The sequence below is a fragment of the Pseudomonas fluorescens genome (genome assembly GCF_902497785.1).
Taxonomy (GTDB): domain Bacteria; phylum Pseudomonadota; class Gammaproteobacteria; order Pseudomonadales; family Pseudomonadaceae; genus Aquipseudomonas; species Aquipseudomonas fluorescens_BO.
In genome coordinates this window covers 1-112,288 of sequence record NZ_CABVHK010000017.1, presented here as the reverse complement: position 1 = coordinate 112,288, position 112,288 = coordinate 1, and the positions used below count along the sequence as shown (strand labels likewise).

109 protein-coding genes, 1 other RNA gene and 3 pseudogenes are annotated in these 112,288 nt (G+C 60.0%); 52 read left to right on the top strand and 61 right to left on the bottom strand.

Going from position 1 to position 112,288, the window contains the following annotated elements:
* Window positions 1-93 precede the first annotated feature (93 nt).
* The 6 genes from F8N62_RS23985 to F8N62_RS23960 form a co-directional block, all read right to left on the bottom strand.
* Window positions 94-1,098: an extracellular solute-binding protein gene (locus F8N62_RS23985; protein WP_150712992.1), complete on the bottom strand. Its 1,005-nt coding sequence runs from the start codon at window positions 1,096-1,098 to the stop codon at window positions 94-96.
* Window positions 1,099-1,358: 260 nt separating this feature from the next.
* Entirely contained in the window at window positions 1,359-2,576 is a 1,218-nt protein-coding gene (locus F8N62_RS23980; RefSeq protein ID WP_191632431.1) for a 2-octaprenyl-3-methyl-6-methoxy-1,4-benzoquinol hydroxylase, read from the bottom strand.
* 9 nt (window positions 2,577-2,585) lie between these two features.
* Window positions 2,586-3,071, bottom strand: coding sequence for a DUF4442 domain-containing protein (locus F8N62_RS23975; protein WP_150712990.1), 486 nt, complete (start codon window positions 3,069-3,071; stop codon window positions 2,586-2,588).
* The gene (ubiH, locus tag F8N62_RS23970) at window positions 3,064-4,251 is read right to left on the bottom strand and encodes a 2-octaprenyl-6-methoxyphenyl hydroxylase (protein ID WP_150712989.1); all 1,188 of its coding nucleotides are present in this window, start codon (window positions 4,249-4,251) and stop codon (window positions 3,064-3,066) included. Before ubiH ends, F8N62_RS23975 begins: the two co-directional genes overlap by 8 nt.
* On the bottom strand, window positions 4,248-5,582 hold the full coding sequence (gene pepP / locus F8N62_RS23965) for a Xaa-Pro aminopeptidase (RefSeq protein WP_150712988.1): 1,335 nt from the start codon (window positions 5,580-5,582) through the stop codon (window positions 4,248-4,250). Before pepP ends, ubiH begins: the two co-directional genes overlap by 4 nt.
* A gap of 27 nt (window positions 5,583-5,609) precedes the next feature.
* The gene (locus tag F8N62_RS23960) at window positions 5,610-6,170 is read right to left on the bottom strand and encodes a YecA family protein (protein WP_150712987.1); all 561 of its coding nucleotides are present in this window, start codon (window positions 6,168-6,170) and stop codon (window positions 5,610-5,612) included.
* Window positions 6,171-6,365: 195 nt separating this feature from the next.
* Here F8N62_RS23960 and F8N62_RS23955 point away from each other — a divergent pair, with 195 nt between their 5' ends.
* The 4 genes from F8N62_RS23955 to F8N62_RS23940 all read left to right on the top strand — a co-directional run bounded on the left by F8N62_RS23955 (window position 6,366) and on the right by F8N62_RS23940 (window position 7,790).
* Entirely contained in the window at window positions 6,366-6,575 is a 210-nt protein-coding gene (locus F8N62_RS23955) for a TIGR02449 family protein (RefSeq protein WP_003213954.1), read from the top strand.
* On the top strand, window positions 6,572-6,889 hold the full coding sequence (locus tag F8N62_RS23950; RefSeq protein ID WP_007942435.1) for a cell division protein ZapA: 318 nt from the start codon (window positions 6,572-6,574) through the stop codon (window positions 6,887-6,889). Before F8N62_RS23955 ends, F8N62_RS23950 begins: the two co-directional genes overlap by 4 nt.
* 30 nt (window positions 6,890-6,919) lie before the next feature.
* Window positions 6,920-7,098: non-coding RNA, 6S RNA (gene ssrS / locus F8N62_RS23945), on the top strand.
* An 86-nt stretch (window positions 7,099-7,184) separates the two neighbouring features.
* Window positions 7,185-7,790, top strand: a complete 606-nt coding sequence (locus F8N62_RS23940; protein WP_150712986.1) for a 5-formyltetrahydrofolate cyclo-ligase — start codon at window positions 7,185-7,187, stop codon at window positions 7,788-7,790.
* Window positions 7,791-7,825: 35 nt separating this feature from the next.
* Here F8N62_RS23940 and F8N62_RS31570 read toward each other — a convergent pair whose 3' ends face one another.
* Window positions 7,826-7,975: a hypothetical protein gene (locus F8N62_RS31570; RefSeq protein ID WP_166655959.1), complete on the bottom strand. Its 150-nt coding sequence runs from the start codon at window positions 7,973-7,975 to the stop codon at window positions 7,826-7,828.
* A 201-nt stretch (window positions 7,976-8,176) separates the two neighbouring features.
* On the opposite strand from F8N62_RS31570, the gene F8N62_RS23935 reads away from it, so the two are divergent.
* Window positions 8,177-8,629, top strand: a complete 453-nt coding sequence (locus F8N62_RS23935) for an EVE domain-containing protein (protein WP_150712985.1) — start codon at window positions 8,177-8,179, stop codon at window positions 8,627-8,629.
* A 140-nt stretch (window positions 8,630-8,769) separates the two neighbouring features.
* Here F8N62_RS23935 and F8N62_RS23930 read toward each other — a convergent pair whose 3' ends face one another.
* Window positions 8,770-9,177, bottom strand: a complete 408-nt coding sequence (locus F8N62_RS23930; RefSeq protein WP_150712984.1) for a flagellar basal body-associated protein FliL — start codon at window positions 9,175-9,177, stop codon at window positions 8,770-8,772.
* Window positions 9,178-9,327: 150 nt separating this feature from the next.
* On the opposite strand from F8N62_RS23930, the gene F8N62_RS23925 reads away from it, so the two are divergent.
* Complete coding sequence (locus tag F8N62_RS23925; protein ID WP_150712983.1) at window positions 9,328-10,305, top strand: NADPH:quinone oxidoreductase family protein; 978 nt, start codon at window positions 9,328-9,330, stop codon at window positions 10,303-10,305.
* Between the two features lie 97 nt (window positions 10,306-10,402).
* On the opposite strand, the gene F8N62_RS23920 is transcribed toward F8N62_RS23925, so the two are convergent.
* The 7 genes and pseudogenes from F8N62_RS23920 to trxA all read right to left on the bottom strand — a co-directional run bounded on the left by F8N62_RS23920 (window position 10,403) and on the right by trxA (window position 18,496).
* A complete protein-coding gene (locus F8N62_RS23920) occupies window positions 10,403-11,017 on the bottom strand; it encodes an energy transducer TonB (protein ID WP_150712982.1) in 615 nt (204 codons plus the stop codon).
* A 192-nt stretch (window positions 11,018-11,209) separates the two neighbouring features.
* Window positions 11,210-11,759: pseudogene (locus tag F8N62_RS23915) on the bottom strand (gamma-glutamylcyclotransferase).
* Between the two features lie 289 nt (window positions 11,760-12,048).
* The gene (locus F8N62_RS23910) at window positions 12,049-13,017 is read right to left on the bottom strand and encodes a CDP-6-deoxy-delta-3,4-glucoseen reductase (protein ID WP_150712981.1); all 969 of its coding nucleotides are present in this window, start codon (window positions 13,015-13,017) and stop codon (window positions 12,049-12,051) included.
* Window positions 13,017-14,483, bottom strand: coding sequence for a 4-hydroxy-3-polyprenylbenzoate decarboxylase (gene ubiD / locus F8N62_RS23905; protein WP_150712980.1), 1,467 nt, complete (start codon window positions 14,481-14,483; stop codon window positions 13,017-13,019). Before ubiD ends, F8N62_RS23910 begins: the two co-directional genes overlap by 1 nt.
* A gap of 79 nt (window positions 14,484-14,562) precedes the next feature.
* Window positions 14,563-16,518 (bottom strand): acyltransferase family protein, encoded by a 1,956-nt coding sequence (locus tag F8N62_RS23900; RefSeq protein WP_150712979.1) that lies wholly within the window; start codon window positions 16,516-16,518, stop codon window positions 14,563-14,565.
* A 139-nt stretch (window positions 16,519-16,657) separates the two neighbouring features.
* Window positions 16,658-17,917 (bottom strand): transcription termination factor Rho, encoded by a 1,260-nt coding sequence (gene rho / locus F8N62_RS23895; RefSeq protein ID WP_007942421.1) that lies wholly within the window; start codon window positions 17,915-17,917, stop codon window positions 16,658-16,660.
* Window positions 17,918-18,166: 249 nt separating this feature from the next.
* The gene (trxA, locus tag F8N62_RS23890; RefSeq protein WP_003206727.1) at window positions 18,167-18,496 is read right to left on the bottom strand and encodes a thioredoxin TrxA; all 330 of its coding nucleotides are present in this window, start codon (window positions 18,494-18,496) and stop codon (window positions 18,167-18,169) included.
* A gap of 305 nt (window positions 18,497-18,801) precedes the next feature.
* On the opposite strand from trxA, the gene F8N62_RS23885 reads away from it, so the two are divergent.
* The 5 genes from F8N62_RS23885 (at window position 18,802) to ppx (ending at window position 23,386) form a co-directional block, all read left to right on the top strand.
* Complete coding sequence (locus F8N62_RS23885) at window positions 18,802-19,587, top strand: transporter substrate-binding domain-containing protein (protein WP_150712978.1); 786 nt, start codon at window positions 18,802-18,804, stop codon at window positions 19,585-19,587.
* Window positions 19,588-19,608: 21 nt separating this feature from the next.
* The gene (locus tag F8N62_RS23880; RefSeq protein ID WP_150712977.1) at window positions 19,609-20,277 is read left to right on the top strand and encodes an amino acid ABC transporter permease; all 669 of its coding nucleotides are present in this window, start codon (window positions 19,609-19,611) and stop codon (window positions 20,275-20,277) included.
* Entirely contained in the window at window positions 20,274-20,924 is a 651-nt protein-coding gene (locus tag F8N62_RS23875) for an amino acid ABC transporter permease (RefSeq protein WP_150712976.1), read from the top strand. The genes F8N62_RS23880 and F8N62_RS23875 overlap by 4 nt, the downstream gene beginning before the upstream one ends.
* Window positions 20,911-21,648: an amino acid ABC transporter ATP-binding protein gene (locus tag F8N62_RS23870; protein ID WP_150712975.1), complete on the top strand. Its 738-nt coding sequence runs from the start codon at window positions 20,911-20,913 to the stop codon at window positions 21,646-21,648. Before F8N62_RS23875 ends, F8N62_RS23870 begins: the two co-directional genes overlap by 14 nt.
* A gap of 235 nt (window positions 21,649-21,883) precedes the next feature.
* Window positions 21,884-23,386: an exopolyphosphatase gene (gene ppx, locus F8N62_RS23865; protein WP_150712974.1), complete on the top strand. Its 1,503-nt coding sequence runs from the start codon at window positions 21,884-21,886 to the stop codon at window positions 23,384-23,386.
* Between the two features lie 184 nt (window positions 23,387-23,570).
* On the opposite strand, the gene ppk1 is transcribed toward ppx, so the two are convergent.
* Window positions 23,571-25,796 (bottom strand): polyphosphate kinase 1, encoded by a 2,226-nt coding sequence (ppk1, locus tag F8N62_RS23860; protein ID WP_150712973.1) that lies wholly within the window; start codon window positions 25,794-25,796, stop codon window positions 23,571-23,573.
* 18 nt (window positions 25,797-25,814) lie between these two features.
* A complete protein-coding gene (gene hemB / locus F8N62_RS23855) occupies window positions 25,815-26,828 on the bottom strand; it encodes a porphobilinogen synthase (RefSeq protein ID WP_150712972.1) in 1,014 nt (337 codons plus the stop codon).
* 208 nt (window positions 26,829-27,036) lie between these two features.
* Here hemB and F8N62_RS23850 point away from each other — a divergent pair, with 208 nt between their 5' ends.
* Window positions 27,037-27,669 (top strand): DedA family protein, encoded by a 633-nt coding sequence (locus F8N62_RS23850; protein ID WP_150712971.1) that lies wholly within the window; start codon window positions 27,037-27,039, stop codon window positions 27,667-27,669.
* Here F8N62_RS23850 and F8N62_RS23845 read toward each other — a convergent pair.
* A complete protein-coding gene (locus F8N62_RS23845) occupies window positions 27,650-28,885 on the bottom strand; it encodes a sterol desaturase family protein (RefSeq protein WP_150712970.1) in 1,236 nt (411 codons plus the stop codon). The two genes, F8N62_RS23850 and F8N62_RS23845, sit on opposite strands and share 20 nt — an antisense overlap.
* Before the next feature lie 115 nt (window positions 28,886-29,000).
* Between F8N62_RS23845 and elbB the strand changes: the two genes are divergently transcribed.
* Window positions 29,001-29,669, top strand: coding sequence for an isoprenoid biosynthesis glyoxalase ElbB (elbB, locus tag F8N62_RS23840; RefSeq protein WP_150712969.1), 669 nt, complete (start codon window positions 29,001-29,003; stop codon window positions 29,667-29,669).
* Between the two features lie 117 nt (window positions 29,670-29,786).
* Here the strand turns inward: elbB and F8N62_RS23835 are convergent, their stop codons facing one another.
* Together F8N62_RS23835 and F8N62_RS23830 are read right to left on the bottom strand one after the other, a co-directional pair.
* A complete protein-coding gene (locus F8N62_RS23835) occupies window positions 29,787-30,242 on the bottom strand; it encodes a YaiI/YqxD family protein (protein ID WP_028623832.1) in 456 nt (151 codons plus the stop codon).
* A gap of 115 nt (window positions 30,243-30,357) precedes the next feature.
* Window positions 30,358-32,256: a cytochrome c/FTR1 family iron permease gene (locus F8N62_RS23830; protein ID WP_150712968.1), complete on the bottom strand. Its 1,899-nt coding sequence runs from the start codon at window positions 32,254-32,256 to the stop codon at window positions 30,358-30,360.
* A gap of 323 nt (window positions 32,257-32,579) precedes the next feature.
* On the opposite strand from F8N62_RS23830, the gene F8N62_RS23825 reads away from it, so the two are divergent.
* The 4 genes from F8N62_RS23825 to F8N62_RS23810 are packed head-to-tail and all read left to right on the top strand — an operon-like array spanning window position 32,580 to window position 35,732.
* On the top strand, window positions 32,580-33,977 hold the full coding sequence (locus tag F8N62_RS23825; protein ID WP_150712967.1) for a COG3014 family protein: 1,398 nt from the start codon (window positions 32,580-32,582) through the stop codon (window positions 33,975-33,977).
* Between the two features lie 15 nt (window positions 33,978-33,992).
* Complete coding sequence (locus F8N62_RS23820) at window positions 33,993-34,364, top strand: YcfL family protein (protein WP_150712966.1); 372 nt, start codon at window positions 33,993-33,995, stop codon at window positions 34,362-34,364.
* A gap of 33 nt (window positions 34,365-34,397) precedes the next feature.
* A complete protein-coding gene (gene lpoB / locus F8N62_RS23815; RefSeq protein ID WP_150712965.1) occupies window positions 34,398-34,985 on the top strand; it encodes a penicillin-binding protein activator LpoB in 588 nt (195 codons plus the stop codon).
* 3 nt (window positions 34,986-34,988) lie between these two features.
* Window positions 34,989-35,732, top strand: coding sequence for a penicillin-binding protein activator LpoB (locus F8N62_RS23810; RefSeq protein ID WP_150712964.1), 744 nt, complete (start codon window positions 34,989-34,991; stop codon window positions 35,730-35,732).
* A gap of 222 nt (window positions 35,733-35,954) precedes the next feature.
* Here F8N62_RS23810 and rhtB read toward each other — a convergent pair whose 3' ends face one another.
* The 3 genes from rhtB to F8N62_RS23795 form a co-directional block, all read right to left on the bottom strand.
* Window positions 35,955-36,587, bottom strand: coding sequence for a homoserine/homoserine lactone efflux protein (gene rhtB, locus F8N62_RS23805; protein WP_150712963.1), 633 nt, complete (start codon window positions 36,585-36,587; stop codon window positions 35,955-35,957).
* Between the two features lie 253 nt (window positions 36,588-36,840).
* On the bottom strand, window positions 36,841-37,422 hold the full coding sequence (locus tag F8N62_RS23800) for a mechanosensitive ion channel family protein (RefSeq protein WP_150712962.1): 582 nt from the start codon (window positions 37,420-37,422) through the stop codon (window positions 36,841-36,843).
* Window positions 37,422-39,332, bottom strand: a complete 1,911-nt coding sequence (locus F8N62_RS23795) for an ATP-binding cassette domain-containing protein (RefSeq protein WP_150712961.1) — start codon at window positions 39,330-39,332, stop codon at window positions 37,422-37,424. Before F8N62_RS23795 ends, F8N62_RS23800 begins: the two co-directional genes overlap by 1 nt.
* A gap of 50 nt (window positions 39,333-39,382) precedes the next feature.
* On the opposite strand from F8N62_RS23795, the gene F8N62_RS23790 reads away from it, so the two are divergent.
* Window positions 39,383-39,847, top strand: a complete 465-nt coding sequence (locus F8N62_RS23790) for a TIGR02444 family protein (protein WP_150712960.1) — start codon at window positions 39,383-39,385, stop codon at window positions 39,845-39,847.
* Here the strand turns inward: F8N62_RS23790 and F8N62_RS31565 are convergent.
* The gene (locus F8N62_RS31565; protein ID WP_191632430.1) at window positions 39,844-40,995 is read right to left on the bottom strand and encodes an AlgP family protein; all 1,152 of its coding nucleotides are present in this window, start codon (window positions 40,993-40,995) and stop codon (window positions 39,844-39,846) included. The genes F8N62_RS23790 and F8N62_RS31565 overlap by 4 nt on opposite strands.
* Window positions 40,996-41,187: 192 nt before the next feature.
* Here F8N62_RS31565 and F8N62_RS23775 point away from each other — a divergent pair, with 192 nt between their 5' ends.
* Window positions 41,188-41,853 (top strand): FKBP-type peptidyl-prolyl cis-trans isomerase, encoded by a 666-nt coding sequence (locus F8N62_RS23775; protein ID WP_150712958.1) that lies wholly within the window; start codon window positions 41,188-41,190, stop codon window positions 41,851-41,853.
* Between the two features lie 60 nt (window positions 41,854-41,913).
* On the opposite strand, the gene F8N62_RS23770 is transcribed toward F8N62_RS23775, so the two are convergent.
* The 8 genes and pseudogenes from F8N62_RS23770 to F8N62_RS32335 all read right to left on the bottom strand — a co-directional run.
* Window positions 41,914-42,372: an Rsd/AlgQ family anti-sigma factor gene (locus F8N62_RS23770; protein WP_007899333.1), complete on the bottom strand. Its 459-nt coding sequence runs from the start codon at window positions 42,370-42,372 to the stop codon at window positions 41,914-41,916.
* Window positions 42,373-42,550: 178 nt separating this feature from the next.
* Window positions 42,551-43,102 carry a disulfide bond formation protein B gene (locus F8N62_RS23765; RefSeq protein WP_150712957.1) on the bottom strand — a complete coding sequence of 184 codons (552 nt, stop codon included), beginning with the start codon at window positions 43,100-43,102 and terminating at the stop codon, window positions 42,551-42,553.
* A gap of 244 nt (window positions 43,103-43,346) precedes the next feature.
* Entirely contained in the window at window positions 43,347-44,585 is a 1,239-nt protein-coding gene (locus F8N62_RS23760; protein WP_150712956.1) for a heme biosynthesis protein HemY, read from the bottom strand.
* Window positions 44,582-45,736, bottom strand: a complete 1,155-nt coding sequence (locus F8N62_RS23755; RefSeq protein ID WP_150712955.1) for a uroporphyrinogen-III C-methyltransferase — start codon at window positions 45,734-45,736, stop codon at window positions 44,582-44,584. The genes F8N62_RS23760 and F8N62_RS23755 overlap by 4 nt, the downstream gene beginning before the upstream one ends.
* A gap of 16 nt (window positions 45,737-45,752) precedes the next feature.
* Complete coding sequence (locus F8N62_RS23750) at window positions 45,753-46,520, bottom strand: uroporphyrinogen-III synthase (protein ID WP_150712954.1); 768 nt, start codon at window positions 46,518-46,520, stop codon at window positions 45,753-45,755.
* Window positions 46,517-47,458 (bottom strand): hydroxymethylbilane synthase, encoded by a 942-nt coding sequence (gene hemC / locus F8N62_RS23745; RefSeq protein ID WP_150712953.1) that lies wholly within the window; start codon window positions 47,456-47,458, stop codon window positions 46,517-46,519. The genes F8N62_RS23750 and hemC overlap by 4 nt, the downstream gene beginning before the upstream one ends.
* Before the next feature lie 137 nt (window positions 47,459-47,595).
* Window positions 47,596-48,342 carry a LytR/AlgR family response regulator transcription factor gene (locus F8N62_RS23740; protein WP_150712952.1) on the bottom strand — a complete coding sequence of 249 codons (747 nt, stop codon included), beginning with the start codon at window positions 48,340-48,342 and terminating at the stop codon, window positions 47,596-47,598.
* A pseudogene (locus F8N62_RS32335) lies at window positions 48,339-48,548 on the bottom strand (sensor histidine kinase); the annotation flags it as partial. The pseudogene F8N62_RS32335 and the gene F8N62_RS23740, both read right to left, overlap by 4 nt.
* Window positions 48,549-48,789: 241 nt before the next feature.
* Here F8N62_RS32335 and argH point away from each other — a divergent pair.
* A complete protein-coding gene (gene argH, locus F8N62_RS23735) occupies window positions 48,790-50,184 on the top strand; it encodes an argininosuccinate lyase (protein WP_150712951.1) in 1,395 nt (464 codons plus the stop codon).
* Between the two features lie 128 nt (window positions 50,185-50,312).
* On the opposite strand, the gene F8N62_RS23730 is transcribed toward argH, so the two are convergent.
* Entirely contained in the window at window positions 50,313-50,972 is a 660-nt protein-coding gene (locus tag F8N62_RS23730; protein ID WP_150712950.1) for a glutathione S-transferase family protein, read from the bottom strand.
* A gap of 124 nt (window positions 50,973-51,096) precedes the next feature.
* Between F8N62_RS23730 and F8N62_RS23725 the strand changes: the two genes are divergently transcribed.
* From F8N62_RS23725 to F8N62_RS23715, 3 genes are all read left to right on the top strand, one after another.
* Window positions 51,097-51,381 (top strand): hypothetical protein, encoded by a 285-nt coding sequence (locus F8N62_RS23725; protein WP_150712949.1) that lies wholly within the window; start codon window positions 51,097-51,099, stop codon window positions 51,379-51,381.
* Between the two features lie 356 nt (window positions 51,382-51,737).
* Complete coding sequence (locus tag F8N62_RS23720) at window positions 51,738-51,983, top strand: TIGR02647 family protein (protein WP_084320242.1); 246 nt, start codon at window positions 51,738-51,740, stop codon at window positions 51,981-51,983.
* A 188-nt stretch (window positions 51,984-52,171) separates the two neighbouring features.
* The gene (locus tag F8N62_RS23715) at window positions 52,172-55,018 is read left to right on the top strand and encodes a class I adenylate cyclase (RefSeq protein WP_150712948.1); all 2,847 of its coding nucleotides are present in this window, start codon (window positions 52,172-52,174) and stop codon (window positions 55,016-55,018) included.
* A gap of 6 nt (window positions 55,019-55,024) precedes the next feature.
* On the opposite strand, the gene rnk is transcribed toward F8N62_RS23715, so the two are convergent.
* From rnk to cyaY, 3 genes are all read right to left on the bottom strand, one after another.
* Window positions 55,025-55,435: a nucleoside diphosphate kinase regulator gene (gene rnk / locus F8N62_RS23710; protein WP_150712947.1), complete on the bottom strand. Its 411-nt coding sequence runs from the start codon at window positions 55,433-55,435 to the stop codon at window positions 55,025-55,027.
* 161 nt (window positions 55,436-55,596) lie between these two features.
* The gene (locus F8N62_RS23705) at window positions 55,597-55,824 is read right to left on the bottom strand and encodes a DUF1289 domain-containing protein (RefSeq protein ID WP_150712946.1); all 228 of its coding nucleotides are present in this window, start codon (window positions 55,822-55,824) and stop codon (window positions 55,597-55,599) included.
* A 4-nt stretch (window positions 55,825-55,828) separates the two neighbouring features.
* Window positions 55,829-56,161 carry an iron donor protein CyaY gene (cyaY, locus tag F8N62_RS23700; protein ID WP_150712945.1) on the bottom strand — a complete coding sequence of 111 codons (333 nt, stop codon included), beginning with the start codon at window positions 56,159-56,161 and terminating at the stop codon, window positions 55,829-55,831.
* A gap of 305 nt (window positions 56,162-56,466) precedes the next feature.
* Between cyaY and lptM the strand changes: the two genes are divergently transcribed.
* The 6 genes from lptM to F8N62_RS23670 are packed head-to-tail and all read left to right on the top strand — an operon-like array spanning window position 56,467 to window position 61,086.
* Window positions 56,467-56,649, top strand: a complete 183-nt coding sequence (lptM, locus tag F8N62_RS23695) for an LPS translocon maturation chaperone LptM (RefSeq protein ID WP_150712944.1) — start codon at window positions 56,467-56,469, stop codon at window positions 56,647-56,649.
* Between the two features lie 9 nt (window positions 56,650-56,658).
* Window positions 56,659-57,906, top strand: a complete 1,248-nt coding sequence (lysA, locus tag F8N62_RS23690) for a diaminopimelate decarboxylase (protein WP_150712943.1) — start codon at window positions 56,659-56,661, stop codon at window positions 57,904-57,906.
* Between the two features lie 4 nt (window positions 57,907-57,910).
* On the top strand, window positions 57,911-58,741 hold the full coding sequence (dapF, locus tag F8N62_RS23685) for a diaminopimelate epimerase (protein ID WP_150712942.1): 831 nt from the start codon (window positions 57,911-57,913) through the stop codon (window positions 58,739-58,741).
* Between the two features lie 13 nt (window positions 58,742-58,754).
* Complete coding sequence (locus F8N62_RS23680; RefSeq protein ID WP_150712941.1) at window positions 58,755-59,480, top strand: DUF484 family protein; 726 nt, start codon at window positions 58,755-58,757, stop codon at window positions 59,478-59,480.
* Between the two features lie 2 nt (window positions 59,481-59,482).
* Entirely contained in the window at window positions 59,483-60,382 is a 900-nt protein-coding gene (xerC, locus tag F8N62_RS23675) for a tyrosine recombinase XerC (protein ID WP_150712940.1), read from the top strand.
* Window positions 60,379-61,086 carry an HAD family hydrolase gene (locus tag F8N62_RS23670; protein WP_150712939.1) on the top strand — a complete coding sequence of 236 codons (708 nt, stop codon included), beginning with the start codon at window positions 60,379-60,381 and terminating at the stop codon, window positions 61,084-61,086. The genes xerC and F8N62_RS23670 overlap by 4 nt, the downstream gene beginning before the upstream one ends.
* Before the next feature lie 149 nt (window positions 61,087-61,235).
* On the opposite strand, the gene sutA is transcribed toward F8N62_RS23670, so the two are convergent.
* From sutA to glnK, 4 genes are all read right to left on the bottom strand, one after another.
* Window positions 61,236-61,559 carry a transcriptional regulator SutA gene (sutA, locus tag F8N62_RS23665; RefSeq protein ID WP_150712938.1) on the bottom strand — a complete coding sequence of 108 codons (324 nt, stop codon included), beginning with the start codon at window positions 61,557-61,559 and terminating at the stop codon, window positions 61,236-61,238.
* A gap of 101 nt (window positions 61,560-61,660) precedes the next feature.
* Window positions 61,661-62,086, bottom strand: coding sequence for a secondary thiamine-phosphate synthase enzyme YjbQ (locus F8N62_RS23660; protein ID WP_150712937.1), 426 nt, complete (start codon window positions 62,084-62,086; stop codon window positions 61,661-61,663).
* 213 nt (window positions 62,087-62,299) lie between these two features.
* The gene (locus F8N62_RS23655) at window positions 62,300-63,637 is read right to left on the bottom strand and encodes an ammonium transporter (protein ID WP_150712936.1); all 1,338 of its coding nucleotides are present in this window, start codon (window positions 63,635-63,637) and stop codon (window positions 62,300-62,302) included.
* A 36-nt stretch (window positions 63,638-63,673) separates the two neighbouring features.
* Window positions 63,674-64,012 carry a P-II family nitrogen regulator gene (gene glnK / locus F8N62_RS23650; RefSeq protein WP_002555808.1) on the bottom strand — a complete coding sequence of 113 codons (339 nt, stop codon included), beginning with the start codon at window positions 64,010-64,012 and terminating at the stop codon, window positions 63,674-63,676.
* A gap of 416 nt (window positions 64,013-64,428) precedes the next feature.
* On the opposite strand from glnK, the gene F8N62_RS23645 reads away from it, so the two are divergent.
* From F8N62_RS23645 to F8N62_RS23630, 3 genes are all read left to right on the top strand, one after another.
* The gene (locus tag F8N62_RS23645) at window positions 64,429-64,689 is read left to right on the top strand and encodes an accessory factor UbiK family protein (RefSeq protein ID WP_150712935.1); all 261 of its coding nucleotides are present in this window, start codon (window positions 64,429-64,431) and stop codon (window positions 64,687-64,689) included.
* Window positions 64,690-65,086: 397 nt separating this feature from the next.
* Window positions 65,087-65,614 carry a Bro-N domain-containing protein gene (locus F8N62_RS23640; RefSeq protein ID WP_150712934.1) on the top strand — a complete coding sequence of 176 codons (528 nt, stop codon included), beginning with the start codon at window positions 65,087-65,089 and terminating at the stop codon, window positions 65,612-65,614.
* 312 nt (window positions 65,615-65,926) lie between these two features.
* Complete coding sequence (locus F8N62_RS23630; RefSeq protein ID WP_150712932.1) at window positions 65,927-67,420, top strand: YifB family Mg chelatase-like AAA ATPase; 1,494 nt, start codon at window positions 65,927-65,929, stop codon at window positions 67,418-67,420.
* Here the strand turns inward: F8N62_RS23630 and F8N62_RS23625 are convergent.
* The 3 genes from F8N62_RS23625 to F8N62_RS23610 form a co-directional block, all read right to left on the bottom strand.
* A complete protein-coding gene (locus F8N62_RS23625) occupies window positions 67,417-68,631 on the bottom strand; it encodes an aldose 1-epimerase family protein (protein WP_150712931.1) in 1,215 nt (404 codons plus the stop codon). The two genes, F8N62_RS23630 and F8N62_RS23625, sit on opposite strands and share 4 nt — an antisense overlap.
* A 213-nt stretch (window positions 68,632-68,844) precedes the next feature.
* Window positions 68,845-70,821 carry a methyl-accepting chemotaxis protein gene (locus tag F8N62_RS23620; protein WP_150712930.1) on the bottom strand — a complete coding sequence of 659 codons (1,977 nt, stop codon included), beginning with the start codon at window positions 70,819-70,821 and terminating at the stop codon, window positions 68,845-68,847.
* 181 nt (window positions 70,822-71,002) lie between these two features.
* Window positions 71,003-71,923, bottom strand: a complete 921-nt coding sequence (locus F8N62_RS23610; protein ID WP_150712929.1) for a LysR substrate-binding domain-containing protein — start codon at window positions 71,921-71,923, stop codon at window positions 71,003-71,005.
* Between the two features lie 157 nt (window positions 71,924-72,080).
* Here F8N62_RS23610 and F8N62_RS23605 point away from each other — a divergent pair, with 157 nt between their 5' ends.
* Window positions 72,081-73,478: a NorM family multidrug efflux MATE transporter gene (locus F8N62_RS23605; RefSeq protein ID WP_150712928.1), complete on the top strand. Its 1,398-nt coding sequence runs from the start codon at window positions 72,081-72,083 to the stop codon at window positions 73,476-73,478.
* 100 nt (window positions 73,479-73,578) lie between these two features.
* Here F8N62_RS23605 and F8N62_RS23600 read toward each other — a convergent pair whose 3' ends face one another.
* Window positions 73,579-75,252, bottom strand: a complete 1,674-nt coding sequence (locus F8N62_RS23600) for a putative bifunctional diguanylate cyclase/phosphodiesterase (RefSeq protein WP_150712927.1) — start codon at window positions 75,250-75,252, stop codon at window positions 73,579-73,581.
* A 264-nt stretch (window positions 75,253-75,516) separates the two neighbouring features.
* Between F8N62_RS23600 and rep the strand changes: the two genes are divergently transcribed.
* Window positions 75,517-77,526, top strand: coding sequence for a DNA helicase Rep (gene rep / locus F8N62_RS23595; RefSeq protein WP_150712926.1), 2,010 nt, complete (start codon window positions 75,517-75,519; stop codon window positions 77,524-77,526).
* Between the two features lie 85 nt (window positions 77,527-77,611).
* Entirely contained in the window at window positions 77,612-78,184 is a 573-nt protein-coding gene (locus tag F8N62_RS23590; protein ID WP_150712925.1) for a xanthine phosphoribosyltransferase, read from the top strand.
* A 127-nt stretch (window positions 78,185-78,311) separates the two neighbouring features.
* On the opposite strand, the gene F8N62_RS23585 is transcribed toward F8N62_RS23590, so the two are convergent.
* The 6 genes from F8N62_RS23585 to dadA form a co-directional block, all read right to left on the bottom strand.
* Window positions 78,312-80,234: an acetyl-CoA hydrolase/transferase C-terminal domain-containing protein gene (locus tag F8N62_RS23585; RefSeq protein WP_150712924.1), complete on the bottom strand. Its 1,923-nt coding sequence runs from the start codon at window positions 80,232-80,234 to the stop codon at window positions 78,312-78,314.
* 236 nt (window positions 80,235-80,470) lie between these two features.
* Window positions 80,471-80,896 carry a c-type cytochrome gene (locus tag F8N62_RS23580; RefSeq protein ID WP_191632429.1) on the bottom strand — a complete coding sequence of 142 codons (426 nt, stop codon included), beginning with the start codon at window positions 80,894-80,896 and terminating at the stop codon, window positions 80,471-80,473.
* Window positions 80,897-81,066: 170 nt separating this feature from the next.
* Complete coding sequence (locus tag F8N62_RS23575) at window positions 81,067-81,615, bottom strand: cupin domain-containing protein (RefSeq protein ID WP_007947433.1); 549 nt, start codon at window positions 81,613-81,615, stop codon at window positions 81,067-81,069.
* Between the two features lie 128 nt (window positions 81,616-81,743).
* Window positions 81,744-82,817, bottom strand: coding sequence for an alanine racemase (gene alr / locus F8N62_RS23570; RefSeq protein ID WP_150712923.1), 1,074 nt, complete (start codon window positions 82,815-82,817; stop codon window positions 81,744-81,746).
* A 96-nt stretch (window positions 82,818-82,913) separates the two neighbouring features.
* Window positions 82,914-83,267: a RidA family protein gene (locus tag F8N62_RS23565; RefSeq protein ID WP_150712922.1), complete on the bottom strand. Its 354-nt coding sequence runs from the start codon at window positions 83,265-83,267 to the stop codon at window positions 82,914-82,916.
* The gene (dadA, locus tag F8N62_RS23560) at window positions 83,239-84,543 is read right to left on the bottom strand and encodes a D-amino acid dehydrogenase (RefSeq protein ID WP_150712921.1); all 1,305 of its coding nucleotides are present in this window, start codon (window positions 84,541-84,543) and stop codon (window positions 83,239-83,241) included. The genes F8N62_RS23565 and dadA overlap by 29 nt, the downstream gene beginning before the upstream one ends.
* A gap of 156 nt (window positions 84,544-84,699) precedes the next feature.
* Here dadA and F8N62_RS23555 point away from each other — a divergent pair, with 156 nt between their 5' ends.
* Entirely contained in the window at window positions 84,700-85,188 is a 489-nt protein-coding gene (locus F8N62_RS23555; RefSeq protein ID WP_003177284.1) for an Lrp/AsnC ligand binding domain-containing protein, read from the top strand.
* A 92-nt stretch (window positions 85,189-85,280) separates the two neighbouring features.
* On the opposite strand, the gene F8N62_RS23550 is transcribed toward F8N62_RS23555, so the two are convergent.
* Window positions 85,281-85,634 carry a YkgJ family cysteine cluster protein gene (locus tag F8N62_RS23550; RefSeq protein ID WP_150712920.1) on the bottom strand — a complete coding sequence of 118 codons (354 nt, stop codon included), beginning with the start codon at window positions 85,632-85,634 and terminating at the stop codon, window positions 85,281-85,283.
* Window positions 85,635-85,781: 147 nt separating this feature from the next.
* Here F8N62_RS23550 and F8N62_RS23545 point away from each other — a divergent pair, with 147 nt between their 5' ends.
* Window positions 85,782-87,074, top strand: coding sequence for an NAD(P)/FAD-dependent oxidoreductase (locus F8N62_RS23545; protein ID WP_150712919.1), 1,293 nt, complete (start codon window positions 85,782-85,784; stop codon window positions 87,072-87,074).
* A gap of 105 nt (window positions 87,075-87,179) precedes the next feature.
* On the opposite strand, the gene F8N62_RS23535 is transcribed toward F8N62_RS23545, so the two are convergent.
* On the bottom strand, window positions 87,180-87,425 hold the full coding sequence (locus F8N62_RS23535; RefSeq protein ID WP_150712918.1) for a DUF1127 domain-containing protein: 246 nt from the start codon (window positions 87,423-87,425) through the stop codon (window positions 87,180-87,182).
* 178 nt (window positions 87,426-87,603) lie between these two features.
* Here F8N62_RS23535 and F8N62_RS23530 point away from each other — a divergent pair, with 178 nt between their 5' ends.
* Together F8N62_RS23530 and F8N62_RS23525 are read left to right on the top strand one after the other, a co-directional pair.
* Complete coding sequence (locus F8N62_RS23530; RefSeq protein ID WP_150712917.1) at window positions 87,604-89,031, top strand: PLP-dependent aminotransferase family protein; 1,428 nt, start codon at window positions 87,604-87,606, stop codon at window positions 89,029-89,031.
* A gap of 57 nt (window positions 89,032-89,088) precedes the next feature.
* A complete protein-coding gene (locus F8N62_RS23525) occupies window positions 89,089-90,654 on the top strand; it encodes a phospholipase D family protein (RefSeq protein ID WP_150712916.1) in 1,566 nt (521 codons plus the stop codon).
* An 85-nt stretch (window positions 90,655-90,739) separates the two neighbouring features.
* On the opposite strand, the gene F8N62_RS23520 is transcribed toward F8N62_RS23525, so the two are convergent.
* Together F8N62_RS23520 and F8N62_RS23515 are read right to left on the bottom strand one after the other, a co-directional pair.
* Window positions 90,740-91,882, bottom strand: coding sequence for an MFS transporter (locus F8N62_RS23520; protein ID WP_150712915.1), 1,143 nt, complete (start codon window positions 91,880-91,882; stop codon window positions 90,740-90,742).
* A 165-nt stretch (window positions 91,883-92,047) separates the two neighbouring features.
* Window positions 92,048-93,541, bottom strand: a complete 1,494-nt coding sequence (locus tag F8N62_RS23515; RefSeq protein WP_150712914.1) for an aldehyde dehydrogenase — start codon at window positions 93,539-93,541, stop codon at window positions 92,048-92,050.
* Between the two features lie 250 nt (window positions 93,542-93,791).
* On the opposite strand from F8N62_RS23515, the gene F8N62_RS23510 reads away from it, so the two are divergent.
* Window positions 93,792-94,154, top strand: a complete 363-nt coding sequence (locus F8N62_RS23510) for a cupin domain-containing protein (protein ID WP_084317775.1) — start codon at window positions 93,792-93,794, stop codon at window positions 94,152-94,154.
* 190 nt (window positions 94,155-94,344) lie between these two features.
* Here the strand turns inward: F8N62_RS23510 and rpmG are convergent, their stop codons facing one another.
* Both rpmG and rpmB read right to left on the bottom strand, forming a co-directional pair.
* Entirely contained in the window at window positions 94,345-94,500 is a 156-nt protein-coding gene (gene rpmG / locus F8N62_RS23505; RefSeq protein ID WP_007894709.1) for a 50S ribosomal protein L33, read from the bottom strand.
* Between the two features lie 11 nt (window positions 94,501-94,511).
* Window positions 94,512-94,745, bottom strand: coding sequence for a 50S ribosomal protein L28 (gene rpmB, locus F8N62_RS23500; RefSeq protein WP_007894701.1), 234 nt, complete (start codon window positions 94,743-94,745; stop codon window positions 94,512-94,514).
* A 447-nt stretch (window positions 94,746-95,192) separates the two neighbouring features.
* Between rpmB and F8N62_RS23495 the strand changes: the two genes are divergently transcribed.
* The gene (locus F8N62_RS23495) at window positions 95,193-96,779 is read left to right on the top strand and encodes an ABC transporter substrate-binding protein (protein ID WP_150712913.1); all 1,587 of its coding nucleotides are present in this window, start codon (window positions 95,193-95,195) and stop codon (window positions 96,777-96,779) included.
* A 132-nt stretch (window positions 96,780-96,911) separates the two neighbouring features.
* Here F8N62_RS23495 and radC read toward each other — a convergent pair whose 3' ends face one another.
* Window positions 96,912-97,586, bottom strand: coding sequence for a RadC family protein (gene radC / locus F8N62_RS23490; RefSeq protein WP_150712912.1), 675 nt, complete (start codon window positions 97,584-97,586; stop codon window positions 96,912-96,914).
* Between the two features lie 136 nt (window positions 97,587-97,722).
* Here radC and coaBC point away from each other — a divergent pair, with 136 nt between their 5' ends.
* The 4 genes and pseudogenes from coaBC (at window position 97,723) to argB (ending at window position 102,046) form a co-directional block, all read left to right on the top strand.
* On the top strand, window positions 97,723-98,931 hold the full coding sequence (gene coaBC / locus F8N62_RS23485; protein ID WP_150712911.1) for a bifunctional phosphopantothenoylcysteine decarboxylase/phosphopantothenate--cysteine ligase CoaBC: 1,209 nt from the start codon (window positions 97,723-97,725) through the stop codon (window positions 98,929-98,931).
* A 5-nt stretch (window positions 98,932-98,936) separates the two neighbouring features.
* On the top strand, window positions 98,937-99,392 hold the full coding sequence (gene dut / locus F8N62_RS23480; RefSeq protein ID WP_150712910.1) for a dUTP diphosphatase: 456 nt from the start codon (window positions 98,937-98,939) through the stop codon (window positions 99,390-99,392).
* Between the two features lie 332 nt (window positions 99,393-99,724).
* Window positions 99,725-101,101, top strand: a pseudogene (locus F8N62_RS23475) (phosphomannomutase/phosphoglucomutase); the annotation flags it as partial.
* Between the two features lie 39 nt (window positions 101,102-101,140).
* Window positions 101,141-102,046 (top strand): acetylglutamate kinase, encoded by a 906-nt coding sequence (gene argB, locus F8N62_RS23470; RefSeq protein ID WP_045059191.1) that lies wholly within the window; start codon window positions 101,141-101,143, stop codon window positions 102,044-102,046.
* Window positions 102,047-102,228: 182 nt separating this feature from the next.
* Here argB and pyrE read toward each other — a convergent pair whose 3' ends face one another.
* Window positions 102,229-102,873, bottom strand: a complete 645-nt coding sequence (gene pyrE, locus F8N62_RS23465; RefSeq protein ID WP_008030591.1) for an orotate phosphoribosyltransferase — start codon at window positions 102,871-102,873, stop codon at window positions 102,229-102,231.
* An 82-nt stretch (window positions 102,874-102,955) separates the two neighbouring features.
* Here pyrE and F8N62_RS23460 point away from each other — a divergent pair, with 82 nt between their 5' ends.
* Entirely contained in the window at window positions 102,956-103,735 is a 780-nt protein-coding gene (locus tag F8N62_RS23460; RefSeq protein WP_008030595.1) for an exodeoxyribonuclease III, read from the top strand.
* Between the two features lie 59 nt (window positions 103,736-103,794).
* Here the strand turns inward: F8N62_RS23460 and gltS are convergent, their stop codons facing one another.
* The 3 genes from gltS to rph form a co-directional block, all read right to left on the bottom strand.
* Window positions 103,795-105,000, bottom strand: coding sequence for a sodium/glutamate symporter (gene gltS, locus F8N62_RS23455; protein ID WP_150712908.1), 1,206 nt, complete (start codon window positions 104,998-105,000; stop codon window positions 103,795-103,797).
* Between the two features lie 532 nt (window positions 105,001-105,532).
* Window positions 105,533-105,901 carry a DUF4870 domain-containing protein gene (locus F8N62_RS23450; protein ID WP_150712907.1) on the bottom strand — a complete coding sequence of 123 codons (369 nt, stop codon included), beginning with the start codon at window positions 105,899-105,901 and terminating at the stop codon, window positions 105,533-105,535.
* Window positions 105,902-105,930: 29 nt separating this feature from the next.
* A complete protein-coding gene (gene rph / locus F8N62_RS23445) occupies window positions 105,931-106,653 on the bottom strand; it encodes a ribonuclease PH (RefSeq protein WP_150712906.1) in 723 nt (240 codons plus the stop codon).
* A gap of 280 nt (window positions 106,654-106,933) precedes the next feature.
* Between rph and F8N62_RS23440 the strand changes: the two genes are divergently transcribed.
* The 6 genes from F8N62_RS23440 (at window position 106,934) to F8N62_RS23415 (ending at window position 112,240) form a co-directional block, all read left to right on the top strand.
* A complete protein-coding gene (locus tag F8N62_RS23440; RefSeq protein ID WP_150713037.1) occupies window positions 106,934-107,797 on the top strand; it encodes a YicC/YloC family endoribonuclease in 864 nt (287 codons plus the stop codon).
* A gap of 12 nt (window positions 107,798-107,809) precedes the next feature.
* Window positions 107,810-108,430 carry a guanylate kinase gene (gene gmk, locus F8N62_RS23435; protein WP_150712905.1) on the top strand — a complete coding sequence of 207 codons (621 nt, stop codon included), beginning with the start codon at window positions 107,810-107,812 and terminating at the stop codon, window positions 108,428-108,430.
* 167 nt (window positions 108,431-108,597) lie between these two features.
* Window positions 108,598-108,861 (top strand): DNA-directed RNA polymerase subunit omega, encoded by a 264-nt coding sequence (gene rpoZ, locus F8N62_RS23430; protein ID WP_007894670.1) that lies wholly within the window; start codon window positions 108,598-108,600, stop codon window positions 108,859-108,861.
* A 57-nt stretch (window positions 108,862-108,918) separates the two neighbouring features.
* Entirely contained in the window at window positions 108,919-111,024 is a 2,106-nt protein-coding gene (gene spoT, locus F8N62_RS23425) for a bifunctional GTP diphosphokinase/guanosine-3',5'-bis pyrophosphate 3'-pyrophosphohydrolase (protein WP_150712904.1), read from the top strand.
* A 23-nt stretch (window positions 111,025-111,047) separates the two neighbouring features.
* Window positions 111,048-111,428, top strand: coding sequence for a RidA family protein (locus F8N62_RS23420; protein WP_003229509.1), 381 nt, complete (start codon window positions 111,048-111,050; stop codon window positions 111,426-111,428).
* 71 nt (window positions 111,429-111,499) lie between these two features.
* On the top strand, window positions 111,500-112,240 hold the full coding sequence (locus F8N62_RS23415; RefSeq protein ID WP_150711354.1) for a hypothetical protein: 741 nt from the start codon (window positions 111,500-111,502) through the stop codon (window positions 112,238-112,240).
* The last annotated feature ends 48 nt before the right edge of the window (window positions 112,241-112,288 follow it).

The following is a 112,288-nucleotide window of genomic DNA, read 5'->3' as shown; positions in this document are numbered from 1 at the left end:
GATCGCAGCCTGCGGCAGCTCCTACGTTGGGATGATGGACACCCTGTAGGAGCTGCCGAAGGCTGCGATCTTTTGCTCTTTAAAACAGCAGACTCAGTTCCAGCCAGCACGATCCATCATGCGAATCGCTTCAGCCTGGCGCTTGCCGGCGACTTCCACCGGCAAGGTATCGGCGACGAACTTGCCCCAGGCGGCAACTTCCGCAGATGGCGCGACTGCCGGGTTGGCCGGGAATTCCTGGTTCACGTCGGCAAAGATTTTCTGCGCCTCAGGCGTGGTCATCCACTCCACCAACGCCTTCGCCGCTTCCGGGTGCGGTGCGTGTTTGGTCAGGCCGATGCCCGACAGATTGACGTGCACGCCACGGTCAGCCTGGTTTGGCCAGAACAACTTCACCGCCAGGTCCGGCTTCTGCTTGTGCAGACGGCCATAGTAGTAAGTATTGACGATGCCGACGTCGCACTGACCGGCGTTGATCGCTTCCAGTACCGCAACGTCATCGGAGAATACGTCGGTGGACAGGTTATTGACCCAGCCCTTGAGGATTTTCTCGGTTTTGTCGGCGCCGTGGACTTCGATCATGGTGGCGGTCAAGGACTGGTTGTAAACCTTCTTGGCCGTGCGCAGGCACAGGCGGCCTTCCCAGTTCTTGTCGGCCAGCCCTTCATAAGTGGTCAACTCGCCCGGCTTCACCCGGGTGGTGGAGTAAGCGATGGTCCGCGCCCGCAGGCTCAGGCCGGTCCAGGCGTGGGAAGCCGCGCGGTATTGCAGCGGGATGTTGGCGTCGATGGTTTTCGAAGTGAAGGGTTGCAGGATGCCCATTTGCTCGGCCTGCCAGAGGTTGCCGGCATCGACGGTCAGCAGCAGGTCGGCGGTGGCGTTCTCGCCTTCGGCCTTGATGCGCTGCATCAGGGGCGCTTCCTTGTCGGTGATGAACTTCACCTGCACGCCGGTTTTCGCGGTGTAGGCATCGAAGACCGGTTTGATCAGCTCGTCGATACGCGAGGAGTAAACCACCACCTCGTCAGCGGCCTGGGCGACAGTGCTGCCGATCAGGGTCAGGGCGAGTGCAGTCAGTAGACGCTTCGGTGCCAACATGGGAGCGATCTCGATTTGAAAAGTGAGGCCAAATGATAAGGACTCACATTTAGCTTCTCAATCGATCAGTTCGCGGAGGAGTTACCAGATGTTGCACAGCCAGAGAAGCCGACCCTGTGGCGAGGGGATTTATCCCCGTTGGGTTGCGAAGCGACCCTATAACCGCAGTCGAGGAAACTCAGGCACACCTGTGGGGAGATAAGCGACTGCTGCGCAGCCGAACGGGGATAAATCCCCTCACCACAGGGCCCGCGCCCAATTCAGGCCTTGGCCAGCGCCGGCAAATCCCCGATCAACCCCAACGCCTCACGCACAAACAGCGCCTTGGCTTCCGGCATCTGGTCAACCATCTTCAACCCGGCATTGCGCAACCAGCGCATCGGCAACGGGTCTGCCTGGAACAGCCGTTCAAACCCTTCCATCGCCGCCATCAACGCCAGGTTGTGCGGCATGCGCCGCCGCTCGTACCGGCTCAGCACTTTCACATCCGCCAGCCGCTCGCCGCGTTCAACCGCTTGCAGCAGCACTTCCGCCAGCACGGCAGCATCAAGGAAACCAAGGTTCACGCCCTGCCCGGCCAACGGGTGAATGGTGTGGGCCGCGTCGCCGATCAGCGCCAGGCCTTCGGCCACATAACGCTTGGCATGGCGCTGGCGCAGCGGCACGCACAAACGCGGATCGGCGCTGAGCACGCTGCCGAGCCGGCCTTCAAAGGCCCGCTCCAGTTCGCGACAGAAACCCTCGTCATCCAGCGCCATCAAGCGTTCGGCTTCGCTCGGCGTGGTGGACCAGACAATCGAGCACCAATCCTGCTGACCGTCGCGCTCCAGCGGCAGGAAGGCCAGCGGACCGTTATCGGTAAAGCGCTGCCACGCCGTCAGTTGGTGCGATTGAGTGCTGCGCACACTGGTGACGATTGCGTGGTGCATGTAATCCCACTCGCGCGTGGCCACCCCGGTCAGGCGTCGCACCGCCGAGTTGGCGCCATCCGCTGCAATCACCAAGGGCGAACGCAACGTGCGGCCATCGGCAAGGGTCAGCAGCCAGTCATCACCGGAGCGACGCATCTGCTCCAAGCGCGCATTGGCCAGCATTCCCAGATCGCAGTCGTGCAAACGGTCGAGCAAGGCATCCTGAACCACACGGTTCTCGACGATATGCCCGAGCACTTCAGCGTGCACGCTGGTGGCCGAAAAGTGGATTTGCCCGGTGCCGCTGCCGTCCCAGACGTGCATGTCGGTGTAGGGGCTGCAGCGCCGGCTGGCGATGCCGTCCCAGACACCCAGGCGCTCGAGAATTCGCTGACTGGCGGCCGATAACGCGCTCACTCGCGGTTCGAACGGTGCTTGCCCGTCGAAGGGTTTGACGCTCATGGGGCTGCCGTCCAGCAACAGCACTTGCAACCCGCTGGCCTGTAACGCCAGCGCCAGGGCGCTGCCGACCATTCCGGCCCCGACAATCAGCAGATCTGCGCGCATGTCCATGCTTTAAGCCTGTCTCGCTTGCGGCTTGAGCCGCACGTAAAGGGTTTTCTGCACCCGCGCCACCAGGGTGCCGGCGCCGTCGTGGATATCGACCTGCAATTGCGGCAGGTATTTTTCGCCGTTCGCGGTTTGCTGGCGGATCTCGTCGAGCAAGGTCTCGTCGATCCTGAAACTGGCAAACACCGGACCTTTGCCCGGCGAGATGAAATCGATGTCCGCCGCTTTGTCCCAGACAATGTAATGGCGTCCGAGGTTTTCCATCAGCATCAGCATGTAGAACGGGTCAACCATCGAATACAGGCTGCCACCGAATTGCGTGCCAACGTAATTGCGGTTGTACCAGCCCAATCCCATGGACACCTTGACGTCCCGGAAATCATCGCTGATGTGCTGCACGCGAACCCCGGCGCCGAGGTACGGCGGGTAGAAGGTCATGAACCAACGCATCAACCGAGCTTTGCCGAAGGTGTCCGTCAGCCACTTAAGCATCGGGACGCGTACCCAGGCCCATGGCCTGCCGGGCGAACCAGCGCTTGGCCGGCGGCAGCAGATCGAGTCCGAGCAGGCCAATGTTGCGCCCCAGCGAGACCAGCGGTTGAGTGCTGCCGAACAATCGCGTGACCTGATCGGAGAACCCCACGGTCAGGGTCTGATCCAGCCGCTGACGCTCGCGATAAGCCTGCAACGTCGTAAAATCGCCCGGTGATGTTTCGCTCGCCAACAGCGCATCGGCCAACGCCTGTGCATCGCGCAGCGACAGGTTGAAGCCCTGGCCCGCAATCGGGTGCAGGCTGTGCGCGGCGTTGCCGAGGATCGCCAGATACGGACGGACCTGCTCTTCGGCCTCGATCAGCGTCAGGGGATAAAGATGCCGTGCGCCGACCTGTTTCAAAGTGCCGAGACGGTAACCGAACACGCCCTGCAACTCGCTGAGAAAACTGCGTTCATCGAGGGCCGCAAGCCGTTGCGCGTCCATGCCCAGGCGCGTCCAGACCAGCGCGCAACGGTTGTCTGGCAACGGCAGCAACGCCATCGGACCGTCGTCGGTGAAGCGCTCGAACGCCACACCGTTGTGCGCTTCGCTCGGGGTGATGTTGGCAATCAGCGCGCTCTGGTTGTACGGACGTTTTTTGATGCCGATCCCCAGTTGCTCGCGCAGCCCGGAACGGCCGCCATCCGCCAGCACCGCGAGGTCGCATTCCAGGGTGGTTTCGTCATTGAGCGTCAGCCGATAGCCATCGGTCAGCGGCTCCATGCGCGTGACTTCAGCGGGGCAACGCCAAGTGACCACGTCCTTGTCCAGACCTTGCCAGAGGCTTTGGCCGAGCCAGGCGTTTTCCACCACGTAACCCAGCGCCGGCACGCCCTCTTCCATCGCCGACAGGCGCGCGGTAGAAAAGCGGCCACGGTCGGAGACATGAATCTGCTTGATCGGCTCGGCACGGCGGGAGATTTCCTGCCACACGCCCAACCGTTGGTAAATCTGTTTGGCACCGTAGGACAGCGCCGAAGAACGGGCGTCGTAGCTCGGTTGATAAGTATGCCCAGGCGCAAAGGGTTCGATCAGCACGATCTTCCAGCCGCGGGCCTTGGCCCCGGCCTGCAACGCCAACGCCAGGCTGGCGCCGACCAGCCCCCCACCGATGATTGCCAGATTGACCCGACTCATGCCGCGCAGGTCCGGGCAGCAGCCATCAGGGCCTCGATCTCGGCGACCGTTTTCGGCACGCCACTGGTCAGGATTTCACAGCCGGTTTTGGTCACCACTACGTCGTCCTCGATGCGCACGCCAATGCCGCGCCATTTTTTCGCTACGTTCTGGTTGTCTGCAGCAATGTAAATGCCCGGTTCCACGGTCAGCGCCATGCCCACTTCCAGCACACGCCATTCGCCGCCGACCTTGTACTCGCCGACGTCATGCACATCCATGCCCAGCCAGTGCCCGGCGCGGTGCATGTAAAACGCTTTATAGGCTTCGCTGGCGATCAGCTCGTCGACGTCGCCCTGCAACAAGCCCAACTTCACCAGACCGGCAGTGATCACCCGGACCGTAGCTTCGTGCGCCTGATTCCAGTGCTTGTTCGGGGCGATTTCGGCAAAGGCGGCTTCCTGGGAAGCCAGCACCAACTCGTAGATCGCCTTCTGTTCCGCTGAATACTTGCCGCTGACCGGCCAGGTGCGGGTGATGTCGCTGGCGTAGCAGTCGATCTCGCAACCGGCGTCGATCAGCACCAGATCGCCGTCCTTGAGTACAGCGTCATTCTGCTGGTAATGCAGGATGCAGCTGTTGCGTCCGGCGGCGACGATCGAACCGTACGCCGGCATCTTCGCCCCGCCCTTGCGAAACTCGTAGTCGAGCTCGGCTTCGAGGCTGAACTCGTGCAGCCCGGCCCGGCTGGCCTGCATCGCCCGAATGTGCGCCCGAGCGGAAATCCGCGCAGCTTCACGCATCACCTTCACTTCTGCGGTCGATTTATACAGACGCATGTCGTGCAGCAGATGATCCAGCGCAACGTATTCGTTCGGCGGCTGGGCCCCGCGGTGCGTATTGGCGCGGATGATGTTGATCCAGTCCATCAGGTGCCGGTCGAATTCCGGATTGCTGCCCATCGCCGAATACACCCGGTCGCGCCCTTCGATCAGGCCCGGCAGGATGTCGTCGATGTCGGTGATGGGGAACGCGTCGTCGGCACCGAAGTCGCGAATCGCGCCTTCCTGGCCTGCGCGCAGGCCGTCCCACAGTTCTCGCTCGACGTTGCGCTCACGGCAAAACAGTACGTATTCGCCGTGCTCGCGGCCGGGCATCAAGACGATGACGGCTTGAGGCTCGGGAAAACCGCTGAGGTACTGGAAGTCGCTGTCCTGACGATAAACGTGCTCGACATCGCGGTTGCGGATGGCCACTGCGGCGGCGGGCAGGATGGCGATGCTGTTGGGTTCCATCTGCGCCATCAGGGCCTTGCGGCGACGGCTGTATTCCGATTTCGGGATATGAATCATGGGCAGATGGCTTTCCCTGTCACGCGATTAATGCAACGACGGCTTGGCGGCAGCGGGTGCGTCCGGCTTGCGGGTTTCGGAAAACAGCAGCAGCGGCGCGACGCGCAGGTATTCCATGACTTCCATGTAATCGCTTTCGCCGTCGTCGGACTCTTCGAGCGCGTCTTGCACTTGGGAAATGGCGGCCAGATCCTGCAGCACTTCGGTGGCTTCAGTGCTCAGCATGCTGCTGTCACGGCAGTTCAGGCCGAAACCGCTGAGGAAACCCTGGCACCACTGGCCCAGTGCAACGGCACGATCAGCCAGCGGTTCGTCGTCGCTCGGCAGCAGCAGAACGACAGTCACGTCGTCGCCGGTGAGCTCGCCCTTGACCATCGCTTGCAAGCCGATCAGGGCATTGCGAACGTTGTCCTGCGGCTCGCTTTCGAGCAGCTCGGCGGCGTCAACCAGCCAGCCTTCGGCATCGAAACCGGCACCGGCGCAACTGCGGCCGAGCAGCAGGCCGTGCAGTTCGGCAGGCGAGACGTTATGACCGCTGGAAGTCAGCAGAGTGGCGAAGGCTTGGTACGGAGAATTCTGAATGGGCATGGGCAGCTAGGCGCCAGACGGCGCTATGTCTAGAATGAAGGCCTTGTATCCTACATCGACTACCCCTGTAGGAGCGAGCTTGCTCGCGATGGTCGACGAACATGACGCTGGGTACCTGACACCCGCGGCGTTCTCGGGCTCATCGCGAGCAAGCTCGCTCCTACAAAGTCCGACACCCATCAGACAGTGAAGACAATGGAAGACACCGACCTGCAAGCGCTGATGGCGAGACTCGAATTGCTAATTAATCGGGTCGAGCAACTTAAGAGCCAAAACGGACTCCTATTAGCTCAGGAAAAGACCTGGCGCGAGGAACGCGCTCACCTCATTGAAAAAAACGAAATCGCCCGGCGTAAGGTCGAATCGATGATTTCGCGCCTCAAGGCCCTGGAGCAAGACTCATGAGTTCAAGCAATAGCGTAACCGTGCAGATCCTCGACAAAGAATATTCGATCATCTGCCCCCAGGAAGAGCGCAGCAACCTGGTGAGCGCTGCCCGTTACCTGGACGGCAAGATGCGCGAAATCCGCAGCAGCGGCAAAGTCATCGGCGCCGATCGCATCGCTGTCATGGCCGCGCTGAACATTACCCACGATCTTCTGCACAAGGAAGAACGCCCGGACGTGCAGGCCAGCGGCTCGACCCGCGAGCAGGTTCGCGACCTGCTCGATCGCGTCGATCTGGTGCTCGCCACTGATCCGGACGTCACCAAGGGCTGATTCGTCCGACCGCTTGGGTTATACTCGCAGCACTCCCTGGGGTGCTTGCCAGTTGACCACGTCCCTGAGCCGATTCGCACTACCCTGGAGGCTGCACGTTGGGCTGGTGTGCATGTCCGCTAGACGGAAAGCCTTAAAGCCTACTGCATCTTCCACCTTGAACTTTCGGGTTCAAGGGCTAAGTCAGCAGCGGTTCATCCGGGGAGCCTGATTCCAGTCCGATGCCGGTTTAAATACCGGCATCGGCTTTTTTACGGGTACGCTTTATGTATCCGCCCTGCCGAAGCCCTTATCCATGACCGAACCTGCGCTGCTGCCCCGCCCGCAACTTCGACGCATGCTGCGCAAGGCCCGCCGCGCACTGACCCCCAGTCAACAGCGCCAGGCCGCCCGCGGGCTGTACAAGCAACTGGCCCAGCAGCCGTTGTTCCGGCGCGCAAAACACATTTCGCTGTATCTACCCACCGACGGTGAAATCGACCCGCGCCTGCTCATGCGCGCGGCGCAACGCCGGGGCAAGGCGACCTACCTGCCGGTGCTCAGCGCCTGGCCGCGCACCAAGATGGTGTTCCAGCGCATTCGCCCCGGCGAAAAACTCAAACCCAATCGTTTTCGCATTCTCGAACCCAGGCACAACCTTGCCCGACAACGCAAAGTCTGGGCACTGGATCTGGTGTTGTTGCCATTGGTCGGGTTTGACGATGTAGGCGGACGCCTGGGTATGGGCGGCGGTTTTTACGATCGAAGCCTGGCGTACCTGGCGCGACGCAAAACCTGGCGCAAGCCGACGTTACTGGGGCTGGCCCATGAATGCCAGAAGGTCGAACGACTGGCTCAAGCGAGCTGGGATGTACCGTTGCAGGGAACGGTTACAGACAAGGCGGGGTATTTCGCAGGCTAGACGCCACTGCAATCAGCGGCGTCGAAAAGGCAGGTTCAGCGCTTGAAGGCCGACGGCTGTTGCTGCGCGATTTCAATCGGCGCATCGGTCTTGTTGCTCCACAAGCTTTGGGCATAGCCAGTGGTCACGACGCCCAGGCCGAACAAAATAACCAAAATCCATAGTAAATCCGGTTTGCGTTTCATCGATTGCCCCCCAAAGGCACATCAACACGATGACAGCAGCGGTTTCCGTTGTAGGTGTAGGCCGTGCAGCAGCGTCAAGCTTAGAAGGCCGGCATTTTGCGTCAACGTGAACCGACACGCAAACGCTGGCGTCAACCGACTGTCGGTTTGTCATAAAATTGCCCGACAACTTGCCCACCCGATCCGCAAGGAGCAAAAACCATGGCCTACTGGCTGATGAAATCCGAGCCCGACGAGCTCTCGATCACCGATCTGGAGAAGCTTGGCAAAGCGCGCTGGGATGGGGTTCGCAACTATCAGGCGCGTAATTTTCTGAGGGCCATGGCGGTCGGCGACGCGTTCTTTTTCTATCACTCCAGCTGCCCTGAGCCGGGGATTGCCGGCATTGGCAAAATTGTCGAAGCGGCGTATCCGGACCCGACGGCGCTTGAGCCGGAGAGTCATTATTACGATCCGAAAGCCACCGCCGAGAAAAACGCCTGGAGCGCGATAGATGTCGCGCATGCCGAGACGTTTTCCAGGGTGTTGAAGCTGGATTATTTGAAACAGCAGACGGCACTGGCGGAGATGCCGCTGGTGCAGAAGGGTTCGCGATTGTCGGTAATGCCGGTGACGGCCGAGCAATGGGCGGCGGTTATCGCACTCAAGCCGTAAATACCCAGCACTATTCAGAATGTCATCGCGGGCAAGCCCGCTCCCACAATGATCTCCAGTGAATGCAATTTTTGCATCCAGCTCAAATCCCTGTGGGAGCGAGCCTGCTCGCGAAGGGGCCCGCCCGGCCAGCGAATGACTTATTGAATGATGAGGTTGTTGAATAACAAATCTTCAACCACCGGCTTCCCCGTTTCGTCATTCATGATCTGCTGAGTCTGCTTCAACGCTTCCTGACGCAGCTTTTCCTTGGCCTCGACGTTGTTCATCGCCTCGGTGGTCTGCTGGGCAAACAACGCCACCAGTTGATTGCGGATCAGCGGCTCGTTGGCCTTCACCAGTTTGGTCGCCTCGTCACCGGTCACCCGCAACGCCACGTCCGCCTTGTACACTTTGAGTTTCGATGTGCCATCCAACCCATAGTTGCCCACGAATGGCGGGCTCAGGGTGATGTAATTGACCTTCGGCGCCTCGCCTTCTTTGGCTTCTTCAGCCACTGCTGCCACAGGCAGAGACAGGGCCAGCAACAACATGATCCACGCTTTCACAATTCGCTCCTTATCCGGTTTGCGGCCTAGCATAACGACCCGCCGCGCAAGCACAAGCTTATGGCTGGCTATCAGGGCGGGGCATGCTCGTTGACCCGTCGACTCACACACCTACACTTATCGGCCATCACTCCCAAAGGAATAGCCCTGATGAAAGCCGTGCTGTGCAAAGCCTTCGGCCCTGCCGAATCGCTGGTGCTGGAAGACGTCGCCAGCCCTGTCGCGAAGAAGAACGAAATCCTGCTGGAGGTGCACGCCGCCGGGGTGAATTTCCCGGACACGCTGATCATCGAGGGCAAATACCAGTTCAAGCCGCCCTTCCCTTTTTCGCCGGGTGGCGAAGCGGCCGGCGTGGTCAGCGCAGTCGGCGAGAAAGTCAGCCACTTGAAAGTCGGTGACCGGGTCATGGCCCTCACCGGTTGGGGCAGCTTCGCAGAACAGGTCGCCGTTCCAGGCTACAACGTGCTGCCAATTCCGCCGTCCATGGACTTCAACACGGCCGCAGCTTTCAGCATGACCTACGGCACTTCGATGCACGCGCTCAAGCAACGGGGCAACCTGCAACCTGGTGAAACCCTGCTGGTTCTCGGCGCCTCCGGCGGTGTCGGCCTGGCTGCCGTGGAAATCGGCAAAGCCATGGGCGCCCGCGTGATCGCCGCCGCCAGCAGCGCCGAAAAACTCGCGGTGGCCAAGGCTGCCGGCGCCGATGAACTGATCAACTACAGCGAAACCAGTCTCAAGGACGAAATCAAACGCCTGACCGACGGCCAGGGTGCAGACGTGATCTACGACCCGGTCGGCGGTGACCTGTTTGACCAGGCCATCCGCGCCATCGCCTGGAACGGCCGCCTTCTGGTCGTCGGTTTCGCCAGCGGCCGCATTCCGGAACTGCCGGTCAACCTCGCCCTGCTTAAAGGTGCAGCGGTGGTCGGCGTGTTCTGGGGCTCGTTTGCCCAACGCCAGCCGCAGGACAACGCGGCGAACTTCCAGCAATTGTTTGGCTGGTTCGCCGAGGGCAAGCTGAAGCCGCTGGTGTCGCAGGTGTATCCGTTGAGCAATGCGGCGCAGGCGATCAACGATCTTGGCCAGCGCAAGGCGGTCGGGAAAGTGGTGGTGCAGGTTCGCTGATTTACTGCGGGACAATAAAAGGCCAGAACAACTGATAAAGTTGTTCTGGCCTTCTGTTTACGCGATTTTAAAACCGGATCGCGCTCCACGCTTGCGTTCACAGCAACTCACGGATTTCCTCCGGAAGAAAACGCACAAACCGCGTCGCCTGATGCGTGTTACACCGGCGAACAATCGAAGGCACGCTTTTGTTGAGTTTGGCGATGAGCGCCAGACGTCTCGCGTCCGGCAATTGTGTGGGCGAGAGGGAGTGGGTCAAGTAACTGCGGGTCCACATGAACACCGGCATGTCCACCCAGGAAAAATCAGCCCGCTGCAGCGCTGCCTTGGCGACGTCGCCACAACTTAACTTTTTCAGTTCTTCGTTGGCGTGAATCGGCAGTTTTTCGTCCAGCCTGAAAACCATGGGCGCGACCACCTGGACTTGCGCAGGTCGTTCAGGGGAAATGGCCCAGGGTTTGTATCGCCACTGGCTGACCGCCGTTCGAGCGGCTTCGACCAGCTCAGGATGAGCGTCCTTCGAAGCCTCGACCGTGTTCACCGATCCATCGGCGTGGACGGTAAAACTGACACGCAGCATGCCGGTGATTCCGGTCCGGTAAAGCGCCACGGGGTAAACCGGCTTGGGATTGTTCTGCGGAATCAGGAACACCTCGGCAGCCCTGACATCGATCGACAACACCAGCAAAAGCACGCACACAACGCACCGCATAACCCTCTCCTTCGCGACTGAAAGCCAGATCTGGCAACCGCACACAGGTTAAGGCTCGACGGTTTTTTACATAACGTGACGGCTTCCCATTCAAGCGCAGGACGTTTCCCAAAGCTTTGCGCTAATCAGGCCAGAACCACGTCATAAAGGATCCCGAGGTAACAATTCCCACAACCACAAACAGGTCGCCAGTCAGACCCGCGAAGCAATCGCCTGATCGACCTTTGATTTGCAGCGCTTGAGCCGCGCCTCCAGATTCCGGTCTGGCATGGCGTGGCTACGCAGGGCGTTGGCGGTCTGCTCGACATAATCGCGAGTGGTGCCGTAACGCCCGCAAGCGCCAGTGTGGGCGATAGGACGGGAATGGCATTTCGCGCTGCCACAATGCGTACAGCGACGCGTCGAGTTGTTCTTCGGGCAAGCGATATGCGAAACCGCTGCAAGAGCCGCCGCGATCCAGACCAAACACCAGGCCCGGCACTTCCGGCGTGCCGCGATGTTCGTGGGACCACAGGTACAAGCCGCGATGATAGCCATGCACCCGACCGCGGACACGTTCAACCGCCGCGCATTCAGGACGCCAGATCAACGAGCCATACGCAAACAGCCAGACCGGCCCACCCTTGTGGCGCGCCATGGTCGACTGCATCGAGCCGAGCAATTGTTCGTGCGTAAGCTGCGGCCCCAGATCGAGCCGCGGAGGGTAAGCCAGATTCAAAAAAGCAGATTCAATGGCGCTCATGGCGAATAGCGTTCAGCTCCCCGCGGGTAATGAATTACTTAATAGAACGCACCGCTGTAACAATAAGGCACATATGTTTTCAAGTAATTGAAGCGCCTTGGCGCAACTCTTAATTAATTACTTGAATGAGATATAACCTACCGAAATTTATATGATTTTATAAATACCGATAGGTTATATAGAGAGTTATAAGGATACAAACCGTAGGAGCTGCCGCAGGCTGCGATCTTTTAATTTTCAAGACAAAGTCAAAAGATCGCAGCCTGCGGCAGCTCCTACAAGGGCTGGCTCAAGACCGTGGCGCATAGGCGAACACGTCGGCACGCATCTGGTGCGCATCCATCCCGGCTTCCACCAACGCATCCAGCGTGCCGTAGACCATCGCCGGGGAACCGCTGGCGTAGACGTGCAAGGTTTTCAGATCGGGAAAGTCCTCACACACGGCCTCGTGCAGCATCCCGCAGCGCCCCTGCCAGCCACATTGATCGCTGACGACTTTATGCAGGAACAGGTTGGGCAGTTTCAGCCACTCATCCCAATGTTCGATTTCATAAAAGTCTTCGGGACGACGCACCCCCCAATACAAATGCACCGGATATTTGAAGCCCGAGGCCCGGCAATGTTCGATCAAGCTGTGGATCTGGCCCATGCCGGTGCCTGCTGCAATCAACACCAGCGGGCCGGCCGGCAGTTCCGCCAAGTGGGTGTCACCGAATGGCATCTCGATGCGCACCATCGGATTGCGCTGAAGTTGCGCAATCAGGTTTTGCGCACTGCTTTCGCGCGCCAGCACGTGAATTTGCAGATCGCGCCCGGCGTGCGGCGCCGAGGCCAGGGAGAACGCGGATTTTTCGCCATTCTCGCGCTCGATCATCAGGTACTGACCGGCGTGATAGCGCGGCGGTTTGCCGGCCGGCGCTCGCAGGCTGACGCGCCAGGTGTCGCCGCCGACGTCCCTGCACTCGATGACCTGACACGACAGGCTGCGCACCGGCAATTCTCCCCGCGCGAGCACGCCATCCCACAGCACGATGCAGTCTTCCAGCGGCTCTGCTATGCAAGTGTAGAACTCGCCATGGTCGCGCACACCGCCATCCTGCTCGACCCGACCTTCCACCAACAGCGCGGCGCACACATGGCAATTGCCGTTGCGGCAGCTTTGCGGGCATTCATAGCCCAGGCGCCGTGCGCCATCGAGTATCCGCTCGCCGGGCAGAATCTCTAGCACTGCTCCGGAGGGCTGCAAAGTTACACGCATCAATCTATTCCTAACTGATTCCAGATGGCATCGATCCGCTGGGTGACGGCTTCATCCTTGACGATGACCCGGCCCCACTCACGTGTGGTTTCGCCCGGCCATTTGTGCGTGGCATCGAGGCCCATTTTCGACCCCAGGCCGGACACCGGCGAGGCGAAGTCCAGGTAGTCGATCGGCGTGTTGTCGATCATCACCGTGTCGCGCTTGGGGTCCATGCGCGTGGTGATGGCCCAGATCACGTCATTCCAGTCCCGCGCATTGATATCGTCGTCAGTGACAATAACGAACTTGGTGTACATGAACTGTCGCAAAAACGACCAGACACCGAGCATTACCCGCTTGGCATGACCGGGATACGACTTCTTCATGGTCACGATGGCCATGCGGTACGAGCAGCCTTCGGGCGGCAGGTAGAAGTCGGTGATCTCCGGGAACTGCTTTTGCAGGATCGGTACGAACACTTCGTTCAGCGCCACGCCGAGAATCGCCGGCTCATCCGGCGGACGGCCGGTGTAGGTGCTGTGATAGATCGGTTTGATCCGGTGGGTGATGCGCTCGACGGTGAACACCGGGAAGCTGTCGACTTCGTTGTAGTAACCGGTGTGGTCGCCGTACGGACCTTCGTCGGCCATTTCGCCCGGATGGATCACGCCTTCAAGGATGATCTCGGCGGTGGCCGGCACTTGCAGGTCGTTGCCGCGGCACTTCACCAGTTCGGTGCGATTACCGCGCAGCAGACCGGCGAAGGCATATTCGGAAAGGCTGTCCGGCACCGGGGTCACGGCACCGAGGATGGTGGCCGGGTCAGCGCCGAGCGCGACGGAGACCGGGAACGGCTGGCCGGGGTGTTTTTCGCACCACTCGCGGTAATCCAGCGCACCGCCGCGATGGCTCAGCCAGCGCATGATGACTTTGTTGCGGCCAATGACTTGCTGACGGTAGATGCCGAGGTTCTGGCGATCCTTGTTCGGACCTTTAGTGACCGTCAGACCCCAGGTGATCAGCGGGCCGACGTCGCCGGGCCAGCAGGTCTGCACCGGGAGCATCGCGAGGTCGACGTCGTCGCCTTCGATGACCACTTCCTGGCAGACCGCGTCTTTGACGACTTTCGGCGCCATGGCGATGATCTTGCGGAAGATCGGCAGCTTGGACCAGGCATCTTTCAAGCCTTTCGGCGGCTCGGGTTCCTTGAGGAACGCCAGCAACTTGCCGATCTCGCGCAGTTCGCTGACCGCTTCGGCGCCCATGCCCATGGCGACCCGCTCCGGCGTGCCGAACAGGTTGCCCAGCACGGGGATGTCGTAGCCGGTGGGGTTCTCGAACAACAGCGCCGGGCCTTTGGCCCGCAGCGTGCGGTCGCAGACTTCCGTCATCTCCAGCACTGGAGAGACGGGAATCTGGATGCGTTTCAACTCTCCGCGCTGCTCAAGTTGCTGCACGAAATCCCGAAGGTCCTTGAATTTCATTGAAGATGCCACCCCGAAAATAGGCGTACATCCTACCTGCTCTGACGCCCAAACAGCAGCCCGTCAGCGCGTGCAGCCCTCAATTTCGGGTTGTACCCAGTAGTACCGGAGCGAACAACGGGCTCAGCCGGGCGCTGCCGTTATCCGACAGATGATCCTCATCCCTGTACTGCGAGTGACCATTGATCTCAATGTTGCAGACCTTGTCCGCACACATCAGCGGCGTCGGATCGATGACATGTACGCCAGGGTCGGCTGCACTCATCGAGTCGAACAGGCTGGCAAGAAAATGCTGGCGCGCCAGATGCTCGGCCAGCGGGCGACCCAGCCCCTCGGTTGAACGTCCGACCCGGGCGAGACTCGTCAGTCGGCTGACGGCGCCCTTACGCTGCAACGGCACTTCCTTGAACAACCAGACTTGCGCGCCCGCCTCTCTGATTGCCGCCACGCGTGCCTTGAGCGCAGCGGCCATGCGCGCCTCGGCCTGAGCCGTGTTGTCGTGCGAATTGAGCAGCACCGTTTTATCGCCATCCTCGCGACCGTAGACGTACAGACTCCAGTTGGAGGCCAGCACCACATCCTTGATCTGCAGGCGGCGGACCTGCTCCATGGTCTGTTCGTTGAAATCCTTGCAGCGCTGACGCGGGTCATCGCTGAGGATCGGCGGGCAGGCGCTCATGCTGTAGAGCCAAACCGGGCGGCCCTGGCGCTTGGCGCTGTTCTCGACCGCCGGCATCAGTGCCGCGGCGTGGCTGTCACCCCAGACCAGCCGCGTCGCTGGAACCTCTTCGTTCCCGCCCAGCAGACAAGCCTTGTCGAGTTTTTTGTCCTTGGTCACCAGCATGCATTTCATCTGCCCGGCTCGCCATTCGCGCGCCTGCGCATATTCCAGCGCCTTGCCGGTCAGGCGCTGAGGGAAACCCTCCTGCGAGCGCACGACGGAGCCGGTCACCGCCAGCGCAGCCATCGCCAGCAAGCCTCCCACCAACACCGGCTTGCGTCCCGCCAGCAGGCGTTTGTCACGGAACGGCAGCTCGACGAAGCGCCAGCTCAACCATGCCAGCCCGAGCGCCAGCAGGATCCAGCCCGCGGCCTCCCAAGGCTGGATGCCGTCGATCGAAATGGCGTTGGCGTAGACATAGACCGGCCAGTGCCACAAATACAACGAGTAAGAGAGCAAGCCGATCCACACCAGCGCTCGCGCGCCCAGCAGCTGACCGACCCACGTCGAACCTTGCGCGCCCGACCAGATCAGCGCGGTGGCACCGAGTACCGGCAGCGCAGCGGCCCAGCCTGGAAATACCGTGGATTTGTCAAAAGTGAAAACCGCCGCCAGCACCGCCGCTAACCCGGCCAGCCCTGCTACCTGATAAAGCCATGGCTTCACAGCATGTTTGGGCGCCGGCAATACCGCGAGCATCGCCCCGCACAACAATTCCCAGGCGCGTGTCGGCAGGGAGAAGAAAGTCATGTCGGGCTTGCGGTCGATATAAGCGATGTTCAAACCGAACGACACCAGCAACACTGCAAACAGCATCCAGCGCCAATGCCGGACATGGCGCATCAACAACACCATCAACAGCGGGAAGAAGATGTAGTACTGCTCTTCAACGGCCAGGGACCAGGTATGCAGCAACGGTTTCAGATCCGAAGCGGGCTGGAAGTAACCGTCTTCACGCATGAACAAAATATTTGAAATGAACAGCGACTGATAACGAACCGTCCTTCCCAACTCGGAGAAGTCTTTGGCGGTCAACAGCAGCCAGCCCAGCGCCAAGGTGGCCAGCAGCACCACGCTCAAGGCAGGAATGATGCGACGCGCCCGTCGAGCCCAGAAATCGACGAAGCTGAATCGCTGCGCACTGATCTCGCGGAACAGGATGCTGGTGATCAGGAATCCGGAAATGACAAAGAACACGTCCACGCCGACAAAACCGCCGCTGAACGTGCTGAAGCCGAAGTGAAAAAGTACCACCGGAATGACGGCTAAAGCCCGCAGGCCGTCGATATCACGGCGATTGCCAAATGTGTGCATGATGCCTCTTGTCGTTTCAGATACAAAACTGATCAAACAGGGACATCCCTGCGGCGCGGAAGTTATCACTCTTGGTACAAAAGTGGTGCAAAAAAAAGCGCCCGGTAAGGGGCGCCTTTTCGCTGCAGCGAACTGCGTGTTACTTGCGTTTCATCGACAGGAAGAACTCGTCGTTGGTCTTGGTCGTTTTCAGCTTGTCGACCAGGAACTCGATGGCGGCGATTTCGTCCATCGGGTGCAGCAACTTGCGCAGGATCCACATGCGCTGCAACTCGTCGTCGGCGGTCAGCAACTCTTCGCGGCGGGTGCCGGAACGGTTGATGTTGATGGCCGGGAACACACGTTTTTCAGCGATACGACGATCCAGCGGCAGTTCCATGTTGCCCGTGCCTTTGAATTCTTCGTAGATCACTTCATCCATCTTCGAGCCGGTTTCAACCAGCGCGGTGGCGATGATGGTCAGCGAACCGCCTTCTTCGATGTTTCGCGCGGCGCCGAAGAAACGTTTCGGTTTCTCCAGGGCGTGCGCATCGACACCACCGGTAAGCACTTTGCCGGAGCTCGGGATCACGGTGTTGTAGGCGCGAGCCAGACGGGTAATGGAGTCGAGCAAAATCACCACGTCTTTCTTGTGCTCGACCAGGCGCTTGGCCTTCTCGATCACCATTTCGGCAACCTGCACGTGGCGGGTTGGCGGTTCGTCGAACGTCGAGGCAACCACTTCGCCGCGCACAGTGCGCTGCATTTCGGTCACTTCTTCCGGACGTTCGTCGATCAGCAAAACGATCAGATGAACTTCAGGATTGTTACGCGCGATGTTGGCAGCGATGTTCTGCAGCATGATCGTCTTGCCGGCTTTCGGCGGTGCAACGATCAGACCGCGCTGGCCTTTACCAATCGGGGCGCACAGGTCGATGACTCGACCGGTCAGGTCTTCGGTGGAACCGTTACCGGCTTCCATCTTCATGCGCACGGTCGGGAACAGCGGGGTCAGGTTCTCGAAGAGAATCTTGTTTTTCGCGTTCTCGGGACGATCGTAGTTGATCGTGTCGACCTTGAGCAGTGCGAAGTAACGCTCGCCTTCCTTCGGAGGGCGGATCTTGCCAACGATGGTGTCACCGGTGCGCAAGTTGAAGCGACGGATCTGGCTCGGCGAGACGTAGATGTCGTCCGGGCCGGCGAGATAGGAAGCGTCAGCGGAGCGCAGGAAGCCGAAGCCGTCCTGGAGAATCTCCAGCACGCCATCACCGGAGATTTCCTCGCCGCTTTTAGCGTGCTTTTTGAGCAGGGAGAAAATCACGTCCTGCTTGCGCGAACGGGCCATATTTTCTATGCCCATCTGTTCGGCCAATTCGAGCAGTTCGGTAATCGGCTTTTGCTTGAGTTCAGTCAGATTCATATAGGAATGACGTAATCATTTATGGAGGGGGGGAAATTAAGCTTTTGGCTTAATGAGGCCGCGCCGCAGAGAAGGCGACAGGATCGCGTACTTATTCGAAAAGGAGTGCGTCGGCGACGGCTAGCAGGGGGCAATGGAGAAACCAGTGCGGGGCCGAATGTACCACCTGAGTTTCGGAGCGTCTAGCCCTCAATAACGAAAAAGCCCCGCAATATGCGGGGCCTTTTTTCGGACACTTTACAGCGACGCTTAGATGTTGGCGTCGAGGAAAGCCGCCAGTTGCGACTTCGACAGGGCGCCGACCTTGGTCGCTTCCACGTTGCCGTTCTTGAACAGCATCAGGGTCGGGATACCACGCACGCCATGCTTGGCCGGGGTTTCCTGGTTTTCGTCGATGTTCAGTTTGGCAACGGTCAGCTTGCCTTTGTACGTTTCGGCAATTTCGTCCAGAACAGGAGCGATCATTTTGCAAGGGCCGCACCATTCAGCCCAGTAGTCGACCAGTACAGCGCCTTCGGCCTTGAGTACATCGGCCTCGAAGCTAGCGTCGCTAACGTGTTTGATAAGATCGCTGCTCATGGAAGTCTCCAGGTTGTAAGCAAAAAAACGTGGCCCATCATAGCTGCCCTTCCCTCGTTCAGGAAGGTGCAGTTGATTGAGTCTCGCTATGGTGGTGCATGCCTTTGGGTATAGCTCAAGTCGAGGCTCGCAGGGCTACCGTTGGTAAAATGCACCATGCGGGTGCGCGCCGCCTGCGACGGTTTCGGGCTCCACCCGCGCGCACGCCCCGCAAATCCAGCGCCCTCCCAGGCAAATCGCTTCTTGGCACGGCCCGTGCTCTGTCGATCCGCAGTGTTCATTCCTCGCCGATCCGGAGATTTGCCATGACCCTGCGTTACCGCGCCCTCCTTGCCGCCCTGTTTGCCAGCCTGATGCTGGGCCAGGCGCCCGCTCACGCCGACGGTCTGGAGGATGTGGTCAAACGCGGCGTCCTCAAGGTCGCTGTGCCTCAGGACTTTCCGCCGTTCGGCTCGGTCGGCCCGGACATGAAACCGCGCGGCCTGGATATTGACACCGCGAAACTGCTGGCCGACCAGCTCAAGGTCAAACTCGAACTGACGCCGGTCAACAGCACTAACCGCATTCCGTTCCTGACCACCGGTAAGGTCGATCTGGTGATCTCCAGCCTCGGCAAGAACCCCGAGCGCGAGAAGGTCATCGACTTTTCCAGCGCCTACGCGCCCTTCTACCTCGCCGTGTTCGGTCCTCCGGATGCCGAAATCAAAACCCTCGACGACCTCAAGGGCAAAACCGTCAGCGTCACCCGTGGCGCCATCGAAGACATCGAACTGACCAAAGTCGCCCCCGAAGGCGTGACCATCAAGCGCTTCGAGGACAACAACTCGACCATCGCCGCGTACCTCGCCGGCCAGGTTGACCTGATCGCCAGCGGCAACGTGGTGATGGTGGCGATCAGCGAGCGCAATCCGAAACGCATTCCTGCGTTGAAAGTGAAACTCAAGGATTCGCCGGTCTACGTCGGCGTGAACAAGAACGAGCCAGCGTTGCTCGGCAAGGTCAATCAGATCCTGGCCACCGCCAAGACCGACGGTGCGCTGGAAAAAAACTCCCGGACGTGGCTGAAAGAGCCGCTGCCGGCCGATCTCTGATCGCCGCCCGGGAGTGGTGACATGGCCTATCAGTTCGACTTTCTGCCGGTGGTGCACAACACCGATCTGTTGCTGCGCGGTGCGCTGTTCACCCTTGAACTGACGGCCATCGGCGCGGTGCTGGGTGTGGGCCTTGGCATCATCGGTGCGCTGGTGCGGGCGTGGAACATTCGCCCGTTCTCGGCGATCTTCGGGGTCTACGTCGAGTTGATCCGCAACACGCCGTTTCTGGTGCAGTTGTTTTTCATCTTTTTCGGTTTGCCCTCGCTTGGCGTGCAGATTTCCGAATGGCAGGCGGCGGTGCTGGCGATGGTGATCAACCTCGGGGCGTATTCGACCGAGATCATCCGGGCCGGCATTCAAGCGATCCCTAGAGGTCAGCTGGAGGCCGCAGCGGCCCTGGCGATGACCCGGTTTGAAGCGTTCCGCCACGTGATTTTGCTGCCGGCGCTGGGCAAGGTCTGGCCGGCGCTGAGCAGCCAGATCATCATCGTGATGCTCGGCTCGGCGGTCTGTTCGCAGATCGCCACCGAAGAGCTGAGCTTCGCCGCCAACTTCATTCAGTCGCGCAATTTTCGCGCGTTTGAAACCTACGCCCTGACCACGCTGCTCTACCTGTGCATGGCGCTGCTGATCCGCCAGTTACTCAACTGGATCGGCCGCCGATTCATCGCAAGGAGCAGCCAATGAGCGATTTCACGTTCTGGGACGTCGTACGCAACCTGCTCACGGGCCTGCAATGGACGCTGGCGCTGTCGCTGGTGGCGTTTATCGGGGGCGGGTTGATCGGGCTGCTGATCATGGTCATGCGCATTTCAAAGAAAAGCCTGCCGCGCAACGTTGCCCGCACCTGGATCGAACTGTTTCAGGGCACGCCGCTGTTGATGCAGCTGTTTTTGGTGTTCTTCGGCGTGGCGCTGGCCGGTGTCGAAATTTCGCCGTGGGCAGCGGCGGCGCTGGCCCTGACGCTGTTTACCAGCGCTTACCTGGCGGAGATCTGGCGCGGTTGCGTCGAATCAATTCCCCACGGCCAGTGGGAAGCCTCGGCGAGCCTGGCGCTCAATCCGCTGGAGCAACTGCGCTACGTGATCCTGCCCCAGGCTTTGCGCATTGCAGTCGCGCCGACCGTGGGGTTTTCGGTGCAAGTGGTCAAAGGCACCGCCGTGACCTCGATCATCGGCTTCACCGAACTGACCAAGACCGGCGGCATGCTCGCCAACGCCACGTTCGAACCGTTCATGGTCTACGGCCTCGTCGCCCTCGGGTATTTCCTGCTCTGCTACCCCTTGTCCCTCAGTGCGCGCTACCTGGAAAGGAGACTGCATGCCCCTGCTTAGAATTTCCGCCCTGCATAAGTATTACGGCGACCACCACGTGCTCAAAGGCATCGACCTGAGCGTCGAGGAAGGCCAGGTGGTGGCGATCATCGGCCGCAGCGGCTCGGGCAAATCCACCTTGCTGCGCACGCTGAACGGTCTGGAATCGATCAATGATGGCGTGATCGAAGTCGACGGCGAATACCTCGACGCCGCGCGCGCCGATCTGCGCAACCTGCGGCAGAAAGTCGGGATGGTGTTCCAGCAGTTCAACCTGTTCCCGCACCTGACCGTGGGGGAAAACGTGATGCTAGCGCCGCAAGTGGTGCAGAAAGTGCCCAAGGGTCGAGCGAAGGAATTGGCCAGGGAGATGCTGGAGCGGGTCGGGCTGGGGGAGAAATTCGATGCCTTTCCGGATCGGTTGTCCGGCGGGCAGCAGCAACGCGTGGCGATTGCCCGGGCGCTGGCCATGTCGCCGAAGGTGTTGCTGTGCGACGAGATCACCTCGGCGCTGGATCCGGAACTGGTCAATGAAGTGCTGAGCGTGGTTCGGCAGCTGGCCAGGGAAGGGATGACGCTGATTATGGTCACCCATGAAATGCGCTTTGCCCGGGAGGTTGGGGACAAGCTGGTGTTCATGCACCAGGGCAAGGTGCATGAGGTGGGGGATCCGAAGGTGTTGTTTGCCCAGCCGCAGACGGCGGAGCTGGCGAATTTCATCGGGACGGTTGAGGCTACAGCCTGAAAGTTCTTTAGGGCCTGTGATCGCCTCATCGCGGGCAAGCCCGCTCCCACAGGATTCTGTGTTGGAACAAGATTTTGTGTTCGATGCAATAACCTGTGGGAGCGGGCTTGCCCGCGATTGACCGCGCAGCGGTCACCGGCTTTCCTGCTCGGGATCAAGGCTTTGAATGTTGCGCGTTGGCGGCAGCGTTTGATCGTGGCACGATGTCGAGGTTATCGACCGAGACCCCCTGACCATGCCGCAATCCCAAGCCAAGAATCTGTCCCTGATCGCCGCAATCGACCTGGGCTCCAACAGCTTTCACATGGTCGTGGCCAAGGCCCAAAACGGCGAAATCCGCATTCTCGAACGTCTCGGGGAGAAGGTTCAGCTGGCCGCCGGCATCGACGATGAGCGCCGTCTCAGCGAAGAATCCATGCAGCGCGGCCTCGATTGTCTCAAGCGTTTTGCCCAACTGATCAACGGTATGCCCCTGGGCGCCGTGCGGATCGTCGGCACCAACGCCCTGCGCGAAGCGCGTAATCGCAACGAATTCATCCACCGCGCCGAAGAAATCCTCGGTCACCCGGTGGAAGTCATCTCCGGCCGTGAAGAAGCGCGCCTGATCTACCTGGGCGTTTCCCACACGCTCGCCGACACCCCGGGCAAACGCCTGGTGGCCGACATCGGCGGTGGCAGCACCGAATTCATCATTGGCCAGCGCTTCGAGCCGTTGCTGCGCGAAAGCCTGCAAATGGGCTGCGTCAGCTTCACCCAGCGCTATTTCAAGGACGGCAAGATCACCCCGGCCCGCTACGCCCAGGCCTACACGGCGGCGCGGCTGGAGATCATGAGCATCGAACACGCCCTGCATCGCCTGACCTGGGATGAAGCCATCGGCTCCTCGGGCACCATTCGCGCCATCGGCCTGGCGCTGAAGGCCGGCGGCCACGGCACTGGCGAAGTGAATGCCGAAGGCCTGGCCTGGCTCAAGCGCAAACTGTTCAAACTGGGCGACGCCGAAAAAATCGATTTCGAAGGCATCAAGCCTGACCGCCGAGCGATCTTCCCGGCGGGCCTGGCGATTCTCGAAGCGATTTTCGATGCCCTCGAACTGCAACGCATGGATCACTGCGAAGGCGCTCTGCGTGAAGGCGTGCTCTATGACTTGCTGGGTCGCCATCATCATGAGGACGTGCGGGAGCGCACGCTCAGTTCTCTGATGGAGCGTTATCACGTCGACCTGGAACAAGCCGCGCGCGTCGAGCGCAAAGCGTTGCATGCGTTCGATCAGGTGGCCGAGGATTGGGACCTGGATGACGGGGTCTGGCGCGAACTGCTGGGCTGGGCCGCCAAGGTCCATGAAGTGGGCCTGGACATCGCTCACTATCACTACCACAAACACGGCGCTTATCTGATCGAGCACTCTGACCTTGCCGGATTCTCCCGCGAAGACCAGCAAATGCTCGCCCTGCTGGTGCGTGGGCACCGCCGTAATATTCCCAAGGACAAGTTTGCTGATTTCGGCGATGACGGCATCAAGCTGATTCGCCTGTGCGTGCTGCTACGCTTTGCGATCCTGTTCCATCACATCCGCGGCACCCAGGAAATGCCTCAGGTCGCGCTGCAAGCCCACGGCGACAGCCTGGACGTGTTGTTTCCGGAGAACTGGCTGGACGAAAACCAACTGACCCAGGCTGATTTCGCGCTGGAAGCGGAATGGCTGACACGGGTCGGCTTCACCCTGAACGTGCGATAAACACGCAATCACCCGTAGGAGCTGCCGAAGGCTGCGATCTTTTGATCTTTCTCCCAGGCAACGCGTTGTCTGGATGGACGCCAGATCAAAAGATCGCAGCCTTCGGCAACTCCTACAGGGGATGGGAGTGGAAACAAAAAATGGCGATCCGCAGGGATCGCCATTTTTGTTTGCCGCGTGAGGGTTAACGCACCGCCAGAATCGGACTCCCCAACCGCTCCAGCAACGTCGCCTGCGCGCTGCGCGGGTTCTGGTTGCCGGTCGGCGTATTGCGGATGTAGCGACCGTCCGCCTGCAAACTCCAGCTGTGGGTATTGTCGGACAGGTACAGCTCCAGCTCTTTCTTCACCCGCATGATCAGTTTCTTGCCCTCGACCGGGAAGCAAGTCTCGACGCGCTTGTCGAGGTTGCGCTCCATCCAGTCGGCACTGGACAGGAACATCTGCTCTTCACCGCCATTGAGGAAGTAGAAAACCCGGGTGTGCTCCAGGAAGCGACCGATGATCGAACGCACGTGAATGTTGTGCGAAACCCCGGCAATACCCGGACGCAGGCAGCACATGCCGCGCACCACCAGATCGATGCGCACACCAGACTGGCTGGCCTTGTACAGCGCGCGGATGATCTTCGGATCGGTCAGCGAGTTGAACTTGGCGATGATGTGCGCCGGCTTGCCGTCGAGGGCGAACTGAGTCTCCCGGGCAATCATGTCGAGCATGCCCTTCTTCAGCGTGAACGGCGCATGCAGGAGCTTTTTCATGCGCAGGGTTTTGCCCATGCCGATCAACTGGCTGAACAATTTTCCGACGTCTTCGCACAAGGCGTCGTCAGAGGTCAGCAGGCTGTAGTCGGTATACAGGCGGGCGTTGGCCGCGTGGTAGTTGCCGGTACCCAAATGCGCGTAACGCACAATCTCGCCGGCCTCGCGACGCAGAATCAGCATCATCTTGGCGTGGGTCTTGAAGCCGACCACGCCGTAGATCACCACCGCACCGGCCGCTTGCAGACGGCTGGCCAGTTGCAGGTTGGACTCTTCGTCGAACCGCGCACGCAATTCGATCACCGCCGTGACTTCCTTGCCGTTGCGCGCGGCATCGACCAGCGCATCAACGATTTCCGAGTTGGCACCGGAACGGTACAGGGTCTGACGGACCGCCAATACATGCGGATCTTTCGCCGCCTGACGCAGCAAATCGACCACAGGCGTAAACGATTCAAACGGGTGCAGCAACAGGATGTCCTGCTTGCTGACCACGCTGAAAATATTTTCGCTGTTCTGCAGCAGTTTCGGGATCTGCGGCGTGAACGGCAGGTATTGCAGGTCGCGCTGACTGTCGAGGCCGGTGATGCTGAACAGGCGGGTCAGGTTGACCGGACCGTTGACCTGATACAACTCGGTCTCGTGCAGGTTGAATTGCTTGAGCAGGTAGTCGGACAGGTGTTTCGGGCAGGTGTCGGCGACTTCCAGACGCACCGCGTCACCGTAGCGACGGGAGAACAACTCGCCGCGCAGGGCGCGGGCCAGGTCTTCGACGTCTTCGGTGTCGACCGAAAGGTCGGCGTTTCGGGTCAGGCGGAACTGGTAGCAACCCTTGACCTTCATGCCCTGGAACAGGTCATCGGCGTGCGCGTGGATCATCGACGACAGGAATACATAGTTGTCGCCAGGACCACCGACTTCTTCCGGGACCTTGATCACACGGGGCAACAGGCGCGGGGCCGGGATGATCGCCAGACCGGAATCGCGACCGAAGGCGTCGATGCCTTCGAGCTCGACGATGAAGTTCAGGCTCTTGTTCACCAGCAACGGGAACGGGTGCGTCGGGTCGAGGCCGATCGGGGTGATGATCGGCGCGATCTCGTCGCGGAAAAAACGGCGGACCCAGGTTTTGATTTTGGTGGTCCAGTGCCGGCGACGGATGAAGCGGACCTGATGTTTTTCCAGTTCCGGCAACAGAATGTCGTTGAGAATCGCGTACTGACGGTCAACGTGACCGTGCACCAGCTCGCTGATCCGCGCCAGGGCCTGATGCGGTTGCAGGCCATCAGCGCCGGCCTGTTCACGGGCGAAGGTGATTTGCTTCTTGAGGCCGGCGACGCGAATCTCGAAGAACTCGTCCAGGTTGCTGGAAAAAATCAGCAAAAACTTCAGCCGTTCCAGCAGCGGGTAGGACTCGTCCAGCGCCTGTTCCAGCACGCGGATGTTGAACTGCAGTTGCGAGAGCTCGCGATGGATGTACAGGCTGCTGTCATCCAGGCCGGGAATGGCAATCGCCGGCGCCGCCGCAGTAACGGGCTCGGCCACCACCGCGGGTGCAGCTGACTCCAGCTCCGGCGGGGTTTCGGCGACTTGCTCGACCACGGGTTGAGCATCTTTTACGGCAACTTCAGTGAGTCCTTCGGTATTCATCGAATGTTCCTGGGAGGGCTATTGTTGCTCTCGTAACAATTGAGCAGCACGAACGGCAAAATAAGTGAGGATGCCATCAGCGCCTGCACGTTTAAAAGCGGTCAGGGATTCGAGGATAACCCCTTCGCTCAACCAGCCATTCTGGATCGCCGCCATGTGCATGGCGTATTCACCGCTGACCTGATAGACAAAGGTCGGCACTTTGAATTCTTCTTTGACCCGGTAAAGGATGTCCAGATACGGCATGCCTGGCTTGACCATGACCATGTCCGCGCCTTCTGACAAGTCCGCCGCCACTTCGTGCAGGGCTTCGTTGCTGTTGGCCGGGTCCATCTGATAGGAGGCCTTGTTGGCCTTGCCCAGGTTCAACGCCGAACCCACCGCATCGCGGAACGGGCCGTAATAGGCGCTGGCGTACTTGGCCGAATAGGCCATGATCCGCACGTTGACGTGGTCGGCCAGTTCAAGGGCTTCGCGGATCGCCTGGATGCGACCGTCCATCATGTCCGACGGGGCCACCACCTGAGCGCCGGCATCGGCGTGGGACAGGGCCTGCTTGACCAGCGCGTCGACGGTGATGTCGTTCTGCACGTAGCCCGCTTCGTCGAGAATACCGTCCTGACCATGGGTGGTGAACGGGTCGAGTGCGACGTCGGTGATCACACCCAGCTCAGGGAATTGCGCGCGCAATGCGCGAGTGGCGCGCTGGGCAATACCGTTCGGGTTCCACGCTTCGGCGGCGTCCAGCGATTTGAGTTCGGCCGGCGTGACCGGAAACAACGCCACCGCCGGAATCCCCAGCTCGACCCACTTGGCCGCTTCTTCGAGCAACAGATCGATGGTCAGGCGCTCAACGCCCGGCATCGAGGCCACCGCTTCACGACGGTTTTCACCGTCCAGCACAAACACTGGCAGGATCAGGTCGTCGACGGTCAGGACGTTTTCACGAACCAGTCGGCGCGAGAAATCATCACGTCGGTTGCGACGCAAGCGGGTTGCAGGGAACAAACGATTGGCGGGGGTAAAGCTCACGGCAAACTCCTGAGCCCGCGCTGGCGGGCGAGCGTGACAGTTATAAGCGGCCATTATGACCGTCGTATTACAGTTATGTGCACCCCTGTGACAGGTAGTCGCATTCCATTGTCCTTGTAGGAAATGTTCACGTCGAGACACATTTGGACACTTTCATGAATGGGCCCGAAGGGTTAGGCTGCGCGTTCATTTCGCCAGCACCCAGACAATGCTCCAACAATTTCTGCATGACTTCGGCTACTTTGCCCTTTTTCTCGGCACGTTCTTCGAAGGCGAAACCATTCTGGTGCTCGCAGGCTTCCTCGCGTTCCGTGGATACATGGACATCAACGTGGTGGTGGTCGTGGCGTTTTGCGGCAGTTATGCCGGCGATCAGCTGTGGTACTTCATGGGACGCAAGCACGGCCGCAAATTGCTGGCGCGCAAGCCCCGCTGGCAGATGATGGGTGACCGGGCTCTGGAACACATCCGCAGGCACCCGGACATCTGGGTGCTGAGCTTCCGTTTTGTCTACGGTTTGCGCACGGTGATGCCGGTGGCGATCGGCCTGTCGGGCTATCCGCCGGGACGTTATCTGGTACTCAACGGAATTGGTGCAGCCATCTGGGCGACCGCGCTGGCCGCCGCTGCCTATCACTTCGGCGCGGTGCTGGAAGGCATGCTGGGCAGCGTCAAGAAGTACGAGCTGTGGGTGCTCGGCGCCCTGCTGGTGCTGGGCGTGGTGCTGTGGTTGCGCCGGCGTTTCAAGAATGCGCGTCTGGCCCGGAAGGTCTACGCCGACGAGCAGGCCTTGAAAGCCGAGCAGGCCAAAGCCGCCGACATCAAGACGCCCACCGAGTAAAACGGTTCCTGCAACAGTAGAGACCGATGACGCTGAGCAGGCTGTAACTCAGCAGGCCGACCCAGCCCGCCGCGCTGGCCGGCCACAGCCCGACCACCGGCGCCAGCCATATCAGCGGCACGTTCGATGCCAGCCGCAGCAGCTCCAGTTTCAACGCCCACGGGCGATTCTCCAGGGCCACGCCCAACGTAAACAACCCCAGCGCCACCGCACTCCAGCCGAGCACCAACGCAGCGGTCGGCAGGTTCGGCTCGAAGTTCATCAGGTAACTGCCCAACGCGATGTAGACGCCGAACTGCAGCAAGACATAGATCTGCTGACGGCCGTCCAGCGGCACCTCGAATTTGCGGAACTGGCTCAGGTCCGGTTTGCTCATCGGGTATTTCGCCGCGACGTCCGCCGGCCGCCACCCGGTGCGCATGAACCAGATCCGCAACTTGTCCCACATGCTCTCGGCACGTCGCGCGTCATCCCACAGCTGCACGTAGAACTGCACGTTGGCCCACAACGGATTCCAGCTCGCCAGCGGTGTGGTCACGCCGAAAATCACCGGCTCGTTATCGTCCTCTTCCTGAAACGAGCCAAACAGACGGTCCCAAATAATGAACACCCCGCCGTAGTTGCGATCCATGTAGAGAGCGTTCTGTGCATGGTGGGCCCGATGATTGGACGGCGTGACGAAGAACCACTCGAACCAGCCGAGCTTGGGAATGTGTCGCGTATGCACCCAGAACTGATACAGCAGGTTGAGTGCCGCGACGCTGATAAACACCAGCAGCGGCACGCCGAGCACGGCCATTGGCAGGTAGAAAATCCAGCTCAACAGGAAGCCGGTGCTGGTCTGGCGCAACGCCGTGGAGAGGTTGTAGTCCTCGCTCTGATGATGCACCGAATGCGCGGCCCAGAGGATGTTGCGTTCATGGCCCATACGGTGCAGCCAGTAGTAGCAGAAGTCATAGAGGACGAAGGCGAATACCCAGACCCAGACGCTGTCCGCCGAGAGCTCGAACAGCGCCAGATGCTTGAGGGCCAACGCATAAGTCACCAGCCCCACGCCCTTGGTCAACAGGCCCGTGGTGGTCGACAACACGCCGGTGCTGATGCTGTTGATCGCGTCGGCTACCCGATAATTGCTCACCCCGCGCCAACGGTCGGCCAGCAGTTCGACGGCAATCAGCACAAAGAAAAACGGCACCGCATACAGAATGAAGTCCATGACGCGCCCTGATCGGAATCTTGAGGACAGATGCTAGGTGTAGCTGCGAATTAACCCTATGGCAACGAGTGACAAATTAGTGGACATTTAACGCCATGAATCTGGAGAAAAACCCATGAGCAAAAAAATTGCAGTGATCCTTTCCGGCTGTGGTGTGTATGACGGCGCCGAGATCCACGAAAGCGTGATTACCCTGCTGCGACTCGATCAGCGTGGTGCTCAGGTGCAGTGTTTCGCTCCCAATATTGCCCAGTTGCACGTGATCAACCACCTGACTGGCGAAGAAATGCCCGAGTCGCGCAATGTGCTGGTGGAGTCGGCGCGGATCGCTCGGGGTAACGTGAAGGATATTCGTGAGGCCGACGTCGAGGACTTCGATGCGTTGATCGTGCCCGGCGGTTTTGGCGCGGCCAAGAACCTGTCCAACTTCGCCATCGAAGGCGCCGGCTGCACGGTGCAGCCGGATGTCCTGGCGCTGACCGAAGCCTTTGCCGAAGCGGGAAAACCGGTCGGATTGATCTGCATTTCCCCGGCGCTGGCCGCGAAGATTTACGGGCCGGGCGTGACCTGCACCATCGGCAATGACACCGACACTGCAGCGGCCATGAACAAAATGGGCGCGACCCACGCCGACTGCGCGGTGACCGACATTGTTGAAGACAAGGCACGCAAACTGGTGAGCACCCCGGCGTACATGCTGGCGCAATCGATCAGCGAAGCCGCTTCCGGGATCAACAAACTGGTGGATCGCGTCCTCGAACTCACCCACGAAAACGACGCCTGACGCTATCCCATTGTGGGAGCGAGCTTGCTCGCGATTGCGGTCTATCCATCGACATTAATGCTGGATGCGCCGGCCCCATCGCGAGCAGGCTCGCTCCCACAGGGTTTTGCGCAAGGATCAGGATTTGCGGGTTAGCCGGGTCAGGATCCGGTCCAGCGCATTGGCAAACGCTTGCTTCTCGCGCTCGCCAAACGGCGCGGGCCCGCCGCTCATTTGTCCCTGCTCGCGCAGATCGGTGAACAGGTTGCGCACCGCCAGGCGATCGCCCATGTTCTGCGCATCGAATTCCTTGCCTCGCGGATCGAGGGCCGATACGCCCTTCTTCACCAGGCGATCAGCGAGCGGCACGTCGCTGCAAATCACCAGCTCACCCGGCACCGCGTGCTCGACCAGATAATCATCGGCCGCATCCGGGCCACTGGGCACCACAATCAGTTTCACCAGCGCCAGCCCCGGCTTTATCTGCGGCTGCCCCGCCACCAGCACCACTTCGAACTGACGCTTGAGCGCGAACTTCACCACCAGATCCTTGGCCGCCCGCGGGCAGGCGTCGGCATCGATCCAGACACGCATTGTGTTTTACCCTCCGTTAAAAGCAAAAGATCGCAGCCTTCGGCAGCTCCTACAAGGGAACGCGTTCCAAATGTAGGAGCTGCCGCAGGCTGCGATCTTTTAAAGAATCACTCGATCAGGAAACCGACACCCGCCGCTTCTCCGCCACCCAACTGCGACCATACAGCACAACAATCGCAATGATCGCCACCGCCTGCGCACTCAGCGAATACGCATCCGCATGAATGCCCAGCCAATCGAAGTCAAAGAACGGCACCGGCCGCGTGCCGAAGATCCCGGCTTCCTGCAATGCCTTCACGCCGTGACCGGCAAACACCACCGACAGCGCGCACAACAACCCGGCATTGATGCTGAAGAACAACGACAGCGGCAGTTTCGCCGAACCGCGCAGGATTACCCAAGCCAGCACGATCAACAGCACCAGCGCCGTTGCGCCACCGGCGAGCACCGCGTTGTGACCCGCCGGGCCGGCCTGCAACCACAGGGTTTCGTAAAACAGGATCACTTCAAACAGCTCGCGATACACCGAGAAAAACGCCAGCGTCGCAAAGCCAAAACGCCCGCCGCCGCCCACCAGGCTGCTTTTGATGTAATCCTGCCAGGCCGCTGCGTGGCGACGGTCGTGCATCCACACGCCGAGCCACAGCACCATGACCGCGGCAAACAGCGCCGTCGCCCCTTCCAGCAACTCCCGTTGCGAACCGCTGACATCGATCACATACGCCGCCAGTGCCCAGGTCGCCAGACCGGCCACCAGTGCCAGGCCCCAACCGACGTTGACACTGCGCACCGCCGATTGCTGGCCGGTATTGCGCAGGAACGCGAGGATTGCCGCCAACACCAGGATCGCTTCCAGGCCTTCGCGCAGCAGAATCAGCAGGCCGGAAATGTAGCTCAGCGACCAACTCAAACCATCGCTGCCGAGCAGGCCCGCCGATTCCTTCAACTTGGCTTTCGCCGCATCCAGACGCTCTTGGGCCTGGGCCGCCGGCAAACCGTCCTGCAACGACTGACGATAAGCCATCAAGGATTTCTCGGTGTCTTTGCGCACGTTGGCGTCGACGTTATCCAGAGAACTTTCGACCAGTTCAAAGCCTTCCAGATACGCCGCCACCGACAGGTCATAGGCCTGATCGTGATCGCCGGCACGGTAGGCGGCGATGCTCTTGTCCAGAGTGGCGGCGGTGTAATCGAGTAACTGCGCCGGGCCACGCTTGACCTGCGGCGGTTGCGCGCGCTGGGCGCGGAAGTTCGCTGCCGCCTGCGGACCTTCGGCGGCTTGCACCTCGGCCGGCGTCTGACGCGCCAGGTCGGCGATGTTGTAGGTTTTTTCGGAAGTTGCGGTAGCCGGATCGGCGCTGAAACTGGCGATGTAGGTCGCCAGGTCCCAGCGTTGACGGTCGTCCAGTTGATCGGCGAAGGCGGGCATGTCGGTGCCTTCCACGCCCAGCCCCAGCGTGCTGTAGATCGCATAAAGGCTCAGGTGATCGAGACGCACGGCATCTCGCAGATTGGCCGGCGGCGGCGTCAGGCCGACACCCGCCGGGCCATCCCCGGCACCCGCATCGCCATGACACACCGAACAATGCTGGGCATACAGCGGCGCACCCCGGGTCGGGTCCGGCGTGATGATCGGTGCCTGACTGACTTCATAAGCCACGGCCAGTTTCGCACCGAGTTGCCGTGCCTGACGCGCCACGTCGGAACCGTCCTGACGCGCAGCGATCGCCTCGCGCAACGAGCTGACGCCCTGCTCCAGCCCGGCTTTTTCCGGTTTCGCCGGCAGCTCCGCGATCAGGTCCTGCAACACCTTGATGAATTCCAGCTGTTCACGGTATTCGGATTCGTCGGTAACCTTGCCCGCCTGCACCGTCTGCGGGTAATCCGCGCCGATGTAATCGAGCAAATGCAGCGCTTGCGGCGCGCCTTCGACGGTGTCCGCCAGCAGATTGGAACTGCACAGGGCAAGCAGCGGCAACACCAGCCAGGCCAGGAAACGGGACGGGGCAGTCATGAATGAATCTCAATTGGAAATACGAAGTAACACATTGTTCACTTCGAATGAGTTTCACTCAAGCTTTGTTGTACGAGATGCACTGTTTCAGACGCGATATCGCTTCCGGACGCACGACCGACGATAGTGGCACTCTGTGCAGAGGAGGAGTTAAAAAGCCATTACATAGCCAGCATCCCTGTCTATAATGCCGCGCCCTCGAAACATCGACAGGGCGCTTGAGCTCCTCTTTTGAGGAATTGGCAGGACGCCGGTCTGCGCCGATAGGTCCCATCAGCCCGACCCGCACGCGTGGCTGCCTACATTTCAGGGAAGAAGTAACCATGGCCTCCCGCGCCCTAACCTTGATTGCGCTCAGCGCCGTCACCTTGCTTTCCGGCTGCTCGGCGTTCCGCAACTACGATTCGGAACTCGCGCAAACCAATCAGCAGCTGGCCTCCGGTAATGTCGATGCCGCGCTGACCCTGCTGGAAAAGAACAACCGCGGCGAAGACAAGGATCTGCTCTATTACTTCGAGAAAGGTGAACTGCTGCGTGCCAAGGGCGATCTGTCCGGCAGCCAGAACGCCTGGACCAGTGCCGACGTGGTGGTGGGCAAGTGGGAAGATTCGGTCAAGCTCGATACCGGCAAATACCTCGCGCAGTTCGGCAGCTTTCTGGTGAACGACAAGGTGCGTCGCTACGAAGGCTACGACTACGAAAAAGTCATGCTGACCACGCAGATGGCCCTCAACCTGCTGGCCGTGAACGACTTCGACGGCGCCCGTACCGCGATCAAGAAAACCCACGAACGCGAAGCCGTGATCGCCGATCTGCGCGACAAGGAATACCTCAAGAGCGAAGAGCAAGCCGAGAAGGAAGGCATCAAGACCGAGTACAAGGACCTGCAAGGTTACCCGGTCGCCAGCCTCGATGCGCCGGAAGTGGTCGGTCTGAAAAACAGCTACCAGAGTGCTTTCAGCCATTACCTGGCCGGTTTCGTCTATGAAGCCCTGGGTGAAAAAGACCTGGCTGCGCCGGGTTATCGCAAGGCCATCGAATTGCGCCCGAACACGCCGCTGCTGGAACAGGCGCTGAAGAATCTCGACAAGAAAAGTGCCAAGAACGAAGACAGCGACATTCTGATCGTCGTGCAAAGTGGCCTGGCGCCGGCCCGGGATTCGATCCGCGTGCCCCTGCCTCTGCCGATCAGCGGCAATGTGGTGATCACCCCGCTGTCGTTCCCGATCATCAAGGCTGATAACTCCACCGCCACCCTCACCCAGATCGGCGTGAACGGTCAGCAGCTCAACCTGACGCAACTCAACAGCACCACCGCCATGTCCCGCCGCGCCCTGCGTGACGACATGCCCGGGATCATCGTGCGCACCACTGTTCGCGCAGTGACCCGGGGTGTGGCGCAGAAGCAGATCAACGAAACCAATCCACTGGCAGGCCTGGCGGTCGGCATCACTTCAGCCGTGCTTGAAGGTGCCGATACCCGTACCTGGCGCACCCTGCCCGACTACACCCAAGTGGTGCGCCTGCGCCTGAAAAAAGGCGAGCATCAAGTCACCCTGCCAAGCGCCGTGGGCGGCTCGGTGGTCAAGATCACTGTTGACCAGCGCTATCAAGTCATCAGTTTGCGTGCCGTGGGCAACCAGGTCTTCGCCAGCGGCGTCGCGGCTCATGTGATCCCGAGCGCCAGTCCCACGGCCGTGGCCACCCTCAAGCAACCTTAAGAACGGAGTCTTTACATGCGTTTCAAACTCATTGCTGTCGTCGCCCTGGCCTTGCTGGCCGGTTGCGCCACACCGCCTCCACCGGAGCCGGGCAGCGCTGCCAGCAAAGTCGTGGCCATGGGCAAGCTGAAGAATATCGTGGTCGGCGCCATGCGCGTCGCCCGGGAAAACGGCTTCATGACGGCCAATGTGCAACTGAGCAACACCAGCTTCAACAACAAGACCTTCTATTACCGCTTTGCCTGGCTCGGCCCTGAAGGCTTCCCGATTGCCGAAGAGGAAACCTGGAAAAGCCAGATGATGTACGGCCAACAGACCAGCTTCATTCAGGCGATTGCGCCGACCGCCAAAGCCGTGGATTTCCGCCTCGAAATCAAAACGCCTTAATACCCTATTCGATCAGTTTCAGAGAGCATTCCCATGTTTGTACGTTTCTCGTTTATCGCTGTCATCGCCCTGCTCGCCAGCGGCTGCGCCAATACCTCGCCGACGCTCGGCAGCAAAAACATCAGCTACGGCGACACCAAGGCCGTGGAAACCGTGACCAACGAATTCGGCTCGACCGACCTGCAGATGATCGCCGAGTCCATGACACGCTCCCTCGCCCAGTCCGGCATTCTGCAGGGCCGCCCGGTGGTTCAGGTCTACGACGTGAAGAACAAGACCAGCGAATACATCGACACCCGGGAAATCACCACCAGCATCAAAACCCAGCTGATGAAATCCGGCACCGCCCGCTTCGCCAGCGACAACACCGCGATGCAGAACCAGGTGGATCAGCTCAAGCTGCAAAACCAGAGCGGCCTGTACAAGAAAGCCACGGTGGCCAAGACCGGCAACATGATCGCTGCCAAATACCGCATCGAGGGTTCGATCAGCTCGATCGTCAAGCGCAGCAGCGATTACAAAGACGTCTTCTACAAATTCAGCCTGCAATTGATCGACGTTGAAAGCGGCCTGGCCGAGTGGATGGATGAAAAAGAGATCCGCAAGACCACGGAGCGTTAATCAATGCGCGCATGGATTGGCATGATGGCCCTGGCTTGCGCGTTCAGCGTGCAAGCGGCGTCGAAAGTCGCGGTGACGGACCTGGCGTATCAGGAGCGGGTGGAGCAGTACATCCACATCGTTTCGGCCCAGAGCAACTTCCAGGCAAACCGCTACAGCGCCAGCGGTTCTTCGAGCTACAACGAAATCGAAGCCACCAGCAGCTACATCGAGCAAGGTGAACTGCGCAAGTTCACCGGCGACATCAAAGGCGAGATGCTGCGCTCCGGGATGTTCCAACTGGTGCAAGGCACGCCGTACACGGCTTCTTCCAAAGGTGACGTGTATGACGTGATCAAGCGGATCAAGGCCGGCCACTTCAAAGGTGCCGATTACGTGCTGTTCGGCACCGTGTCGGACATCGACTTCACCCGCGATACCACTGAGCTGGCCAACACCGACAGCTACTCGGCGATCCTGGGTCTGACGCTGGTGGCGGATTTCAGCCTGATCAACACCAAGACCTATGAAATCACCTCGGCCTTTACGGCGATGGGCGAAGGTCAGGACACCAAACTGGTGAATAGCCGGGACATTCGCGTCTCGCTCAACCGGCCGCGCGTGGTACGTGATGTGTCCAAGGCACTGGGCGAAGACGTGGCTGCGCAACTGGGTCAACAACTCGGTGGTGGCGGTTACGAGCAGCCGGGGCAAGCCCCGTTGCGCAACAACCTGCCACGGGATACGGCGCCGGTCATTCTTCACTGATCGTTGCACAACCTCTGCGGCAAGGTTGTGAGGGGGTTGGTTTGAGGGGATCTGTGGTGAGGGGATTTATCCCCGTTGGACTGCGCAGCAGTCCCATCTTTGGGGCCGCTTCGCGACCCAACGGGGATAAATCCCCTCGCCACAGAGGCCCTCGCCACAAGGCATTCACATCACAAATGAAAAAGGCGACCTCTGGGGTCGCCTTTTTTGTGCCCGGCGGTTTTACACCGCAGCTTTGCGCAGCGTCGCCATGAACGCCGCCGCGCCGATGAACAGCCCGGCAAAGGTGCGGTTCATGCGTTTTTGCTGCTGGGGCGTGCGCAACAGACGCAGCACTTTGGACGCCAACCCGGTGTAACCAGCCATCACGATCAGGTCAACGAAGACCATGGTCACGCCGATGATCAGGTACTGCATCAGCAGCGGCGCATGCGGGTCGATGAACTGTGGCAGCACCGCGAGCATGAACACCAACGCCTTGGGGTTACTGATGTTCACCAGAAAACCGCGAAACACCAACGCCATCGGCTTGCCGATCTGGCGTACGGCAGCGTCGTCGCTCATGTCGCTGGGCAGTGCGCGCCATTGCTTGATCGCGAGGTAAACCAGATACGCCACGCCGAACCATTTGATCGCATAAAACGCGCTGGCCGAGGCCGTGAGAATCGCGCCCACACCGGCGCCGACAATCGCGATCTGCACCGCCAGGCCCAATTGCAGGCCCAAGGCGTTCCAGTAACCGCGCCAGAAACCGTATTGCAGACCGCTGGACATCGACGCAATGGCGCCGGCACCCGGAGACAGGCTGATCACCCAGCAGGCGGCAAAAAACGCCAGCCATGTTTGAAGCTCCATCGCACACCTCGAAATCGGACTCGTGACAGAGGTCTAAGCTAATGCGGCTTTGGGCGGATGACTATCGATTTTTTGCAGGATGTTGCGGCTACAAACCCATGTTGCGGGTTTGACGGGCTTCTCGCCTGACACACTGCCATCGCGAGCAAGCTCGCTCCCACAGGGATTCGGGCTGACCACAATTTTGCGATCCACCCAAATCCCTGTGGGAGCGAGCTTGCTCGCGATGGCGGTGTGTCAGGTGACAAAATTCTTACTTTTCAAACCCACTTAACGGGAATGTATCCGTCCCACGCCAGCGTCGAACCGAGCGCTGAAAGAACAGGCTATTGGGCACTTGCACCATCGCACTGCCCGTACCGAGCTCTTCAGCCTCGATCAACGTGGTGTAAAGCAGATTGATCGCCACCACCCGACCTTTGACGCCGGGTTTGTCGGTGGTGTCCACCAACTCGACAACGTCACCGATACGGAAGGGCCCGACGGTGAAAATCAGAATCGCGCAGAGCAGATTGGAGAGCACACTCCACATGGCGAAAAACGCCACCGCTGCCACCGCGACGAATCCGGACAACGCGGTCCAGAGCACCGTGGCCGACACCCCGAGGCGTTCGAGCACGAAAATCAGCGCACTGCCCATGATCAGCCAGCGCAGCCCGCCCCGCAGCGGCATCAGCAACTGCGGCGGAAAAGGGTAGCGCTCCCCCAGGCGAGTCAGGCATTTGGCGACAAAGCGCTGGGCAAAATAACCGGCCAACAAGATCAGCAGGATTTGTACGACCAGCCAGATCGGCTCGACCCACACCGGTGACAGCGACCACTTGAACGCCTCCATCAGGACAGCGCCTCCAGCTCCGCCTGCATGCTTTCAAGCAATTCCAGGGCTTCCATCCAGGTTTCTTCCAGTTCCGCTTCACGCACCTTCAGCTTCGCCTGTTCGGCCAGCAGATCACGCAGATCGTTCTTGCGCGCCGGCTCGTAAATGTCGCTGTCGCCAAGGCTGGTATCGATCTTCGCCAGTTTCTCGTGCAGCTTGCCCAGCTCGACTTCGAGCTTGTCCGCTTCACGCTTGTGCGGTGCCAACTGCTGACGCAACGCGGCCGCGGCCTGACGCTGGGCCTTCTTGTCGGTCTTGTCCGGGTTGACCGGCGTGTTGCTGACCGGGGCATTGCGCTGTCGATACTCGACCAGCCAGCGGGCGTAATCCTCCAGGTCGCCGTCAAACTCCTCGACCTTGCCGTCCGCCACCAGATAAAAATTGTCGGTGGTACTTTTCAGCAGATGACGATCGTGGGAAACCACCAACACCGCGCCGCTGAATTCCTGCAACGCCATGGTCAGCGCCAGGCGCATTTCCAGGTCCAGGTGGTTGGTCGGTTCATCGAGCAGCAACAGGTTCGGCCGCTCCCAGGCGATCAACGCCAGGGCAAGACGAGCTTTCTCACCGCCGGAAAAATTCAGCACCGGCTCATCGATACGCGCACCGCGAAAATCGAAACCACCGAGGAAGTCGCGCAGTGTCTGCTCGCGCTCAGTTGGGGCCAGCCGCTGTAAATGCAGCAACGGGCTGGCCTTCGCGTCAAGGGAATCGAGTTGATGCTGGGCGAAGTAACCCACGACGGTATTCTCGCCACGGGTCAGGCGACCGGCCAACGGCGAGAGTTCACCGGCAAGGTTTTTGATCAGGGTCGATTTACCGGCGCCGTTGGGGCCGAGCAAACCGATGCGCGCGCCGGGCGTCAATTGCAGCTTGACCTTCTCCAGCACGGCTTTGTCGCCGTAGCCCAGACGGGCATCGGACAGGTCGATCAACGGGCTGGAAATCTTCGTCGATTCGCGGAAGACAAAGTCAAACGGCGAATCGACGTGAGCGGCGGACAACTCTTCCATCCGCTCCAGTGCCTTGATCCGGCTCTGGGCCTGACGGGCCTTGGTGGCCTGGGCCTTGAATCGGGCAATGTAGCTTTCCATGTGCGCCCGCTGCACCTGCTGCTTCTCGTACGCCTGCTGTTGCTGGGCCAGGCGTTCGGCACGGGCGCGTTCGAAAGCGCTGTAACCACCGCGATAGAGGGTGATCTTGCGTTGATCGACGTGGGCCACATGATCGACCACGGCATCGAGGAAATCCCGGTCGTGGGAAATCAGTAACAAGGTGCCGGGGTAGCTTTTGAGCCATTCTTCGAGCCAGATGATGGCGTCGAGGTCCAAGTGGTTGGTCGGTTCGTCGAGCAGCAGCAGGTCGGAAGGGCACATCAATGCCTGCGCCAGGTTCAGACGCATCCGCCAGCCACCGGAGAAATCGCCGACCGGGCGATCCATCTGCTCATTGGTGAACCCAAGGCCTGCCAGCAGCTTGCGGGCACGAGCATCGGCGGTGTAACCGTCGGCGCTGTCGAGTTCCGAGTGCAGGCGGGCCTGAGCGGCACCGTCATGCGCGGCTTCGGCGGCGGCGAGGTCGCGTTGCACCTCACGCAGGCGCAGGTCACCATCGAGCACGTAGTCGACCGCCTGGCGTTCGAGCGTTTCGATTTCCTGGCGCATGTGGGCGATGCGCCAGTCGGCCGGCAGGAAGCAGTCACCCGAATCCGGGTGCAGTTCGCCCCGAATCAAAGCGAACAGGCTCGATTTGCCGGCGCCGTTGGCACCGATGAGGCCAGCTTTGTGGCCGGCGTGCAGGGTCAGCTCGGCGTCTTCTAGCAGACGTTGCGGGCCACGCTGTAAAGTCAGGTTCTGAAGTCGAATCATAATGGCGGCGGAGTCTACCAGCTTCGCTCGCAACTGGCGCGAGTAGCACTATGTCCTCTGACCTGTGGAGCTTTTCCCTTGGCACTTACGCCCGACCCGGCGTTGAAGCCGCGTGCCTAACCTTGCAGTCGGCGGGGGTGAATGTGTGCCTGCTGCTGTGCGGGTTGTGGCTGGGGCAACGGCGAGTGGCGTGCAACGAGCAACGATTGCAACAGCTGTGCAATGTGGCCGGACCTTGGGACGCGGATGTCGTGCAACCTTTGCGAGCTTTGCGCACGCAATGGAAAGTCAGCGCGACCGGGGATGCCGAACTGAAAGCGCTGCGCGAACAAGTGAAAGCGCTGGAACTGCAAGCCGAGCGGCATTTGCTATTGCGACTGGAGCGAACGGCGTTGAGTTGGCCGCAAGATGAGGCGACCGATTTACCGGCCTGGCTGGAGGGTGTGGCGGCGGGCGCCGCACACCTGAACCGCGACGCGCTGCATCAGCTGCGCGTCGCGGCAACCGGCACTTAGGAAGCGCTGGTTGGGGTGGTGCTGGTGCTCGACGGTGCAACTGGCGTTGGCGCAGTAGTAGCTGTCGAGGTAGAGGCTGCGGAAGCAGGAGCGGCCGAAGCGGATGGCGCTGGGGTCGACGGCTTGGCAGCGGGTGCCGGGGTCGGCTTGGCAGCGGTGGCCGGTTTTTTCACGGCTGGTTTCGCAGCCGGTTTGGCAGCGGCAGGTTTAGCTGCTGGTTTAGCTGCGGCAGTTTTTGCAGCAGTGGCTGGCTTGGCAGCAGCGGTTTTTGCGGCCGGTTTAGCGGCGGTTTTTGCAGCTGGTTTGGCTGCAGTTTTTGCAGCTGGTTTGGCAGCAGTTTTTGCAGCTGGTTTTGCTGCTGGCTTGGCAGCAGTTTTAGCAGCAACAGGTTTTGCCGCAGACTTGGCAGCTGGTTTCGCGGCAGCGGTCTTGGCTGCTGGTTTTGCGGCCGGTTTGGCAGCCGCAGTTTTTGCCGCAGCAGGTTTGGCAGCAGCCGTTCTTGCAGCCGGTTTAGCGGCTGCGGTCTTGGCAGCGGCTGGCTTGGCGGCAGGTTTGGCAGCGGCCGTTTTTGCGGCAGGTTTAGCAGCGCTGGCAGCAGCTGGTTTCTTCGCCGCAGGTTTGGCTGCTGGCTTGGCCGCAGCTTTCACCGCAGGCTTGGCAGCTGGTTTGGAAGCAGCGGTTCTGGCAGCCGGTTTAGCGGCAGGTTTGGCAGCCGCTTTCTTGGCCGGAGCCGCAGCAGGCTTGGCCGAACGCAGGGACAACGCCTTGCTGACAGCCTCTTGTACACGACCGACGCCCTGGGCCAGTTTCAGGCTTTCTTGAGCGTCGCGCTTGAGTTGCAGAATGTAGCCGCGAGTTTCCGATTGACGATCCTTGAGGGCATCGAGCAGGTCTTCAAGTTCCTTCACCGCGCCCTTGGCTTTGGTCTGCGCCTTGGCCTTGCCGGCCGACGCAGCGTCCTGCAATTTAGTGCGGGACTTGTGCAATTTTTCCTGCGCTTTTCCGCGCTGCTTTTCCAGTTTGGCGAGCAGTTTTTCAGCATCAGCCAAGGCTTGCGAACAAGCGGTTTCCAAATGCTCGAGCAGGCTGCCCGAGAGTTGTTGGAGTAAGTGCAACGGGGTATTTACAGGCTTCTTGGTGGCCGACATGGTTTACCTCCTGGCTGACGTGGGTGCGGCTCATACTAGACCTCTGCAGGGACCGCCGCTAGGGCATGTTGACAGTATCGAAAGCGCTGCGTTGCAACGGATCGAAAATCTTCTGTGCTTGCGCAAAATGAGTTCACTGTCGAACGCATCCACACTGGCATAATCTGCCGCATCTCAGGTCGGAGAGTGCCGATGTCGCGCTACCTTTTTGTATCGCTGTGCGTGTTTTTTTCTGTGGCCCAGGCTGCCGAAAAAACCAAAGAAAATGAAGCTCACGATCTTGCTTATAGCTTGGGTGCAAGCCTCGGTGAGCGCCTGCGTCAGGAGGTTCCCGATCTGCAACTCCAGGCATTGGTCGAAGGGCTGCAGCAGGCCTATCAGGGCAAACCCCTGGCCCTGAAAGACGAGCAGATCGAACAGATTCTGACCGAGCATGAAGCTCAGGTTTCCTTGCAACAAAGCACGCCCGGCAGCGAAGCTGTTCTCGAAAAAGAGCAGCGCTTCCTCGCCGTTGAAAAAGCCAAACCCGGCGTTCGTGAACTGGCCGATGGAATATTACTGACAGAGCTGGCACCCGGCACCGGCGCGAAGGCCGGTCCGGATGGCAAAGTCCAGGTGTTGTACATCGGTCGACTTCCGGACGGCACCGTGTTCGATCAGAACAGTCAGCCACAGTGGTTCAGTCTCGACAGTGTGATCAGCGGCTGGCGAACCGCGCTGCAAAACATGCCGGTCGGTGCGAAGTGGCGACTGGTGATTCCATCGGCCCAGGCTTATGGCGCCGACGGTGCTGGCGACTTGATCGCGCCTTTCACGCCACTGGTATTCGAGATCGAATTGCGCGGCGCCACAAGCTGAATGACGGAAACGAAAAACGGTGCGCAGGGCGCACCGTTTTGAGGGTGTTGCGGGAAGGGATCAGGCCTGAACCGAATCCTCTTCCTTGTGAGCGGTGTGCAGCACTTCGATCAGACAGTCTTCCAGTTCGAAGCGTTCGTGCAACAGACCACCCAGCTCCTTGAATTTCTCTGCTACACACTTGCCGGCGTCGCACAGATCATTGAAGGCGAGCAGCTTCTCGGTGATGACGTCGATGCGCGGGTAGATGGTTTCAGCCAACTCGAGACCGCGGGTGTCGCCAAAGGCTTTGGCCTCACCCGTCAGCTGTTCGTAGATCTCGAAGTGCCCGGCAGACACGTAATCGACCAGCACTCCGCAGAATTCCTGCAATGGCTTGCGGTTTTCGCCCAGCGCCTCAGGCTTGGCGCCGAGAGCATCATAGGCCCGAACCAGTTCGTGACGCTCCTGCAACCAGCGATCGATCAGCAGATGCACTCCACCCCAGCGTTCCTGAGCATTCTGACAACTTTCGAGCATGGTGATCTCTCTTCCCTTGTGGGTCATGCTGCCCTACACCTGTCGCACCCTTGAAGATCAAGAATCGGCCAGGCAGAGCGTCATTCGAGCAACATAATTCCAATGACACGTGCGGGCCAGATTATGCCCGCACGACAATGGCTTCAAGGTACGCAGGAGATAAAGTTCATACAAGTGTTTAATCGCCCGCCAGCGCAGGGTGCGACGACTCGCCGCTGAGCGGTCGCCGGCAAGCGATGCAGACCAGACGCAGCAACTGCTGAAGACTCAAAATAGTCATCCCGACAAAGAACAACAGACTCCACTCCGGGAGGCTCAAACCGAACAGCGTCCAGGAAATCTGCGCGCAGTCGGCGGCGCCGTTAAACATCTGCTGCACGACGTTTAACCACGGAGTGTCCGCGAACAGTTCGGACAGGTGGGTCGAACAGGCGGGCAACTGGTGCACCGGACTGGTCTGCAACAGCACTTGGCGCCAGGCCGTGACGGTGCCTGCCAGACTGCACAGCAAACCGAGCAGCCAATACACAAAAGAGGCCAAACGGCCGGGCCCATGAATCGCGGCGCCCAGGCAGACCCCCGTGAGCATCGCCAGGCAAATCCGCTGCAACACGCACATCCCGCACGGCTGGAGACCGACTGCATATTCGAGATAATAGGAAACGCCCAAGGCCAGCGCGCCAGCAACGAAAACCATGAAAAACAAGGAGCGTGAGCAGGCCAGCGACATGGCTTTTCCATACCAGTAGAGACAAGTGGTTACGGTAGAGGAAAGCGCGCCAGCCTTTCAAGGCAGGACGACAGAGACACTTCAACAAAAGTGTAGGGAATTCCCGACAGAATTGACGAGAACTGATGTAGTTGGTTGTAGGACTAAGCCGTTACGGGAATGCGAAGGTAAGAAATCGACGAATTCAAGCACCTCGCCCCCCTCCAGCAGCAGCTGATTCAGCCTGCTGCGCAGGGATAAACCATCAGGCATTTACCGGAACCGGCAATGGCGCCGCCAGAAGGCGTTCGTCCAGCAGGCCAAGGCCTTCCTGAAACAGCTGATTGCTGCGCTCGGTGTCGCCCAGTTGCGCCAGCAGCCGCGCCAGCTCCGCGCAGGCTTCCGGATTACGCTGCACGCGCAGGCTGCTTTCGAGGTAGTCCCGAGCCTTGCCCCACAGACTGCTTTGCAGGCACAGGCGACCCAAAGTCAGCAGCAGGCTCGGATCAGCCGGATGATTCTTCAGCCAGCCCTCGGCCGTCTGCAATTGACGCGCCGGATCACTGCCGCGAACCAGTCCGTACAGCCGCGCCAGGTGGCTGTCGTAGTTGCGCTTCAACGCTGTTCGCAAAACTTCTTCGGCCTCGACCTGAGCGCCCAGTTGCCGAAGTTGCTCGGCGTACGCCAACACCAGTTGTGGCTCCTGGCGTTGCGCCGTAGTGAGCTGCTGCCAGGCGCGATTGAGCGACTGCAAGCCGACGGTGCCGTCCTCTTCCTGACGCGCGGCCAGTGACAGGTTCTCGCCCCACGCCCGGCGTTCAAGTTCAGCCAGTTCGGTCGATGGCAGCACCTTGTCCTTGCGCAGCTCCGGTAGCAGGCGAATCACCGCGGACCAATCGCCGCGTTGTTGATGCAAGCGCTGCAACTGGCGCAAGGTCTGGACGTTATGAGGATGGCGCTCATGCATCGCTTGCAGCGTCGCCAGCGCACCCTCGGTGTCGCCACGGTCGGTCTGCAACTGGGCGTGGCTCAAGGCAATCGCCAACTCAGCCTGAGGCTGTCGCTCCAGCGCGCGCTCCAGCAGGTTGTCGCTTTCTTCGTAGTGGCCTTGTTCGTTCGCGGCGCGGGCCGCGCCCAGATAGTAAAGCAGTGGCTGGCGCTCGGCTTCGGCAGCGCGATGCAGATGACGTTGCGCGCTGGCCCAACGACCTTCGGCAAGGTCCAGCTGGCCGTGTTCGATCGCCACCTGGACCCGGCGGCTGCGATTGCGCCGCGACCAGGGATTGACCACGCCACTGGAGGTCGTCACTAGTTCGACCAACGCCTTGATGCCCCAGAACACCAGCCACAACACGGCGACCAACGCCAATGTCGCCCACAGGCTCGATTCGAAACGAAAGCTCTTGTAGGCGATCAGCACGTAGCCGGAATGCTCGGCAATCGCCAGCCCCAGTGCGGCGGCAGCGGCGATGACCAGAAACACGATCACATAAAGACGTTTCATGGCGTGGCCTCCTGCGCGGTGTTCGCCGCAGGTTTGGCCATCGGTTTGATGGAGTCCTCGGCGTTGACATTACGTCGCTCGAGATAACCCTGAACCGCGCTCAGCGTGCCGGTCAGATCCGGCGTCACCACGGTGACCGGTTGCTTGCTCAATTCGCTTACCTGCTCGAGCATCACCTTGCTCTGCGGGTTGTCCGGATTGAAGTTGCCCTTGAGCACATCCCGCGCTTCGGCCAACGCCTGGGTGTAGACCGCGGCCTGCCCATTGAGCGCCGCCCATTGCGCCTGCTCCAGCGCCAGACTCAAGGCCAGTCGCACCTGACTCAAGCCCTGCCCTGCCAGCAGCGGACGGACATTTTTGTCGGCGTCAAAATCGATGCGGATGTAGCGCGAGATCTGATCCCACCATTGCGCCCAGCGACTGGCGCCGTCGCCGTCGGCGGTCAGGCCCAGCAGCGACTCGCCCCGATCCTTGTACTCAGGCGCCAGCTCGGTGAGGTTGATCACCTGATCGCGCAGCGCACCCAGGCGCAGAAACAGACCCGTGCGATCCGGCTGTTCGGTACTGCGCAAGGCGACCAGGGTTTTCGCCACTTGCTCGCGGGCGGCAAAGGAACCTGGATCGTTCTGTTCGCGAAGAATTTCATCGGCGCCCTGCACCAGCGCCTGGGCGCTGCTGATGTCCTGCAAGGCAGACAGTCGCAGGCTGGCCAGTCGCAGCAAGTGCTCGGCCTCGGCCAGACGCCAGTCCTTGCGGCTCGCGCCGAGGACAGTTTCCAGACGTTGATTCAAACGCTGCTGATCGCCTTGCAGTTGCGTCACCAGACGACTGCGGGCGTCCAGTTCTTCGGCCGCAGGCATTTGCTCAAGGCGCGCGCTGAGGCGCTGTTCATTGAGCTTCAGGCTTTGCGCCTGATCGTTCAACGCCTGCACCTGGCTCAATTGCTGCTGGGTATTGGCTTGCAGGTGGCGGACCTGCCAGACACCCCAACCGCCCACGGCAACACCGGCGGCACCGAGCAGCAGGGCGACAATTGCCAGCCCATTGCCTCGGCGCTGCGCTGCAGGAGGCGGCGCCGTTTCAACCGGTGGTTCAACCGGTGTATCGAGCACTGGCTGGACGTCATCTTTAGGCAAGGCTGTTTCGTTCACGTATCCATCCTTTGCATTAGAGAACGGGTTCGGGATGCTCCCGTAACGCCGTCAGCAAAGCCGCGGCACTGGCGCCACGACAATCCACAACTGTTTGGGCCCCGGCGGCACGTGCCAGCTCGGCGACCCTGGGGCTTGGAACAAACAACGGCAACCGCGCCAATTGCGGCCAGGCATCGCCGGCCAATCGATGCAGATGCTCAAAACCCATTCCACTGCTGACCACCAGCCCGTTCAAGCGTTCCGCCTTGATCCGCTCCGGCAGCGCCGCGGGCGGATAGTGCGGCAGGTCGCGGCGATACAATTCCAGATACTCGACACTAGCACCAAGCTCGCGCAAACGCTCAGCGAGCAACTCGCGCCCGCCCTCTCCGCGCATGATCAACACCCGTGGATCAGGCCGTGCGATTGCCTCGCGCAACGGTGCAAGTTCTAGCAACGCTTCGCTGTCATCGCCCTCGCACGGAAAACTCACATCGAGCCCATGATCAGCGAGAATCTGCGCAGTGGCCGCACCGACGCTAAACCACTTCTGGCGCGGTGGCTGCGGGCAATATTGATCGACAAGTTGCACCGCCACTCGGGCGGCCGGCTTGCTGACCACGATCACTGCGCAGTAGCGCTCCAGACCCCGGATGACCTGGCACATTGTGTCAGAGACCGGAATCGGATCGATCTCCAAAAGCGGCAAGCTGCTGCTGAAAATCCCCGCTTCGGTCAGCACATCGCTCAGCGCCGCCGATTCTTCTGCGGGACGCGTGAGCAGCAGGCGCCAGCCCGTCACTCGTGACCTGCCTCGCCATACACCGCTTTGAGGATGTCATTGGCGCCTTGACTCAGAAGGTCCTCGGCCACTTGCACACCCAAGGCTTCGGCATCGCTTCGCGGTGCACGGGCTTGGGCGCTGAGCAGCAGACCGCCACTCGGATCACCGACCAGGCCACGCAACCAGACCTGCTCACCTTCCAGCACGGCATAGCAGGCGATAGGCACCTGGCAGCCACCGTTCAGATGTTTGTTCAGGGCACGTTCGGCGGTGACCCGGGTGGCGGTGTCCTGATGGTGCAGCGGCGCGAGCAGTGCGTGAATTTCACTGTCGGCGGTGCGGCATTCGATACCGACCGCGCCCTGGCCACCGGCCGGCAGACTGTCGTCAACGCTGATGGCCGAGGTGATGCGATCTTCAAAACCCAGACGAATCAAACCGGCCGCCGCAAGGATGATGGCGTCGTATTCGCCGGCATCGAGCTTGGCCAGGCGCGTATTGACGTTGCCACGCAGGAAACGGATTTCCAGGTCCGGACGCCGGGTCAGCAACTGGGCCTGACGACGCAGGCTGGAAGTGCCGACGATGCTGCCTTGGGGCAATTGGTCCAGACTGGCGTAGGTATTGGAAACGAAGGCATCGCGCGGGTCTTCTCGCTCGCAGATGCAGAACAGACCGAGGCCTTCAGGGAAGTCCATCGGCACGTCTTTCATCGAGTGCACGGCGATATCGGCCTGGTTTTCCAGCAAGGCGGTTTCCAGCTCTTTGACGAACAGGCCCTTGCCGCCGATCTTCGACAGCGGCGAGTCGAGGAGCTTGTCGCCGCGACTGACCATGGGCACCAGCGTCACGAGCAGACCCGGATGGGCCTCTTCCAGACGGGCTTTGACGTATTCGGCCTGCCACAGGGCGAGAGCACTTTTGCGGGTGGCGATGCGGATTTCGCGAGAGGACATGGATCAATCCGTACTGAATAGATACGGCGGATAATAACAGCTCAGTCAAATCCACTTTGACTTGTATCAGGTATTACCTGGCCTCCCTGGCCCCGGATGTCCGGCAATCGGGTGTGAATGCGCCTGTAAAAGGCGAATTAAAGCTGTTGCATCATCTTGCGCACGCCGGCCACATGACGGCGACTGACGATCAGGGCATCGCCATTGAGGCCTTTGAGGAACAGCTGAAAATGCCCCAGAGGTGTACGTTGCAGTCGCTCGATGCGTTCACGGGCAACCAGTGCATTGCGGTGGATACGCACGAATCGGTCGCCGAATTCATCTTCAAGGGCTTTTAGCGGTTCATCCAGCAGCACTTCGCCGCCTTCGTGGCGCAAGGTCACGTATTTGTGGTCGGCAATAAAGTAGACCACCTGACCCAACGGGATCAGCTCAATACCTTTGCGGGTTCGGGCGCTGATGTGGCTGCGCGGGCCGCTGCCGGTTTCGGCGGCGGGACGGGTCAGGGCTGCGAGCTGGACGCGATTGGGGCGCTCGGCTTTTTTCAACGCATCATGCAAATGTTCAGTACGCACAGGTTTCACCAGATAGCCTACGGCGCTGGCCTGTAAGGCTTCCACGGCAAATTCATCGGGCCCTGTGCAAAACACCACGGCAGGCGGGGTTTCGCGTTCGCACAATCTTGCAGCCACTTGCAGGCCATCGAGGCCCGGCATGCCGATATCGAGCAGCACGATATCCGGCTTGTGACTGTCGATCAGTGCCAACGCCTCATCGCCGTTCGTGGCGCTGGGCTCCAGGACGCTGTATCCCTCGAGTTCGCCGACCATTCGGCTCAGGCGCTCGCGGGCAAGGGGTTCGTCATCAACGATCAGGACATTCATATTGCGCTGGATTCCTGCGTGAGTCTCGCACAAGGATAGCGTAGACAAGTGAAGTGACGTCCGTCACCGCGATCCACGCTAAGACTAGCGCGAGGGCCAAAAAGTGCCGCCCGTCCGACCGCTAAATTTTTATTTGCCGGGCAATTGGCGGTTGGCGAGGCATCGCCGTAGGGTTTGCTGATACACAATATGAACACCCCCTCTTCTTATAGTCCGCTGCAGCGCCGAGATGAGCGCTGATCCTACTGTCCAACTGTAGACGGTTGCCGGAGCGTTATTGCTCAATTGAAAAATATCGTTGCGCATTTTCCGCATTGCCCGCTTCGAGCATGGGCTGGCGCCGCGCAAAAAAACGTGTCGACCAGTGTCAGCGACAGGATTGGCAACCCTGTTATTATCCGCAGCAGCTTTCAACGCCATCTTTCTTCAGCCGATACGAGCGAATTCATGAGCACTGACAAGACCAATCAGTCCTGGGGCGGCCGCTTCAGTGAACCCGTCGACGCCTTCGTCGCCCGCTTCACCGCCTCCGTCACTTTCGACCAGCGCCTGTATCGCCACGACATCATGGGCTCGATCGCCCACGCCACCATGCTGGCCAAGGTCGGCGTACTCACCGATGCCGAGCGCGACAGCATCGCCGATGGCCTGAAGACCATCCAGGGCGAAATCGAGGCCGGTCAGTTCGACTGGCGCATCGACCTCGAAGACGTGCACATGAACATCGAGGCACGCCTGACCGACCGCATCGGCGTGACTGGCAAAAAGCTGCACACCGGGCGTAGCCGTAACGACCAGGTCGCCACCGACATCCGTCTGTGGCTGCGCGACGAGATCGACCTGATCCTGAGCGAAATCACCCGCCTGCAAAAAGGCTTGCTGGAACAGGCCGAGCGCGAAGCCGGCAGCATCATGCCCGGCTTCACTCACCTGCAAACCGCGCAACCGGTGACCTTCGGGCACCACATGCTGGCCTGGTTCGAAATGCTCAGCCGCGACTACGAGCGCCTGGTCGACTGCCGCAAACGCACTAACCGCATGCCCTTGGGCAGCGCCGCGCTGGCGGGTACGACGTATCCGATCGATCGCGAGTACACCGCCCAGCTCCTGGGCTTCGACGCTGTCGGCGGCAATTCGCTGGACAACGTGTCCGACCGCGACTTCGCCATTGAATTCTGCTCGGCGGCGAGCATCGCGATGATGCACTTGTCGCGTTTCTCCGAAGAGTTGGTGCTTTGGACCAGCGCGCAGTTCCAGTTCATCGATCTGCCAGACCGCTTCTGCACCGGCAGCTCGATCATGCCGCAAAAGAAAAACCCGGACGTGCCAGAACTGGTTCGCGGCAAGACCGGCCGCGTCTTTGGTGCACTGATGGGCCTGCTGACCTTGATGAAGGGCCAGCCATTGGCCTACAACAAGGACAACCAGGAAGACAAGGAACCGCTGTTCGACGCTGCCGACACGCTGCGCGATTCGCTGCGCGCCTTTGCCGACATGATCCCGGCGATCAAACCCAAGCACGCGATCATGCGCGAAGCGGCACTGCGCGGTTTCTCCACCGCCACCGACCTGGCTGACTACCTGGTTCGTCGTGGCCTGCCGTTCCGTGACTGCCATGAAATCGTTGGCCATGCCGTGAAGTACGGCGTGGAAAGCGGCAAGGACCTCGCGGAAATGAGCCTGGAAGAGTTGCGCAAGTTCAGCGACCAGATCGATCAGGACGTGTTTGCCGTGCTGACCCTGGAAGGTTCAGTGAACGCCCGCGACCACATCGGCGGCACTGCGCCGGCCCAGGTCAAACAGGCTGTGGTTCGCGGCCAGGCATTGCTCGCCGGCCGCTGAAAGCCAGAAGCTTCGCGAGCAGGCTCGCTCCCACATTGAAACTGTGGTGAACCCCTATCCTGTGAACACCAAGGATTGAATGTGGGAGCGAGCCTGCTCGCGAAAGCGTCCTGAGGGACGCTACAGATCTATTTCTTGGACGCGACCATCGCCAGAAACGCCGGCATCGCCGCCTCCTTGTCCGCCGCAATCCGCTGCACGTTCGGGTTCTGCTCCAGTCGTTCCAACAGCGCCTTGGCCGCCGGCATCTCCGCCAACAAATCCAGCCCGAACAGCTTATGCGCCACCGCACAGGCCAGCGGAACGCTGTACAGGAAATACAAATCCGCGATGCTCAAACTGTCCCCGGCTACATAAGGGGCAAACTTGCCGTGCCGTCCCAGCGAGGCAAAACCCAGCAGTAGCTCGGCTTTGGTTTTGTCCTTGATCGCGTCTGGCACCGGCATGCCGAAAAACGCTTCGGCATAACAGGCGCGAGCCGGCAGTTCGATGTACAGCTCGATTTCCTTGGCCAGCGCAAGGACCTGGGCCCGTTCGAAAGGATCGCTCGGCAGCAGCGGAGCGCCCTTCTGACTCTGCTCGATGTACTCCAGAATCACCGCGGTTTCGTTGATGAAGCCTTGCTCGACGCCCAGCACCGGTACCTTGCCGCGCGGGCTGATTGCCAAGGCCTCCGGGCTCGTACCTGCATAAAACGGCACCTCTTCGAACGACAGTCCTTTCTCCAGCAGCGCCAGTTTCACCATGTTGTAGTAGTTGCTGACGGAAAAACCATAAAGCTTGAGCATCACAAAGCCTCCGGGCCGTGCGGGGTGGGCAGTCCTGTTTTATAGAACGCGCCGGCCATTCTTGCCAGCAGCATCACAGCGCTGAATGCAGGTAAACTGGCCGCCTTAACTTGAGGAGCCTGCCATGAGCGAGCCAACAGACATCGAACTCGACGAAGAAGAGTTCGCCGAAAACACTTTGGTTGAAGCCATCGAAAACCAGATCGAAAGCGACAACCCGCCAGCGGCCAAGGCGACCTTCAACAAGCTGACCCTGGTGGGCTACGAGCGTGAAGAGATCCTCAACCTGATGGCCCACGTGTTGGCGGTGGAAATCGACGCAATCCTCGAAGAAGACCGCGCGTTCAATACCGAATGGTACGAAACGGCGCTGCGCGCACTGCCCGAGTTGCCGCCGGAAAAGAAATAAGCCAGCGACTTGTGGCGCCGGGATTTTGTGGCGAGGGAGCTTGCTCCCGCTCGACTGCGCAGCAGTCGCAATGCGTTGGGGCCGCTTCGCTGCCCAGCGGGAGCAAGCTCCCTCGCCACAGAGGTTCTCCATAGTCAGGAATCTTCACACCCGGCAAGCCCCCGCTTACAAATTGTCACCCATCACTCCTGCCTTCCCCCAGACCCTGACTACACTGGTACGCACCCCGCTGCCGCACCACCCGCCGGGGAATGCATCCCGAGGTGAAAAACCCTGTCGCGAGCACTGGACATGCCACACGAGTGGGATCACCTTAGGGGCGCTGTCGTCCAATTCCTAGAAAGTCTGGAGTCCTTATGTCGCTTACCCCTGAGTTGGTTGCCGAACTGGAAATCCTCGCACTCTTCAACCTGGACAGTTCCCAGGAAGGTTTGAAAATTCATCAGACCGCTGCCCCGAAAGCCATTGCCGCCGCTCGACGCCTGTACGAAAAAGAACTGATCGACCAGCCTGATGGCGGTTATCTGACCAGTCTGGGGCGTGACGCCGCGCAAAACGTGCAAACCGTTCTGACCATTCTGAGCGTCCAGGAAACTGCCTGATATTCCTCGTATCGCCCACGGAAACCCCTGCTACGGGATTTCCGCGGGCACTCTCTGCAACACACTGTCGCCCAGCGATAGAAATCCGACGCCTGAAAAACAAAATCAGCTGAAATGTCCGGGGGCCGAGGCGCTAAACTGCCCCCCATTCTGAGACTTCCGAGCCCTGCGAGCCGGTTTGAGCTGACATGACCCGCACCCATGAAATCCGCCCCGATCTGGACGAGGGAATCGACCGCAAGGTTCTCAGCCAGCTGCGCGCACGTTTTCTGAAGCTCAACGAGGGCCGCATGGCCCGCGCGATGGAAGGGCTGTCGACCCGCCAGCAAGCCGTGTTGACCCTGCTGCCGCTGTTCTTTCACGTCAATCATCCGTTGTTGCCGGGTTACGTGTCGGGCAGCACACCCGCCGGCCTGTCGAACTTCGAGCCTGAAGCCAACGTCCTCGCCGAAGCCCAGCGCCTGACCCGCTCGTTTTCCTATAAACCTCGCCACAGCAGCAATCCGCCGCGACCCATCCACGGACTGTTCCTGATGGGCAGCCTCGGCACCCTCGCTCAGGCGGACCAGAGCGACATGGACGTGTGGGTCTGCCACGCGCCGGATTTGCACGAAGGCGAACTCACCGAGCTGCGCAAAAAATGCCAGTTGCTGGAAGTCTGGGCCGCCAGCCAGGGCGCCGAGGCGCATTTCTTCCTGATCGATCCTGCCCGCTTTGTACTGGGGGAGCGCGACAATCAACTCAGTTCGGAAAACTGCGGTACCACCCAGCATTATCTGCTGCTGGACGAGTTCTACCGCACCGCCATCTGGCTGGCCGGGCGCACGCCCATCTGGTGGCTGGTGCCGGTGTACGAAGAAGCCGCGTACGACCGCTACACCCACACTTTGTTGTCCAAACGTTTCATACGGGCCGACGAAAGCCTGGACCTGGGGCATCTGGCGTATATACCGCCGGGGGAATTCATCGGTGCCGGGCTGTGGCAATTGTTCAAGGGCATCGAGTCACCCTACAAATCGGTGCTCAAGCTGTTGCTCACCGAGGTCTACGCCAGCGAACACCCCAGGGTCCAGTGCCTGAGCCTGCGCTTCAAGCAAGCGGTGTTCGCCAACCAGCTCGACCTTGATGAATTGGACCCGTACATCGTGGTTTACCGGCGCATCGAGGAATACCTGATGGCCCGTGGCGAACCGGAGCGGTTGGAGTTGGTGCGGCGCGCGTTGTATTTGAAGGTCAACCGCAAACTCACCGGCAGCAGCAGTCGCGCCCAGAGCTGGCAACGCTCGCTGCTTGAACGTCTGGCTCGCGAATGGCACTGGGATCATCGGCAATTGGCGCTGCTCGATAGCCGCAGCCAGTGGAAAGTCCGTCAGGTCAGTGCCGAACGTCGAGCGTTGGTCAACGAACTGAATTACAGCTACCGCTTCCTGACCGAGTTCGCCCGCAGCGAACAGACGGTCAGCCTGATCAATAAACGCGATCTCAACGTATTGGGTCGACGGCTGTACGCGGCGTTCGAGCGCAAAGCGGACAAAATCGAATTTATCAACCCGGGCATCGCCCCCGACCTGGCCGAAGACACCCTGACCCTGGTGCACGCGCCGAACAAAAAAGAACCCGGGCAAACCCAATGGGGTCTGTATAACGGCAGCCTGACGGCGCTCGAGTGGGAGCATTTCGCGCCGATCAAGCGCAGCCGCCAACTGCTGGAACTGCTGACCTGGTGCCACCGCAACGGCGTGATCGACAGCAGCACGCGCCTCGCCCTGCATCCCGGCGAGAGCGACCTGAGCGAGTTCGAACTGTTCAACTTGCTCGGCAGCCTGCAACAAAGCATCGCCCTGCCGCTGCCCACCGTCGCCGAAGAGCCGCTGCTGCGCGCCAGTGTGCCGAGTGAGGTGCTGATTCTGGTGAACGTCGGCGTCGATCCGCTCAAGCATCACCGCGATCTGAATATTCTGATGACCACCGAGCGCACCGATTCCCTGAGCTATGCCGGCGTTCGGGAAAATCTGGTACTGACCCTGGACCAGGTCACGCTCAATAGCTGGAACGAAGTGCTGGTCAATCGCTTTGATGGCCCTCACGCCTTGCTCGACTGCGTGCGCGACTACCTCAACAATCTGCCGAACGGGCCGCAGCAACCGACCTTGCGCGTGCGTTGCTTCTGTCACAACCGCGCACAGTTCATTGCCCGCCGGGTCGAGGAAATTATCGACACCGCGCAGAACCTGCTGCTGAGCCAGCTCAATCACCGCTACCTGATTCAGGTTGCGCAGCACTATCACGTACTGGAATTGGTGCCGGGGCACGTCAATCACGTTGCCCTCGCCACTCTGCCGGCGCTGTTCGATTACCTGGGCGAAGAGTTGGCGAGTTACAGCCCGCTGCACCTGGACCCAATGGCGCTGGAAGATCAGGACCTGGCGCTGATTCTGCCCATGGGCCAGCCAGACTGCATTCAGGTGTTTTACCGGATTCAAGAAGACCAGGCCGATCTGTGCGTGCTGGATGAATTCAACGCGCTGTGGCAACAGCGGTTGCCGTATCACGATGAGCAGAGTCTGCTGGTGCCACTGCAGCGATTCCTGCAATCGATCCAGTACCGGCGCGATGCCTTGCTGCCCATGGACGCCGCCCAGCCAGCGGGCCTGGACACGCTGTATTACCAACTGCTGCCCTCCGGCCCCGGGCGAGCCCGCCGGGTGGAAACCCGGACTGCGCCGCAAACTCCGGTCAACAAACCGTTTTACGACGTGCAGGCGATCGTCGGCAAAGCCGCACCAGGCCAGGTGCAGGTCACGTTGTATTGCAATCAGCGGGAGTTTTCGGAGCTGGAGTATGGCGACCGGTTGTTCAGCGTGGTCGCCGGAGAAATCGTCGGGCAGCGCCGCGAGAGCGAGCGATATCGCTGCTACATCACCGACCTGGACCTGTCGGGCCTGCTCGGTGATGGTCAGAGTTCCAGCAACTTGTATTTGCGCTACAAGGCCGATCTGGAGCGCGCATTGAACGACGCGCTCGAGCAGGTCTGAGAAAGGTTATTCCGGAAAGTCGCCGCCATTGGCAGGCTGTGATTCAACTTCCAGCAAAGTCAGTTTCAAGGTTTTGCCGCCAGGGGCCGGCCAGTCGATGTGCTGACCTACCTTGAGGCCCAGCAATGCACTGCCGACAGGCGCTAGAATCGAGATTTTGCCTTCGTCAGCGTTGGCATCCTTGGGATACACCAACGTCAGGTGATAGTCCTTGCCGCTGCTTTCTTCACGGCAATGCACTCGGGAATTCATGGTCACGACATCGGCAGGCACCTCTTCGTGACTGACCAGCGTATCGGCGCGATCCAGTTCGGTTTGCAGCGCGATAACACCCGGCAGCGTGTCGTCCAGGCTGTCGATCAGGCGCTCCAGACGTTGTACGTCCAGACGGGTAAGGGTGATGGAAGGTGCGGTCATGATTAAGGCAGACTCCTTTCTTCTGCACAGAAAAAGCAAAACCCCGCCAGAAAAAGGCGGGGTTTTCACGAGCCTCGATGGGTTGAGGCGTTTCTGGACACTATCACAGCTCAAAAAATATACAAGCCGCCACCCGACGGCGTAGGAGCCTGCGGCAGCTCCTACAGTCGATTTGTGGCGTTCTTGCGATTTGAAGCTTGGGCGCAGATGCCCCGCCGACGATCATCATCCGCCGAGCGCCATTCGCGGATGTCTTCGACATGGCGAAAACACCCCAGGCAAACCTTCTGTTCGTCCAGCCGACATACGCCGCTGCACGGTGAAGGCACCGCAGGACTGACGTTGCTGTAAAGCGGTTTGGGCGCACGAACGGGTGCAGGCTGGCTCACGATCTCACAGACCTTCAAAATCCAGTTCAACACCGGCCTGCTGCTTGACGATGCGCTCCAGCATCTCGCCCAGTTGCTCTTCGCTCTTGTCACACATCCAGCGCTCGCTCTCTGCGTCGTAGTCGAAGTGGAAACCGCCGGAGACTGCCGCCAGCCATAGCTGACGCAGTGGCTCCTGGCGACTGAAGATCAACTGGCTGCCGTTTTCAAACTTGACGGTGAGCACACCGGCAGAGCTCTCCAGGTCGATATCCAGATCGCTCTCGTCGAAAATATCTTCCAGCGATTGCTGGGTGGCATCGACCAGATCGTGGAAACGGGCTTCGGTCAAACTCATTGCGGCAACCTCAAAAAGTGTCTGTTCACGCTCAAGCGCCGCAAGATACGGGCGAGCCCCGGTGATTGCAAAGGATAACCGACAGATCACTAAACCTGTGGGAGCGAGCCTGCTCGCGAAGAGGCCGGCACATTCAACCTATCGCTGGCTGACACACCGCTTTCGCGAGCAGGCTCGCTCCCACAGGGAATGCGTGATCTCGAATGATCTGCCAAGCCCCGCCGGACGGGAGCCCCGTCGCATAGGCAAGCTGCCGGGTGGCCGGTATACTCCGGCGCAATTAATGCATTTTCAAGGATTTCGCCATGAAGCGCCTGATCTCATCCCTTGCTGCGCTCGCTTCGCTCGTCGCTTTTGCCTCCTTATTGTCGGCCTGTGGTCAAAAAGGCCCGCTGTACCTGCCCGACGAAAATCAAGACCCTGCCGAGCAAGCGCAGTCCTCGCAAAAGCAGCCGTCCAAGGCACACAAGCACGACGTCTACCAATAAGGGAACGCCATGGACGCTTTTAACTACCGTGACGGCGAGCTGTTTGCGGAAGGTGTTGCCCTGTCCGCCATCGCCGAACGCTTTGGCACACCGACCTACGTCTACTCCCGCGCCCACATCGAAGCCCAGTACCTGGCGTACGCCGATGCGCTGGCCGGCATGCCGAGCATGGTCTGCTTTGCGGTCAAGGCCAACTCCAACCTGGGTGTACTGAATGTCCTGGCGCGTCTCGGCGCCGGTTTTGACATCGTCTCCCGTGGCGAGCTGGAACGCGTTCTGGCCGCGGGCGGCAGCGCAGACAAGATCGTGTTTTCCGGTGTCGGCAAGACCCGTGACGACATGCGCCGCGCACTGGAAGTCGGCGTGCATTGCTTCAACGTCGAATCCACCGACGAGCTCGAGCGCCTGCAAGTGGTCGCCGCCGAGCTGGGCGTTCGCGCGCCGATCTCGTTGCGCGTGAACCCGGACGTCGATGCCGGCACGCACCCGTACATTTCCACCGGTCTCAAAGAAAACAAGTTCGGCATCGCCATTGCCGACGCCGAAGACGTGTACATCCGCGCCGCGCAGTTGCCGAACCTGGAAGTGGTCGGCGTCGACTGCCACATCGGTTCGCAACTCACCACCTTGCCACCGTTCATCGACGCCCTCGACCGCCTGCTGGGCCTGGTTGACCGCCTCGGCGATTGCGGGATTTACCTGCGTCACATCGATCTTGGTGGCGGTCTGGGCGTGCGTTATCGCGATGAAGAGCCGCCATTGGCTGCCGATTACATCAAAGCCGTGCGCGAACGTCTCGACGGCCGCGATCTGGCGCTGGTGTTCGAGCCGGGCCGCTTCATCGTCGCCAACGCCGGCGTGCTGCTGACCCAGGTCGAGTACCTCAAGCACACCGAACACAAAGACTTCGCCATCGTCGACGCGGCCATGAACGACCTGATCCGCCCGGCGCTGTATCAAGCCTGGATGGACGTCACCGCCGTGCGCCCTCGCGCGACCGCCGCTCGCGCCTACGACATCGTCGGGCCGATCTGCGAGACCGGCGACTTCCTCGCCAAGGATCGTCAGCTGGCGCTGGAAGAAGGCGACCTGCTGGCCGTGCATTCGGCTGGCGCCTATGGGTTTGTCATGAGTTCCAACTACAACACTCGCGGCCGTACCGCCGAAGTGTTGGTGGACGGTGATCAGGCATTTGAAGTGCGTCGCCGTGAAACGGTAGCCGAGTTGTTTGCTGGCGAAAGCCTGCTGCCGGAGTAAAACCATGCTGCTGCGTTTTACCAAGATGCACGGCCTGGGCAATGACTTCATGGTCCTCGACCTGGTCAGCCAGCACGCGCATATCCTGCCCAAACACGCCAAGCAATGGGGCGATCGGCACACCGGGATCGGTTTCGACCAGTTGCTGATCGTTGAGGCGCCGAGCAACCCGGAAGTGGATTTCCGTTATCGGATCTTCAACTCCGACGGCTCGGAAGTGGAACAGTGCGGCAACGGTGCGCGCTGTTTCGCCCGCTTCGTGCTCGACAAGCGCCTGACCGCAAAACGGCAGATTCGCGTCGAAACCAAAAGTGGCATTATCGAGCTGGATATCCGCAGCGACGGCCAGATCAGTGTCGACATGGGCGCACCGCGCCTGGTGCCGGCCGACATTCCGTTTGTTGCCGACAGTCAGGCGCTGAGCTATTCGCTCGACGTTAACGGCACTTCGGTGGAACTCGCCGCCGTGTCGATGGGCAATCCGCATGCGGTGTTGCGCGTCACCGATATCAACAACGCACCGGTGCATGAGCTGGGACCGAAAATCGAACACCACCCGCGCTTCCCTGCCCGGGTCAACGTCGGTTTTCTCCAGGTCATCGACCGCAACCGTGCGCAGTTGCGCGTCTGGGAACGTGGCGCCGGGGAAACCCAGGCCTGCGGCACCGGCGCCTGTGCAGCTGCAGTGGCCGCGATCAGCCAGGGGTGGATGGATTCGCCGCTATTGATCGACCTGCCCGGCGGGCGTCTGTCCATTGAATGGGCAGGCCCTGGCCAACCGGTGTTGATGACCGGCCCGGCAGTCCGAGTTTATGAAGGACAAGTGCGTCTTTGAGTGAGTCAAACCCATGACCGACAAGCCCCAGGTTCCCGCCCTGCAGCCCGACGAATCCCCTTCCGAAAGCCTTGAGGCGGCGGCGATTGCCGCGTACCTGGAGGCTCATCCGGATTTCTTCGTCGAGCACGAAGAACTGCTGACGACGATGCGCATCCCGCACCAGCGTGGCGACACCATTTCGCTGGTCGAGCGCCAGATGACCATTTTGCGCGACCGCAACATCGAGCTGCGTCATCGCCTGTCGCACCTGATGGACGTCGCCCGGGACAACGACCGTCTTTTCGACAAGACGCGCCGCCTGATTCTTGCGCTGATGGACGCCACCAGCCTGGAAGACGTGGTGATCAGCGTCGAAGACAGCCTGCGTCAGGATTTTCAGGTGCCTTTTGTCAGCCTGATCCTGCTGGGCGACAACCCGATGCCGGTCGGCCGCTGGGTGACCCACGCCGACGCGCAAACGGCGATTGGCGGTTTGCTCACGGAAGACAAAAGCGTCAGCGGCACCTTGCGCGAGCATGAGCTGGACTTCCTGTTTGGCGAAGAACAGCGCAAGCAGATTGGCTCCACCGCCGTCGTCGCCATCAGCCATGAGGGCATCCATGGCATCCTCGCCATCGCCAGTCGCGATCCGCAGCATTACAAAAGTTCGGTGGGCACGCTGTTCCTGAGCTACATCGCCGAGGTCATGGGCCGCGTGCTGCCACGGGTCAACAGCTCGCTGCGCTCGGTACGCTGATCGTGGAACGGCAACTGGACGCTTACTGCGAACACCTGCGCAGTGAGCGGCAGGTGTCGCCCCACACGCTGTACGCCTACCGCCGCGACCTCGACAAAGTGCTGGGCTGGTGCGCAAAGCAGAACATCGACAGCTGGGCCGCGCTGGACATCCAGCGCCTGCGCGGCCTGATCGCACGCCTGCATTCCCAGGGCCAATCGTCCCGCAGCCTTGCGCGACTGCTCTCGGCAGTCCGGGGGCTCTATCACTATCTGAACCGCGAAGGCCTTTGCGACCACGACCCGGCCAACGGTCTGGCGCCGCCCAAGGGTGAGCGCCGCCTGCCGAAAACCCTCGACACCGACCGCGCGCTGCAACTGCTTGAAGGCGCGGTGGAGGATGATTTCCTGGCGCGTCGGGATCAGGCGATTCTCGAGCTGTTTTATTCATCCGGGCTGCGGCTTTCGGAGCTGACCGGGCTCAATCTCGATCAGCTGGACCTGGCAGACGGCATGGTTCAAGTGCTTGGCAAGGGCAGCAAGACCCGCCTGTTGCCAGTCGGAAAAAAAGCTCGTGAAGCGCTGGAGCTGTGGCTACCGTTGCGGGCCATGACCAACCCGGCGGATGACGCGGTGTTTGTCAGCCAGCAAGGCCGACGCCTCGGCCCACGGGCGATCCAGGTGCGGGTCAAGGCCGCTGGCGAACGTGAACTGGGGCAGAACCTGCACCCGCACATGCTTCGACACTCTTTCGCCAGTCACTTGCTGGAGTCCTCGCAAGACCTGCGCGCGGTGCAGGAATTGCTCGGCCACGCGGACATCAAGACCACGCAAATCTATACTCACCTGGACTTCCAGCACCTGGCGACGGTCTACGACAGTGCCCATCCACGGGCCAAACGCATTAAGGGCGATGATTCATGACGATCCAGTTGATCACCTTCGACCTCGACGACACCCTGTGGGACACCGCGCCGGTGATCGTCAGCGCCGAAGCCGTTCTGCGTGAATGGCTGACCGAACATGCACCCAATCTGGGCGCTGTGCCGGTGGAGCATTTGTGGGCGATTCGTGAACGAATTCTGAGTAGCGAACCCGGCCTTAAGCATCGCATCAGTGCGTTGCGCCGTCGGGTGCTGTTCCATGCCCTGGAAGACGCCGGTTACAGCCATGATCAGGCGTCCGATCTGGCTGACCAGAGCTTTGAAGTATTTCTGCATGCGCGGCATCAGCTGGAAATATTCCCTGAGGTGCAGCCGACGCTGGAGATCCTTGCCAATCATTACGCGCTGGGCGTAGTCACCAACGGCAACGCCGATGTGAGTCGCTTGGGGCTGGCGGATTACTTCAAGTTTGCCTTGTGCGCTGAAGACATCGGCATCGCAAAACCGGATGCGCGCCTGTTTCATGAGGCGTTGCAGCGTGGCGGCGCGACGGCCGAGACGGCGGTGCATATCGGCGATCATACGGGTGATGACATCGCCGGAGCGCAGCAGGCAGGTTTGCGCGCGATCTGGTTTAACCCGCAAGGCAAATTGTGGGAAGCGCAAAAAGCCCCGGACGCCGAGATCCGCAGCCTGACCGAGTTGCCGGCGTTGTTAGCTCGGTGGAACACAACCAGGATTTGAGGCGCCCCTGAAAAGATCGCAGCCTTCGGCAGCTCCTACATTTAATTGTGTACGCCTGTAGGAGCTGCCGAAGGCTGCGATCTTTTGATTTCCACCCATGAAAAAGCCCGCAGCGACGGCGGGCTTTTTCAGCAAGCAAGGGCAGACGCTTAGATAGGCCGGCTGCCGTACTTATTGTCGGGCTTCTTGGGCGGATCGGCGACCACGTTGGCCTCCACTTCCTGCACCTTGCCACCCTTGGCCAGGAACTCTTCCATAGCCCGCGCGAGTGCATCGCGCTCTTTGTTCTTGGCTTCGACACTCGGCAGCTCATCGACCGACACCGCAGCCTTGGCCTTGCCTTTGGCGGTCGGAGCGGGCGTTTCACCGCCGTCGTCTTCAGCGACGTCTTCCGCCGCTGCTTCCAGACCTTCTTCGGTTTCGTCGTCGTCGCCTACTTCGAGGTCGTCGTTTTCCAGATCATCGTCGCTCATGTTCTACCTCATGACTTGCGAAAAGCAGATTAGTTATAGCCCAGCTTCGCCATCTGTCGAAGGCTGCCGGAAAAATTCAGTCACCGCTGATGATCAGCGGTTTATGCCCCGTCACCGTAAAGGGTGGCGAGGACTTTACGGGCACCGCCGTGATCACGGTGCTCGCCCAGATAAACGCCTTGCCAGGTCCCCAACGCCAGACGGCCTGCCGTGATCGGCAAACTGAGCTGACAGCCAAGTACGCTGGCCTTGAAGTGCGCCGGGAGGTCGTCCAGGCCTTCGTCGTTATGCTCATAGCCGTCTGCTCCTTGTGGGATCAGACGATTGAAAAATCGTTCGAAGTCGCGACGTACCGCCGGATCGGCGTTCTCGTTGATGGTCAACGACGCCGAGGTATGCTGCAGCCACAAATGCAACAGACCGACCCGACACGCCTTGAGTTCAGGCAGGCCGGCGAGTAACTCGTCCGTTACCAGATGAAAGCCCCGGGGCCTTGCCCGCAGGGTAATCAGAGTCTGTTGCCACATACAGTTCTCCGCACGTTCGGGGCGCATTCTAGCGCGCTCTGGGAAAAAACAAAGGCCCTAATATTCCTTCAATCATGTAAGCCATTGGCCGCACAAATATGCCCGCCGCAAACGCCACTGAACGTGTAGGAAAAAACCTTTCAGCAGTGACTACACCGACAAACACCAGGCAAAAAAATGCCCGGCAAGCCGGGCAGATTTTTTAAACGCGTCTTACAAGTTGTAGCCGCGTTCGTTGTGAAGTGCCAGATCGATGCCGACAGCTTCTTCTTCTTCGGTGATACGCAGACCCATGACGGCATCCAGCACCTTGAGAATGATGTAGGTGACGATCGCGGTGTAGATCACCGTGAAGCCCACGCCTTTGCACTGAATCCAGACTTGTGCGGCGATGTCGGTCACGGTGCCGAAGCCACCCAGCGAAGGGGCGGCAAACACACCGGTCAGGATCGCGCCGAGGATACCGCCGATGCCGTGAACACCAAAGGCGTCCAGGGAATCGTCATAACCGAGTTTGCGTTTCAGGGTAGTGGCGCAGAAGAAGCACACCACGCCCGCTGCCAGACCGATCACCAGCGCGCCCATCGGGCCCACGGTGCCGGCGGCCGGAGTGATCGCAACCAGACCGGCGACCACACCCGACGCGATACCCAGCGCACTTGGTTTGCCATGGGTGACCCACTCGGCGAACATCCAGCCCAGTGCAGCAGCGGCGGTTGCGATCTGAGTCACGAGCATCGCCATACCGGCCGTGCCGTTTGCGGCAGCGGCGGAACCGGCGTTGAAGCCAAACCAGCCGACCCAGAGCATCGCGGCGCCCATCAGGGTGTAACCGAGGTTGTGCGGCGCCATCGGGGTGGTCGGGAAGCCTTTACGCTTGCCGAGCACAATGCACGCCACCAGACCGGCCACACCGGCGTTGATGTGCACCACGGTGCCGCCAGCGAAGTCGAGCACGCCCCAATCCCACATCAGGCCGCCGTTGCCGGACCAGACCATGTGCGCGATCGGTGCATAAACCAGGGTGAACCAGATGCCCATGAAGATCAGCATCGCGGAGAACTTCATACGCTCGGCGAAGGCACCGACGATAAGTGCCGGCGTGATGATGGCGAAAGTCATCTGGAAGGTGATGAACACCGCCTCAGGGAACAATGCCGCTGGACCGGTCAGGCTCGATGGCGTGACACCGGCGAGGAACGCCTTGCCCATGCCGCCGAAGAACGAATTGAAGTTGACGACGCCCTGCTCCATGCCGGTGGTGTCGAACGCAATGCTGTAGCCATAAATGACCCACAGAATGCTGATCAGACCGGTAATCGCGAAGCACTGCATCATCACGGAAAGAATGTTTTTGGAGCGAACCATGCCGCCGTAGAACAGCGCGAGGCCGGGAATGGTCATGAACAGCACGAGGGCTGTCGAGGTCAGCATCCAGGCGGTATCGCCGGAATTGAGGACTGGGGCCGCCACTTCGTCTGCCGCCATGGCCAGGCTGGGCATTACGAGGGACAACAGGGCTCCTAGCCCTGCGAATTTACGCAGAGTCATATTGTTTTCTCCTGGGGCGTTGGGGTTTGTGGCGGCTTAGATTGCGTCGGTATCGGTTTCGCCGGTACGGATGCGAATCGCCTGTTCCAGATTGACCACGAAGATCTTGCCGTCACCGATCTTGCCGGTGTTGGCCGCCTTGGTGATCGCCTCGATCACCCGATCAAGATCCTTGTCGTCAATGGCGACATCGATCTTCACCTTGGGCAGGAAATCGACCACGTATTCCGCGCCGCGATACAGCTCGGTGTGACCCTTCTGCCGACCGAAGCCTTTGACTTCAGTAACGGTAATGCCCTGCACGCCGATCTCGGACAGCGATTCGCGCACGTCGTCCAACTTGAACGGCTTGATGATGGCAGTGACTAGCTTCATGAAAACTCTCTCCCGAATTGGTGGACTTGCCCCAGGAAAACAAACCCGGCTCAAGTCTAAGCGCAGTGCCTGGCTTTGTAACGCATCGTCGGCCTCGATCGCCCGTCCGACGCCAGCGAACCACTCCGCACGAAACACTTCCCCGTTTCGCTTGGCGCACTGCATTCGTCACAGCGACTGCATCAGTGCATGGGTCACTACCCACTAAGCAGAAAGCTTGCCACCTCGCCGAAAACCCCGGATATCAAGCGCTTGCCAACAACTGCGGGTTTGCGCATACGATTGCCCGATGCGTAACGCACAACAACAGTGCGACGCCGTCCGTCCGCATGCGCGAAAAGCGTGCATCCCTGCGGTCGGATTTGACTATAGACACTGCGTGATACACTGCCCGCATTGTTTTCAGGACATTTCCCATGCTCGCGCCCAAAGACTTTCTCGACGCCCTGACCGGCACCGCCTCCCGCCTCTTCAGCGGCGACACCCCGTTGCCGAAAAGTGAAATCGAAAGCCAGTTCAAGGCGTTGTTGCAGAGCGGCTTCAGCAAGCTGGACCTGGTAAGCCGGGAAGAATTTGATAGCCAGATGGTTGTGTTGGCGCGGACCCGGGCACGTCTTGAAAGTCTCGAGACGAAAGTCGCGGAGCTTGAAGCAAAGCTCAATCCCCCGACCGAATAACCCCGCCCATCCCACTTTGAAACCCGATCCCCTGTGGGAGCGAGCCTGCTCGCGATAAGGTCGGAACGACCTGTAGGAGCTGCCGCAGGCTGCGATCTCTTGATCATCAAGCCCGCAAAAATCCCGGCCACTTCCTACAACAAAACCACCGCCGTCCGATTGCGCCCCAAAGCCCCGGTTCCTAAGCTCACCCAATGCTGAATGTTCAGCACTGGGTTTGGCGACCCGAAAGCTTTAGGAGTGCAACGACCATCGACCCAAGTCATGGCGGTTGTGCGTGGGAGGCCTTCGGGTCTGCCGGGTTCCTTTTGCTCCGGTTCGCCAACCCGCGTACAACTGCCACCCAATTGTTTGGCGACGATTGCGGGCAGCCCTTTAGGCAAAAGGATCTGTACCAATGAATTGCGATGACGATTATCTAACCCCCCACGTCTTCACCCGCCACAAACTCCACCTCCACGCCCTACTCCTGCAAAACCAACCCTGGTTCAGCGCCCGCGACCTGGGCCGCCTCCTGCGCCTCTACCTCGATGAACGCGCCATCCGAAAACTCGACCCCGACCAACGCCAAACCGCGCGAATGCTCATCCACGGTGTCATCGAAGACACGCTCCTGATCAGCGAATCCGGCATCTACGCTCTACTGGTCTACCACTACTGCCCCGAATACCGCGGCCTGCGCGAGTGGCTGACCCACGACGTGGTGCCCGCGCTGAGAGACGCAGCGCAACCCACTTCATCCGAACGCCCGATGCTGAGCCTGCTTAACTGGCCAGAGATGTCGCTGAGTTTGCTGCACTGGAACAACCAGCCATGGATTCGGTTGCAGGATGTGCCTCAGCTGCTGCCAAGTACGGTGCATACACAGCGCCCGGCCAGCGTGCCGTGGTGGAAAAAGGCTTCACGAGCGCTTCATTTGCCGTAACCGGTTAACCACGCTCGATTTCGGCGCTACGAAGGTCGTAGGTCGATTGCAGATTCAGCCAAAATTCGGGCGCTGGGGCACGTAATTGTAGGAGCGAGCTTGCTCGCGATGAACGCCAGGACGCCGCGTTCTTCCAGAGGACCCGCGTTTTCGTTAACGACCATCGCGAGCAAGCTCGCTCCTACAGTGGGTCGTGGAGCTCGCAACATCCGGCGAAGATTTCGTAGCTCAGTTGCAATGTTGAACTCGTAACCCCCGACTACCCTTCAAAAACCCGCAGGAAGCGGCCCCCGCAAAACTCAAGGAACGACCATGTCCCTCTCCATCGTCCACAGCCGCGCCCAGATTGGCGTGGATGCGCCTGCCGTTACCGTAGAAGTCCACCTGGCTAACGGCTTGCCATCGCTGACCATGGTCGGTTTACCCGAAGCGGCGGTGAAGGAAAGCAAGGACCGGGTGCGCAGCGCAATCATCAATTCAGGCCTCCAATTTCCAGCGCGGCGCATCACGTTGAATCTCGCGCCGGCGGATTTGCCCAAGGACGGTGGGCGCTTCGATCTGGCGATTGCCTTGGGGATTCTGTCGGCCAGTGTGCAGGTGCCGACGTTGACCCTGGATGACATTGAATGCCTGGGCGAGTTGGCGCTGTCGGGCGCGGTGCGTGCCGTGAGGGGGGTGTTGCCGGCGGCGTTGGCGGCGCGCAAGGCCGGGCGCTCGCTGATGGTGCCACGGGCGAATGCCGAGGAAGCGTGTCTGGCGTCCGGGTTGAAGGTGTTCGCGGTGGATCATTTGCTGGAAGCGGTCGCGCATTTCAATGGCCACACGCCGGTCGAGCCTTATGTTTCAAATGGTCTGCTCTATGCCAGCAAACCCTATCCCGACTTGAATGAAGTGCAGGGCCAACTCTCGGCCAAGCGCGCATTGCTGATCGCTGCGGCCGGAGCTCATAACCTGCTGTTCAGCGGGCCGCCGGGCACCGGTAAAACCCTGCTGGCGAGTCGATTGCCGGGATTGCTGCCGCCGTTGGCGGAAAGCGAAGCGCTGGAAGTCGCGGCCATCCAATCCGTCAGCAGTTGTGTGCCGTTGAGCCACTGGCCACAACGACCCTTTCGCCAACCCCACCACTCCGCTTCCGGTCCGGCATTGGTGGGTGGCGGATCGAAGCCACAACCCGGCGAAATTACCCTCGCCCACCATGGCGTGCTGTTTCTCGATGAGCTGCCGGAATTCGATCGCAAAGTGCTGGAGGTTTTAAGAGAGCCAATGGAGTCCGGGCATATCGTGATTTCCCGGGCGAAGGATCGCGTGCGGTTTCCTGCGCGTTTCCAATTGGTGGCGGCGATGAACCCGTGCCCCTGTGGATACCTTGGCGAACCCAGCGGCAAATGCAGTTGTACACCGGACATGGTTCAGCGCTACCGCAACAAACTCTCGGGGCCATTGCTGGATCGTATCGACCTGCACCTCACCGTCGCGCGGGAAGCCACCGCGTTGAACCCAGCGCTCAAACCCGGAGACGACACCGCTACCGCCGCCCTTCTGGTCGCCGAAGCACGGGAACGACAACACAAACGCCAGGGCTGCGCCAATGCCTTCCTCGATCTGCCGGCTCTGCGCAGGCATTGCACGTTATCCACAATCGATGAAGCCTGGCTGGAAACGGCATGTGAACGGCTGACTTTGTCGCTGAGATCAGCCCATCGACTGCTCAAGGTTGCGCGTACATTGGCGGACCTTGAGCAGGTCGAAGGCATCACCCGTAGCCATTTGGCCGAGGCGTTGCAGTACCGGCCGAGTACAAACTAGTACTTGGAAAGGTCTACCAAAGGCGTTTGCCTGACTTCGGTTTCGCGCCCACTTTGAATTTCGCTCACGCGCTTCAACGCGTTATCCACAGCGCTTTTGTCTGCAAGCAAGCTGTAGCTGATCTGGAATTGCTTGTGTTCCTTTGGCGCAATTGTCGGCACCAGACCGAGCGGTCGCTGGTACCGCCGGTTGTAGGAAAAACTCGTTCCTGGCTCCAGTCCGGTGACATAACCCTGACCTTGGGTATCGGTGTTTTTCCATAGCGAAAAGACCGGAAGCGTTTGAGTGTTGAAGCCCACCGAAACGCCGAGGCTACCGGCTTTGTTGTGCAGCACGGTCAGCGTATCGCCCTTGGCATCGGCATATGGCACCACGTTGTAAACCGTTTCGTCATAGTCCTTGGTCGGCCCGCGATAGGTCTGCCAGTCCGGCAGATCCGCTTTGGCCTTGTCGTTGAACGGTGAAACCTGTTTCACCGGTGCGGCAAAACGTGCGCCCTGTTCGAGGAACGGCGTGCTGAAGTTGCTGTGATACAGCGCCTGGTATTCTTTCGGATAATCGCCGTTGTTGGTCAGCGTGTCGTTGAGGCTGAAGCTGACGCTACCGGGCTCGGTCACCAGTTCGGTGGCGACGGAGAAGTCGACCTTCTTGAATGCCTGCTCTTTCAATTCGCCGCGCAGGCTGATGGCGTAAGGCGGCTTTTCGTCGATGTGCAAGGTGACTTTGCTGGCCGGGATATTGGCGGCGCGACCGTGCAGGGTCAGCAGTTCGCCGTTGTCCATGCCGGGATGGCCGACCCATTCATAACCGCAGCGGGTGACCAGTTCGTTGAAGCCTTCGAGCCAGCCCAGTCCGCCGCGACCATTGAGTTCGATAAAGGACGGATTGACCACTTCCTTGACCGGGGAATCCCAGCCCATGCGGACATCTCCTACAGACGCCTGTAGGACGTTCATCCCGCGAGTCGGCACCACCGAGAGTTTCAGGGTGCCGTTATCGATGTCGACGATGCTGACGCCCTCCTGCCGGCCGCCGTGCAAGGTTCGCAGGGTCACGGAGAAGGGTTTGTCGGTTTTAACCCCGAGTTGCTGGCTGGTGATTGTCCAGTTTTCGGCGGCTTTGTCGGTGTCGAGCAAGACGTAATCCCAAGCCATGGCGTGGGAGGCGGCAGAGAGCGCACCGAGGGTGGCGATGATTTTGAGCGGAGTCATGGCAGGAGCCTTTCTTGGAGTTGTACCATTTTTATAAGCTTGCTGAAACGATTCATCAAGCAAAAAAGCAAAGGCACAGAAAGAAGCGACCCCAGCGTCTGGGTACAAAACCTGGAAAGAGTGGGTCCCTTCGCGAGCAGGCTCGCTCCCACAGGAACCGCAGCAGTCAACTGTGGGAGCGAGCCTGCTCGCGAAGGCTATTTGAATGGCACTTCAACGAAACCGGTCAACCTCCTGACGCAATCCCGCCGCGAGTGCTTCCAGCTCTTTGGCGGTAATCGCCAAATTCGACACCACTTCCCGCTGCTCACTGTTCGCCAGCGCGATGCTCTGCAAATTGCTGCTCAGCAAAGTCGCGGTGCTGCTCTGCTCCTGCGTCGCCGTGGTAATCGCCGCAAACTGCTCACCCGCCGAACGGCTCTGTTCATCGATCCGCGCCAGCGCCGAGGCGACGTTGGCATTGCGCGACAAGCCTTCCTGCATCAGCACGTTGCCCTGTTCCATAGTGCTGATGGCGTTGCCGGTTTCCTGCTGGATGCTTTGAATCATCCCGGAAATCTCGTCGGTGGCCTGACGAGTACGCGAAGCCAGGTTGCGTACCTCGTCAGCCACCACCGCAAAACCACGACCCTGCTCACCGGCTCTCGCCGCTTCAATCGCCGCGTTCAGCGCGAGCAAGTTGGTTTGTTCGGCAATCGAGGTGATCACCCCAACGATGCCGCCAATTTCCTGCGAGCGCTGCCCCAAGGTGTTGATCACTGTAGCGGTGCTGTTGAGGGCTCTGGCGATTTGCTCCAGGGACGAGGACGCTTCGTCCATCGATGTACGACCGATCTGTGTTTGCTGTGCGTTTTCCTGCGCCAGGCGTTGGGTGCTGCCCATGTTGTCGGCAATGTTCAGCGAGGTGGCGCTGAATTCTTCCACGGCGCCGGCCATGCTGGTGATTTCGCCCGACTGCTGCTCCATCCCTTCATAGGCGCCGCCGGACAAACCGGACAATGCCTGGGCACGGCTGTTGACCTCTTGCGAGGCCTTGCGAATGTGCTCGACCATGGTCGACAGGGCCTGGCTCATCTGGTTGAACGCGCGGGCCAGCTGACCGATTTCGTCGTTGCTCGACACGTTCAGGCGCACGCTCAGGTCACCGGCGCCGAGGGCTTCAGCCTGACGCACCAGATCGCCCAACGGCGCGAGTTTGCTGCGCAGCAGCCAAACGGCGGAGCCCACAGCGATCAACATCGCCAACAGGCTGCCAATCGCCAATTGAATGCCGACGCTCCAGGTCACCGCGCGGATTTCGGCTTTCGGCATGCTCGCCACCACCGACCAAGGCCCGCCTTCGAACGGCACGGCAATGCTGTAGAAATCTTCCGACTTGTCGCTCCAGAACTCGCCTTTGCCCGGCGTTTTTGCCAGTGCGGTGATGGCGGGCACGGCTTGATCCAGCGCTTGCACGCCCGCAATCGGCACCAGCCATTTGTTCTGCTCATCCAGCAACGCCAGCGAACCGGTCTGGCCGATGCGGAAGCGCTTGAGGTTGGCGAATTGCGCGTTCTGCGCGTCGGTGTAATCGAATCCTACGTACAACACGGCAATGACCTTACCGCTGCTGTCGCGGACGGGGGTGTATTGCGACATGTAGAAGCGTTCGAACAGCAACGCTCGACCCACGTAATTCTGCCCCGCCAGCAACCGCGCGTAAGCCGGGTTCGCATGATCGAGCAGCGTGCCGATGGCGCGGCTGCCGTCTTGCTTGCTGACGTTGGTGCTGACCCGGATGAACTCATCGCCGCTGCGCACGAACACCGTCGCAACGCCCGCGGTCATCTGCTTGAACTCGTCCACTTCCTTGAAGTTGTTGTTCAGCACTTCACTTCCCAGATGCAGACCTGGGGTTTGAGTGCCGGCCACTGTCACTGGCTCGTCCGCATGCACGCTGAGGCCTGCGCTGAAGCGTTTCTCGAACAAACCGGCCAGGCGCTGGGTACTTTCACGCAACGTGCCGTGAAAAGTACTGAGCTGATCGGCGAGCAAGCGGGCCTCACTGGCCAGGTGCTCCTCGCGGGTGGCGAGGTTGGCGGTATCCAGCGAGCGCAGGGCGAATACAGTGCTGCCGCTGATGACAATCGCCAAGATAACGGCGAGCGCAAGACCAAGCTGTGAGGCAATCCGGGCACGAGGTTGAGACATGACAGCTCCTGGCCGAGTGACCTGATCTTCCTTGATCGGCTGCTCAGCAAAATTTCTAATAATTGGAATAACGTGGAACCTGCACGAAGGTCCCACCTGCAGATTTTCGGCGGCAAACCTGAATACTTGAGTAAATAACCGGGGTATGGCTCAAGGCCGCCATTGCAGCGGCTCTAACGTTTCAGCTCAAGTGCTCGACATCCGGCAGTTTCATGGCTTGGGCTTCGCCTTGCAGGAAATCGCTGAGGCGGCGCAAACGATCACCTCCGGGGCGAGTTTTAGGCCAGACAAGGTAATAATTCTCACCGCTGGCAACGGCGGTCGGCCACGGCAAACTCAGACGACCCTGCGCCACATCCTCAGCCACCATCAACAGGTCGCCCATCGACACGCCATAACCTCGGGCGGCGGCAATCATGCCCAGTTCGAGCGTATCGAACACTTGCCCGCCCTTGAGCGACACCTGATCCGTCAGCCCCATGCGCTCCAGCCAGTTGCGCCAGTCACGCCGGTCGGGCGTCGGGTGCAGCAACTCGGCTTGGGCGAGGCGCGCGACATCCCAGGGTTGATCCTTCAGAAGATTCGGCGCGCCCACCGGAATCAGCTCTTCGGGGAACAGGAAACTCGCCTCCCAGTCCGGTGGAAAACGTCCGTTGCCGAGAATCACCGCGCAGTCGAACGGCTCATGGTTGAAGTCCACCGAATCGACGTCCATCCAGGCGCTGGTCAGTTGCACCTCGTTGCCCGGCTGCAGTTGACGGAAACGGCTGAGCCGCGCCAACAACCAGCGCATGGTCAGGGTGGACGGGGCTTTCATGCGCAGGATGTCATCTTCGGCGCGCAAGGTATTGCACGCCCGCTCGAGGGCGGTGAAACCCTCGCGGATGCCGGGCAGGATCAGCCGTGCGGACTCGGTGAGTTGCAGATTGCGGCCGCTGCGGTGAAACAGCCGACAGGCGAAATGCTCTTCAAGCGTACGAATGTGTCGACTGACCGCACTTTGGGTAATCGACAGCTCTTCGGCGGCGCGGGTAAACGAGCTATGTCGCGCCGCAGCTTCAAATGCGCGAAGGGCATACAAGGGAGGAAGACGACGGGACATGCGGAAAGCTCCTACAGCGCGATGGCGTCAACTTACCAGAAACTCTCAGGATGAGTTTTAATCATGCGATCCATCCTATTTATCCCTTTGTGCAAACCCCGCAGAGCGCCGAGAATCGACGCTTTCCTGTTCTCATTTCTAGTCGAGCGTTATGACCATGCAGCATTCAGCGCGCACTGAACTCTGGGCCCTCCTGCGGCTGGCGGGGCCGTTGATTGCCTCGCAGTTGGCGCACATGCTGATGGTCCTCACCGACACGTTGATGATGGCGCGCCTGAGCCCCGAAGCGTTGGCCGGGGGCGGTCTGGGGGCGGCGACGTATTCGTTTGTAGCGATCTTCTGCATCGGGGTCATTGCCGCGGTCGGCACGCTGGTGGCGATCCGCAAGGGCGCGGGCGACATTGTCGGCGCGGCGCGTCTGACCCAGGCCGGGTTGTGGCTGGCGTGGTTGATGGCGTTGGTGGCCGGGTTGCTGCTGTGGAACCTCAAACCCGTGTTGCTCCTGTTCGGCCAGACTGAAACCAACGTCCAGGCGGCTGGCGAGTTCCTGCTGATCCTACCCTTCGCCCTGCCCGGCTATCTGAGTTTCATGGCCCTGCGCGGTTTCACCAGCGCCATTGGCCGGGCCACGCCGGTGATGGTCATCAGTCTCGGCGGTACCGTGGCCAATTTCGTGCTCAATTACGCGTTGATCACCGGGATGTTCGGTCTGCCGAAAATGGGCCTGGTGGGCATCGGTCTGGTCACGGCGATTGTCGCCAACCTGATGGCCGTGGCACTGGCGCTGCACATCCGCCGGCATCCGGCGTACGACGCTTACCCTCTGCTTCAGGGTCTGTCGCGGCCCAATCGTCAGTACCTGAAGGAGCTATGGCGCCTCGGCCTGCCGATTGGCGGTACTTACGCCGTGGAAGTCGGGCTGTTCGCATTCGCGGCGCTGTGCATGGGCACCATGGGCAGTACGCAACTGGGTGCGCATCAGATTGCGCTACAGATTGTCTCGGTGGCGTTCATGATTCCGGCCGGGCTCTCGTACGCGATCACCATGCGTATCGGTCAGCACTATGGCGCTGGACAACTGCTGGATGCGCGACTGGCCGGACGGGTCGGAATCGTTTTCGGCGCGGCCGCGATGTTGGGTTTTGCGATGGTGTTCTGGCTGTTGCCGAATCAATTGATCGGTTTGTTCCTGGACCACAACGACCCGGCCTTTCGACCTGTCATCGACCTGGCGGTGAGCCTGCTGGCGGTGGCCGCGTGGTTTGAGTTGTTCGACGGAACGCAAACCATCGCCATGGGTTGCATTCGCGGGCTGAAAGACGCGAAAACGACGTTTCTGGTCGGGCTGGGTTGCTATTGGCTGATTGGCGCGCCTGCCGCGTGGTGGATGGCCTTCCATCTGGACTGGGGCCCGACAGGTGTCTGGTGGGGATTGGCGTTGGGCCTGGCGTGCGCGGCGGTGAGCCTGACGCTGGCGTTTGAGTGGAAGATGAAGCGGATGATTCGGCGGGAGCCGGCGTCAGCCCAGCGTTTCGAGGTCATTCAGACCGAATGACCTCCCTGTAGGAGCGAGCTTGCTCGCGATGGTGGGTCAGCTGACACTTTCTTGACTGTCACACCATCGCGAGCAAGCTCGCTCCTACAGGGGATTCGTGTTAGTTCACGATCTCCATCATCGGTTGCTGACTGCTGCCAAAACTCAAATACTCAACCAACTCCACCAACGGCAACGGCTTGCTGATCAGATACCCTTGCACCTGATCGCAGCCAAACCCACGTAACAGAGCCAGCTGCTCCGGGGTTTCCACGCCTTCGGCGACCACTTCCAGATTGAGGTTGTGCGCCAGGTTGATCATCGCGTGCACCAGTTTGCGATTCTCCTCGCGCCCTTCCATCCCGCCGACAAAACTCTTGTCGACCTTCAACAGGGCAATCGGCAGGCTGTTGAGGTGCACGAAGGATGAGAACCCGGTGCCGAAGTCATCCAGCGAGAAGCGCACGCCCAGGCGTCCGAGAGCGTCCATGGTCTGCTTCACCAAATCGCTGCGGCGCATGACGGCGGTTTCGGTCAGTTCGAATTCCAGCCACTGCGCCTCGACGCCGCGCTCGGCAATCAACCGGCTCAGGGTCGACAACAATTGGCTGTCCTGAAACTGCCGGAACGATAAGTTGATCGCCATGTGCAGCGCCGGCAAACCCCGTTCGCGCAGCGCCTGCATGTCGCGCAACGCGCGGGAAATCACCCAGTAACCGAGCGGCACGATCAGGCCGCTTTGCTCAGCCAGCGGCACGAATTCGCTCGGCGGCAATAGCCCGCGTTCGGCATGGCGCCAACGCACTAGGGCTTCGAGGCCGACGATCTGCCCGTCCTCAAGGTTCAGGCGCGGCTGGTAATGCAGCTCCAGCTCATCGCGACGCAACGCCCGGCGCAGTTCACTTTCGAGGTCGGCCATGCTGCGGGCATTGCGGTTGATGCGTTCGTTGAAGATGTGAAACGTGCAGCCCTGAGTGCTCTTGGCTTGCTGCATGGCGATGTGCGCGTGCCACATCAGCGGGTCGGCGCCGGCCAATGCGCGGGCGTGGGCAATGCCGAGGCTGGAACCGATCAACAGGCTTTCGCCGTCGACCCAATAAGGCTCGGCCAGCGCTTCGGTGATTCTTTCGGCCATCCACTCCGCGCGTTGCGGGGCGCGGCGGGTGTCGATCAGCAGGGCGAATTCATCGCTGCCCAGCCGCGCCAATTGATCGCCCGCTTCCAGCTGACTTTTCAGCCGCGCGACCACTTGCAGAATCAACCGGTCGCCCGCCTGATGGCCGAGGGCGTCGTTGGCGTGGCGGAAGTTGTCGAGGTCGAGGTGACCGAGCGCCAGGCCGCGGCCGTCGTTTTCCGCCAGTCGCGCCGCGAGCAAGGTCTGGAAACCCTGGCGGTTGGCGATGCCGGTCAGCGGGTCTTGCTCGGCCAGGCGTTGCAGCGTGTTTTCCAGCAGGCCGCGTTCACGCACATGGCGCAGGCAGCGGCGCAACATGCCGGTGTCGAGCAGGTCGCGCACCAGCCAGTCGCTCACGCCATCGGGCGGCAACAGCGGTTCGTGGTCGAGCAGCAACACCGTCGGCAAATTGCAACGGCCGGGCGCCGGCTGAAGGGCCGGGATGGTCAACAACACCGCGCTGCGGTTGTCGTCGAACAGAGCGCTGACCGACTCCCAGCTCGGAGCGCTGATGAGCACGGCCGAGCTCCCCATCGGAGCCAGACACTCGCGCAACAACGCTGCCCACGCCGGCTCTTCGGCCAGTAGCAGCAAACGCAAGGGTTCGACAGGCGTAGACAAGCTAGCTCCCTAGACTCTGCAAAGATGTAGGCGGCGGCCATTATGCCGTGCCGGTAACCAATGACCAAACGACATCAGTTATCACACGAGACCTTTATATCCGCAATTTCGAACATTAGACGCAGATTCACCGCGTATCCTGCGTGAAAGTATCAAAACCGGCAAATATAGATAGCGTGGTGCGTCACAAGTCGGAGAGAGCAGCACAATTCGCTGAGCCTGTTAAAATGCCGGCCCATTTCGCAAACGACTCCCTGATTTCGTATGTCCCGACTCAATCCCCGGCAGCAAGAAGCCGTGAGCTACGTCGGCGGCCCTCTTTTGGTGCTCGCCGGCGCAGGCTCCGGCAAGACCAGCGTGATCACGCGCAAGATCGCACACTTGATCCAGAACTGCGGCATTCGCGCCCAGTACATCGTCGCCATGACCTTTACCAACAAGGCCGCGCGCGAGATGAAGGAACGGGTCGGCACCCTGCTCAAGGGCGGCGAAGGTCGCGGCCTGACGGTGTGCACCTTCCACAACCTGGGCTTGAACATCATCCGCAAGGAGCACCTTGCGCTGGGCTATAAACCGGGTTTCTCGATCTTCGACGAGACCGACGTCAAAGCCTTGATGACCGACATCATGCAGAAGGAATACTCGGGCGACGACGGCGTCGACGAGATCAAGAACATGATCGGCTCATGGAAAAACGACCTGATCCTGCCGCCCGAAGCCCTGGAAAATGCGCGCAACCCCAAGGAACAGACCGCCGCCATCGTCTACACCCACTATCAGCGCACGCTCAAGGCGTTTAACGCGGTGGACTTCGACGACCTGATCCTGCAGCCGGTAAAACTGTTCCAGGAACACGCCGACATCCTCGAAAAGTGGCAGAACAAAGTCCGCTACCTGCTGGTGGACGAATATCAGGACACCAACGCCAGCCAGTATTTGCTGGTGAAGCTGCTGATCGGCACGCGCAATCAGTTCACCGTGGTGGGCGACGACGACCAGTCGATCTACGCCTGGCGTGGCGCCCGCCCGGAAAACCTGATGCTGCTCAAGGACGACTATCCGTCGCTGAAAGTCGTCATGCTGGAGCAAAACTACCGTTCCACCAGCCGCATCCTGCGTTGCGCCAACGTACTGATCTCGAACAACCCGCACGAATTCGAAAAGCAGCTGTGGAGCGAGATGGGCCACGGCGACGAGATCCGCGTAATCCGCTGCCGCAATGAAGACGCCGAAGCCGAGCGGGTAGCGGTCGAATTGTTGACCCTGCATTTGCGCACTGATCGGCCATACAGCGACTTTGCGATTCTGTATCGCGGTAACTATCAGGCCAAACTGATCGAGCTAAAGCTGCAACACCACCAGATTCCCTACCGGCTGTCCGGCGGCAACAGCTTTTTCGGACGTCAGGAAGTCAAAGATCTGATGGCCTACTTCCGCCTGATCGTGAACCCGGATGACGACAATGCCTTCCTGCGTGTGATCAACGTCCCACGCCGGGAGATCGGTTCGACCACGCTGGAAAAGCTCGGCAACTACGCCACCGAACGCAAAATCTCGATGTACGCCGCCACCGATGAAATCGGCCTGGGTGAACACCTGGACACGCGCTTCACCGATCGCCTGTCGCGCTTCAAGCGCTTTATGGACAAGGTCCGCGAGCAGTGCGCCGGCGAAGACCCGATCTCGGCACTGCGCAGCATGGTCATGGACATCGACTACGAGAACTGGCTGCGCACCAACAGCTCCAGCGATAAGGCTGCCGATTACCGCATGGGTAACGTCTGGTTCCTGATCGAGGCGTTGAAAAACACCCTGGAGAAAGACGAAGAAGGCGAAATGACCGTCGAGGACGCCATTGGCAAACTCGTCTTGCGCGACATGCTGGAGCGCCAGCAGGAAGAGGAAGACGGCGCCGAAGGTGTGCAGATGATGACGCTGCACGCCTCCAAGGGCCTGGAATTCCCTTACGTGTTCATCATGGGCATGGAAGAGGAAATCCTCCCGCACCGTTCCAGCATCGAAGCCGACACCATCGAAGAAGAACGCCGCCTGGCCTACGTCGGTATTACCCGCGCGCGTCAGACATTGGCCTTCACCTTCGCGGCCAAGCGTAAGCAGTACGGCGAGATCATCGATTGCGCGCCGAGCCGCTTCCTCGATGAACTGCCGCCGGACGACCTGGCCTGGGAAGGCACCGACGACACGCCGGTTGAAGTCAAAGCCGTTCGCGGCAATACCGCACTGGCGGATATACGTGCGATGTTAAAGCGCTAGAATTGAGCACTTTTTAACCGACGCATTTTTAACCGAACACTTTTTGACCAGCTAGGCGCATATGGCGCCGGTAGAGGAAAGCTTCATGGAAGCACTGCACCAGAAAATTCGCGAACAAGGCATCGTGCTTTCCGATCAGGTCCTGAAGGTCGACGCCTTTTTGAACCACCAGATCGATCCGGCCCTGATGAAGCTGATCGGCGATGAATTCGCCACGCTGTTCAAGGATTCGGGGATCACCAAGATCGTCACCATCGAAGCCTCGGGCATCGCCCCGGCGATCATGACCGGCCTGAACCTTGGCGTGCCGGTGATTTTTGCGCGCAAGCACCAATCCCTGACCCTGACCGAAAACCTGCTGTCGGCGACCGTTTACTCGTTCACCAAGCAGACCGAAAGCACCGTGGCCATCTCCCCACGCCACCTGACCAGCAGCGACCGCGTGCTGATCATCGATGACTTTCTGGCCAACGGTAAAGCGTCGCAGGCACTGATTTCGATCATCAAACAGGCCGGTGCGACCGTGGCCGGCTTGGGGATCGTGATCGAGAAGTCGTTCCAGGGTGGGCGTGCGGAACTGGATGCGCAGGGTTATCGGGTTGAATCGTTGGCTCGGGTGCAGTCGCTGAAAGATGGCGTAGTGACCTTCATCGAATAACGCCACACCACAAATCCCCTGTGGGAGCGAGCTTGCTCGCGATGAGGCCATCACATTCAACATCTATGTTGACTGTCAGGCCGCTATCGCGAGCAAGCTCGCTCCCACAGTTGCTTTGTGTTGGCTGTTATTGCGCGGTGGCTTTGAGGCCGGTGAGTAGCAAGCGCTGGAACAGGTCTTCTTTCAGGCCTTCGGGGTTAGTCAGCTGCATCCGTTCCAGATGCTCGGGAAACGCCGAAGGCTCCGGCGCATCCAGCGCAGCCTTGCCCAGCTCCAGAATTTCCGTGAGTTTGAACTTGCTCTTCAACCAGTTCAGCGCCCGTAACAAATCGCGCTCTACAACCGTGAAATCACACCCCAGCGGATACTCCGGAAACAGCTGCGGATGCCGTGCCTGAATCGCCTGCAAACGCTCCGGGCGGTTATCGGCAAAGCGTGGATCGATTCGGAAGTTCTTCGGCAATTTGCCCGCGCTCTGCGCCTGCTCGATCAACCCTGATTGAAACCGTGAATCGCTGATGTTCAGCAACGACTCGATCACTGCTGCATCGGTTTTACCGCGCAGGTCGGCGATGCCGTATTCGGTGATCACGATGTCGCGCAGATGGCGCGGGATCGTGCAATGGCCGTATTCCCAGACGATGTTGGAACTGACCTCCCCACCCGCCTCGCGCCAGCTACGCAGCAGCAGAATCGAACGCGCGCCTTCCAGCGCATGACCCTGAGCGACGAAGTTGTATTGGCCGCCGACGCCGCTGAGTACCCGGCCGTTTTCGAGCTGATCGGCCACACCGGCACCGAGCAGCGTCATGGTGAACACGGTATTGATAAAGCGAGCATCGAGGCGTTGCAGACGCTTGAGCTCTTCCTGACCGTAGAGCTCGTTGATGTAGCTGATGCGGGTCATGTTGAATTCGATCCGCTTGCTTTGCGGCAACTCGCGCAGGCGCTCATAGAAACTGCTCGGCCCGAGGAAAAAGCCGCCGTGCACCGAAATGCCATCGGTTTGCGCGGCTTCGTCCAGCGTGCCGTCATTCGCCTGTTGTTGAGTCGGAACATCGGGGTAGACCTTGCGCCGCACAATCCCCGCATCAGCCAGCACCAGCAAGCCGTTGACGAACATTTCGCTGCAACCATAAAGGCCTTTGGCAAACGGTTCGACGCCGCCTTCGCGGTCGATCAACTGCGCCCACTGGCTGAGATTCACATCCGCCAGCAACGCTCTGTAGCCACCGTTATCCGCCTGCCGCGCCAGCAACGCGGCGGTCAGGGCATCGCCCATGGCGCCGATGCCGATCTGCAAGGTCCCGCCATCCCGCACAAGCGCGCTGGCGTGCAGGCCGATGAAGTGGTCCTGAAAACCCACGGGCATGTTCGGCGTGGAAAACAGCGTGGTGTCATCTTTCTCGTGGATCAGCAGGTCGAAGGTATCGATGCCGATTTCGGCGTCACCTGGCATGTACGGCAGGTCGTTGTGCACCTGGCCCACGAGCAGGATCGTCTCCCCGTTGGCCCGGCGTTTGGCGATCATCGGAAACAGGTCGAGGGTGATGTCCGGGTTGCAGCTCAGGCTGAGGCGATCCGGGTGTTCGGAATGGCTGGCGACCAGTTGCGCCACCAGATTCAAACCGGCAGCGTTGATGTCACGGGCGGCGTGGCTGTAGTTGCTGCTGACGTAGTCCTGCTGAGCCGATTGGCTGTGCAACAGGCTGCCGGGCAGCATGAAGAACTGCTGAACGTGGATGTTGGACGGCAGGTTGTCCTTGTGTAGGCCGGCGAGAAAATCCAGCTCCGGATAGTCGCCGAACACCCGCTCGATGAAGGGCCCGAGAAAGCGCTTCTGCAAACCATCGCCCAACGCAGGACGGCCGAGGCACAGCGCGGTATAGATCGTCAGTTGCCGCTCGGGCAGTTGCGCAATCCGTTGAAACAGCGCGTTGACGAAGTGGTTGGGTTTGCCCAGGCCGAGGGGCAGGCCCATGTGGATATGCGCCGGCAAGCGTGCCAGCACGTCATCGACCGCTTGTTCGATAGAACACAGCTGCACCATCTGATCCTCCCTAGCATTCCGTTAATTGGGGTTGGACCGAGCTTGCCGGGTCTTTGCTGCAATGAACAGTCTCAGCGGCCAATCGACCCACACAAACCTTGCAGGAGCTGCCGCAGGCTGCGATCTTTTGATGTTGATGCCTGGATCAAAAGATCGCAGCCTGCGGCGGCTCCTACAGGGAATCAACAGGCGCAAAAAAGCCGCTCGAAAGCGGCTTTTTTGCTGGAGATGAAGGCTTATTTCAGGCCGGACATCTTTTCGATGGCGCCCTTGAGATCGGCATCAGAGCAATCGGCGCAGGTGCCTTTAGGGGGCATCGCGTTGATGCCGGAGATCGCTTTCGCGAGCAAACCGTCAAGGCCGCCTTCTTTCTTGGCGCGCTCGCCCCAAGCTGCGGCATCACCGATTTTGGGCGAATTCAGAAGGCCAGTGCCGTGGCAAGCATTGCAATGTTTCGCAATCACTGAGTCCGGGGTTTTGGCATCGCCACCACCCGCAGAAGCAGCGACTTCCATGCCCTTGCACTCTTGACCCGTCACACAGACCTGGCCGACTGGCTCAAGGCGTTTGGCGATATCGTCGTTGGTCGCAGCTTGAGCGCTGACAGCCCATAGGGCCAATACGGTTGCTGGTGCAGCCAGCATTTTCATAATTAGGTTCACGCGTTCACCCTCAATGGTGGCTAGTCACGCCTACGGCCACGGTTCGCAGGCGGGCGCAAGTATAGCGGTAAGCCCGCCGCACTGAAACAACCCCAAAGTCGAAGGGGTCTTGTTGTGCAGCAGAAATGTGCTTCGGGTGCCGCTGCCATGCTGGCAGGGCGCCTCTTCTCTCAGAAATTCGCTGGCGTGGCTGCGCTGATTAGTCGCGCCGGCGCATCGAACGGATTACGGAAACGGTGCGGCTTGGTGCTTTCAAAGTAGTAGCTGTCGCCGGCTTCGAGCACAAAAGTTTCGAGCCCGACTACCAGTTCCAGTCGCCCTTCCACCAGAATCCCGGTTTCCTCGCCCTCATGGGTGAGCATCTCGTCACCGGTGTCGGCGCCCGGCGGGTAGATTTCGTTGAGGAAAGCGATAGCGCGGCTCGGGTGGGCCCGGCCGACCAGTTTCATGGTCACGGCGCCATCGGAAATATCGATCAGCTCGTTGGCCTTGTAGACGATCTGAGTCGGTTTTTCCTGCAGGATCTCTTCGGAAAAGAACTCGACCATGGACATGGGAATCCCGCCCAGAACCTTGCGCAGCGAACTGATCGAGGGACTGACGCTGTTCTTCTCGATCATCGAAATGGTGCTGTTGGTGACGCCCGCGCGCTTGGCGAGTTCACGCTGCGAAAGACCTTTGAGCTTACGGATGGATTGCAGTCGTTCACCGACGTCCAATGCTGGAGCCTCCAGGGATTCAGGTTGTAGGAATATTGAGCGTTATCATGGCGACAGCGTTCAGTATTTACAACACTTGGGCCTGAATCCCGTGCGGTGACACGACTTTCGGTCGACAGCGTTTTGCGTCAAGCCCCGGAATAGAGCTTCGGTACCCGGCGCAGGTTGCAGAAGATCTGGTAAGGAATCGTGTCCGCGGCGGCGGCGACGTCGCTGGCGAGGATGTTTTTCCCCCACAATTCCACGGTCGAGCCGAGGCCCGCCTGAGGCACGTCGGTCAAATCGATACACAACATGTCCATCGACACCCGTCCAATCAACTGGCTGCGCTGCCCGGCGACCAATACCGGCGTACCGGTCGGCGCCTGACGCGGGTAGCCATCGGCGTAACCCATGGCCACCACCCCCACGCGCATCGGTTTGGGCGTGATGAATGTGGCGCCGTAACCGATCGGCTCGCCGGCCGGCAATTCACGCACGCAAATCACTTTGGATTCCAGGGTCATCACCGGTTGCAGGCGCGAGGCCACGGCGTGGGCTTCTTCGAACGGTGTCGCGCCGTAGAGCATGATGCCGGGGCGCACCCAGTCACTCGGAACCTGCGGCCAACCCAGCACTGCCGGCGAATTGCGCAAGCTGATCTCGGCGGACAAGCCCTTACGCGCCTCCTCGAACACCGCAACCTGCTCGGTGCTCGCCTGGTTGTGCAGCTCATCGGCGCGAGCGAAGTGGCTCATCAATACAACTTTCGCCACCTTGCCGCTGGCCAGCAGCCGTTGATAGGCCGCCTGGTAATCCTTCGGATGCAGGCCGACCCGGTGCATGCCCGAATCGAGTTTGAGCCAGACCGTGATCGGCTTGCTCAGGGCGGCTTTCTCGATGGCGTCGAGTTGCCACAACGAATGCACCACGCACCAGAAATCATGCTCGACGATCAGCGCCAGCTCATCGGCTTCGAAGAAACCTTCCAGCAACAAAACCGGCGCCCGAATGCCCGCGGCGCGCAGTTCCAGCGCCTCTTCGATGCAAGCCACGGCAAACCCGTCCGCCTCGGCCTCCAGCGCTTGCGCGCAACGCACCGCGCCATGGCCGTAGGCATCGGCCTTGATGACCGCGAGGGCTTTGGCCCCGGTGATTTCACGGGCAATCCGGTAGTTGTGGCGCAGGGCTTGAAGGTCGATCAGGGCACGGGCTGGACGCATGGCGGCAGGCTTCTAGGCGGTCATGGGAATAAAAACCGGCGCTGGCTGACGGCGTAAACCGCCAACAGCACCGGGAGAGGGATCTTTCTGACAGGCTTATGGCAGAGCAGCTACAACCGACAGCTCCACCAGGATTTGCGGCTCACACAACTTCGATTCAACTGTCGCGCGGGCCGGGGCGACGCCTTTTGGCAGCCACTTGTCCCACACCGCGTTCATGCCTTCGAAGTGCGCATCGATGTCTTTCAGGTAAATCGTCACCGACAGCAAACGGCTCTTGTCGGTCCCGGCCAGATCGAGCAAACGCTCGATGTTGGCGAGGGTTTCACGGGTCTGCTGTTCAATCCCGGCACTCATGTCGTCGCCGACTTGCCCTGCCAGATAGACGGTGCCGCTGTGGACAACGATCTGGCTCATGCGCTCATTGGTGAGCTGGCGCTGGATTGACATGTTTTGCGGACTCCTGAATTTTGTGGCCGTAACGGGAAATATCGAGGCCTTCGGCGCTGATCTGCGGCGTTTTCCGGGCCATCAGGTCAGCCAGCAAACGGCCGGAGCCGCACGCCATGGTCCAGCCGAGCGTGCCGTGACCGGTGTTCAGGAACAGATTGCTGAACGGCGTCGCCCCGACAATCGGCGTGCCGTCCGGCGTTGTCGGACGCAGGCCGGTCCAGAAACTCGCCTGGGCCAGATCGCCGCCCTGAGGATAAAGGTCGTTGACGATCATCTCCAGGGTTTCGCGCCGACGCGGGTTCAGCGACAGGTCAAAACCGGCTATCTCAGCCATGCCGCCGACGCGAATCCGGTTGTCGAAACGGGTGATTGCGACCTTGTAAGTCTCATCGAGGATAGTCGAAGTCGGCGCCATCGCCGGGTTGGTGATCGGCACGGTCAGCGAGTAACCCTTGAGCGGATATACCGGAGCCTTGATGCCCAGCGGTTTGAGCAGTTGCGGCGAGTAGCTGCCGAGCGCCAGGACGTAGCGGTCAGCGGTTTCGAGCTTGCCGTCAATCCACACGCCGTTGATGCGATCACCGGCGTAGTCGAGGCGCTGGATGTCTTGGCCGAAACGGAATTCCACACCCAGCTTCACGGCCATTTCCGCCAGTCGAACGGTGAACATTTGGCAGTCACCGGTCTGATCGTTCGGCAGGCGCAGGGCACCGGCGAGAATGTCGGTGACGCTGGCCAGCGCCGGTTCAACGCGGGCAATACCAGCGCGGTCGAGCAGTTCGAATGGCACGCCAGACTCTTTCAGTACTGCGATATCTTTCGCGGCGCCGTCGAGCTGAGCCTGGGTGCGGAACAATTGTGTAGTACCCAGGCTGCGGCCTTCGTAGGCAATGCCGCTCTCGGCGCGCAATTCGTCGAGGCAGTCGCGGCTGTACTCGGACAGACGGACCATGCGCTCCTTGTTTACCGCATAGCGGCTGGCGGTGCAGTTGCGCAGCATCTGCGCCATCCACAGGTATTGGTCGATATCGGCAGTGGCCTTGATCGCCAGCGGAGCATGGCGCTGCAGCAGCCACTTGATAGCCTTGAGCGGCACACCCGGCGCGGCCCACGGCGAGGCATAACCCGGCGAAACCTGCCCGGCGTTGGCGAAACTGGTCTCCATGGCCGCAGCCGGCTGACGGTCCACCACCACCACTTCAAACCCGGCACGCGCCAGATAATAAGCACTGGTGGTACCGATGACGCCGCTACCCAAGACCATAACGCGCATTTTCATATCCCTCATCGCGGCGTACCGCTGACGTTTGTTGTTCAGACCGTAGATGTGGGCAGTTTAAAAAAGATTAGCCAGTGCTTTTCACTATATAAGCACCTATATTTGGCGACAATTCTCGGCAAAAACGCTTTTCACGGAGGCGCATCCCCTATGCGTACCAACACTCAGACCAAACGTGAGCTGGACAAGATCGACCGCAACATCCTGCGGATCCTGCAGGCGGACGGCCGTATCTCCTTCACCGAGCTGGGCGAAAAGGTCGGGCTCTCGACGACGCCTTGCACAGAGCGGGTCCGCCGGCTGGAGCGCGAAGGGATCATCATGGGCTACAACGCCCGGCTGAATCCTCAGCACCTCAAGGGTAGTCTGCTGGTGTTTGTCGAGATCAGCCTCGACTACAAATCCGGCGACACTTTCGAAGAGTTCCGCCGCGCGGTGCTGAAATTGCCCCATGTGCTGGAGTGTCATTTGGTGTCGGGGGATTTTGACTATCTGGTGAAAGCGCGGATTTCCGAGATGGCCTCGTACCGCAAATTGCTGGGGGACATCCTGCTGAAGCTTCCGCATGTGCGGGAATCGAAGAGCTATATCGTGATGGAAGAAGTGAAGGAGAGTTTGAGTTTGCCGATTCCGGATTGAAAAGCGAAAGATCGCAGCCTTCGGCAGCTCCTACAGGCCAACGCGTACACCTGTAGGAGCTGCCGAAGGCTGCGATCTTTTGCGGAGAACGCCTAAACCAGGACCTGCCGGGTGCTGGCCATGTACTCATGAATCTGCTTTTCCACCCGCGGATGAATCAACTCCACCGGTCCTCGCCCATTCGGGCACGGCAAGGTTTTGGTGGTGCCGAACAACCGGCAAATCAGCGGTCGCTCGTCATACACCGTGCAACCATTCGGCCCGAGGTGCACACAGTTCAACTCATCCATCGCCGCATCCTGCTCGGCGCGGGTCTTGCGCGGCAGGCGCGACATTTCTTCCGGCGAAGTGGTCACCGGCCCACAGCAGTCGTGGCAGCCGGGCACGCACTCGAACGAGGGGATCTGCTGTCGCAGCGTACGAACTTTCTGACTGTTGCAGCTCATCGACACGGTGACCCAAAGCAAACTGGAGCGGGATTCTGACGCAAAAGCCGCCATCCAGACAGTCACAACCGACCAGTGTTGCCCGTGCCGGAACGTCCGGCTTATGCTCCGTCACATTTTCCAGACACCAGCATCAGGATGACGCGCATGAATGCCCGTGCCCAGCACACCGCCAGCTATTACGCCGCCAGCAGCCTGCCGCAGCCTGATCACCCGGTGCTGCAAGGCGATCTGGTGGCCGACGTGTGCGTGATCGGCGGCGGGTTTTCCGGGCTAAACACGGCGCTGGAGCTCGCCGAGCGAGGCCTCAATGTGGTGCTGCTCGAAGCCCACAAGATCGGCTGGGGCGCCAGCGGTCGCAATGGTGGGCAACTGATTCGCGGTGTCGGACATGGTCTCGATCAGTTCGCCAACGTGATCGGTACGGACGGCGTGCGTCAGATGAAACTCATGGGCCTGGAAGCGGTGGAAATCGTCCGACAGCGCGTCGAGCGTTTTCAGATCCCTTGCGATCTGACGTGGGGTTACTGCGATCTGGCCAACAAACCGCGGGATCTCAAAGGCTTCGCCGAAGACGCCGAAGAACTGCGCAGCCTCGGTTATCGTTATGAAACCCGCTTGCTGCAAGCCCATGAAATGCACTCTGTGGTGGGCTCCGACCGGTACGTCGGCGGCCTGATCGACATGGGTTCGGGCCATTTGCATCCATTGAACCTGGCACTGGGCGAAGCGGTAGCCGCGCAGCAACTGGGCGCTAGATTGTTTGAACAATCGGCAGTGGTTCGTATTGACTACGGCCCACAGGTGAAGGTCCATACAGCCCAGGGTTCGGTTCGCGCAACGACGCTGGTGCTGGGCTGCAACGCCTACCTTAACCAACTCAACCCGGAACTCAGCGGCAAAGTGTTGCCCGCCGGCAGCTACATCATCGCCACCGAACCCTTGAGCGAAGAGCTGGCTCACGCATTGCTGCCGCAAAACATGGCGGTCTGCGATCAACGGGTGGCGCTGGATTACTACCGGCTCTCGGCAGATCGGCGCTTGCTGTTTGGCGGCGCCTGCCATTACTCAGGTCGCGACCCGAAAGACATCGCCGCGTACATGCGACCGAAAATGCTGGAAGTGTTCCCGCAGTTGGCCGGAGTGAGCATCGATTATCAATGGGGCGGGATGATTGGCATTGGCGCCAATCGCCTGCCGCAGATCGGCCGGCTCAAGGATCAGCCGAACGTATATTACGCCCAGGCTTATTCCGGTCATGGGGTGAATGCCACGCACCTGGCGGGCAAGCTGCTGGCCGAAGCGATCAGTGGGCAGCAGAGTGGCGGGTTTGATCTGTTTGCCAAAGTGCCGCACATCACCTTCCCCGGCGGCAAGCATTTGAGGTCGCCGTTATTGGCGTTGGGGATGTTGTGGCACCGGCTTAAAGAGTTGGTCTGAAACCGTAGGAGCTGCCGAAGGCTGCGATCTCTTGATCTTGTTTTTCAAAAGCAACATCAAAAGATCGCAGCCTTCGGCAGCTCCTACGGGGATCGCGCCTGGACTTCAAATCCGCCAGAAAGGCTTGAGCCCTTCCTCCCGCGCCTGCTCCCGACTCAACCCGACATCCCTCAGTTGCTCAGGCGTCAACTCCAGCAACGCCTTGCGCGTGTGCAGACGCTGCCAGAACAATTCCCAGCGACTCAGGCCGGTCGGCGCGTTGCGCATGACCGCATCGCGCATGCCGTTGTTCTGCCCTGCCGCCAGTTCCTGACTGTGTAACGTCAGCCGCACATCGCTCAAGCCGTTCATTTTGATTGCTCCTGTTTACTTGGGTAGCCAGAGCTTTCATGATGCGTGGGCGAAGCAAAACGTTACAGATTCAACTTCACAGTATTAAATCCATACAGATTTGCTGTTTCAGCCTCTGAATCCCGATTTTTTAGCTGATCTGTATGGGTGCATTCACTCTCCTCAACGAGACTGCGCCATGACCCTCTACGTCAACCTCGCCGAATTGCTCGGCACACGTATCGAACAGGGCTTCTATCGCCCCGGCGACCGGCTGCCGTCGGTGCGGGCGTTGAGCGTCGAGCATGGGGTCAGTCTGAGTACCGTGCAGCAGGCTTATCGGGTGCTGGAAGACAGCGGCCTGGCGATGCCGAAACCCAAGTCCGGCTATTTCGTACCAGTCGGTCGCGACCTGCCGGAGCTGCCGGCGATTGGTCGCCCGGCGCAGCGCCCGGTGGACATTTCGCAGTGGGATCAAGTGCTGGAACTGATCCGCGCGGTTCCGCGCAAGGATGTGGTGCAACTGGGGCGCGGCATGCCGGACATCACCACGCCGACCATGAAACCGTTGCTGCGCAACCTCGCGCGCATCAGCCGCCGACAGGACATGCCGGGGCTGTATTACGACAACATCCACGGCACCCTGGAACTGCGCGAACAGATCGCGCGCCTGATGCTCGATTCGGGCTGCCAGCTGACGGCCAACGATCTGGTGATCACCACCGGTTGCCACGAAGCGTTGTCCACCAGCATCCGCGCCATCTGCGAGCCGGGCGATATCGTCGCCGTGGACTCGCCGAGTTTTCACGGCGCGATGCAAACGCTCAAGGGCCTGAACATGAAGGCCCTGGAAATTCCCACCGATCCGCTGACCGGGATCAGCCTTGATGCGCTGGAACTGGCCCTGGAGCAATGGCCGATCAAGGCCATACAGTTGACCCCCAACTGCAACAACCCACTGGGCTACATCATGCCGGAGTCGCGTAAACGCGCGTTGTTGACGCTCGCTCAGCGTTTTGACGTGGCGATCATCGAAGACGATGTGTATGGCGAACTGGCCTACAACTACCCGCGACCGCGCACGATCAAATCCTTCGACGAAGACGGTCGCGTGCTGCTCTGCAGTTCTTTTTCCAAGACCCTCGCGCCCGGTCTGCGCATCGGCTGGGTTGCGCCGGGCCGCTATCTTGAACGCGTGCTGCACATGAAATACATCAGCACCGGCTCCACGGCGCCACAACCGCAGATTGCCATCGCCGAATTCCTCAAGGCCGGTCACTTCGAACCGCATTTGCGGCGGATGCGTACGCAATACCAGCGTAATCGCGACATGATGATTGATTGGGTGACGCGCTATTTCCCGCCCGGCACAAGGGCCAGTCGTCCGCAAGGCAGCTTCATGCTGTGGGTCGAACTGCCGGATGGCTTCGACACGCTGAAACTCAATCGTGCCCTGCACGATCAGGGTGTACAGATCGCCGTTGGCAGCATTTTTTCCGCGTCGGGCAAGTACCGCAATTGTTTGCGGATGAACTACGCTGCCAAACCAACACCGCAGATAGAAGACGCGGTGCGCAAGGTCGGCGTTGCGGCAATAAAACTGCTCGCGGAAACTGGCAGCGACTGACCTTTCTGCGTAATCCAGCGTCCATATGCCACCCTCCGCCAATCGGATCGATCCTACGTGAGAATCAGACAGCCCCTGCTCGCTCTTCTCCTTCTCGCCGCGTTTCTGAGCGGTTGCGCCAGTTTCGATGTTCAACGCGAACCGAGTCAGGCATTGCCCGCCAGCGACTCGGCATTCGGGCGCTCGATTCAGGCCCAGGCAGCGCCTCATGAGGGCAAATCCGGATTTCGCCTGCTCTCCAACAGCAGCGAGGCCTTCACCGCTCGCGCCGAGCTGATTCGCAACGCGCAAAGCAGCCTCGATCTGCAGTACTACATCGTCCACGACGGCATCAGCACGCGGATGCTGGTCGAGGAATTGCTCAAGGCGGCGGATCGCGGCGTGCGGGTCAGGATTTTGCTCGATGACACCACCAGCGATGGCCTCGACTGGAGCATCGGCACCCTGGCGGCGCATCCGCACATTCAGATCCGCCTGTTCAACCCGCTGCACCTGGGCCGTGCCACCGGCGTCACCCGAGCCATGGGCCGGCTGTTCGATTTGTCGCTGCAACATCGGCGCATGCACAACAAATTGTGGCTGGCGGATAACAGCGCGGCGATCGTCGGTGGCCGCAATCTGGGTGACGAATATTTCGATGCCGAGCCTAATCTGAATTTCACCGACATCGACATGCTTGGCGTCGGCCCGGTCGCCGAACAACTCGGGCACAGCTTCGATCAGTACTGGAACAGCGCGCTGAGCAAACCGATCGACGAATTCCTGTCGAGCAAACCGACTCAACAGGATTTGCAGAATTTCCGGACCCGCCTGGAAGAGTCTCTGGAAGAAACACGCAAACAGAATCACGCGCTGTACCAACAACTGATGACCTTCACCACCAACCCACGCATGGACATCTGGCGCCGGGAGCTGATCTGGGCCTGGAGCCAGGCGTTGTGGGATGCCCCGAGCAAGGTCCTGTCCAAGGGTGAGCCCGACCCGCACTTGCTGCTGACCACGCAATTGGCCCCCGAGCTCGAGGGCGTCAGCAAAGAGCTGGTCATGCTCTCGGCCTACTTCGTTCCCGGCAAGCCGGGACTGGACTACCTGACCGGTCGGGCAGATGCCGGGGTGTCGGTGAGTTTGTTGACCAATGCACTGGAAGCCACTGACGTGCCCGCCGTGCATGGCGGTTACGCGCCCTACCGCAAAGCATTGCTGGAGCACGGTGTGAAGTTGTACGAATTGCGTCGCCAGCCGGGTGATGGCGGTGGCAGCGGGCCGATTTTTTACGGCAAGTCTTCCAAGGGTTCCGATTCCAGCCTGCACAGCAAAGCGATGATCTTCGACCAGCAGAAATCCTTCATCGGCTCATTCAACTTCGACCCGCGCTCGGTGCTGTGGAACACCGAAGTCGGGGTGCTGGTGGACAGCCCGGAACTCGCCGCTTATGTGCAGAAAGCGGCGCTGGAAGGGATGGCACCGCAAGTGAGTTTTCAAGTGAAACTGGAGAATGACCAGGTCGTTTGGGTCACTGAGGACGACGGCAAAATGCACACCCTGACCAAAGAGCCGGGCAGTTTTTGGCGGCGGTTCAATTCCTGGTTCAGTACCGCAGTGGGTCTGGAGCGGATGTTGTAGCTTAAATCGTCAAGATCGCAGCCTTCGGCAGCTCCTACAGGGAAAGTCCTCATGCAGGAGCTGCCGAAGGCTGCGATCGTTTGATCTACGCAGGCTGCACCGTGCCGAATGCACCCTGACGCATTAGCAGAATCACTAACCCGAACGCCCCAGCCGCCATCAGCAATGGCAGCGCATGCCCACTGATCCACTGACTGCCAGCCCCGGCGGCCAAAGGTCCGATCAGACAACCGATGCCCCACAGCTGCGCAATATGCGCGTTGGCCCGCACCAGTGCATCGTCGCGGTAACGCTCACCGATCAGGATCAGCGACAACGTGAACAAGCCCCCGGCACTGGCACCGAACAGTACCCATAATGGCCAGATCAGCAAGGTGTCGATCAGCAACGGGATCGCCAGGCTCGACACCATCAACACGACTGCGCAGCCGGTGAACAGCGTGCGTCGGGACAAACGATCCGCCAGCGCGCCAATGGGTAATTGCAACAAGGCATCACCGACTACCACCGTGCTGACCATCGCCAAGGCGATTTCTGTGGTGAAGCCCTGACGCAGGCAATAGACCGGCAGCAACGTCAGGATCATCGCTTCAAACGCCGCGAACAGCGCCACGCCCCAGGCAATTGCCGGCAGGCTTCGGCAGAAGTCCCAAAGGTCGCGGAAGGTCACGCTGCAGGCTTCGCTGGTGGGTGCACCGCTGCGGCCCAGCAGCAGGAACGGCGCCGCCATCAGCAAACCCACACCGAGCCAAAATCCATAATCGTGCTCGGTGCCCAACACGCCCAGCAGCACCGGACCGGCCAGTTGGCTAAGCGCATAGCTGCTGCCATACAGCGCCACCAATCGCCCGCGCCATTGCTCGACCACCAACTGGTTGATCCAGCTCTCGCCGAGGATGAAGACCAGGGTCAGGATCACTCCGATCATCAGCCGCAACACCAGCCACACCGGATAACTTGGCAGCAGCGCCAGCAAGCCGATGGACACCGCGCCGGCCCACAGACACAGGCGCATCAGATTGGCGGTGCCGAGCCGCGCCGCCAAATGACTGGAGATCTTCGCCCCCAGCAGCACCCCGATCGCTGGCATGGCGGCCATGACGCCAATCGCAAACGAGCCATAACCCCAGCCTTCCAGGCGAAACGACACCAGCGGCATGCTGACGCCCAGAGCCAGGCCGACACTCAGGACAGACGCCAACACGGCGAAATAAGTCGCCCAACGCATGTTCCACGCTCCTGTGGATATTATTTTTCACAGACAACACAAAACACTGTGGGAGCGGGCTTGCCCGCGAAGAGGCCATCACATCCAACATCATCATTGGCTGTCACGGCGCCTTCGCGGGCAAGCCCGCTCCCACAAGGGATCTAAGTCGGAAAGAGAACCGACTTACAACTTGATCCAGGTCGCCTTCAGTTCGGTGTATTTGTCGAACGCATGCAATGACTTGTCGCGACCGTTGCCCGACTGCTTGAAGCCACCGAACGGTGCGGTCATGTCGCCACCATCGTACTGGTTGACCCACACGCTGCCGGCGCGCAGCGCCTTGGCGGTCAGGTGGGCCTTGGAGATGTCCTTGGTCCACACCGCAGCCGCGAGGCCGTATGGCGTGTCGTTGGCAATCGCAATGGCTTCTTCGGCGGTATCAAAAGCGATGACCGACAACACCGGGCCAAAGATCTCTTCCTGAGCGATTTTCATCGCGTTGCTCACGCCGTCGAAAATCGTCGGCTCAACATAAGTGCCCCCGGTTTCCTGAAGCGTGCGCTTGCCACCCGCCACCAGTTTGGCGCCGTCAGCATGGCCGGATTCGATGTACGACAGCACGGTGTTCATCTGTTGGGTATCGACCAGCGCGCCGACATTGGTGGCCGGGTCCAGCGGATTGCCTGGCTTCCAGGTTTTCAGTGCTTCGATCACCAGCGGCAGGAAGGTGTCCTTGATCGAACGCTCGACCAGCAGGCGCGAACCGGCGGTGCAGACTTCGCCCTGGTTGAAGGCAATGGCGCCAGCGGCAGCTTCGGCGGCAGCTTGCAGGTCCGGGGCGTCGGCGAACACGATGTTCGGGCTCTTGCCGCCGGCCTCAAGCCAGACGCGCTTCATGTTCGATTCGCCGGAGTAGATCAGCAGTTGCTTGGCGATCTTGGTCGAACCGGTAAACACCAGCGTGTCGACATCGTTGTGCAGGGCCAGCGCCTTGCCGACGGTGTGACCGTAGCCTGGCAACACGTTCAGCACGCCTTTCGGTATCCCGGCTTCAACGGCCAGCGCAGCGATGCGGATGGCGGTCAGAGGCGACTTTTCCGACGGCTTGAGGATCACCGAGTTGCCGGTAGACAACGCCGGACCGAGTTTCCAGCAGGCCATCATCAGCGGGAAGTTCCACGGCACGATGGCGCCGACCACGCCGACCGGCTCGCGAGTGACCAGACCCAGTTGATCGTGCGGGGTGGCGGCCACTTCATCGTAGATCTTGTCGATGGCTTCACCGCTCCAGCTCAAGGCTTGCGCCGCGCCGGGGACGTCGATGTACAGGGAATCGCTGATCGGCTTGCCCATGTCCAGGGTTTCAAGCAGGGCCAGTTCTTCGGCATGCTGTTTCAGCAGGCCGACGAAACGAATCATGGTGGCTTTGCGCTTGGTTGGCGCCAGCCGCGACCAGACGCCGGAATTGAATGTGGCGCGAGCGTTTTCAACAGCGCGCTGGGCGTCGGCGGCGTCACAGCTGGCAATCTTGCCGAGCAGACGGCCATCGACCGGGCTAATGCACTCGAAGGTCTCGCTGGAGACGGCATCGGTGTATTCGCCATTGATGTAGGCGCGGCCTTCGATCTTCAGATCGCGAGCCCGTTGCTCCCAATCGGCACGAGTCAGGGTGGTCATTCGAGTGTCCTCCTCTTGTTGAATACGAGCGCCCCGCGGTCTTCGCGGACGCCCCCAGGAATTCTGCCCGGCCAGCCTGCACTTTCGGCCCAAGGCAACCGCCACCCTAAACCAGTGGCTGGGGTTGTATCAATATATTTGACATAAGGTCGGCAAACGGCCTTGCGGTGTTCATTTTAATAAACATAGACTTTGGGCTTTCCAGCACCTTTTCAGCCACTCGCGCCGCAATCACGGGGGATTACAACAAATGAGCATCCAGAACATCGTCGACTTCAGCCAGGCCACTACCGAGCCCGAGCGCTACAGACCGGACCAGGCGAAAATCTTGAAGGGCGACCCGGAGCAGGTGGTTTACAACCACTACAACAGCCCCTGCGGTCAGTTGAATGCGGGCGTGTGGGAAGGTGCGGTTGGCCAGTGGCACGTGAACTTCACCGAGCATGAATACTGCGAAATCGTTCAGGGTGTTTCAGTGCTGCGCGACAACGATGGCAACAGCAAAACCGTGCGCGCGGGTGATCGCTTTGTGATTCCGGCCGGGTTCCGGGGCACTTGGGAAGTGCTGGAGACTTGCCGCAAGATCTATGTGGCGTTTGAACAAAAGGCCTGAGGATTTGTGCTGTCAGGGCTAGCCTAATCGCGAGCAAGCTCGCTCCCACATTGGATCTGAGTCGTTTACAAATCCCCTGTGGGAGCGAGCTTGCTCGCGATTAGGCCCTGACAAGCACTCTACAAACCCAGGCAACAAAAAAGGCCCGTATCTCGCGATACGGGCCTTTTTCGTAAGAGGGAAAAATCAATTACTTGATTTTGCCTTCTTTGTAGATCACGTGCTTGCGAACAACCGGATCAAATTTCTTGATCTCGATTTTGTCCGGAGTAGTACGCTTGTTCTTGTCGGTAGTGTAGAAGTGACCAGTACCGGCGCTCGAAATCAAACGAATCAATTCACGCATGATTAGCTCCCTTAGATCTTGCCGGCTTTGCGGATTTCGGCCAGCACGACAGTGATGCCACGCTTGTCGATGATACGCATGCCTTTGGCAGATACGCGCAGACGCACGAAACGTTTCTCTTCTTCAACCCAGAAGCGGTGATGCTGCAGGTTCGGCAGGAAACGACGACGGGTTTTGTTGTTTGCGTGGGAAATGTTATTCCCAGTCACCGGACCCTTACCGGTAACTTGACATACTCTCGACATGCCTCAGCCCTCTAAAACCACATGCCCAACCCGGCATGGGTTGGCCGCTTAATCTCTCAGTCAGTTGGCGCCAGGCGCCGCGTTTCTTTAGAGGTCTTACCGGCTACACCTACAAGTGAAGGAACCGGGCCCCTAGAAAAGAGCGCTGCTTTATACCAGAAAGACTAGAGAGCAACAACATTCCGTGTGCGCAGACTAGATAAAAACCCTGCTTTTCTGGCTACAAACGCCTTGGATAAAGGCTATCGTCGATTAAGACCGCTCGTCGCAGAGAATCGGCCAACAGGCCAATCCAGGGTTTTCCTCGGGCAGCACTCACCGAAAACGATCGCACATAGTCCCCTTAAAATGAAAAAGGGGATAGTCATTTGCAAAAGAGCCCACTAGGGTAAGCCTTTTCCAGACTGCACTTGCAGATGGGCCTTCGATCTGTAAAGGAATCCGACCATGCGCCTCGCTGCCCTACCGCTGTTGCTCGCCCCGCTGCTACTGAGCCCGCTTGCCCACGCTGCCGCCCTGAGCGTCTGCACCGAGGCCAGCCCGGAAGGGTTCGACGTGGTGCAATACAACTCGCTGACCACCACCAATGCCTCGGCGGACGTGTTGATGAACCGTCTGGTGGACTTCGACACCGCCAGCGGCAAAGTGGTCGCCGGGCTCGCGGACAGCTGGGAAATCACGCCTGATGGCCTGACCTATGTGTTCAAGCTGCACCCGCAGGTGAAATTTCACCGTACCGAGTACTTCAGCCCGTCCCGTGATCTGACTGCCGAAGACGTGAAATTCAGCTTCGACCGCATGCTCGACCCGGCGCACCCGTGGCACAAAGTGGCCCAAAGCGGCTTCCCGCATGCGCAATCGATGCAGTTGCCTGCACTGATCAAGAAGATTGATGCGCTGGACCCGCTGACGGTGCGCTTTACCCTCGACCACCCGGACTCGACTTTCCTCGCGACGCTGAGCATGGGTTTCGCCTCGATCTATTCCGCCGAATACGCTGACAAACTGCTGAAAGCCGGCACTCCCGAGAAGCTCAACAGCCAGCCGATCGGCAGCGGTCCATTCGTGTTCACGCGCTTCCAGAAAGATGCCTCGATCCGCTACAAAGCCAACCCGGATTACTTCCGCGGCAAGCCGTCGGTGGATCCGCTGATTTTCGCCATCACGCCGGATGCCAACGTACGGCTGCAGAAATTGCGCCGTAACGAGTGCCAGATTGCCCTGTCACCCAAGCCACTGGACGTACAAGCCGCGCTGAAAGAGCCGACCCTGAAAGTTGAAAAGACCGACGCGTTCATGACCGCGTTTGTCGGCATCAACAGCCAGCATCCGCCGCTGGACAAGCCGGAAGTGCGCCAGGCCATCAACCTCGCGTTCGACAAGGCCAACTACGTCAAAGCCGTGTTCGAAGACACCGCCGAACCCGCCAACGGCCCGTATCCACCGAATACCTGGAGCTACGCCAAGGGCTTGCCGGGCTATCCGCATGACGTTGAAAAGGCCAAGGCGCTCATGGCCAAGGCCGGGCTCAAGGACGGCTTCCAGACCACCATCTGGACCCGCCCTTCTGGCAGTCTGTTGAACCCGAATCCGAGCCTCAGCGCACAGATGTTGCAATCCGACCTGGCAGAAATCGGCATTCAGGCCGAAATCCGCGTGATCGAATGGGGCGAACTGATTCGCCGCGCCAAGGCGGGCGAGCATGACTTGCTGTTCATGGGCTGGGCCGGCGACAACGGCGACCCGGACAACTTCCTCACGCCGCAGTTTTCCTGCGCCGCGGTCAAATCCGGGACTAACTTTGCGCGCTACTGCAATCAGGATCTGGACAAGCTGATCAGCGCCGGCAAGACCACCGGCGAGCAAGGTGTGCGCACCAAGCTGTATGAACAGGCCCAGGCGCAGATCCAGCAGCAGGCGCTGTGGCTGCCGCTGGCGCACCCGACTGCCTTTGCGCTGACACGCAAGGATGTCGAGGGGTATCAAGTCAGCCCGTTCGGCCGGCAGGACTACTCCAAGGTCAACCTCAAGTAGTCCGACCCGACACAAAACCTGTGGGAGCGAGCTTGCTCGCGATGGCGTCGTATCAGTCACCCTATTCAGTGATTGAAGGGACGCTATCGCGAGCAAGCTCGCTCCCACAGGGGTTTTGTGTTCGTCGCCCCACTACATCCACCCATACTCAGCCATGGACAGCGGATCGCCATCGCCGATTATAAAATGGTCGAGCACCCGCACATCGATGAGTTCCAGCGCCTCTTGCAGGCGCTTGGTCAGCATGCGGTCGGCCTGACTGGGGTCGGTGTTGCCCGATGGATGGTTGTGGCAGAGGATCAGCGCTGCGGCGTTATGCGCCAGCGCGCGCTTGACCACTTGCCGCGGATAGACGCTGGTGCTGTCGATAGACCCGCGAAACAGCGACTCGAAAGCCAGCACTCGGTGCCTGGAGTCCAGAAACAGGCAACCAAACACTTCATGGGGTTCGTGGCGCAACATCGCCTTGAGGTAGTCCCGGACGGCCAACGGGCTTTCCATCACGGAATCACGTCGCAACCGTTCAGCAAGATGGCGCCGCGCCATTTCCAGTACAGCCTGCAACTGCGCGAACTTCGCGGGCCCCAAGCCCAAATGCTTGCTGAATGTCACCTGATCCGCTTCTAGCAACGTGCGCAGGCTGCCAAATTGATGCAGCAGGTGCCGCGCCAGATCGACCGCGCTTTTGCCAGACACACCGGTTCGTAGAAAAATTGCCAGCAACTCGGCGTCCGACAGACTCCCCGAACCCTGCTCCAGCAGTTTCTCCCGCGGCCGCTCCGCCGCCGGCCAATCACGAATACTCATAACACCTCCCTGGTCTGTGGGCGCCGCTGTTCCGTTGCGGTCGCTGTGATATCTTAGCCCATCTTTTTTGCGAGCGATTTCACTCCTGGGGAGGGGGTATCGCCACGCAGTCATCCACGAAATGAAAGGCAGACCTATGCAGCGGCTGTATCGGAAACGCATCGTTCTGGGCGTCGGCGGCGGCATTGCTGCCTACAAGAGCGCTGACCTGGTTCGCCGCCTGATCGACCAGGGCGCCGAAGTGCGCGTGGTCATGACCCGTGGCGGCAGCGAGTTCATTACCCCGCTGACCATGCAGGCCTTGTCCGGCCACCCGGTCCATCTGGACCTGCTGGACCCGGCAGCCGAAGCCGCGATGGGCCACATCGAACTGGCCAAATGGGCCGACATGGTGCTGATCGCCCCCGCCACCGCGGACCTGATCGCCCGTCTGGCCCAGGGCATTGCCGACGACCTGTTGACCACGCTGGTGCTGGCCACCGACGCCGTGGTCGCTGTTGCTCCGGCGATGAACCAGGCCATGTGGCGCGATCCGGCGACCCAGGCCAACCTGCAAACCCTCGAAAGCCGCGACATCAAAGCCTTCGGCCCCGCCTCCGGCAGCCAGGCCTGCGGTGACGTCGGCCTTGGCCGCATGCTCGAAGCCGTCGACCTCGCCCAATGCGCGGCAGACTGCTTCAAGCGCCAGGCGCTGACCGGCAAACACGTACTGATCACCGCCGGCCCGACCCAGGAAAATATCGACCCGGTGCGCTACATCACCAACCACAGCTCCGGCAAAATGGGCTTTGCCCTGGCTGAAGCCGCGGTGGAAGCCGGCGCCCGCGTGACCCTGATCACCGGCCCGGTGCACTTGCCGACCCCGGACCGCGTCACGCGCATCGACGTGGTCAGCGCCCGCAACATGCTCGCCGCGTGTGAAGCCGCCATCCCGTGCGACCTGTTTATCGCCTCGGCAGCCGTCGCAGACTACCGCCCGGAAGTCGTCGCCCCACAGAAACTCAAGAAAGACCCTACGAACGGCGACGGTTTGTTGCTACAGATGGTGCGTAATCCAGACATTCTGGCCACCATCGCCACGCGCCCCGACCGCCCGTTCAGTGTCGGCTTCGCTGCGGAAACCGAACACTTGCTCGATTACGCTGCCCGCAAGTTGAAAGACAAGAACCTCGATTTGATCGTCGCCAACGACGTCGCCAACCCGAGCATTGGCTTCAATAGCGAAGAAAACGCCTGCAGCGTGATCGACCGCCAGCTCCATGCCACACTTTTCGCCCAGACCAGCAAGAGCAAAATCGCTCGCCAGCTGATCACTTTTATCGCCGAACGTCTGAACCAGGTTTAATTTACATGCACGCTTTGCAAGCCAAGATCCTCGACCCCCGCATCGGTACCGAATTCCCGCTGCCGCAATACGCCACACCCGGCTCCGCCGGCCTCGACCTACGCGCGATGCTGGAACAAGACACCGTGATCAAGCCGGGCGAGACCGTGCTGATCCCCACCGGCCTGTCGGTCTACATCGGCGATCCGGGCCTGGCAGCGCTGATACTGCCGCGCTCCGGCCTGGGCCATAAGCACGGCATCGTACTGGGCAATCTGGTCGGTTTGATCGACTCCGATTACCAGGGTCCGTTGATGGTCTCGTGCTGGAACCGCGGCCAGACCGATTTCAACATGGTCGTCGGCGAGCGTCTGGCCCAACTGGTTCTGGTGCCAGTGGTTCAAGCGCATTTCGAGATGGTCGAAGAGTTCGTTGAAACCGAACGCGGCGTGGGCGGTTTCGGGCATACCGGCACCAACTGATAAACGCTACATCCCGTAGGAGCTGCCGAAGGCTGCGATCTTTTGATCTTTGAAATCAAAATCAAAGATCGCAGCCTTCGGCAGCTCCTACATGAGCAAGCGATACCGGTACAAATTTGTAAGGACTGATCTGCAAGTTAACTGCTGGAAATCAAGGCATTGGCGGGTTAAATACCTGCACATGCTGGTGGCATGGCCTTTTCGCACCACGAACTCTCTGTGGAAAACGCCGTCATACCCTTCAGTTTGAGCCAGCCGACGAGTTGTTCGCGGACAGGTCCAGCCACTTTCGAGATGGAGCATTCCTACAGATGAGCACCCCAGCACAAGTCGCACCCAAATTCCCCGACAGCATTTTCCGCGCTTACGATATTCGCGGCACCGTCCCCGAATTCCTCAACGCCGAGACCGCTTACTGGCTCGGCCGTGCCATCGGTGCCCAGAGCCTGGCCCAGGATGAACCGAACGTTTCCGTTGGCCGCGACGGTCGCCTGTCCGGCCCGGAGCTGGTCGAACAATTGATCAAAGGCCTGGCCGACGCCGGTTGCCACGTCAGCGACGTGGGCCTGGTGCCAACGCCGGCGCTGTACTACGCCGCCAACGTGCTGGCCGGCAAATCCGGAGTCATGCTGACCGGCAGCCACAACCCGTCGAACTATAACGGCTTCAAGATCGTCATCGCTGGCGATACTCTGGCCAACGAACAGATCCAGGCCCTGCATGATCGCCTCAAGACCAACAACCTGAGCAGCGGCAAGGGCAGTGTCACCCAAGTCGAGATCCTCGACCGCTACAACAGCGAAATCGTCGAGGACATCAAACTGGCCCGCCGCCTCAAAGTCGTGGTTGACTGCGGCAATGGCGCGGCCGGCGTGATCGCCCCGCAACTCATCGAAGCGCTGAACTGCGAAGTCATCCCGCTGTTCTGCGACGTCGACGGCAACTTCCCGAACCACCACCCGGACCCGGGCAAGCCTGAAAACCTGGTGGACCTGATCGCCAAGGTCAAGGAAACCAACGCCGACCTCGGCCTGGCGTTCGACGGCGACGGCGACCGCGTCGGTGTGGTGACCAACACCGGCAACATCGTCTACCCGGATCGCCTGCTGATGCTGTTCGCCCGCGACGTATTGGCGCGCAACGCTGACGCGGAAATCATCTTCGACGTCAAATGCACCCGCCGTCTGACACCGCTGATCAAGGAATATGGCGGTCGTCCGCTCATGTGGAAGACCGGTCATTCGTTGATCAAAAAGAAAATGAAACAGACCGGCGCCCTGTTGGCCGGCGAAATGAGCGGGCACATTTTCTTCAAGGAACGCTGGTTCGGTTTTGACGACGGCATCTACAGCGCCGCACGTCTGCTTGAGATCCTCAGCAAGGAAAAATCCACCGCGGAGGAGCTGTTCGCAACCTTCCCGAACGATATTTCTACGCCGGAAATCAATATCCATGTGACCGAAGAGAGCAAATTCAGCATCATTGATGCATTGCACGACGCGAAGTGGGGCGAAGGCGCCGACCTGACCACCATTGACGGCGTGCGAGTCGACTACGCCAAAGGCTGGGGCCTGGTGCGCGCATCCAACACCACACCGGTGCTGGTATTGCGCTTCGAGGCTGATGACGAGGCTGAATTGCAGCGCATCAAGGACGTGTTCAAAGTCCAGCTGAAGCGTGTTGCACCTGATCTCCAATTACCGTTTTGATTTATTGAAGCGCCTTTTATCGAAGTGCCGGAGCCCTGAATGACCCTCGAACGCGAAGCCGCCGCCAACACCGCCAAGGTCCTGTCCGAAGCGTTGCCTTACATTCGCCGCTATGTCGGCAAGACGCTGGTGATCAAATACGGCGGCAACGCGATGGAAAGCGAGGAGCTGAAAACCGGCTTCGCCCGCGACATCGTGCTGATGAAAGCCGTCGGGATTAACCCGGTAGTGGTTCACGGTGGCGGCCCGCAAATCGGCGACCTGCTCAAGCGCTTGTCGATCGAGAGCCATTTCATCGATGGCATGCGCGTGACTGACGCGCAAACCATGGACGTGGTGGAAATGGTCCTCGGCGGCCAGGTCAACAAGGACATCGTCAACCTGATCAACCGCCATGGCGGCAGCGCCATCGGTCTGACCGGCAAAGACGCCGAGCTGATTCGCGCGAAAAAACTCACGGTGACCCGCCAGACGCCGGAGATGACCCAACCGGAAATCATCGACATCGGCCAGGTAGGCGAAGTGGTCGGGATCAACACCGACCTGCTGAACCTGTTGGTGAAAGGCGATTTCATTCCGGTGATCGCGCCAATCGGCGTGGGCGCCAATGGCGAGTCGTACAACATCAACGCTGATCTGGTGGCCGGTAAAGTGGCTGAGGCGCTGAAGGCTGAAAAGCTCATGCTGCTGACCAACATCGCCGGCCTGATGGACAAGTCGGGCACCGTTCTCACGGGCCTGACAACCCAGCAAGTCGACGAATTGATCGCTGACGGCACGATCTACGGCGGCATGCTGCCGAAGATCCGCTGCGCACTGGAAGCGGTTCAGGGCGGCGTCGGCAGCTCGTTGATCATCGATGGTCGGGTGCCGAATGCGATCCTGCTGGAAATCTTCACCGATACCGGTGTGGGTACATTGATCAGCAATCGCAAGCGTCCTTAAGCGATAGCGCATACAAAAAGACCCCGCTCAGCCTGGCTGAGCGGGGTCTTTTTTTGACTGCGATCCCTAGGGAAATCATCACCCCTGTAGGAGCTGCCGAAGGCTGCGATCATTTGATTCGGCCTTTTTAACAGCAGAATCAAAAGATCGCAGCCTTCGGCACCCCTACCTTGGGATGACGGTCAGACGCCGAATTGGGCGCGGTAAGCTTCAACCGCCGGCAGGTGTTGCTTGAGTTGCGGATCGTCCGCCAGGAACTCCAGCACCTGATTCAGCGAAACGATGCTGATCACCGGAATGCCGAAGTCACGCTCCACTTCCTGAATAGCCGACAACTCGCCGTTGCCACGCTCCTGACGGTTAAGGGCGATCAGCACGCCCGCCGCCTTGGCGCCATCCTGGGAAGCGATGATCTGCATCACTTCGCGAATGGCGGTGCCAGCGGTGATCACGTCGTCAATGATCAGCACATCGCCAGTCAACGGGGCGCCAACCAGGCTGCCGCCTTCGCCGTGGGCCTTGGCTTCCTTGCGATTGAAGCACCACGGCAGATCACGGTCATGATGCTCAGCCAGTGCCACCGCAGTGGTCGCTGCCAACGGAATGCCTTTATACGCAGGGCCAAACAACACATCGAACGCGATGCCGCTCTCAACGATGGCTGCCGCGTAGAAACGACCCAGCTGCGCAAGCGCCGAACCCGAGTTGAAAAGGCCGGCGTTGAAGAAGTAAGGACTGGTGCGCCCGGACTTCAGGGTGAACTCACCGAAGCGCAAAACGCCGCGATCGATGGCAAAACGAATGAAATCGCGCTGATACGCTTGCATGAAAAAAACCCCAAATACCACGGATTTAGCTAATTAGGTTGACGCCGTGTATCATACACGCACGCGATTTTTGGGGCCATTTATGCGGATCATCAGTGTGAACGTCAATGGTATTCAGGCTGCAGTGGAGCGAGGTTTGCTCAGTTGGCTGCAAGCACAGAATGCCGACGTCATCTGCCTGCAGGACACCCGCGCCTCCGCCTTTGAACTGGACGATCCAGCCTTCCAACTGGATGGCTACTTCCTTTATGCCTGCGAAGCTGAAGTTCCCGCCCAGGGTGGCGTGGCTTTGTACTCGCGGTTGCAACCGAAGGCAGTCATCAGCGGTCTCGGGTTCGAGACAGCCGACCGCTACGGGCGCTACCTGCAAGCCGATTTCGACAAGGTCAGCATCGCGACCTTGCTGCTCCCTTCGGGGCAGAACGGCGATGAAGACTTGAACCAGAAGTTCAAGCTAATGGACGATTTCGCCCGTTATCTGGATAAACAGCGGCGCAAACGTCGCGAGTACATTTACTGTGGCTCGCTGTACGTGGCGCAACAGAAGCTGGATATCAAGAACTGGCGCGACAGCCAGCAATCCCCGGGCTTCCTGGCACCTGAACGTGCCTGGATGGACGAGATTGTCGGCAACATGGGTTATGTCGATGCCCTGCGCGAAGTCAGCCGTGAAGGCGACCAGTACAGCTGGTGGCCGGATAACGAACAGGCGGAGATGCTCAACCTGGGCTGGCGCTTCGATTACCAGATACTGACCCCGGGCCTGCGCCGCTTTGTTCGCAGCGCACGTCTGCCACGTCAGCCACGGTTCTCGCAGCATGCACCGCTGATCGTCGACTACGACTGGACACTGACGATCTAACTGACCCGTTTACGAAAATGCCCGCATCGAAAGATACGGGCATTTTTTTGCGCCCATGTTTAAGCAGCAGCGAAAAACGGCAGCGCCAAATAAAACTTGATCACGATGACATTAATGATGTCGATGAAGAACGCCCCCACCATGGGCACCACCAGAAACGCGATTTGCGACGGGCCATAACGTTGAGTCACTGCCTGCATGTTAGCGATGGCAGTAGGCGTTGCCCCCAGCCCAAAACCGCAGTGCCCTGCCGCCAGTACTGCCGCATCATAATTACTGCCCATGACTCTGAACGTGACGAAAATCGCGAACAACGCCATCACTAATGCTTGCGCCGCCAAAATGATAAAGATCGGCAACGCCAGTGCAGCCAGATCCCACAGCTTGAGTGACATCAAAGCAATCGCCAGGAACAGAGACAAACTGACATTCCCCAGTACCGAGACCTCGCGCTCAAATACTTGATACAGGCCGAACGCCGAAAGCCCGTTGCGTAAGATCACGCCCACGAACAGTACGCAAACGAACGTTGGCAGCTCAAACGCAGTTCCGTGAAGCAGGCCGTTAAGGAGATTGCCGGCCATCAAGCTGACGGCGATCAGAGCGAGGGTCTCGATAAACGAAAACGGGGTGATCGCGCGCTCTTTGTTGGGCTGCTCAAAGCCCTTTGGCAGGCGCGGCATATCGTGCTCGCAGCCGGGTGTCTGGACACGCCTGATCAGCAGGCGAGCGACGGGCCCACCAATCAACCCACCCAACACCAATCCAAACGTCGCAGAGGCCATGGCAAGTTCAGAGGCGGACGCCAGGCCGAACTTCTCACTGAACGTTGCTCCCCAGGCAGCGCCTGTACCGTGACCGCCAGACAGCGTAATCGAGCCCGTCAACAAGCCCATCAACGGATCAAGTCCCAGGATCTTGGCAAGCCCGATACCCATGGCATTCTGCACCACCAGCAGCCCGATGACCGCCAGGAGAAAAAGCCCGACCACGCGCCCGCCCTTCTTCAAACTGGCGAAGTCCGCACTCAAGCCAATGGTCGCAAAAAACGCCAGCATCAAGGGGGTCTGCAACGAGGTATCAAATCGCACTTCAACCTCGAGGACTCGCAGTGCCAAGAGAATCACTGCAACTACGAGGCCGCCTGCAACCGGCTCGGGGATATTGTAGAGACGTAGAAATCCGACACGTGCGACAAGTGCGCGCCCCAACAGAAGGACTAAAGAAGCGGCCACAAGTGTTCCATAAAAATCCAGCTCAATCATTGGATACTCTTGGAATATATATTCGGAGACGCACTATTTACCCGGACACGTCTCTAGAACAGGTTGATTTTTATCAACACTAATTGGTATTGGATTCAAGAACCGTCAATGGTCTGAACGTATCTAAATATTTTTATGGATAATGCTTGTGGCAACTTTACCAATCGACAAGTCCCGCTGCCAAGAACATAGGTCGCATTGAAGCACTGCAGTTGTGACTAGAAGTGTTAGGAAAACAATGTGGGTGCAAAACCCTGGAGAGGGGCTGCTCTAAATGGTAAACAACAGCAGACAGCTTAGAAAGTTTTCCAACTTAAAATAAGATAAGTCCTACAAGAGATGGGATTAACTTTTAAGCGCTGAAGAGCTGCGCGTTGCACGCAGCCTGATTGCTATCGACATTTTTATGCACGCTGAGTTTTCAATGTGGGAGCGAGCCTGCTCGCGAACGCGGTCTTTCAGTTACATCGATGTTGAATGTAACGGCGTTTTCGCGAGCAGGCTCGCTCCCACATGGAATCTATGCCGCAGCCTACTTGATCAACCGCCAGGTGAACGGATACCGATAAGGCACCCCTTCATTGGCTTTCACGCCGGCGATGATCGTCAGCACCAGCGCACCAATCGCCACCAGACCCAAGAGGAAGAACCCGATGATCACCACCATCAGCAAGAAGCAGATGGCGGAGGCAATGGCCACGGTGATTTGAAAGTTCAGCGCTTCCTTGCCCTGCGCATCGACGAACGGGTCCATCTCGCGTTTCATCTGCCAGAGAATCAGCGGGCCGATCAGCGTGCCGAAAGGAATCCAGATCCCCAGCAAGGCGGACAGGTGACAAAACATCGCCCACTGCCGAACGTCTTTGCTCGGAAGGGGAAGCAGCTCTTGTTCGTCACTCATGGTGTCCTCCTTGCCTGGAATGGTTCCGGTCAGTCGGCCAGTGCGGCTTTCTGCAGTTCGAATATTTCGGTCATGCCCTGTTTCGCCAGTTCAAGCATCGCGGTCAGCTCTTCAGGCTGGAACGGCGCGCCTTCGGCAGTGCCCTGAACTTCGATGAAACCGCCGGTGCTGGTCATCACCACGTTCAAGTCAGTCTCGGCAGCCGAGTCTTCCAAATAGTCGAGGTCGAGCACAGGCACACCCTGATACATGCCCACCGAAACAGCCGCGATCATTTGCTTGAGCGGGTCACCGCCTTTCAGGCCGCCACGCTTCTTGATTACTTTCAACGCATCAATCAGCGCAACCATTGCGCCAGTGATGGACGCGGTGCGGGTGCCGCCGTCAGCCTGGATCACGTCGCAGTCGACATACAGGGTGACGTCGCCCAGCTTGGACATGTCCAGCGAAGCGCGCAGGGAACGACCGATCAGACGCTGGATCTCCAGCGTGCGGCCGCCTTGCTTGCCGCGGCTCGCTTCACGCTGGTTACGCTCGCCCGTGGCGCGCGGCAGCATGCCGTACTCGGCCGTCAACCAGCCTTGGCCCTGACCTTTGAGGAAGCGCGGCACGCCGTTTTCGACGCTGACGGTGCAGATGACTTTGGTATCACCGAACTCGACCAGTACAGACCCCTCGGCGTGTTTGGTGTAGTTGCGGGTAATGCGGATCGAGCGGAGCTGATCGGCAGCGCGACCACTTGGACGTTTCATAGGGAATACCTGTACGGAGGACGGAAAACTGCCGAGCATTATAGAGCCGCGCGCCATGCCTGGGCACTTCTAAAAAATTCGCCCGACGATCGAAGGCTCTGGCTTCAGCTTAGAACAGCGTTTACCGACGGCCTGCAGCCCTTTGTCACACCGTGTGTTTGGGAGCATCCGCCCCACTGCGCTACAATCCTGCGCCTTTGCTGCCTGTCGGCTTAAATTCATATAGATCGGGCCTGCGAAACCATTGGTAACGCATGAGCCTGCATTGCGAGGTACCGCCATGGTGCACAGCATGACCGCCTTCGCCCGCGTCGAAAAAGCCGGCGCCCAAGGCACCCTGAGCTGGGAATTGCGCTCGGTCAACAGCCGCTACCTGGAACCGCATTTACGTCTGCCGGAGTCGTTTCGCGACCTCGAAGGCGCGGTCCGCGAAGCGTTGCGCCAGGGAATCTCCCGCGGCAAGCTCGAATGCACCCTGCGCTTCACCGAAGAAAACACAGACAAACCGCTGCAAGTGGACCGCGCGCGCGCCGCGCAACTGGTTGCGGCGGCCGAGACCATCGCCAGCCTGATCAAGAACCCGGCGGCGCTGAACCCGCTGGAAGTTCTGGCCTGGCCCGGCGTGCTGGTCGGCGACGCCACCGACCCGCAAGCCCTGAACACCGAAGCGCTGGCGCTGTTCAACGAAGGCTTGAAAGAGCTCAAGGCCGGCCGCGAGCGCGAAGGCGCGGAGCTGGCGCGTTTGATCAGCGACCGCCTGACCGCTATCGAAGCAGACGTTGTGACCCTGCGTGAACTGGTCCCGCAGATGCTTGCCACACAACGCCAGAAAGTCCTCGACCGCTTTGCCGACATGAAAGCCGAGATGGACCCGCAGCGTCTGGAACAGGAAATGGTCATGCTCGCTCAAAAGAGTGACGTCGCCGAAGAACTGGATCGCCTGAGCACTCACATCATCGAAGTTCGCCGGGTGCTCAAGTCCGGCGGCGCGGCCGGTCGGCGCCTGGACTTCCTGATGCAGGAGCTCAACCGCGAAGCCAATACACTGGGCTCCAAAGCCTTCGACCCGCGCAGCACCCAGGCGGCGGTCAACCTCAAAGTGTTGATCGAGCAGATGCGCGAACAAGTGCAGAATATTGAGTAAGGCAAACCTGACATGACCCACAGCACCGGCACCCTGTACATCATTTCCGCGCCTTCGGGCGCGGGCAAGAGCAGCCTGGTCAAGGCCCTGACTGACGCTGACCAGGAGATCCGCGTTTCGGTCTCCCACACCACCCGCGCGATGCGCCCCGGTGAAGTGAACGGCGTGAATTATCACTTCGTCGAACGCAGCGAGTTCGTGAAGATGATCGAACACGGCGATTTCCTCGAGCGCGCCGAAGTGTTTGGCAACCTCTACGGCACTTCGCAAAGCCACCTGCAGCAAACCCTGGACGAAGGCCACGACCTGATTCTGGAAATTGACTGGCAAGGTGCCGAGCAAGTGCGCAAGTTGATGCCCCAGGCCCGTTCGATCTTCATTCTGCCGCCGTCCCTTCAAGCCTTGCACCAGCGCCTGACCAATCGCGGCCAGGACAGCGACGAGATCATTGATGGCCGTATGCGCGAAGCCGTCAGCGAGATGAGCCATTACGTCGACTACGACTACTTGATCATCAACGACGATTTCGCCCACGCGCTGCGTGATTTGCAGGCTATTTTCCGGGCCAATCAGCTGCATCAGAAGCGTCAGCAGCAGCGCCACGGTAAACTTTTGGCTGAATTGCTCGGCTAAACAGCTCTTCCCAAAACCGCTGCAAGGGCTTTACATTGGCACTTGCAGCGCGTTGAAGGGCTTGGTCAAAAAATCAGCGCTTCCCTAATCGCTGGTGATTTTTTAAACTGTTGAGTCCGCTCGCCCACCCGGGCAGCGCGCATATTGCATTCGCTCCGAGGAATACCATGGCCCGCGTAACCGTTGAAGACTGCCTGAACCACGTGGAAAACCGTTTTGAGCTGGTCATGCTGTCCACCAAGCGTGCCCGTCAACTGGCCACCGGCGGCAAAGAGCCTCTGGTTCAGTGGGAAAACGACAAGCCTACCGTTGTAGCCCTGCGTGAAATCGCTGAAGGCCTGATGAGCTACGAGTTCATCGCCAACGCTGAAATCGTCGAAGACGAACCGCTGTTCGCAGCGTTCGAGGACGAGTCCAACGAGGCCGTCTAAGCCTATGCCTGGTCGACGTAGCACGGCGCGGGGTCACAGCGAACGGCAGGAGTTATCATGCCGAGCATAGACGCCCTCGCCGATCGCTTATCGACCTACCTCGGCAAGGACCAGGTCAATCTGGTCCGCCGAGCGTACTTCTACGCCGAACAAGCCCACGACGGCCAACGCCGCCGCAGCGGTGAGGCGTACGTCACGCACCCTCTTGCGGTGGCGAATATTCTTGCCGACATGCACATGGACCATCAGAGTTTGATGGCTGCAATGCTGCATGACGTGATCGAAGACACCGGCATTGCCAAGGAAGCGCTGCAAGCGCAGTTCGGCGAAACCGTGGCCGAACTGGTCGATGGTGTCAGCAAGCTGACCCAGATGAACTTCGAGACCAAAGCCGAAGCCCAGGCCGAAAACTTTCAGAAAATGGCCATGGCCATGGCTCGCGACATTCGCGTGATCCTGGTCAAACTCGCCGACCGCCTGCACAACATGCGCACGCTGGAAGTCCTGTCCGGCGAAAAACGCCGGCGGATCGCCAAGGAAACCCTGGAAATCTATGCACCCATCGCCAACCGGCTGGGCATGCACGCCATCCGCATAGAATTCGAAGACCTCGGCTTCAAGGCGATGCACCCGATGCGTTCCGCGCGGATCAACCAGGCGGTCAAACGCGCCCGGGGCAACCGCAAGGAAATCGTCAACAAGATCGAAGAATCCCTCAGCCACTGCCTGGCCATCGATGGCATCCAGGGCGAGGTCAGCGGTCGTCAGAAACACCTCTACGGCATCTACAAAAAAATGCGCGGCAAGCGTCGGGCCTTCAACGAGATCATGGACGTCTACGCGTTCCGGATCATCGTCGACAAGGTCGATACCTGCTACCGCGTGCTGGGTGCTGTGCATAACTTATACAAACCACTGCCGGGGCGCTTCAAGGATTACATCGCGATTCCCAAGGCCAACGGCTATCAGTCGCTGCACACCACGTTGTTCGGCATGCACGGTGTTCCGATCGAGATCCAGATCCGTACCCGTGAAATGGAAGAGATGGCCAACAACGGCATCGCCGCCCATTGGCTTTACAAATCCAGCGGCGACGAGCAGCCAAAAGGCACGCACGCACGCGCCCGCCAGTGGGTCAAAGGCGTGCTGGAGATGCAGCAACGCGCCGGCAACTCGCTGGAATTCATCGAGAGCGTGAAGATCGACCTGTTCCCGGACGAGGTCTACGTGTTCACGCCCAAAGGCCGGATCATGGAGCTGCCCAAAGGCTCCACGGCAGTCGACTTCGCTTACGCGGTGCACACCGACGTCGGCAACAGCTGCATTGCCTGTCGGATCAATCGCCGTCTCGCGCCGCTGTCCGAACCGCTGCAAAGCGGCTCCACGGTCGAGATCGTCAGTGCTCCCGGGGCCCGGCCAAACCCGGCGTGGCTCAACTTCGTGGTCACCGGCAAGGCGCGAACGCACATTCGCCACGCGTTGAAACTGCAACGCCGCTCCGAATCCATCAGCCTCGGCGAACGCCTGCTGAACAAGGTCCTCAACGGTTTCGACAGTGCCCTGGACAAAGTCCCGGCCGAGCGCGTCAAGGCGATGCTCACCGAGTACCGCCTCGAACTGATCGAAGACTTGCTGGAAGACATCGGCCTGGGCAATCGCATGGCTTACGTGGTCGCCCGTCGCCTGCTCGGCGAAGGCGAACAACTGCCAAGTCCGGAAGGCCCGCTGGCGATTCGCGGCACCGAAGGTCTGGTACTCAGCTACGCCAAGTGCTGCACGCCGATCCCGGGTGACCCGATTGTCGGCCACCTGTCGGCGGGCAAAGGCATGGTCGTGCACCTCGACAACTGCCGCAACATCAGCGAAATCCGCCACAACCCGGAAAAATGCATCCAGCTCTCCTGGGCCAAGGATGTCACCGGCGAATTCAACGTCGAGCTGCGCGTCGAGCTGGAACACCAGCGCGGCCTGATCGCACTGCTGGCCAGCAGCGTCAACGCCGCCGACGGCAATATCGAAAAAATCAGCATGGACGAGCGCGATGGTCGCATCAGCGTGGTCCAACTGGTGGTCAGCGTGCATGACCGAGTGCACCTGGCCCGCGTGATCAAGAAACTGCGCGCACTGACCGGGGTGATTCGCATCACCCGCATGCGCGCCTAAGCCACTATTACAAGGAGTCATTCATGACCAAGACCGTTATCACCAGCGACAAGGCCCCGGCCGCCATCGGCACCTACTCCCAGGCGATCAAGGCTGGCAACACTGTCTACATGTCCGGCCAGATTCCTCTGGACCCGAAAACCATGGAACTGGTTGAAGGCTTCGAAGCCCAGACCGTCCAGGTGTTCGAGAACCTCAAGGCCGTGGCCGAAGCGGCTGGCGGTTCGTTCAAGGACATCGTCAAACTGAACATCTTCCTCACTGACCTGAGCCACTTCGCCAAGGTCAACGAGATCATGGGCAAGTACTTCGACCAGCCCTACCCTGCCCGCGCCGCCATCGGCGTAGCTGCCCTGCCAAAGGGTTCGCAGGTTGAAATGGATGCCATTCTGGTCATCGAGTAATGCGTCCGGCGCAGCCTCATGAGGCTGCGCCGCTGATGTCTGCAAAAAAAGCGTTTTGAAAGGATTCCACCATGCGCAATGCGCTTGCTCTCTCGCTGCTCGCCCTGCTCCTGGGCGGATGTGCCAGCAACCCTGCCGACCGTGACATCAGCGGCACCTGGATCAACCAGGTGGCGATCGATGCTGCCTCCAAAGGCGGCCCCCTGCGCGAAGCGCTCCAGGCCTATGGCCCGAACCTGGAATGGGACGTCAACACCAAGGCCGCTCAGGCCCGCTACACCAACGGTTTTGAGAATGTCGAAGGCAAGCTGCTGGGCGAAGAGTCCGGTGCCTGGAAGATCGACTTCTATGGCAGTTCCGGAAGTGAACTCAAGCGCGACGGCAAACAATTGAGCCAGGCCGCGACCGAAAACGAACCCGCCCAGGTCTTCGACCGCGCAGCGATCCCGGTGCCGGATGGCGCACCGATGGGCGCGAGCTTCGAACGCGCGCTGTATTCCGCCTACATGGGCGGCAGCTGGACAGTCGTCAGCGGCCCCGGCGAAGGCAGCACTGTGCAATTCCAGGCCGACGGCCAGGTAACCGGCCTGCCGGGGGCGGATCGCTATGCACTGTGTCTGGCGGGCGATTGCGCCTCGATGAGTGGCGGCAACGACAACATGTGGCTGCAACTCAACGGGCAAGGCAATGCCTGGATCTTTACGCGCAAGGGTAAGGAGCTGGAAATTTTCCAGACGGTGAATACCGCCCAGGCGGACGAACAGCCTCAGTTCACTCCTGGTGATCGCAAGTGGGTGCTGGAAAAGCAGTAACCACTTCCTGATAGCAACAAAAAACCATGTGGGAGCGAGCTTGCTCGC

Coding starts and splice junctions, on each gene's coding strand:
- F8N62_RS23985 (WP_150712992.1), bottom strand. CDS start 1,098: ATGTTGGCACCGAAGCGTCTACTGACTGCACTCGCCCTGACCCTGATC.
- F8N62_RS23980 (WP_191632431.1), bottom strand. CDS start 2,576: ATGCGCGCAGATCTGCTGATTGTCGGGGCCGGAATGGTCGGCAGCGCC.
- F8N62_RS23975 (WP_150712990.1), bottom strand. CDS start 3,071: ATGCTTAAGTGGCTGACGGACACCTTCGGCAAAGCTCGGTTGATGCGT.
- ubiH (WP_150712989.1), bottom strand. CDS start 4,251: ATGAGTCGGGTCAATCTGGCAATCATCGGTGGGGGGCTGGTCGGCGCC.
- pepP (WP_150712988.1), bottom strand. CDS start 5,582: ATGATTCATATCCCGAAATCGGAATACAGCCGTCGCCGCAAGGCCCTG.
- F8N62_RS23960 (WP_150712987.1), bottom strand. CDS start 6,170: ATGCCCATTCAGAATTCTCCGTACCAAGCCTTCGCCACTCTGCTGACT.
- F8N62_RS23955 (WP_003213954.1), top strand. CDS start 6,366: ATGGAAGACACCGACCTGCAAGCGCTGATGGCGAGACTCGAATTGCTA.
- F8N62_RS23950 (WP_007942435.1), top strand. CDS start 6,572: ATGAGTTCAAGCAATAGCGTAACCGTGCAGATCCTCGACAAAGAATAT.
- F8N62_RS23940 (WP_150712986.1), top strand. CDS start 7,185: ATGACCGAACCTGCGCTGCTGCCCCGCCCGCAACTTCGACGCATGCTG.
- F8N62_RS31570 (WP_166655959.1), bottom strand. CDS start 7,975: ATGAAACGCAAACCGGATTTACTATGGATTTTGGTTATTTTGTTCGGC.
- F8N62_RS23935 (WP_150712985.1), top strand. CDS start 8,177: ATGGCCTACTGGCTGATGAAATCCGAGCCCGACGAGCTCTCGATCACC.
- F8N62_RS23925 (WP_150712983.1), top strand. CDS start 9,328: ATGAAAGCCGTGCTGTGCAAAGCCTTCGGCCCTGCCGAATCGCTGGTG.
- F8N62_RS23920 (WP_150712982.1), bottom strand. CDS start 11,017: ATGCGGTGCGTTGTGTGCGTGCTTTTGCTGGTGTTGTCGATCGATGTC.
- F8N62_RS23910 (WP_150712981.1), bottom strand. CDS start 13,017: ATGCGTGTAACTTTGCAGCCCTCCGGAGCAGTGCTAGAGATTCTGCCC.
- ubiD (WP_150712980.1), bottom strand. CDS start 14,483: ATGAAATTCAAGGACCTTCGGGATTTCGTGCAGCAACTTGAGCAGCGC.
- F8N62_RS23900 (WP_150712979.1), bottom strand. CDS start 16,518: ATGCACACATTTGGCAATCGCCGTGATATCGACGGCCTGCGGGCTTTA.
- rho (WP_007942421.1), bottom strand. CDS start 17,917: ATGAATCTGACTGAACTCAAGCAAAAGCCGATTACCGAACTGCTCGAA.
- trxA (WP_003206727.1), bottom strand. CDS start 18,496: ATGAGCAGCGATCTTATCAAACACGTTAGCGACGCTAGCTTCGAGGCC.
- F8N62_RS23885 (WP_150712978.1), top strand. CDS start 18,802: ATGACCCTGCGTTACCGCGCCCTCCTTGCCGCCCTGTTTGCCAGCCTG.
- F8N62_RS23880 (WP_150712977.1), top strand. CDS start 19,609: ATGGCCTATCAGTTCGACTTTCTGCCGGTGGTGCACAACACCGATCTG.
- F8N62_RS23875 (WP_150712976.1), top strand. CDS start 20,274: ATGAGCGATTTCACGTTCTGGGACGTCGTACGCAACCTGCTCACGGGC.
- F8N62_RS23870 (WP_150712975.1), top strand. CDS start 20,911: ATGCCCCTGCTTAGAATTTCCGCCCTGCATAAGTATTACGGCGACCAC.
- ppx (WP_150712974.1), top strand. CDS start 21,884: ATGCCGCAATCCCAAGCCAAGAATCTGTCCCTGATCGCCGCAATCGAC.
- ppk1 (WP_150712973.1), bottom strand. CDS start 25,796: ATGAATACCGAAGGACTCACTGAAGTTGCCGTAAAAGATGCTCAACCC.
- F8N62_RS23850 (WP_150712971.1), top strand. CDS start 27,037: ATGCTCCAACAATTTCTGCATGACTTCGGCTACTTTGCCCTTTTTCTC.
- F8N62_RS23845 (WP_150712970.1), bottom strand. CDS start 28,885: ATGGACTTCATTCTGTATGCGGTGCCGTTTTTCTTTGTGCTGATTGCC.
- elbB (WP_150712969.1), top strand. CDS start 29,001: ATGAGCAAAAAAATTGCAGTGATCCTTTCCGGCTGTGGTGTGTATGAC.
- F8N62_RS23835 (WP_028623832.1), bottom strand. CDS start 30,242: ATGCGTGTCTGGATCGATGCCGACGCCTGCCCGCGGGCGGCCAAGGAT.
- F8N62_RS23830 (WP_150712968.1), bottom strand. CDS start 32,256: ATGACTGCCCCGTCCCGTTTCCTGGCCTGGCTGGTGTTGCCGCTGCTT.
- F8N62_RS23825 (WP_150712967.1), top strand. CDS start 32,580: ATGGCCTCCCGCGCCCTAACCTTGATTGCGCTCAGCGCCGTCACCTTG.
- F8N62_RS23820 (WP_150712966.1), top strand. CDS start 33,993: ATGCGTTTCAAACTCATTGCTGTCGTCGCCCTGGCCTTGCTGGCCGGT.
- lpoB (WP_150712965.1), top strand. CDS start 34,398: ATGTTTGTACGTTTCTCGTTTATCGCTGTCATCGCCCTGCTCGCCAGC.
- F8N62_RS23810 (WP_150712964.1), top strand. CDS start 34,989: ATGCGCGCATGGATTGGCATGATGGCCCTGGCTTGCGCGTTCAGCGTG.
- rhtB (WP_150712963.1), bottom strand. CDS start 36,587: ATGGAGCTTCAAACATGGCTGGCGTTTTTTGCCGCCTGCTGGGTGATC.
- F8N62_RS23800 (WP_150712962.1), bottom strand. CDS start 37,422: ATGGAGGCGTTCAAGTGGTCGCTGTCACCGGTGTGGGTCGAGCCGATC.
- F8N62_RS23795 (WP_150712961.1), bottom strand. CDS start 39,332: ATGATTCGACTTCAGAACCTGACTTTACAGCGTGGCCCGCAACGTCTG.
- F8N62_RS23790 (WP_150712960.1), top strand. CDS start 39,383: ATGTCCTCTGACCTGTGGAGCTTTTCCCTTGGCACTTACGCCCGACCC.
- F8N62_RS31565 (WP_191632430.1), bottom strand. CDS start 40,995: ATGTCGGCCACCAAGAAGCCTGTAAATACCCCGTTGCACTTACTCCAA.
- F8N62_RS23775 (WP_150712958.1), top strand. CDS start 41,188: ATGTCGCGCTACCTTTTTGTATCGCTGTGCGTGTTTTTTTCTGTGGCC.
- F8N62_RS23770 (WP_007899333.1), bottom strand. CDS start 42,372: ATGCTCGAAAGTTGTCAGAATGCTCAGGAACGCTGGGGTGGAGTGCAT.
- F8N62_RS23765 (WP_150712957.1), bottom strand. CDS start 43,102: ATGTCGCTGGCCTGCTCACGCTCCTTGTTTTTCATGGTTTTCGTTGCT.
- F8N62_RS23760 (WP_150712956.1), bottom strand. CDS start 44,585: ATGAAACGTCTTTATGTGATCGTGTTTCTGGTCATCGCCGCTGCCGCC.
- hemC (WP_150712953.1), bottom strand. CDS start 47,458: ATGTCCTCTCGCGAAATCCGCATCGCCACCCGCAAAAGTGCTCTCGCC.
- F8N62_RS23740 (WP_150712952.1), bottom strand. CDS start 48,342: ATGAATGTCCTGATCGTTGATGACGAACCCCTTGCCCGCGAGCGCCTG.
- argH (WP_150712951.1), top strand. CDS start 48,790: ATGAGCACTGACAAGACCAATCAGTCCTGGGGCGGCCGCTTCAGTGAA.
- F8N62_RS23730 (WP_150712950.1), bottom strand. CDS start 50,972: ATGCTCAAGCTTTATGGTTTTTCCGTCAGCAACTACTACAACATGGTG.
- F8N62_RS23725 (WP_150712949.1), top strand. CDS start 51,097: ATGAGCGAGCCAACAGACATCGAACTCGACGAAGAAGAGTTCGCCGAA.
- F8N62_RS23720 (WP_084320242.1), top strand. CDS start 51,738: ATGTCGCTTACCCCTGAGTTGGTTGCCGAACTGGAAATCCTCGCACTC.
- F8N62_RS23715 (WP_150712948.1), top strand. CDS start 52,172: ATGACCCGCACCCATGAAATCCGCCCCGATCTGGACGAGGGAATCGAC.
- rnk (WP_150712947.1), bottom strand. CDS start 55,435: ATGACCGCACCTTCCATCACCCTTACCCGTCTGGACGTACAACGTCTG.
- cyaY (WP_150712945.1), bottom strand. CDS start 56,161: ATGAGTTTGACCGAAGCCCGTTTCCACGATCTGGTCGATGCCACCCAG.
- lptM (WP_150712944.1), top strand. CDS start 56,467: ATGAAGCGCCTGATCTCATCCCTTGCTGCGCTCGCTTCGCTCGTCGCT.
- lysA (WP_150712943.1), top strand. CDS start 56,659: ATGGACGCTTTTAACTACCGTGACGGCGAGCTGTTTGCGGAAGGTGTT.
- dapF (WP_150712942.1), top strand. CDS start 57,911: ATGCTGCTGCGTTTTACCAAGATGCACGGCCTGGGCAATGACTTCATG.
- F8N62_RS23680 (WP_150712941.1), top strand. CDS start 58,755: ATGACCGACAAGCCCCAGGTTCCCGCCCTGCAGCCCGACGAATCCCCT.
- F8N62_RS23670 (WP_150712939.1), top strand. CDS start 60,379: ATGACGATCCAGTTGATCACCTTCGACCTCGACGACACCCTGTGGGAC.
- sutA (WP_150712938.1), bottom strand. CDS start 61,559: ATGAGCGACGATGATCTGGAAAACGACGACCTCGAAGTAGGCGACGAC.
- F8N62_RS23660 (WP_150712937.1), bottom strand. CDS start 62,086: ATGTGGCAACAGACTCTGATTACCCTGCGGGCAAGGCCCCGGGGCTTT.
- F8N62_RS23655 (WP_150712936.1), bottom strand. CDS start 63,637: ATGACTCTGCGTAAATTCGCAGGGCTAGGAGCCCTGTTGTCCCTCGTA.
- glnK (WP_002555808.1), bottom strand. CDS start 64,012: ATGAAGCTAGTCACTGCCATCATCAAGCCGTTCAAGTTGGACGACGTG.
- F8N62_RS23645 (WP_150712935.1), top strand. CDS start 64,429: ATGCTCGCGCCCAAAGACTTTCTCGACGCCCTGACCGGCACCGCCTCC.
- F8N62_RS23640 (WP_150712934.1), top strand. CDS start 65,087: ATGAATTGCGATGACGATTATCTAACCCCCCACGTCTTCACCCGCCAC.
- F8N62_RS23630 (WP_150712932.1), top strand. CDS start 65,927: ATGTCCCTCTCCATCGTCCACAGCCGCGCCCAGATTGGCGTGGATGCG.
- F8N62_RS23625 (WP_150712931.1), bottom strand. CDS start 68,631: ATGACTCCGCTCAAAATCATCGCCACCCTCGGTGCGCTCTCTGCCGCC.
- F8N62_RS23620 (WP_150712930.1), bottom strand. CDS start 70,821: ATGTCTCAACCTCGTGCCCGGATTGCCTCACAGCTTGGTCTTGCGCTC.
- F8N62_RS23610 (WP_150712929.1), bottom strand. CDS start 71,923: ATGTCCCGTCGTCTTCCTCCCTTGTATGCCCTTCGCGCATTTGAAGCT.
- F8N62_RS23605 (WP_150712928.1), top strand. CDS start 72,081: ATGCAGCATTCAGCGCGCACTGAACTCTGGGCCCTCCTGCGGCTGGCG.
- rep (WP_150712926.1), top strand. CDS start 75,517: ATGTCCCGACTCAATCCCCGGCAGCAAGAAGCCGTGAGCTACGTCGGC.
- F8N62_RS23590 (WP_150712925.1), top strand. CDS start 77,612: ATGGAAGCACTGCACCAGAAAATTCGCGAACAAGGCATCGTGCTTTCC.
- F8N62_RS23585 (WP_150712924.1), bottom strand. CDS start 80,234: ATGGTGCAGCTGTGTTCTATCGAACAAGCGGTCGATGACGTGCTGGCA.
- alr (WP_150712923.1), bottom strand. CDS start 82,817: ATGCGTCCAGCCCGTGCCCTGATCGACCTTCAAGCCCTGCGCCACAAC.
- F8N62_RS23565 (WP_150712922.1), bottom strand. CDS start 83,267: ATGTCAATCCAGCGCCAGCTCACCAATGAGCGCATGAGCCAGATCGTT.
- dadA (WP_150712921.1), bottom strand. CDS start 84,543: ATGCGCGTTATGGTCTTGGGTAGCGGCGTCATCGGTACCACCAGTGCT.
- F8N62_RS23555 (WP_003177284.1), top strand. CDS start 84,700: ATGCGTACCAACACTCAGACCAAACGTGAGCTGGACAAGATCGACCGC.
- F8N62_RS23550 (WP_150712920.1), bottom strand. CDS start 85,634: ATGAGCTGCAACAGTCAGAAAGTTCGTACGCTGCGACAGCAGATCCCC.
- F8N62_RS23545 (WP_150712919.1), top strand. CDS start 85,782: ATGAATGCCCGTGCCCAGCACACCGCCAGCTATTACGCCGCCAGCAGC.
- F8N62_RS23535 (WP_150712918.1), bottom strand. CDS start 87,425: ATGAACGGCTTGAGCGATGTGCGGCTGACGTTACACAGTCAGGAACTG.
- F8N62_RS23530 (WP_150712917.1), top strand. CDS start 87,604: ATGACCCTCTACGTCAACCTCGCCGAATTGCTCGGCACACGTATCGAA.
- F8N62_RS23520 (WP_150712915.1), bottom strand. CDS start 91,882: ATGCGTTGGGCGACTTATTTCGCCGTGTTGGCGTCTGTCCTGAGTGTC.
- F8N62_RS23515 (WP_150712914.1), bottom strand. CDS start 93,541: ATGACCACCCTGACTCGTGCCGATTGGGAGCAACGGGCTCGCGATCTG.
- F8N62_RS23510 (WP_084317775.1), top strand. CDS start 93,792: ATGAGCATCCAGAACATCGTCGACTTCAGCCAGGCCACTACCGAGCCC.
- rpmG (WP_007894709.1), bottom strand. CDS start 94,500: ATGCGTGAATTGATTCGTTTGATTTCGAGCGCCGGTACTGGTCACTTC.
- rpmB (WP_007894701.1), bottom strand. CDS start 94,745: ATGTCGAGAGTATGTCAAGTTACCGGTAAGGGTCCGGTGACTGGGAAT.
- F8N62_RS23495 (WP_150712913.1), top strand. CDS start 95,193: ATGCGCCTCGCTGCCCTACCGCTGTTGCTCGCCCCGCTGCTACTGAGC.
- radC (WP_150712912.1), bottom strand. CDS start 97,586: ATGAGTATTCGTGATTGGCCGGCGGCGGAGCGGCCGCGGGAGAAACTG.
- coaBC (WP_150712911.1), top strand. CDS start 97,723: ATGCAGCGGCTGTATCGGAAACGCATCGTTCTGGGCGTCGGCGGCGGC.
- dut (WP_150712910.1), top strand. CDS start 98,937: ATGCACGCTTTGCAAGCCAAGATCCTCGACCCCCGCATCGGTACCGAA.
- argB (WP_045059191.1), top strand. CDS start 101,141: ATGACCCTCGAACGCGAAGCCGCCGCCAACACCGCCAAGGTCCTGTCC.
- pyrE (WP_008030591.1), bottom strand. CDS start 102,873: ATGCAAGCGTATCAGCGCGATTTCATTCGTTTTGCCATCGATCGCGGC.
- F8N62_RS23460 (WP_008030595.1), top strand. CDS start 102,956: ATGCGGATCATCAGTGTGAACGTCAATGGTATTCAGGCTGCAGTGGAG.
- gltS (WP_150712908.1), bottom strand. CDS start 105,000: ATGATTGAGCTGGATTTTTATGGAACACTTGTGGCCGCTTCTTTAGTC.
- F8N62_RS23450 (WP_150712907.1), bottom strand. CDS start 105,901: ATGAGTGACGAACAAGAGCTGCTTCCCCTTCCGAGCAAAGACGTTCGG.
- rph (WP_150712906.1), bottom strand. CDS start 106,653: ATGAAACGTCCAAGTGGTCGCGCTGCCGATCAGCTCCGCTCGATCCGC.
- F8N62_RS23440 (WP_150713037.1), top strand. CDS start 106,934: ATGGTGCACAGCATGACCGCCTTCGCCCGCGTCGAAAAAGCCGGCGCC.
- gmk (WP_150712905.1), top strand. CDS start 107,810: ATGACCCACAGCACCGGCACCCTGTACATCATTTCCGCGCCTTCGGGC.
- rpoZ (WP_007894670.1), top strand. CDS start 108,598: ATGGCCCGCGTAACCGTTGAAGACTGCCTGAACCACGTGGAAAACCGT.
- spoT (WP_150712904.1), top strand. CDS start 108,919: ATGCCGAGCATAGACGCCCTCGCCGATCGCTTATCGACCTACCTCGGC.
- F8N62_RS23420 (WP_003229509.1), top strand. CDS start 111,048: ATGACCAAGACCGTTATCACCAGCGACAAGGCCCCGGCCGCCATCGGC.
- F8N62_RS23415 (WP_150711354.1), top strand. CDS start 111,500: ATGCGCAATGCGCTTGCTCTCTCGCTGCTCGCCCTGCTCCTGGGCGGA.